This window comes from Candidatus Thiodiazotropha sp. CDECU1, assembly GCF_963455295.1.
GTDB lineage: Bacteria > Pseudomonadota > Gammaproteobacteria > Chromatiales > Chromatiaceae > Thiodiazotropha.
The window spans coordinates 1,729,780-1,845,122 of record NZ_OY734020.1 but is presented as its reverse complement, the minus strand read 5'-3'; the positions used below and the strand labels follow the sequence as shown (position 1 = coordinate 1,845,122).

Sequence of the window (115,343 nt, the reverse complement as noted above, 5' to 3'; positions counted from 1 at the left end):
GGCTTTCGTCTCCAGGATGACCCGCTGCTGCCAACCCTGCCACCCTATCTGACGCATGTGGATATGGAGATGGATGCAGAGAGTTTTCTCTTCCCCCTGCGCAACAAGCCAAGCAACGACTACCACCGTGAAGGCAACCGGTTGATCTATCCCGTGAATGCCCTGTCACCACTGCAGGAGCTGTTTCAGTGAAGCTCGAATCGCTCAAGGTGGTCTATTGGTACAGCCTGGTCTCGGCGGTTGCCGCAGGTGCGGTGCTATTTGCCTACCTGGGGGTAATGGCAGCACTTCTCGGTTCGATCCTGATGCTGGCGGTAACCCATTTCATCCTGGTGCTTGTGGGACGCACTGACGAGGAGAACAGTCCCTATCTGAAGATATCGGAACAGATCGCAGCGACAGGAATAGTCGTCTTTGTCCCATTAATTGTCCTCGAAGGCCCTCTGATAGCACTCTTGGTCTTCATCGGCTTCGCCCATCTGGCGCTGCTGTTTCAAACCCATGACTATCGCAGACTCTATATAGGCCTGGCGGTGGGGTTTACCGCATTGATCGCCGGCGCTGTGGAATCAAAATCGGGTATCTATCTGATCTTTTTTCTCGCCTATGCCGTGACCATCAGCATCACCCTGGGTTATGCCTATATCGAGCCTTTGAGCCACAATCGTTCCCGATGGAATCCACTCGACCAGCTACGCGCCGCTGCCTTACTGATTGGTTTGGCACTGGCCATCTATCTGATTGTTCCCCGCTTTCCCGCAGGCAACCTGGGTGCTATTCCCGGCTCCGACCATTTTTATGAAAATCAGGGGTGGGAACAGGAAGCGGAACAAAACCAGGCAGGAGAGGATGAAAACAATCCGGCCGACTCGCTACTGCAGGATCTGGCAGATAAATTTGATGCCGAGGGTTCACGGGGAAGGTCTGACCGAACATCACCCAATCGAGCCTCAGATTCATCTTTCCGTTACCGGGGTTTCGACTATGAGATGAATATCGATAATCCCGACGATCAGGGCGACCGTTTCAGCAATGCGATCGTGGCGCATGTTCGCGCCGACCGCCCGCTCTATCTACGGGCACGTATCTTTGACCATTTCGACGGTCTGCGTTGGCATAGCTCTGCTCAACAGCTAAGCAAATTGCAGCTCTCCCGCGGGGAGATTGAACTCCAGCCCGAAACCCTACCTTCGTCAGACCGTCTGACAGAACACTACGAGGTATTTGTCGAGCATGACCTTGGGGACTATATCCCTGCGGCGGCGGTACCGATTAAAGTCAATTTTCCTGCAACCGTCATTGCTGTCGATGCATTCGGCCAACTTCACTCACCAGGTGCGTTGCGAAGCGGCACCGCATATGCCGTTGAATCTTTACGCACCCTGCACAAGGGACGCACTTTTGCCGAAACCGAATACGTGGAGTTACCAAACTTCAGGCAACTACCGGAGGATATGGATCCGCGCATTGATCAATTGGCTACCCAGGTTGCTCAATCCCACGACAGCCAGTTCGCAAAGGCCATCGCGTTGGAGCAACACCTGCGTAACCACTATGACTACGACTTCGATTCCATTTTCAAATCACAAAAACAGACACCGCTAAGCCAATTTCTGTTCGAGACAAAAAAGGGGCATTGCGAATACTTCGCCAGCGCGCTTGCCATTATGTTGCGTACCCAGGGTATCCCATCCCGCCTAGTCACGGGTTTCTCCGCAACCAATCAAAATCCCATGACCGGTTATTACGATGTGTATGCCCTGGACGGACATGCCTGGGTCGAAGCCTATGTGGATGATATCGGTTGGTTGGAACTGGAACCCACCGCCTACTACGACGGCCCGGCCGTGGATAATGAAACCCTGTCCGCGGAACAGATCAACGACTACGTGGAAAGGCAGCTGCGGCTTCAGCACGCCATGGGAGAGACTGACATCTCTTTCGAGATGCTGATGAGCGCTGTCTGGCAGGCCTCCTATCTGTTAGTCACCTGGGCAGGCGCTTACCTGAAACTCTTTTTCATCAATATGTGGCCGTTCTTCATTACTCTCGCCGGGATACTTTTGGGCGCGTGGATCGCCTGGCCACACGTCCAGCCCAGATGGCGCGCATTGCAAATAAAACGCAGACTCGACTCAGCCCAGGCCGCCACCCCGGACGAAGCCATAGCCATTCATCTGCAGGCGATTGATGATCTGCTGCGCAATGCCGGTTATCAGCGACCCGCGGGGCTGACCATCGAGAAACTACTCGATAGATTGGCGGCACTGGAGGTTCCTTTGCATGCCGGCAGGATTTCCCGTGAGTTCAACCGCCTCAACTACTCAGACAAAGCGGTCAAGGTCAACCTGTCTCGCTACAGCAGGCTGTTTGAGATGCTCTACTCAATCGGGCATGCGGATCTAAAACAGCGTATCCATGGCATACAATAACCACAATTTTTATACCTAACGCCTCTAATTGGAGTCGAGCAATAGTTGATGAAATGCTTTCTCCGGTACAGGTCTGGAAAAAAAGTAACCCTGATAATAATCACATCCCAGGTTGCGTAATTTGGCAAGTTGCACTGCGGTCTCAACACCCTCAGCTGTGACATGCATTTTCAAGTTGCGTGCCATCAAGTGAATGGTCGAAACAATCTCCTCATTCTCCTCCTCGGCTTGCATCCTGTGAATGAAGCTGCGATCGATCTTCAGTATATCTATTGGGAAACGGGTTAAATAGGCCAATGATGAATAGCCGGTACCAAAGTCATCGATCGCCATGGCCACACCCATCTCATTGAGTTGTCTGATTTTCATGATCGTCTGTTCCGTATCATGCATCAATACAGTCTCGGTTATTTCGAGTTGGAGTCTCTTCACTGGAATCTGGAACTCGTTCAGATTACTCCTGATTTCATCAACCAGGCCAAGGCTGGTGAATTGTTGCGGTGAAATATTCACTGCCACCTTGAACTCCATAGTATCCGGCAACTGCCAGGAAGCCAGGTCTTCACAGATCTGGCGCAGCATCACTGAAGCAATTAGATTGATCTGGCCAGACTCCTCCGCAATTGGAATGAATACACCCGGCATGATGGGCTCTCGATCATTACGGATCCATCTGGCCAATGCCTCCGCAGCTACGATTTTTCCGTCACTGACTCGAACAATGGGTTGATAATAGGGAACGATCTCTTTGGATTGCAGTGCGACATGTAGGTCGGACTCCATGCGCAATCGTCGTTTGGCTTTCTGTGTCAACTTGTGGGTATAAAACTTGAAGCTGTTTCGCCCCGACTCTTTTGCCAGATACATCGCGGCGTCGGCGTGTTTGATCAGATCAGTGGCTGTCTCTCCATTCTGAGGATAGATACTGATCCCGATACTACCCCCCACGGAGAGATCGTGACCCTCAACATGGACAGGTGTTTTCATCTCATCCAAGACCGCCTGAGCAATCTCGGCAATTACCGATTCTGTAACCACATCTTCGATGAGAATCACGAACTCATCACCACCGATGCGCGAGATCGTATCCCCCGCACGCAGGCGCTTGCTGAATCGCTGTGCAAGCAATCTCAGCAGCTTATCTCCTGTCGGGTGTCCGAGACTGTCATTGACTACCTTGAAATTATCCAGATCAAGGAAAAGCACAGCGACTTCGTTGCCGTTGCGACGCGCTCGCTGCAGCGCATGATCTATTCTGGAAAAGAGCAAAATCCGGTTTGGTAGCCCGGTCAGGGGATCATAGTGTGCCAGGTGCTCGAGTTGCTGCTCCGACTGTTTCAATGCTGATATATCCGAAAACACTGCCACATAGTGGGTAATCAAGCCATCGTCATCAAGGATGGCGCTGATATTGAGCCACTCCGGATAGATCTCTCCGCTCTTGCGACGATTCCAAATCTCCCCTTGCCAATGCCCTGAGCTAGTCAGTTGCTCCCACATATGGTGATAAAAATTCTGGTCATGCCGGCCTGACTTGAGCACGCTCGGATTGAGCCCCAGCACCTCCTCCTCCCGATAACCGGTTATTTTACTGAAGGCGCGATTGACTGAAATAATTCTGGGTGTTGTATCGGTTATCGTCACCGCCTCAAGTGTGCTTTCGAGTACAGCGGCGGCTTGTTTAAGCTTTTCATCGTTGCGTTTCTTCTCCATCAGTCTCCACAGATCGCTGACCAGCATACTGATTTGCTGCACATCGAAGTCGTTGTAATGTTCTATCTTGTTTCCAACTCCTATTACCAGTCTTACCTTGTCACCATCCATGACAGGTACTGAAAGGTGCCGCAGAAGATGAATATGCCCTTCCGGATAGCCTTTACGGCCCTGCAAGGATTGATAGTCATTGTGAATCTGTGGTTTCCGTTTGCGCACACAATCCACCCAGACGCCGGCTTTGCTTAGAGGATAGTGAGAATCAAACGCGGCACTACACTGCAGCAAGGTCTGCTTCGACCAGGCCACCAACTCGATCGTTTCCTGGTCTTCATTGACGAAATGGAGATAACCTATGCTGCTATTGGTGAGGTGACACGCCTGCTCCAGGGCCGTCTGGACAATCTCTTTTTCACTGACACTCGGCGCCTGTTTGGTAAGTTCTAGGGAGGCCTCGAGTCGCTGTTGTATCAAGGTTCTGGATGCTTCTGCCTGCTTGCGACGATTGATATCGATATGCACGCCGAGAATACGTGCAATTTTATCCTCGGCATTCATCAAGGCAGAGCCTCTAGCCAACAGCCATTTATAGCTGCCGTTCTTGTGTTTGAGCCGGAACTCCTCTTCCCAGATGGGCTCTGGTGAGGCCAGGTAACGCTCGAGATGTTCCAACACACGTGGCTCATCATCGGGATGCAGACGATTCTTCCAGGTATCTATGTGGTTCTCCAATTCATTATCCTGGTAGCCCAACTGCATCTTCCAGCGAGGGGAGAAATAGATGGTGTTCCGCTCAAGATCCCAATCCCATACCCCATCCAGACTGGACTCTGTCAGCAATCGATAGTGCTCTTCACTCTTCTGGAGCGCTTGCTCATATTCAATCTCATTGGTTACATCTTGAAATACCGCAGTGACATAACCGCAGGGCAGTCTATAGACATGGTTCATACGCCAACCGCGAATACGTTCGTCGTGATACTCGGTTGGTCCCAGGGTTTCACTGGCACCGCTCTTCATCACCCGGCGTAAAACATCCAGCAAGCCGAACTCCTCCACCCCCGGATACACCTCAGTCAAACGGCGCCCGATGAGTTCCTGGCGCTTCACCCGGTCTGTTCTTTCAACCGTAGGATTAATATCAATAAATATGAAATCTCTACCATCATCCACGGGTTGGTAGACAGCCACACCGAAATTGAGCTGCTTAAACAACTCTTGAGGATACTCGGCACACTGATGGTGCACATGATTGTGAGACTGATCGGCGTTTTTTCGTTGTGTCAAGTCGTTAGTCCTGGCAAGGATTCTAATTCTTCTTTAACACGGACCACTGACTCCCATGCCTGAGCAGTGACCGCTGGGAGGCCAGTTTGTTTCCTGCTGGCCACAGGCTTTACGACACCTGATCTATCAAGTGTAAACCATATCTACGACAATACCCGGGTTGGCATTGAGCTAAGCCCTGCCGATTATAAATTTGCACCCGAATGAAGTGACAATAAGGAGTAATAACACACTGCATTTTAGGATTGTTCTCCCCTTTCACTATGTTGTAATTAAACTCGTGAAGGCAGTTATACTTATCCACCTACCAGCCTAAATAATTACTATCCGTTCGGCAGAAGCATGGGGGGGTTTCGACATGCATGGTTGTGGATTTCGTTGTGCAGGTATCATCCTGATTGCTGCCACATTATTTGGTTGCGACAAACCATCGCCACCCGACAGTAAGGAGGCGGTGCGCCCTGTAAAGAGCTTTATCGTTGAGCAAGCTGACGCCTCCGCTATCCGTTCATTCCCCGCACGAATCGATGCCGGCAGAAAGGCGGACCTTGCATTCAGGGTTGCTGGCAAGGTTGAACAGCTGTCCGTGAAAGAGGGCGATCATGTGGAGAAGGGTCAACTGATCGCCACCTTGGATATCACCGACTATAAGATCGCCTATAACAATCGCAAGGCGAATTTCGACAAGACAAAAAAGGACTATGCCCGGGCCCAGGAGCTGGTGAAAAAGGGGCACATCTCAAAGATGGATTACGATCGCCTTGAAGCTGAATTCAAGGGTGCCAGATCCGCCTTGGAATCCGCCCAGCAAGAGCTCAATTACACCAAGCTGACCGCCCCGTTCAAGGGTGTCATTGCCAAGCGCCATATTGAAAACTTCGAAGAGGTACAAGCCAAGCAGGTGATCCTGGATCTGCAGGATATCACCACGCTGGAGGTTAAATTCGATGTACCGGAGAGTCAGCTTCGCGAGCTCCAGCCTGACAGGGAGTCACCGGAATCGAGACGCAGGCAGATACCTGTAAAGGTACGCTTCTCCGATCTACCGGGTAAGAGCTACCCCCTCACCTTTCGCGAAGTCAGCACCAAAGCCGATGCCAAAACCCAGACCTTCCAGGTGACCTATACCATGCAGCAGGTGGACGACGTCACCATATTGCCGGGGATGACTGCCACAGCGGTTGTCGACCTGAGCGGCTTTCTCAACAATGGTCAGCGTCACCTGGTCCCGGCAACGGCGGTCGTGGGCGACAGCAATCTCGAGTCCAGGGCCTGGGTTATCGATGAACAGAGCATGACCGTCAAATCCCGCAAGGTGAAAATCGGCCGGCTCCTGGGAAGCCGGGTTGAGATCCTGGAAGGTCTCGATCCGGGTGAGCGGATCGTCACTGCCGGCACCCCCTTTCTGCTTGAGGATATGCAAGTCAGATTGCTGCCTGATCGGGAACAGGCGGAACCCCGCACACAGGAGCTGAATAATCAGTGATAACTGAGCAGAACACAGCAGCGATGAGGGGCGCGGGATGAACATCGGTGAATATTCGGTACGTACACCAGTGATCTCCTGGTTGTTGGTGATCATCATGCTTGGTGGCGGCTTCTGGGCATTCGATCGAATCGGCAAACTGGAAGACCCCGCCTTCACCATCAAGATGGCCAAGATCATCACCTACTATCCCGGGGCATCCGCCAAGCAGGTTCAGGATGAAGTCACCTACCATGTGGAGGATGCCATCCAACGCATGCAGCAGGTGAAACGGATCAAGATGTCGATCTCCAGACCTGGTGTATCGGATATTCAGATCGAATTCAAAGACAAATACCGTGCCGACGACTTCCCCAACATCTTCGATGAGTTGCGGCGCAAGATCGCCGACATGCAAGGCAAACTGCCCCCTGGCGCGCAGAGCCCGATCGTGATCGATGATTTCGGCGATGTCTTCGGTGTCTATCTGGCGCTTACGGGTGAGGGTTACAGCTGGCGTGATCTGTGGGATTTCGCCGATGCATTCAAGCGCCAACTGGTACTGGTACCCGGCATCCGCAAGATCTCCATCGGCGGGACGCAGAAAGAGGTGGTCTATGTGGACATCTCCCGTGCACAGCTGGGTGAACTGGGGATATCACCGAGCCAGATCTCACAGATCCTGGAATCACAGAATGTGGTGGTCACCGCGGGTAACGCCAGTGTCGGCAATGAGTATCTGCGCATCGAACCCACCGGGGAGTTCAATTCGGTCAAGGCGATCGGCGATGTGCTGATCGGTTCCGATGAAAAGAAACTGGTCTACCTCAAGGATATCGCCGAGATAACCCGCGCCTATGAGGAGGTCCCCAGCCAGATGTACTATGTCAACGGCAAACCGGCGTTGACCCTGGGTATCTCCATGCAGGCCGGTGAGAATGTGGTCGCGGTGGGGGAGAGTCTGCGGCAACGGGTGATGGAACTGATCCCCACGATTCCCCTCGGCATGGATTTGATCGAGATCTACAACCAGCCCGCCGAGGTGGATAAATCGGTCAGTGGCTTCATCGTCAGTGTCGGCCAGGCGGTGGTTATCGTTATTATTGTGCTGTTGCTGTTCATGGGTCTGCGGGTGGGCTTTATCATCGGCGCGGTGCTGTTGATCACCGTGGCGGGCACCCTCTTCATCATGCATCTGGAAGGCATTGAGCTGCAACGTATCTCATTGGGTGCGTTGGTGATTGCCCTCGGTATGCTGGTGGACAACGCGATTGTAGTGGCCGAGGGTATGCTGGTGCGTCTCCAGGCCGGTATGCAGGCGGTGGATGCGGCGCGGGAGACGGTTGGCAAGACCATCTGGGCGCTACTGGGCGGCACCGTGATCGGCATCCTGGCCTTCTCCGCCATCGGCCTTTCACCGGACAGTACCGGCGAGTTCACCAATTCACTCTTTTGGGTGATTCTCTACTCCCTGCTGCTATCCTGGATTACCGCCATCACAACCACCCCCCTGCTTTGCGCCCTACTGATAAAGCCGGGGCAACCCGGTGGTGACAGTCCCAAGGACCCCTACGGAGGTGCAATCTTCACCCTTTTCCGCAGCATTGTGGATCGGGCCATCCGGCTGCGCTGGATTACTGTCGCTATAGTGATCTCATTATTCATCCTGGCCGTGATCGGTTTCGGCAGTGTCAAACAGGCCTTTTTTCCAGAGTCCAACACGCCCCTCTTTTTTGTCGATATCTGGGAGATCGAGGGAACAGATATCAGGAAGACCCGGGAAGACACCCTCAATGTGGAGGCCTTTATCCGGGAACAGGAAGGGGTGGTGCAGACGAGCACCGCCATCGGCGGACCCCATCAGCGATTCACCCTGGTTTACGATCCACGGGAGACATCGCCCGCCTATGCCCAGATCATCGTCAAGACCGATACCCTGGAACGCATCCCGGAGATCTGGCACAAGGTCGAGGGCTATATGCGGGAGCAACTCCCCTGGACCGACCCGATTATCAAGTCGATGCGTATCGGCCCCGGCAGGGACAGTAAGATCGAGGCACGTTTCCATGGACCCGATCCCGCAGTCCTGCGGAAGCTGTCGCAGCATGCCCAGGCCCTCATGCATGCCGATCCCAGATCGAAGGACGTGCGGGACGACTGGCGACAACCGGTAAAGTTGATTCGACCCATCTTCAATGAACAGGTGGGCAGGCAATTGGGCATCACCCGGGAACACCTGGCAACCGCGCTGCAGTATGCCTATGACGGCACCCCGGTGGGCCGTTATCGCGACGGCATACGTATCCTGCCGATATTGATGCGCGCCCCCGAAGTGGAGCGCAAGGATCCCGGTAATCTGCAGGACATCAGCATCTGGAGTCCGGCCCTGAACCAGTCTGTCCCTGCCGCCCAGGTGGTCAGCGGTTATACAACCCTGTTCGAGAACACCCTCATACGTTCCCGTGACCGCATTCAGACCATCATTGCCTCCTGCAACTCTGTGGAGGAGTTGGCCACTCCCCTGTTCAACCAATTGAAGCCGGAAATCGAGGCGATACCGCTACCGCCGGGATACAGCTTCTCATGGGGGGGTGAATATGAGGATTCTGCCAATGCCCAAGGGGGATTGATGAGTTCACTACCGGTAGGCTTTCTGCTCATGATCCTGGTCACGATCCTGCTGTTCGGCAAGGTACGTCAACCCCTGTTGATCTGGCTGACGGTGCCCCTGGCGGCCGTGGGCATAACAGCCGGTCTGCTGACGTTCAATGGCGCATTCGATTTCATGTCCCTGCTGGGCGCCCTGTCGCTGATCGGCCTGCTGATCAAGAACGCCATCGTCCTGATCGACGAGATCGATCAACAGAGCTCGCTGGGAAAACAGGCCTATACCGCGATACTTGATTCCACCGTGAGTCGCCTGCGCCCGGTGGTGCTTGCCGCCGCCACTACCATACTCGGACTGATTCCTTTATTGCAGGATGTGTTCTTCGTCAATATGTCGCTGACCATCATGGCGGGTCTGGGATTCGCCACCCTGCTGACACTGCTGTTTGTACCGACCCTGTATGCAATCCTGTTCGGTATCAAGCCACCAGCGGTATGAGGCACCACTGATCCTCTGCTCACAAGGGATGCAAAACCACTCATCACACGGTGAAAAGCCCTCGAATTACCTACAGATAGCGGGTGAATCGGTTGTGGAATATTTACTCTAAAAAAACTCTCATTCTCATATAAACTGTAGATGAGAAAGCAGTCATCACGGATAAGCACAGGATGGGACACCAAGGAGAACTCTCATCGCTAACATCTTCATCTCTTACCGACGCGAAGACAGTGCGGACGTTACTGGCAGGATTCATGACCGCCTTGTCGAGCACTTTGGAGATTCGGCCCTGTTCATGGACGTGGACGATATCCCCCTGGGTGTCGATTTTTCCAAGTACATCGATGAGAAGGTGGGCAAGTGCGAGGTTCTACTGGCTGTAATCGGCCGCGATTGGCTATCGTCCACAGACGCGAGCGGCAATCGACGCCTGGATCTGCCAGGGGACTTTGTCCGCATTGAATTGGAATCGGCACTGAAGCGAAACATACCGGTAATCCCCCTATTGGTTCGGCGCGCATCGATGCCCAAAGCGAAGGATCTGCCAGAGAGTATCCGCGATTTTTCCAAGCGAAACGGTATGCTGGTGAGGCCCGACCCGGACTTTCGAACCGATTGCGATCGACTAATCGAGGGCCTGGAAAGGGACAGAACGGGAACAAGGCCAATAGTATCGACGCGTAAAAAGTCAGTAGAGAATAAACCGAAATCTAACCACAAGGCGCTCTTGATAGGCGTGCTGGGGATTGCCCTGGTCAGTGCCCTCGTTGGTCTCTTCGTATGGTACTCAGGAAGCCAGAGCCCGGCACCAAGCATTGTTGAGTTCCAAGCCAATCCAAACAGGATCGATCAGGGGGCTACCACCAAATTGAGGTGGGTCACGAATAACGCCAGGAAAGTGACTATTCATCCAAATATCGGCACGGTTCCGAGCTCCGGATCCAAGGATATATCACCCACGGAAAACACAACCTACACCCTGGCCGCCAGAGGCTCTGAGAATAGATCTGTGAAGCAAAGGCTCTCCGTTCAAGTCAACTCAAGCCCAGTGGCCAGCATTCCAAAATCGAGCCTCTCTGTCGAAAAAAGCACTATTGAGTTGGGTAAATCCACAACCCTTAGATGGCGAACCAGAGACGCCACTGATGTTGAAATCAATCCCGGTATCGGCCGTGTTGGAACAACCGGGTCCCTCAAAATCTCGCCCAGGCGTAATACGACCTACACGCTGACAGCAAAAAGTTCCTCAGGAACAGCAACATCAACTACCATGGTCAAGGTCAGAAGACCATTGACTCCGACAACTCCAACTATTGTCACTCCGCCAACGCTGATATTGACTCAGTAACCTGGTGACAGGTAGGTGTAGGAGTCAGCCACATATCAGTGTGAATGATTGTTAGTCCGCAAATGAACGCTAATGAACGCAAATAGGGCATTTTTAACTAGCCAATATGGTGACCCGGGGTTGCCCTCCTGCCCTATAGTGAAAGTCAATCATTAGGTAAGCACTGAATTAAGCGGTAATAACTTATATTTGCGTTCATTTGCGGACTCATTATTTTCCCCCAAGAACTATATTTGTAAGTAGGAAAGGAGGAGACAGACATGACCATCAGTCGATTTCTCTACCTGCTGCTATTCGTCCTGATTCTCTTCTGTATCGATGCAGTCGCAAAAGTGGGCTATGACGACTACAGCGCCGCCCGCCAGAGGATGGTGAGACTGATCGAACAGGATGTCCGTGAGACCAGTAGCTATCTGGATAAAAGACAGCTCGATTCTCGGGTCATGAAGGCGCTGGCAGAGGTGCCGCGTCATCAGTTCGTACCCCTGGATATCCGCGACAGGGCCTATGAAAACCGCCCCCAGCCGATAGGGTTTGGCCAGACCATCTCTCAACCCTATATCGTGGCGATCATGACCGATCTGATGAATCCCAAGACCGATGACATAGCGCTCGAGATAGGCACAGGTTCCGGTTACCAGGCCGCGGTGCTCTCGCGCCTGGTGGAAAAGGTCTACACCATGGAGATCGTGGAACCCCTGGGAAAACAGGCAACCGAGCGATTAAAGCGCCTCGGTTATGACAACATAGAGGTCTCCATCGGCGACGGCTATTACGGCTGGAAGGAGCATGCCCCCTTCGACATCATCATCGTCACCGCTGCCGCCAGCCACATCCCCCCTCCCCTGATCGAGCAGCTGAAACCGGGAGGGAAGATGATCATCCCGGTGGGGAGCCGCTTCATGACCCAACAGCTGCTGCTGGTCGACAAAGGTGATGACAAGGAGGTCAGGGTGCGTCAGATTCTACCTGTCAGGTTTGTGCCGCTTACTGGAGAGCATTGAATAATTTTGAATCGTCCACCCTACATCTCGATCTCGATTCTTTCGGCATCGGCACTCGGTTATGAAATATTGCTGATGCGGCTCTTCTCGATTATTCAATGGCACCACTTCGCCTACATGATCATCGCCCTGGCGCTGCTGGGTTACGGGATCAGCGGCAGTCTGCTCTCGACCATTCAGCCCAGGATCGCCCGCCACTACCGATGGCTCTATCCCCTCTCCCTGATGCTCTTCGCCCTTAGCGCCCTGGGGGCATACCTGATTGCACAGTCGCTCAGTTTCAACAGTGAGGAGCTGCTGTGGGATTTTCGCCAGGCCCTCAATCTGGCGATCATCTGCCTGCTGCTGGCACTGCCGTTCGTCTTCACCGCCAGTGCCATCTGTATGACCTTCATGGTCTACAGCGAGAAACAGGTCTCCACCATCTATGCCGTCGATCTGCTGGGCGCCGGTATAGGGGCGCTGGGCATAGTACTGATCATGTTTCTGCTGATGCCGCAACAGATCCTGGTTGCCATCACCCTTGCCGGCTTGGCGGCAGTGGCCATTGCCATATGGGAGCTCGATCTCTCTTATAAATCCCGGCTCTACATTCCCCTGATGCTGATTGGGATTCTGCTGATCAACACCACCCCATTGATCACCCTCAACTTCTCCCCCTATAAAGGATTGATGCAGACACTGCAGATCAAGGGCACAGGTGTTGTCGATCAATACTCAAGCCCCCTGGGCTACCTGACCCTTGTGGCCAGCGACCAGATGCCACTGCGCCACGCCCCTGGGCTGAGCCTGATCAACCCTCGGGAACCACCGCAACAGCTGGGACTCTTCACCGATGCGGACAACATGTCCGCCATCACCCGCTTCAGCGGCGACCTCGATGCCTTAAGCTATCTCGACCAGACAACCTCGGCCCTCCCCTACCATCTGAAAAGGCCTGCCGAACTGCTGGTGATCGGCAGCGGTACCGGCTCCGACCTGCTGCTGGCACGCTACCACCGGACAGAATCGATAGATGCCCTGGAACTCAATCCCCAGCTGGTTGAGTTGCTGAGAAACGACTACAAAGCGTTCGCCGGTGAAATCTATGACAACCCCACCACCAGGCTGCACATCGCCGAAGCGCGGGACTTCCTCGGCCAAAGTGATAAACAGTATGACCTGATCCAGATCGCCCTGGTCGACGCGGCCAGCGCATCGTCATCGGGCCTGTATGCCTTGAATGAAAGTTATCTCTATACCCGGGAGGCCCTCGCGCTCTACCTCTCACACCTGGCGCCGGACGGCTATCTCGCTATCACTCGCTGGATCAAGGTACCTCCCAGAGATACCCTCAAACTCCTCCTCACCGCCCATCAGGCGATGGAGACCCTGGGACTGAGTGATCTGGATAAACGTCTGCTGCTGATTCGAAACTGGCAGACCGCTACCCTGCTGGTGAAGAACGGGACCTTCACCTCTCAGGAGCTCGATCTGGCGGACACCTTTTGCCAGGCAAGGCTTTTTGACCTGGCCTACAGCCATCGCCTCAACGAAGCGCAGGCAAACCGTTACAACCAACTGCGTGAACCCTATTTCTACCGGGCAAGCAAACAGATCGTTTCGGGTGACAAGGACCAACTCCTGGAGAGCTATAAATTCGATCTCCAGCCCGCTTCGGACGACAGACCCTATTTCCACCACTTCTTCAAATGGGAGAGCTTCTTCGAGGCATTGAAGCTGCGCCACCAGGGGGGCATGCCGTTGATCGAGTGGGGCTACATCATCCTGATCATTACCCTGGTGATCACCACGCTGCTCAGCGCCCTGTTGATACTGCTGCCCTTACACATCATCTCGCGCAACACAGGGACAACAGGTGGGGGCTTGAGCCGCTGGCGTGTTTTCTACTACTTCTTCGCTATCGGTGTGGCTTTCCTGTTTATCGAAATCGCAACCATACAAAAATTCATTCTTTTTCTGCACCACCCCATTTATGCCATCTCGATCTCTCTCACTGGATTTCTGCTGTTTGCGGGGTTAGGTAGTTTTGTTAGCGAGCGTTGGTCCCATACAAGATCGCACTACAGAATCGCTCTCCTGGCGGTGCTTGCCATTGCCACATTAAGTCTAAGTTACCTGTTTCTATTGGAGCCGCTGTTCAGGCAATTGGGTCATCACCCCATGGGTATTAAGTTCATAATCTCCTCACTTCTTATCGCACCTTTGGCATTCTTTATGGGGATGCCATTTCCTCTTGCCATCTCCTTAATGAAAAAGCAGGACTCGAACCTGATCCCATGGGCTTGGGGCATCAACGGTTATGCCTCTGTGATCAGTGCCGGATTGGCGACGCTGATCGCTATCGATCTCGGCTTTACTGCGGTTATCCTTATCGCGACACTGCTCTATTTCTCCATATTAATGGCTTTTCCATCAGTCAACCGTTCTCTGCTTTACTAACTCAACACGTCGATTTTTTGCCCGACCGCTTTCCGTATCATTACTGCTGACCGGTGCTGCAGGTCCGACACCAAGCGCAGTCAGTCTGCTGTCTTCGATGCCGGCGGCAACCAATGACTTAACGACACTATTGGCGCGCTTCAGAGAAAGATCCTGGTTGTACGTCAGACTTCCGACATCATCAGTATGTCCTACCACGTAGAGTTGTAAGGCGGGATCTGATTTCAATGCCTTCACTATCTCGGTGATCGTTTCATTGGACTCAGGTCGTAACGTCGCTTTATCATGATCGAACTGGATATCGTACAGGGCCACGTGCCCAGACTCTCCAATTTGCTGCTGCATTTCGGATGCGTCGACAAACTCCAGGGTTGCCTCAAAATTGCTGACCTCCAGAATCTCAACCAGCATCACAGTCCGTTCCCTGAATTTCTTGTTGGAGTTGTTCGCGGCGATAACCGCGGCAGACACACCAACATGATATCTGGTACTATCCGTCGTTACGTCAATATAGCGATATGCCGGCGAAGTGAAGGTGTGAGAGAAGCCCAGCAAATAAAACGGGTGAGTTAGCCCCTCGGTTGGAACCATTGTGTTGCGCGTCCAGAATGTGGTCGCAAGCAGATGTCTGTTACATCCTGTGTTTTTGCAACTGTATATCTCATTGGCATTTCCCAGTTGCCTCAAGGCAGTATCATAGTTCTTCTGTACCATCAGCGGCTTATCGCCCGCCTTTGCCAGATAGAGAATACGCGTCCGTTTACCTTCCGGATTAACCAGGGTTATTTTTTTACTCGCGTCTGCTTTCAAAAAGTTGGCGGCATCGTACTCGTTGTATTCAAAACCGATGATTTCCGAACCAGCCACACGTGGAATTTCCGGGTGATCACGACTGCCTTGCATATCACCCGCATAAACATAAGTGGTAGGCAAGATCAATGACAGGAAGATGAGAATAAACATGTGCATGATTCGATCTCCTTTTTGCGAGCGAGTATAGATCAGGAATATAGCTTTATCTGCCCGGAAGTGAATATTCACGCCTGAAACCCCTACATATCTAGTACAATTCATAGTGGATAATACCGAGAGCATGACGACGGAAGGAGACTGTCGATATGAGCGATGAACTCTACAGAAAATGGTTGAGCGACTATCAAACCCGCAGGGAAGGTTTGCGACAAGAAGTGATGCTTGCTGGTCAACAGATGCTTGATATCGACGCGGCGGGAAGTATGCAAGGCAACTGGTGCACCGACGAGGCGCGTCGTTATGCCCAGAATCTGCGCATGGATATCAAGCACCCGTTTTGCCTTGTCCTCTGGTCTCGGCAGTTTGACGAGAAGTTCTTCCTGGAGATCACTGAGGATGAAGAGATCGATGTGGAAGAATCCCGCAAGCTTTTAACCTGGAAGGCAGAGAACTTCCTGCCCAGGATCGGTAGATTGACCTTGCGTCTAGATCAGGCCGGATACTACACAATGCTGCTCTGGCCCCAATCCCGGCCTAATCCACCACCGCAACCTGTGTGCGTCGAAGTGCCTAATCAGCTGATGCCGCCCGATGGAGTCTCGCCGGCTCGGGAGATGAACATGTGGTTTTACGTTTTCACCGCCGCGATCGACCTTGCCCAGGCCATCATTGTCGAGAGTAACTACAGTCAGGTGCTGTTTGAGGAATTGAGTTCTCTACGCAAACGCGGACTCGGAGAACGGGTCTTGTACTTCGACATCAATGATGAACTGTACCGCTACGAGGATGACCGCCGCTGGCCCCTGGAGTCCATCGGGGAAGCAGTTGAATTCGCGGCTGCGCAGTCGATACGCGAGCATCGACCGGAGTAAATATCCCGAGACACTATGAACATTCCAACAACTCTACTTTTCCTTTTCATCTTGGTAAGCAATGCAGCTGCAGATGAAAGAGAAAAAACCGTATGCGGATCTATACAGGAGCCTTTCCTTTTTTGGCTCTGGAGTTTGGCGGCGCCTAAGCCCGATAAGAACAGAGCATTGGTATCTCCCCTTATCGAGCAAACACATTTCACAACCTCTGATAACAAAATACTCCGAGGATATAGATACAACTCACACAATAAAGCTGAAAACAGAACCCCACCCAAAGGGTATGTCCTGATGGCACTGGGGAACGCCATGATCGCAGATCAAATCATTACATCACTGAAATATCTGTCATTGAGCGGATACGATGTATATATATATGACTATAGAGGCTATGCAAACTCAGAGGGAAAAAGAAGAATAAACGCAATCATAGAAGACTATAAAGAGATCATTACCTCTTTAAATGCCAAATATGACAAAACCCTCCTTTACGGCATTTCTCTCGGTGGCGCTGTGATGATGAATGCAATCGGATCAGGCGTGGATCATGACGCTGCATTAATTGATTCAAGCCCGAGCAGATTTTCCGATTTCGGCTGCCCTGAAAGGGTTGATCCAGTCAATAATCTTCCGGATGATGCCAGTAAAATCTTTGTGATAACCGGAAAAAAGGATCAAGTTCTCAATTCAAACATGACCGCTCCACTTAGGGTCGAAGCGCAAAAACGTGGAGCGAAAGTATTAGATGGAGAAGATTTATCTCATCCTTACATGGATCGAAGCCTAGATGCACATAATGCGAGAACGAAGTTGATACAGGACTATTTCAGCAAAATGCCAGACGGACCCGAATGAATGAATTATGCTTGAGATGGGTGCACTGCACTTATTAGGAGAGAGGATATGACAGAGCATGATTGTGAGCACTGTAATCTAAGAAACAAATATGACCAAAACCCAAAATCCATAGTGGGCAGGGTTTGGCGTTGGCATATTAATTTCTGCCCCGGGTGGAAAAAATACTACCTATCGGTATCAGATGAAGAGAGGGCCGAACTGGACAGTAAATATAACTTCACAAAATATAGAGAACTTCACTGATTGATACTACAGCGGGGTGCCGGCTCACCACCGACACCCCTTCCTACTGGTATTTTGGTAAAAACGCCATATCAGAGTCTATCTGTCCCACTTCCCCCGATTAATCTTTTTCAAAACATCAATCCAAACCAATCTATGATCCGAACTGGGGAACGGCCAGTCACCCACCAGACCAAACAGGGGGTCACTGGCGGATGGCCAGAACACACCAGCACTGATCATATCCAGTCCTACCGATGGCAATACATAATCGACCCGCAGATTGCCCGGCGTCCAATCGGCAAAGTCGGCGGTATCGAAATCCGCGCCGCCCAGGTGAGTCGTGTTGATCCCACCCTGCCTAATCGCCGCATCTGCACCACCTAGGCTGACCGGGGTGATCGAGGTGTTGACCAGGGGTGAGGCCAGCAGCTTGCCGGCCGGGTTGCCGGTGCTGTCGCCATCATGGGGGTCGGCGTTGAGATCGCCCACAATCACGAAATGTTCCCCCGATTTCAATCCGCCATAGCGGCCCTTGTCATCGTACATATAGTCGGCGCCCGCGATATAGTCGATCCAGAAACGGATCTCATCGTGGTTGCGACGACCATTGCGGTCTTCGTCGCCATCAAATACAGGCGGTGTGGGATGGCTTGCCAGCAGGTGCACGATCCTCCCCTTCACCTTGATTGGGATGTCCCAGTGACTCTTGGAGGAGAGGCGTAAGATCTCCCGCTCCTCGGCACTGTACCAATCCCATGGCAGCATGGCGTCGGGCATATCCTTCCACAGGAAGTGCTGGAAAGTGCGTACCTTCTTTTGTTTGATGGGATAGCGGGACAGCACCACCATGCCGTACTGGCCGGGGTAGAAGCCAAAGCCCTGCGCATCCCCCGGACCGTCCGTGACGCCATCGTTGTCCATGTCGAGACCGGTGGGGATGCCGGTGTTGGACTCGGCGAAGTAGACATACTTGTACTTGATCCGCTTGGCCCCGTTCTGGCTCTTCATCAGATACTTGCGATTGAAGAGCCTGATCGCCTCGCCGTCGGGGTCGTAGTCGAACTCATTCAACAACAGCACATCGGGACGAACCCGTTGGATGATCTCAGCCACTGCCTGAGCCTGGGCATTGTCACCACCGCTCAGATCCGCAATCAACTCGCCGGAGGCGCTGCGATTCAATGAAGCGTTGAAGGTTGCAAAACGCAGAGTCTTTCCGTGTTCCTCCATATTCAGGCGCAGTAGCACCGGATCGTGGTCGCTGGCGGCACTAGAGAACTCGCTGTTCAGATGCACTGCATCGTATTCGGCGCGGGCAGCCAAATTGTAGGTTACCAGGATGTGGTCCAGCGCCTGGGCATTGCCCTGGTAGTTATAACTATAGCGCTCAAGGGTTGGCAGGCTCTCGGTCATATTGACCAGTTCCGGGGTGTCGTCGCCTTTCAATACCTTGAGCGGCTCGAGGAACTCGAACTCGTTGAGGTCACCCAGTACCACTACATTCGCATGGGGAGCCTCATCCAGGATCGAGGTAACGAAGCTGTTCACCACACCTGCCTGGGCGATACGCTCATCCTCGCTGCCGTTGACCGGCGGCTGTACCTGGCCGAACAGCGGGGTGCTGCCCCCTTTCGAGGAGAAGTGGTTGTTGATCAGATGGAACTCATCGTCGGCGGCCTTGAAGCGTGCATAGAGTGGCTTGCGGCTATCGAGGAAGGCGTCGCCGTCGGAGAGATCACTGTCGGTGATTTTTGTCACCGACTCCCACACCGTCTCAACTGTTTCAGGATTGAACAGGTAGGCGACCCTGATGTTGCCACCGGGCTGGCCGCCATCCTGATTGTTCAGCGGCGGATTGTCGATATACTCGTAGCCGGGTCCACCTGCATTGACTATAGCCTCGACAAGCACCTGCAATGACAGATCGGCATCGACCACACCATCGTCCAGGCTGCCAGAGTTATCCTGCACCTCCTGCAGACCGATGATGTCGGGGGAGTTGAGGTTATTCACAATCTGCTCGGCCAACTGGTCGAAGCGACCGTCTGCGAGATCCGAATCGCCGTCCTCATCGTTGGGATCGAGATTGAGGAGGTTGAAACTGGCTATGGTCAACTGGTGTTTATGCTCTGACTCGAGGATTGAAGTTTCAGGCTCCAAGCCACCACGCTGAGGTGTGAAATCCTCCGTGGGATAGACCTCGAAGTTGCCGTAGCTATAGCCGACCACACCGGTGACATGACCCAGTCGGTCACCTGTCTCCACCAACTGATAGAGACTGTGGATGCCGCTGTCGAAATCAATTTGAACCCTCTCCGGATTGAAATCCCCGGGCCGTATGGTGATACCGCCGCGCTCATTCAGACCGGTGGCGTCATCTCCGTTATCAGCCAGGACAAATATCTCGCCATAGCGATTGGTGGCGGAGACTGCCACCACATTCATCACCTTGACCCGCATTGCTTCGAGGGATTCGTAGAAATCTATGCCATCCTGTTGTGGGTCGAACTGATTGAATTGATCATTATCGATCACCTGCTGGGGCGGCACCCTACCCCCCTCGCCGATCATCACCGGATCAGGCAGGATATTGCCCTGGGATAACACCACAATATCGGGACGATAGAACTGGGTAGTGGAGAGATTGCCGGTAGCGCTGCCGCCAGGGGTATATTCATTGACCACACCGGTGAGCTCCACCTCATCACCCACTGCCACCGCAGGTGTACTTTGGGTAAAGACATAGATGGCATCTGAGGTTGCCGGATCGTTATCCCCCAAGGGGTCCTGGGCGAAGAAGGCGTTTGAGTCCACCGCGGTCACCACCCCAGACGTGGTGACTTGCTGACCCTCGTAAGGCGAGTTGTGACCTGCACCCTGAATGTCGTAGATGGCGACTGAGTCCGGGGTGCCAGCACCTCCTCCATCCCCGCCGTCGCCGGGGTCAGAGCCGTTCAGACTCTGATCGATATTGAGGTTACCCGGTGTATCGTCAAGACCTGCAACCCAGACGAAGTCGGTATCCAGGGTGCCGCTGCCTTGAAGCTGCATCGATTCTCCAACTTGGGTTGAAGAGCTCTCCGCCACACCTATGTCGATACTGGTCATGCCCGCAGCAGGACCTGAATTGGCGGAAAAACTCCCCTCATAGCTGAGGAACTGCACCACCGTTCCACTGTTGTCGACCAGCGCTATGCCATCGGGGGCGCCGTTTTGGATGCCGCTGTGTGCAACCATCGTGAAACCGTAACCGCTGCCGGTATCGTCACTCAAGACTCCACTCAAGTCTAACGTTTCATAGGGACTGAGTACCGAGGACGAACCATTGTAGAGGACCAGTTGCCAACCACTCAGATCGGTTCCCGTGGGTCCTGTGATCTCAACGAATTCACCCGCGTCGGCACCGACATTGTCATAGTGGATTTCATTGATAAAAACGGGGGTGTCCGCCAAGACAGTGGTAGCGCTTAGACTTAGCAGTAGCGCCAGCAGGGATTTTTGATGATGCATGTGAGAGGTCTCTTTCCTTGTCGTTGTTCAGAGTGGCCCCTCACGCTATAAGCAATAGGTTTCTGTCTGTTGTGGATTTGATGAAATTTTTTTTATCGAACAGTGCAGTTCAAATGACAGTTTTTTGATTCTATTCATGTCTCCTATGTGTCACATTGCTGCTATATTGGCTAAATCATACTGAAAGGCCTCCAACCTAGACTTTACGCCTTACTCTCATTTATTACTGTTATTAGGAGATTGAGGTGATAAACAAGAAAATATTAAAAGCCATGTCCGGTTGTCTGCTGTTGCTGGTCTCTTCCCAATCGATTAGTGGTGATGGTAGATTCGATGACCAGGAGCGTGAATCAAAGGAACGAGACAGTTTCTCTTTTGCCATGATTGGAGACGTACCCTATGGCGTTGCTCCCTATACTGACTATCCGCAATTCGATAATCTCGTTGCTGAGATAAACAAAAGAAAAAGATTGAAGTGGGTCATCCACACAGGTGACATCAAGAGTGGTGGATCCAACTGTTCCGATGAGCTGTTTTTCGACCGTCTCGATCGCTATAACGCAATCAATAAACCCTTTATCTATACCCCTGGCGATAATGAGTGGACCGATTGTCATCGGGTCAATGCCGGTGAGTACCAACCCCTGGAACGCCTCGCCAGGCTGCGCGAGATCTTCTTCGCCAATCCCGGGATGACCATTGGCGGAAAACCCATGTCAGTTGAGAGCCAGGCATTTATCCCCGGTTTCGAGGAGTTTCCGGAGAATGTTCGCTGGAGCAAGAGCGACGTCATATTTGCGGCCATTCATGTGGTTGGCAGTAATAACGGTCTGAAGGCATTCGATGCTGCATCATCAGCGAAAAGGAGTGATGCGGATGATCTGGAAGCGGCGCGGCGTATCGAAGCAGCCGTCCATTGGATCAACGACACCTTTGACAAGGCCATGGAAGAGGATGCACCCGGCATGCTGATCATGATGCAGGCCAATCCCAAGCTTGAGGTCGGTTATGCCCTGCCCAGCGGCACGGATCTAACCAATGCCAGACTCGGTTTCAACGAAATCCTGAGTGCCCTTGAGCAGCGTACCCTGGCGTTCGGAAAACCTGTCGTCCTGGCCCATGGCGACTCCCATTATTTCAGAGTCGATAAACCCGGCCTGGTGGAGAATGGCTTTATCTCCAACTTCACCCGTGTCGAGAACTTCGGCTCGAGCCGAGTGCACTGGGTGAAGATCACAGTGAATCCCAACTCGAAACACGTCTTCAAGGCGCAGCCGATGATCATTGAAGCTAACAGGTAAGAAACATCTGATTAATTCAGAGCTTGCTGCGGCACAGGGATGTGTCGCCATCCAACTCAAAGATTATCATTGTCTCCGGTTGGATCACTATCTAGAATGAACACTCCTCTATTATGGATATTTCGATTAACGAAAGGAATCGTCAGCTGTAATTTGTCTTGACTAAAGACCGCCTAAGATTCTGCCTACAGTAACCACAGCATTATTGGCGTGGATGTTGCAGAACTGGTCATTAACGGACATTGGACGATAACAGTCAGATATAAATTACAGGATCAATCCATGGCGTGTAAGCTCAGCAAAATCCTTACCGAATCTGTCGCTTCCCTCGACAGCGATACCGATATACAAACCACGGCGGCCTATATGGCGGAGCGGGAACTCGGCTCGCTGGTGGTCACTGAGAACAGTGAAGTGGTCGGGCTTTTCACGGAACGGGATCTATTGAAGCGTGTTGTTGGTGCAGGCAGAGACGCAAATGCACTAAAACTAGGCGAAGTCTGTACCCGCAACCTGATCTCCGCCTCCTATGATAGCTCCTGTACCTATGCCATTAAGCTGATGCGTCGTCACCGCTGCCGTCGCCTCCTCGTCTACCGCAATGACAATCTCCAGGGTGTGATCAACATGGCAGACGTGGCCCATGCCCTGGCCGATCACAGCTCAGCCAAAAATCTGCTGGTCAACTTCGTCGGCGGCATCACCCTGGTTGTCGTGTTGGCGGTGATCGGCATGCTGATTTCTCATATCCCGGATATGATGCAGCTTGCGGACCGCACCCTTAAATAGGATCTGCATCCAAGCACGCACATACATTGGACTTCCACGCACTTCCAGTGAGATCATTAGGCATGATCTACTGCCAGTTAATGGCGGGGACTCTTATGTCGATGGATACATTCTAGGGACGACAAGCGCTCAGCTTCCAACCTTAAACCTTGCATCAGATGCCTTGGTAATGGACGTATCTGTCAATCCGACAATCCTGGAAAGATTTATCATGCTTGATAACCATCCCCATTGGCGCAAACTGCTGATCCTGCCTCCCATCGCATTGGGCCTGCTGGTTTTGATGTTGATGGCGAGCAATCGACAACCGCCGCTTAAGGTCGAACCTGGTGAGCCCACCCAACTGGTGCGAATCGTGGAGGCCCGGCAACTGGATATGATCCCTGTTGCCGAAGGCTATGGTGCCGTGCAACCCGCCCGGGTCTGGAGTGCGGTGGCGCAAGTGGCAGGACGTATCGTGGATATCCATCCCCGTCTCAGGGATGGGGAGATCATCAGTGAAGGCAGCCTGCTGCTGCAGATCGATCCTGCCGACTATCAGCTCAATCTGGCCCAGGCTGAGGCGGAGCTGGCCGAGCTGGAGGTGGAGGCATCCAATGCCAAGGCATCCCTATCGATTGAAGAGCGCAGCCTGGGAATCGCCCAACGGGAGTTTCAACGGATCAGCAAACTGGCCAAGAAAGGCACCGCCTCCCAGAGTGCGGTGGATGATGCGGAACGCAATCTGCTCAGCAGCCGCAATGCGGTGCAGAATGTAAACAACAGCCTGGCGTTGATACCGACCAAACGCAAGGTATTGGAGGCCAAGCGGACCCAGGCACAGCGCGATCTGGATAACACCAGTCTGCTCGCCCCATTCAATCTGCGAGTGAGCAATATGAGCGTTGAGAACGATCAGTATGTGAGCAAGGGAGAGACCCTGCTTGCGGGCGATGCGGTGGACAGGATCGAGGTGATTGCACGCTTTCCCATGTCCTCCCTGCGCCGACTCTTTATCGGTCACGAGCGACGCGACATCTCGGCCGACATCCTGAACGGAAACCTGGCGGATTTCGTCGCCCTGCAACCCCAGGTCAGGCTCGATCTGGGTACCACCATCGCCGAGTGGGAGGCGGAGTTCGTTCGCTTCAGTGACAATGTGGACCCGGAGACGCGCACCATGGGTGTGGTCGTTGCCGTCGATAGACCCTTTGAAAAAATCGAGCCAGGTATACGGCCACCGCTCTCGAAGGGTATGTTCGTACAGGTTTTGCTACAGGGCAAACCCCAACCTGAGCGGATCGTCATACCCCGTTCCGCGGTCAGGGATGGCATCGTCTATCTGGCCGATGGGGAGAATCGCCTCAGACGCCAGCCGGTGGAGCTGCTGTTCAGTCAGGGGGAGATCAGTGTCGTTGCATCCGGTATCACAGCGGGACAGAAAGTGGTCGTCTCCGATCTGGTGCCGGCGGTAAGCGGTATGCAGCTTGAAACGAAGGTAGACCAAGAGATCGCCGCTGCGATCCTGGCTACCGCCAAGGGTGAACAATGATCAACTGGTTTGCCCGGCATCCAAACGCCGCCAATCTGTTGATGGCGTCGATCATGATCCTCGGTCTGACCGCCCTGCCCGGCCTGCAGCGGGAAACCCTGCCCGAGATCAAGAACGATAAAGTGGAGATCCAGGTCATCTACAAGGGGGCCACGGCGGACGAGGTCGAAGATGCCATCTGCCGCCGTCTGGAAGATGCCCTGGAGGGGATCAGCACCCTGGACGAGATGTCCTGCGAGTCCCGAGAGGGTGTGGGCGTGGCCACGGCCGTGATGATGGAAGGGGCGGAGATGACCCGCTTCCTGGATGATGTGAATGCCGAGATCGATGCCATCGCCGACTTCCCGACCGAGACCGAACTGCCGGTGATAGAGGAGCTGGGCCGTACCGATGCGGTAATCTCCATTGCTGTGACGGGACCCGATGATCCGGTCACGCTGAAGGCCTACGCGGAGCATCTCAAGTCCAAACTGTTGACCCAGGAGAAGATCGCCGAGGTCACCATCAACGGCTTCTCGGATCATCACATCCGCATTGAGATTCCCGCCTGGCGCCTGCGCCAATATGGACTCTCGGCACAGGAAATCGCCAATGCCATCGGCTCACACAGCATCAGCACCCCGGCCGGTCGCCTCGAGGGGGACCGGGAGGAGATCCTGTTACGTTTCGACGATCAGCGTAAACAGGTGGATGATTTCTATGACCTGGTGGTGATATCCGGCAGCAGCGGCGCCACTATCCGTCTCGGCGATATCGCCGAGATCAGCGATCGCTTCGATCGTGACGAGGAGAAGATCAGCTTCAATGGTCAGCGCGCGGCCATCCTCAATATCACCAAGACCCGCTCCCAGGACATTCTCAATGTCCTCGCCAGGGTGGAGTCATTCGTGGAGAGGGAGAATCAACTTTCACCCGAAGGCCTGCGATTAACCCTGACCCAGGACCGGGCCTCGGTGGTCAAGGACCGGCTCGATATGCTGGTGCGCAATGGCGCCCAGGGACTGCTGGCGGTATTTTTCGTGCTCTGGCTGTTTTTCAGTTTCCGTTACAGTTTCTGGGTCACCATGGGACTGCCGGTCTCCTTTCTCGGCGCCCTGTTCATCCTGCCGATCATCGGTGTCACCATCAACATGATCTCCATGGTCGGCCTGTTGATCGGCATCGGTCTGTTGATGGATGACGCCATCGTGATCGCCGAGAATATCGCCTCGCGCATGAGCAAGGGGGACAAACCCCTGCAGGCGGCGATCACAGGTGTCCAGCAGGTCCTGCCCGGGATTGCCTCCTCTTTCACAACCACCCTGTTGGTATTCGGCTCCCTCGCCTTCATCACCGGTGATATAGGCCAGATCCTGCGCATCATGCCGATGGTGTTGATCATGGTCATCAGTGTCAGCCTGCTCGAGGCCTTTCTGATTCTGCCCCACCATTTGAGTCACTCCCTGGCGCATATGAAACGTAAGCAGGTGTCGCGCTTCAGAGAGGGCTTCGAGCGCGGTTTTGACCGCTTCCGCGAAGCCCGCTTCGGCCCCTTGCTCGACCGAGCCGTTGAGTACCGCTATATGACACTCGGTATTGTGCTGATGTTGCTGATCCTGGCCATTGCCATGCCGGTGGGCGGTAAATTGAAGTTCGTCGGATTCCCCGACCTGGATGGGGATGTGATCGAGGCACGGCTCCTGTTGCCCCAGGGGACACCCCTGGCGCACACCGAGACCATCGTAAACGAGATCACAAGTGCACTGCAGCGCACTAACCAGGCCTTCATCCCGGACCAGCCAGAGCAGCAGCCATTGGTGGAGAACATCACTGTCATCTATGGCCAGAATCCCGACGCCTATGAAACCGGCCCCCATGTGGCCCGGGTGGTGGCCGACCTGCTCAGCGCTGAAGTGAGAAATGCAAAACTGGATGATGTGATCAACCGCTGGCGCCTTGAGACAGGCAAGCTCACCGATGTGATATCGGTCAAATTCACCGAACCCACCTTCGGTCCCGGAGGACGCCCCATCGATCTGCGCCTGATGGGGTATGACCTGGAGCGCCTGAAACAGGCATCCAATGAACTGCAGCAGTGGCTCAATACCCATCAAGGGGTGAATGATCTGAGCGACGACCTGCGTCCCGGAAAACGGGAGTATCGCCTCCATCTGAAACCGGGGGCGGGGGTGTTGGGGCTGAATGCCAGGCAGGTGGCGGAACAGGTACGCGCCTCCTATCAGGGCATCAAGATCGATGAATTTCCAGTGGGACCCGAGACCTACGAAGTCAATCTCAAACTTGTCGCGGATGACCGTACCGATGCTGAAGATCTCTTCAATCTCAGCATCACCGGTCCCGGGGGATCGCTGATCCCCCTCTCCGTGGTGGCGGATATTGAAGAGGTCAGAGGCTGGGCCCGCATCAACCGGGTCAACCGGCAACGGACGGTGACCCTGCAGGGGGATGTGGATCGAAGCCAGGCCAATGCCCAGGAGCTGCTAGGAATCGCCAAAGCCAGCTTTATTCCTGAACTGCTCGAGCGCTATCCCGACATCAGATTCGATATCCAGGGAGAGAGCAAAGAGTCGGCCAAGACCGGCCAGTCGATCATGGGCAATGTCCTGCTTGGCCTGATCGGTGTCTATATGCTGCTGGCGCTGCAGTTCAAGGGCTATCTCGCACCCTTGACGGTGATGATCGTCATTCCGGCGGCCCTGATCGGGGTGATTTTCGGCCATATGGCATTGGGACTCGACCTGACCATGCCGAGTATCGTCGGCATGGCCTCCCTGTTTGGCGTGGTGGTCAACGATTCGATTCTGTTGGTGTTTTTCATCCGCGACAGTCGTGCCTCAGGTACAGCTGTCATAACCGCAGCCAAGCAGGCGGGGCGCGCCCGTTTCAGACCGATCCTGTTGACCTCCATCAGTACCATTGCCGGATTGATGCCCTTGCTGTTGGAGAAGAGCCTGCAGGCGCAGATCCTGATCCCGCTGGCAGCCAGCATCGCCTTCGGGCTCACCGCCGCCACCCTGGTGGCGTTGTTTCTGGTGCCCGCTGTCTACTGTATTCTTGATGACTTCAATCTGCTTGGAAAACTGCATGACGAGAGTGATGAGGAGATCGAGGAGCAAGTGGCGGAATCATCGGGTATTGGATAGGCAGTAACCACCTTAACTATCGGCAATGGTGGGGCAGGTCCCCACCCTACACTTCGAACCCTGGGTAGGGTGGGGCCCCGCCCCACCAGAATAGGTTGAAAGGCCTTTTTATCCCTTATAGATTCTTGTTGCGTTCCACGCGAGAAGATCAGACCGAGATGCAATTTTTCTCTCCACTCAAGAGTATTATTATTTGTTCCAGTTTATACTGTTTGTTCCGAATGACCGAAACTATCGACAAAAGAACACGCAACGGCACCTGAATTGTAAATATTACGACAGGCCGAAAAACGATCAAATAGTCACCACAACAATAGAAGCAACCAGGACTCTCCAGGGAGAGCTTGACGATAAACAACTGGGGGGAGGTATAAAAAAGATGCGTATCAGTGAATACAAGATTCACTGTGAGATGTGTCACTTGCTGTCCGATGAGAGTGGCAACAGGGGTTTCACGATCCAGGTCCCCATCGATACTGCATCGCAAAAAGAGCACCTTTTAGCGACCATATTCTGCCGTGTAGACGCCCAATCTCACCAGCTCACTCTGCAACAGCTCACTAATCCTAAGGGAGAGGAGGTAATCCTCCCGGAGAGTGAAAACATCAAGCTAGCATCGGTACTGAAAAGCGTTGAAGAGAGACGTTTATGCGGCAATGCAAAAATCTGTCCGCAATGCATTGTGCAACTGGTGACTCAGCTGCACAACACCATGAAAGAGTGATTTCGCTTTCATTTCACTGGGATATCCATTAGTATTAGCATGTTTTAATATAGGCCTGCAAACGGTCTTGGGTGGAGCCTGAATCGATGATCCAGGTAAAAAAACATAGCTTACTAAGAAGTTCGATCATACGTCCGAAGACCAGCCAAGAACTGGTCTCGGCGGCGTCCAAGCAGCTGTATTGCCGCGTTTAAATTCGTCGCATAAAAAGTCGTAAAGAGCAACCAGTAAGCACCTAACTCCTTTAGGTGAAAACGATCATGTGGGACCATATACAGAGTCTGATGGCGGGCTGGAAAGGGGCGTTCATCCCATTTCTGGATTGGATCGGTGAGATTAAGGACAAGGAGACGATAAGAGCCGATATCATCGCCGGTATCACCGTCGCTCTGGTGCTCGTGCCTCAATCCATGGCCTACGCCCAACTTGCCGGTCTACCCGTCTACTATGGCCTCTACGCCTCATTTCTGCCACCCATGGTGGCCGCCTTTTTCGGCTCATCGAGACAATTGGCCACCGGCCCGGTAGCGGTGGTGTCGCTGATGACAGCGGCGGCCCTGGAGCCCCTTGCCACCTCCCCCGACACCTATCTGGCCTACGCCCTGCTGCTGGCCTTCATGGTGGGTGTATTCCAGCTGTTTCTCGGTCTGTTCAAACTCGGCGTACTGGTGGACTTTCTCTCCCATCCCGTGGTGGTGGGTTTCACCAACGCCGGCGCCCTGATCATCGCCACCTCTCAATTGGGCAAGGTATTCGGGGTTTCGGTGGAGCGCGAGGCCCATCACTACGAAACCGTGTGGAACACCATCCTGGCTGCCATCGACAGTACCCACGGATCGACCTTTGGCATGGCGGTTATCGCCTTTGCCATCATGTGGGGGCTCAAGCGTTATGCGCCGAGTCTCCCCGGGGTACTGATCGCCGTTGTCGTCACCACCGTGATCGCATGGTTGACGGGATTCGGCGAGGCGGGGGGCAAAGTGGTCGGCGACATCCCGAAGGGCCTGCCTGCGCTGTCACTGCCGATGTTCGACTTCACCACCATCTGGCAACTGATACCCGCCGCCATCACCATCTCCCTGATCGGCTTCATGGAAGCCATCTCTATCGCCAAGGCGATGGCCGCACGTACCCGTCAGCGTCTCAATGCCAACCAGGAACTGATCGGACAGGGGCTCTCCAACGTGGTGGCGAGTATGTTCTCCGGCTACCCGGTATCGGGCTCATTCTCCCGTTCGGCGGTGAATATCAATGCCGGCGCCATGACCGGATTCTCATCCATCGTGACGGGCATGGTGGTCATGATCACATTGATCTTTCTGACCCCACTGCTCTACCACCTGCCCCAGGCCACCCTGGCGGCCGTGATCATCATGGCGGTCATCAACCTGATCAAGATCGATCCGATCATCCATGCCTGGAAGGCTCAACCCCATGACGCCATCGTCGCCGTGATCACCTTTGTCCTGACCCTGGTATTCGCCCCCCATCTCGACAAGGGCATCATCATCGGCGTGCTCCTCTCACTCGGACTGTTTCTGTGGCGCACCATGCGGCCCCGCTTTGCTCAGCTCTCCCGCTACAAGGACGGCACAATGCGCGACATCCGGGTACGCCACTTACCCACCAGCCCGGTTATCTCCGTGGTACGTTTCGACGGTTCGCTCTATTTTGCCAGCGCTGGCTATTTCGAAACCAAAATGCTCGGTGTGGTGGCTGCCAATCCGGAACTGAAATACATCATCCTGGATGGTGAAGGCATCAATCAGATTGACGCAACCGGTGAAGAGGTATTGCACCATTTGTGGGAACGTCTGCAGGCGCAAGGCATAACCCTGGTCATCGCACGTATGAAGAAACAGTTCATGGATACGATTCGGCGTACAGGACTGAAGGATAAAATGGGCGAAACCACCTTCCACTCCCGAATCGGTCTGGCACTGACCTATGTCTGGAACCAACTGGGTGATACCTACGACAGAGAGAATTGTCCACTGCGTTCCCCGATTGGCGTCAACAGGGACTGAATATGATGATGTGGCAGTCAGATACCCGGCCGACGTGGCGTCCCGGGTGTGGGTAGTGATATGCCTGATCTGAGTTATCTTCTCCTAACCCCTTTCGTCGGCGCACTCGCGATCACTTTCCTGCCCAGGCAGGCGAACTGGGCCATCCGCGCCACCGCCCTGTTTGCATCGGCGGCGACTTTCGCCCTTTCATGGGTCTATATCAGCGGATTCGACTACAGCCAGCCCGGCTTGCAGTTCATTCACCAAACCGAGTGGAATACCCGCCTCGGCACCTCCTTTGCCCTGGGACTGGACGGTTTCTCCTATCCCATGGTGCTGTTGGCCACCCTGTTGAGTCTGGTTGCACTCCTCGCCTCGAATGCGATAAACCAGAGCGTCAAGGGCTACTACATCCTGGTACTCCTGCTGGAGTCTGCGATGCTCGGTGTCTTCATGGCGCAGGACTGGTCTCTGTTCTATGTATTCTGGGAACTGACCCTGATTCCGCTGTTCTTCCTCATCGACCGCTGGGGAGGGAAAAACCGTCATGGCGCGGCGCTGAATTTCGTCCTCTACACCATGGGTGGTTCTGTTTTCATGCTGATCAGCCTGTTGGTACTTTTCGATTCCGTACCTGGCCACAGCTTTTCCATGTCCGCCATGGCGGAGAGCGGACGCACCCTGCCCCAACATACCCAGGTTTTGATCTTTCTCGGTTTTCTGATCGGCTTCGGGGTAAAGATGCCAATCTTCCCCCTCCACGGCTGGCTCCCCCTGGCCCACGTGGAGGCGCCGAGCCCAATCTCTATACTACTCTCGGGTGTATTATTGAAAATGGGTTCATACGGACTGATCCGTGCCGCGGGTATGCTGCCGGATGCGGTGCTTGCCTTGCAGGACATCCTCGCCGCGCTCGCCTTTGTCAGCCTGATCTACGGTGGCCTGCTCGCCTGGCGCCACAGCGATCTGAAGGCCATGATCGCCTACTCATCCGTGAGCCACATGGGGGTTGTGCTGCTGGGCATCGCCGCCCTCAACCTGGCCGGACTGCACGGCGCCCTGATGCAGATGGTCGCCCATGGCCTGGTGGCGGGTTCCCTGTTCCTGTTGATCGGCCTGCTCTACGAACGCACCCGCACCCGTGATGTGACCGACTACAGCTCTCTGGTCAGGGTGATGCCGCGGTTTGCATTCTTTACCACCCTCGCCTTTATTGCCGCCGTATCACTCCCTGGCACGGCCGGATTCGTGGCCGAGCTCAACGCTTTGATAGGCGGCTTCGCCCGCTGGGGTTGGGTCGCCGCCCTGTTGACCATCGGTGTTCTGCTGAGTGCCGCCTATGCCGTGCGCACCATCAGCCAGCTGTTTACCGGACCGGTTCGCCCGGGTATGCAGAACGTGGAGGACCTACGCCCAACCGAGTTGCTGGCGGCAGGCACCCTGGCAGCAGCCACACTCCTGCTCGGATTCATGCCTACCCCTGTACTCGATCTGGTGAATGCCTCCGCTGTACAACTCTCGAGTCTGTTCTCATCATAGGATCAGTGGCATGAATGAGAACCACAGCAAGAGCGGCGATATCCGGGAGCAGATCAGAGAGACTATTGATCATCTGCAACATCTGCTCCCCAGCCAGGCACCCATCCGGGACTTCGTGCACCACAATACCCTGCATGGTTTTCAGCATCTCCCCTTCCAGGAGGCCCTGGCCAGCGCCCGCCGCATTACCGGCGCCCGCGGCTTTTTGCCGTTGCAGCGGTATCGGGACTTTTATCACCAGGGCCGCATATCTCACCTGGACCTGGTGAGTTGCGTGGCACAGGAGACGCAGCTCGAACCCCAAACCCAATTGGCAGATACGGCCCATGCTTCGATCCGTCGCAGCGATATCATCGTGGCGATCATGACCATGCCCTATCAACCTGTATCCGGCTGCCAACTCAATTGGCAGATCGAGGAGAATCGAGTGCTTGAACGACTCCGTCCCGATCTGCCCAAGGCAAGCCGGGATCGACTCTTGAAGCATGCCCAAAAGAGTGGTCAGACGACGGAGTCGAGTGCTGTCATGGACCTATGGAACGCCTGTCTCCAGGTGCTGCACCTGGAACACGATTCCACTCATCCGGAGGAGTTGCTCGATTTGGCACCGCAACAGGCCGAGACCCTGTTGCATGAAATGCTCGATATCGCGAACAGTGTGGAGGGCAATCCCAGCACAACCACCCAACTGATGCAGCAGGCCGCCAATGACCGCTTCGACAAGTTGCTCGAACGTCTGGGTGATGACATGACCATGCGGGATCTCCTATTGGCCCTCACCGGCCACGACCTGCTGGACGATATACGTCCCCAGTTGATCAGGGATCTGGCAAATTTTCTCGATCAGGGGGTGGCCAGCTGGCGTCCGGTCTCCCGCTCCGCTGGTTTTTATCACTATTGGAGTAACAGGGCTGAGCAGGATCTCGACTGGCAACTACGCAATATCGAGGGATGGCAGCAACACCTGGAACTGCTCCTGAACGATCCTATGGAAACCATCATCAGCGAGCTGCATAGAATGGGCTTGCAACGGGATAACTGGAGCGGTTACCTGGAACGGTTGGCATTGGAACTGCCCGGTTGGTCCGGCATGGTTCTGTGGCGGCACAACCACCCTGACTATGAATCTCTCTCTGCCCGTGTCGACATGCTCGACTATCTCGCAGTGCGGCTGGTACTGGAGAGGATCTACGCCCACAATCTCTGTGCGCGCCTGTTCAATATCGAATCCAGTGTCGACATGCTGCGTTGGTATTTCCACCATCAGGCAGATGAATTCACTGTCCGCGAGGCACTCTTCAACAGCCGTCTACCGGAATACCTGGCAAGCCGTGCTCAACGGGCAGTGCACGCACCCGCCAACAGGGATGGGGACGATAACTCGGCGCGGTGGCGGCATCTCGCCCAGTTGATCTGGACATGGCGTCAAAGCAGCGGCAGCTACGAAACCAACACACAACCGACCCTGTGCCAGGGTGCCTGGCCCCTGTTTCAGCTGATGCAGCAGCTTGGCTGGTGCGGTACAGAGGTGCGCGACCTCGGCTATGAGCAGATCCAGGCCATATTCGAGACAGTCGACGCACTCGATGAAGACCGCTTGGGTTATATCTGGCTGCGCGCCTACGAAAAACACTATCGTGATCAGATCCTGACCGCGCTGTCCGAAAACCGTGGACGTGGTGCCTGGCCGGATCGACAACAGCGGCCAGCCGCGCAGGTGGTATTCTGCATGGATGACCGTGAGGAAGGGACCCGCCGTCATCTGGAGGAGATCTATCCAGAGGTAGAGACCCTGGGTACTGCCGCACACTTCAATGTCCCCCATAACTGGCGGGGACTGGATGACAGCTGTGCCGGACCTCAGGCACCGGTCATCCCGACCCCGGTCATCCCGGTGCATGAGGTTCGGGAGACACCAGCTGAAGCAGACCTTGAAAACGGCAGACACCATCAGCAGCGCCATCAACTGTTGAAGAAAGGCCACCAGCTGCTGTTACAAAACACCCGCCGAGGGACCCTCCTCCCCGGTTTGTTGGTGACTATTGCCGCACCCGCCACCTTGGGTGTATTGATCGGCAAGATCCTGGCACCCAGGCCCTTTGGGCGACTGCTGGCCCATCTGCGACAGCAGGTTGAAAGGCCGGTAACAACCCGGATTGAATACAAGGCGCCGAATGATAGTCCGGAGGCGAGCATTGAATCGCCCCGTCTGGGGTTCACCGATATGGAGCAGGCGGACCGGGTACAGGCAATGCTGAGAAGCATCGGTCTACTCAGTGGCTTCGCCCCAATCGTCACCATCGTGGGTCATGGCTCACGCAATCAAAACAACCCCCATGCTTCGGCATACAACTGTGGTGCATGTTCAGGACGTTTCAGTGGACCGAATGCGCGTCTCGTGGCCGCGATGGCCAACCAGGATGGGGTTAGAGCGATCCTGGCAGAACGAGGCATCAGCATACCCGAAGATACCTGGTTTATCGGTGCCGAGCACGATACCTGCGGCGAGAGCATAGACTGGTACGATCTTGATCGGCTACCCGCTGAGTTTCGTCCGGCGCAGGAGCAACTGGTAAAGGCCTGCGAACAGGCCTGTCAACTGCACGCCCAGGAGCGCTGCAGACGTCTGGCCTCCGCGCCTCAGCAAGCCGATCCTGATCAGGCCTTTGACCATGTCTTCGGCCGTTCCCTCGATTTTTCCCAGGTGCGGCCAGAGCTCGGCCATGCCACCAATGCCTGTGCATTCTTCGGCAGGCGCTCTATCAGTCGCGGTGCATTTTTCGACCGGCGGGCCTTCCTCATCTCCTATGACGCCTCCCAGGACCCGAGTGGGGAAATACTTGAGCGACATCTGTTGATCAATGGCGCGGTGGGTGCCGGAATCAATCTCGAATACTACTTCTCCACGGTGGACAACGAACACTATGGCTGTGGTTCCAAGGTCACCCACAATGTGACCGGCTTTCTCGGGGTGATGGAAGGCGCCAGCTCGGATCTGCGTACCGGGCTGCCACGGCAGATGATCGAAATCCATGAAGCGATGCGTCTTTTGGCCGTGGTGGAGGCCAGCACCGACAGATTGACCGAGATCTATCAGCGCCAACCTCCGCTGCAGGAGCTGGTGGGGAATGGCTGGGTGGTGTTGGTGTCCATGGATCCGGATAGCGGAACATTCCATCTGTTCGAACCTGGGACAGGGTGGGTTCCCTGGCAACCTGACAATCGTGGGATAGCAAAGGTGGATCGTTCCGCCGAGTGGTATATGGGCTCGACGGAGCCGCTGCGGCCGGCATTGATCACAACCCCGCAGGAGGCGAACGCAGATGCTTGAACGATTCGCATGGCTGGTTCCTCTCCTGCCCTGCCTGGCCGCCGGGTGGATCGGCCTCGGTTATATCCTCAAACTCAATCGCGGTGAAGCCGGTGAGCGCCAGACATCCCTGGTTGCCCTGGGCGCTGCGAGCGGGTCCCTGCTGTTGGCCCTGGCCCTGGCGGTTGAGGCAGTTCGACTAGGTGCGCCCGGACAGCTGGTGCTTGGTACCTGGTTCGATAGCGGGGATGTTCATCTGCCCATCAGCTTCAGCCTGGATGCGACCGGTCTTTCCCTGCTGGTGGTCGTGACCCTGATCGTGTTCCTGAGTATAAAATTTTCCATTAACTACATGCACCGCGAGACAGGCTACCAGCGCATATTCATGCTCTTCTGTCTGTTTGCCAGTGGCATGGAGCTGATAGTGCTGGCGGGTAATGCCCTGCTCGCTTTTGTGGGTTGGGAGATCGTCGGCGTCACCTCATACCTGTTGATCGGTTATGCCATCGATCGGCAGACAGCCACAAAAAATGCGGTTCGGGTGTTCATCACCAACCGGGTCGGCGACACCGGATTCATCATCGGCATCGCCCTCTCATTGTTCTGGCTCGGGGGGGTCGAATGGCCTCAAATCAATGCCGAGGCCGCTAACATCGGGACCCTCGCGGCCGGGGTGATCGCGGGCGGTTTCGTCATCGCCGCACTGGTCAAGTCGGCACAGCTGCCGTTTGCGCCTTGGATCTCCCATGCATTGGAGGGACCCACACCCTCTTCGGCCATCTTCTACAGTTCATTGATGGTACATGCCGGGGTCATCCTGTTGATACGTCTGGCACCGCTGTTGGAGCAAGCGCCTGCCATCATGATCACCATCGCCATCCTCGGGCTGCTGACCGTGATTTATGGCTGGCTGGTCGGGTTGACCCAGTCCGATATCAAAAGCTCGCTCATGTTCGCCACCACGACCCAGGTCGGCCTGATGTTCCTCTGGTGCGGCATGGGGTGGTTTACCCTGGCTGCCTGGCATCTGAGCCTGCATGCCGTGTGGCGGCTGTTTCAGTTCCTGGCATCGCCGGCATTGGTCAATCAGATAGATACCACCACTCCAGCGCCTCCCCCTTGGCTGACGCGTTGGCGCTGGCTGCATAATGCCGCCCTGCAGCGTTTCTGGCTCGACACCCTGTCCGACGCCCTCCTCACACGCCCGACGGTATCCCTGGCGAAGGATGTACAGTACTTTGACGAACAGGTGGTCACCCGGGTCATCGGATTGCCTGTCTATACCCGCAGCGTCTCCTCCCTCACCCAGTGGGAGGCGTTGCAGAAACGCAGTTCGGAGGATCCGGCTGGCAGGGTAGGTCAGGGCACCGGATTGGCCGGTAAATTCATGACATGGCTGGCCAATATTCTCTACTGGTTTGAATCCCGTCTCGTACTGCGCGGTGGTGGTGAAGGGTTACTGAAAAACCTGCATCGTGTGGGGGGTGTGCTGCAACGGGTTGAGCAGTTATTGTCCACGCCGCGCTATCTGATCGTGTTGGTGGTGGCAACCTTCGTGGTGATCCTGTGAGGGCCAAGACGTGACAATAGAAACCTTCCACTGGTCGACCCAGATCTCGTACCCGATTCTGACCCTATTGCAACTACTGCCACTGGCCACCATCGTGTTGCTGTGGTTATTGCGCCGCCACCCCTGGCTCGTGCCGACAGGTCTAGTCGCTGCGCTGCTGCAGCTGTTGCTGAGTATCGATCTGTGGCGCCACTACGACACCAATCTGGCAGGCTTTCAGTTTGTCGAAAAGGCTCAAATCATACCTCAATTGACCTACCATGCCGGCGTTGACGGTATCTCGGTGATCTTTATTCTGCTGACGGGACTGCTCACCCTGCTGGTTGCCCTGTATGGCGTGGTACGGGAATTGAAACCCTTCAACCGCCTCTATATGGCGATCTTCGCCGTGCAGGCCTGCCTGATGGGGCTGTTCGTCACCCTCAATCTACTCTGGTTCGTGCTGTTGTCGGCGGCCCAAATCGGCTTCATCGGCTATCTCCTGTGGCGTTGGGGCAACTCACCGGATAAGGAGCTGGCACTCAAGCGTTTTTATCAATTCATGTCGGTGAGTATCCTGCTGTTGATTGCCGGTACCCTGTTGATGGGCTGGAACTACTCCGACAGTCACGACGGCGTCTGGAGTTTCAATCTGCTGCAACTGGCACAAACACCCGTCTCCGATACCTTCCGCTCAGTCGCCTTCTTTCTGCTCTTTTATGGGCTGGCGATTCGCACCCCGCTCTTCCCCCTGCACGGTTGGCTGCCGATGGTTGCTGAACATGGCAATGTGGCGGTCGCACCCACCCTGCTGCTCGGCCTCAAGATCGGTATCTACGGTCTGCTGCGCTTTGTACTACCCCTGTTACCCACCGCGGTCACTGAATGGCACAGCTATGTGGTCACGTTCGCCCTAACCGGAATCTTCTACGCTGCGTTTCTCGCCATGATGCAGGATAATCTGCGCCGGCTGCTCGCCTATGCGGTGATCTCCCATACCGGGATCCTGATATTGGGTATCTTCAGTCTGGAACATGCCGCCTTTATGGGCAGTGTGATTCTTTCGGCCACTTTTGGCCTGGCCCTGGCAGCCCTGGTATTTACCACGGGATTGCTGTTTCGGCGCACCCACACGACCTTGCTGCACAATCTGGGCGGCCTGTTCGATAGCCTGCCTTTCCTTGGCATCACCTTTCTCATCGGCGGGCTTGCCATCATCGGCATGCCAGGGACACCGGGATTCGATGCCGCGCATCTGATTCTTGAGTCAGCCATTCATAAATTCGGTGCATTGGTGACCATCGCATCCGCCCTGGGTAATGTGGTGGCGGCAGGCTTTCTCTTATGGGCCTTCCAGCGGGCCTTTCTGGCACCCCGTCCCAGTGGTAGACAGCCGTTTCAGGTGATCCCCATTTCAAAACCTGAAGTGTTCGTAGTCAGCGCCCTGATAGTGGTGCTGCTGAGTGCCGGTTTCTTCATAGAGCCCTGGCTAACCCTGATTGATAAGCCGCTCGCTGCATTGAGCGCTATTTACACCGCCCATTGAGACTGCTGCAAATGGGACCATTCGACACCATGACTGATCTGCCACTGCTAACTATACTGCTGCTACTGCCACTTGTGGGTGCGGGAATGATCTGGCTTTTTCCGGTCCCCAAGGCACGTCTGGTCACCCTCGCCACGCTGTTGGGCGCCCTGCTCCCCGCGGTGGCTGTTGTTGCCCTGCTGGAGCTTGATAATCCTGGGTTTCAGTTCGTTGAACAATATCCCTGGATACCCGCGCTGGATGCCAACTTCAGATTTGGGGTCGACGGATTGTCCGCCCCATTCCTGCCCTTGACGATAGTGCTTTTTATCGCCGTGACCCTCGCATCCTGGACCCATATTCAGAGCCTGCAAAGAGTCTACTACAGTCTTCTGCTGCTGTTCGCCACCGCCACCCTTGGCGTGTTTATGAGCATCGATGTGCTGGCCTTTTTTCTGTTTTGGGAACTGACCCTGGCCCCCCTCTATTTCCTGATCAGCCTGTGGGGGATCGGCCCCCATCGACGTTACGCGGCGACGAAATATACCCTGTTCATGCTGGCGGGCGGTATTCCACTGCTGCTTGCGATTGCGGTTCTGGCATTCAATCATGCTGAGATCAGTGGCGCCATTCCTCCGGACGGGCTCTCGTTCGACTACCAGACCCTCCTCGACACCCCCCTTCCCGCCGGGCTCGAAATCGTGGTGTTTCTGTTTCTGTTGGTGGGCTTTGCGGTTAAGACCCCGCTGTTCCCCCTGCATACCTGGCTGCCCATCGTTGCCCTCGAGGGCCCGGCCCCCGTTGCTGCACTCTTGGTGGGTCTCAAACTGGGCGCCTATGGCATCATCCGATTCGCCATACCGCTGGCACCTACAGCAGCCCAGGAGCTGCATTGGCTGCTGGCTGGACTGGGTGTCATCGGCTTACTCTATGGGGCCCTGGCAGCCCTCAACCAGACCAATCTACGACGTATGCTGGCCTACTCCTCCATGAGCCACGTGGGACTGGTGGTTTTGGGCATCGCCTCTTTCAATCAACAAGGGTTGCAGGGGGCGATTTTTCAACTGCTCAATTTCGTCATCATCGCCGGGGGACTGTTTCTCCTTACCGGTTATCTGCATCATCGTCTGGGCTCCACCGATCTGATCCACCTTGGGGGCATAGCACAGACGATGCCGTTACTCGCCGCTTTCTTCATGTTTCTGGGATTGGCCTCGCTGGGTATTCCCGGGACGAGTGGATTCCCGGCTGAGCTGCTGATCCTCATCAGTGCCCTTGAAACCCATACCGGCGCCGGACTCGCCGCCCTGTTCGGTCTCATCATCGGTACCGGTTATCTGTTGAACAGCTATCGCCAAAGCTTTTTCGGACCGATCACTGACGGCCAGGTCAGGGCCAGTCAGGACCTGCGCCCCAGGGAGCTGGCTACCATGCTGCTGTTCTCGCTCCTGGTACTCGTTTTTGGCCTGTTTCCCGGGTTAGTGCTGGACTTTATGCACGCAACCACAGAGTTGTGGCTGATGCGCCTGCCGTAACCATGCGATGATAAGACCTGCTTTCATTTGCGGATCGAGCATCAACTCTTCGACAATATCTCCAAACGCCGGGAATGCCAGTTCAAGACAGCAGTCTTTACAGTCATCTTCCGCGACAGCTCGGGGTGGGAGGTACGGATCCGATCGGCGGCAAAGTTGCATAGAAAATTCGACTTCACCTCTGCCCTCGCCCGATCCACGCCCACGTCATGGTAGGGTACTGAAGCCAGGAGCAGGAAGCCATCGTCCGGAATGCGCCCAGCCTGCATGTTACTTTCGATTATCCCGGCAGCCTTGTCGATGGGATCGGAAAGGTTCGGACTATACGGCCCGATGATAAGCGCCAGATTGGGGGTATGCAGAAAATCGAAGCCACGACCAACGCAGATCATCCATTCCCGATGCACAAGATCCAGCTCCCGTTGCATCTGGCGCGCCTCGAACACATGGTCGAGATTACCCGCCACCAAAGGCAATAGATCCTGCCTCATCTGCGCAGACATATCCGGAAATAGCGCCTCCAGCCGCGGCAGCAGGGTATCTTTATCACTCAAACTCAGATCCGCCGTGTTGAGTTGTTCTCCTGTCGAACCATGCAGGATCAATGCGTCATCATCAGTCTCAAACCCACACACGATCGGGTAGACCGTTTCATGATCAGGGCCGAACACCTCTTCCACCTGTCGCTTTATTTGATAGGTATGCGCTTTTGCCGCCTCGGTATCATAATTGAAACCGGCGCAGCCCCGTTGGGGATCCCCCTTGGAGTAGTGGTAAGTGATCAAGTTCAGTACCCGCCTGCCATCGGACACGACATTCTGCACATAACTCGCCAACACCTCCCCAAGATGTGGCCAACCTAGATTGAAGATACCGCCCAGGTTGCGGAAGGGCTGAATAATGCCCTGTGGTGTATTGGTGGCGATGGGTATGTTGATACGGCCGTCCATGCACTTCATCACGGCGATCGCGGTGGGGTGTTCTGAAAGATAGCGGGTACGCGCCAGCCAACTGCCCGGGGTACTGTAACTTTCAGAGTGGGTAGTGGCATGATTAATTAACCAATCGATACGTTCCTGAATGGGTTTGCTATGAATATCCATGAACCTTCCTGAAAAAACCGGATAGTATTTATGACATATTTATTGCCGGGTTGATGACAACATGCCCCAACTGCTTAGTACTGTCAATCTTCCCCATATGATCGATACCAACCATAATCGAGCCTGTAACCACTCATCCAAACCACCCCTAACTGGTCATGCATAGAAAACAGACTTAGAATGGAATCTCAATACAGTGGCGGTGGTCCTCTCCAAACAGGGGCAATTCCACACAAACATAGAATTAAATTTATGCTTGGGTAGTGGAATGATGGGTTGACCCTTCTTAAGATTCTCTTATTGGTATTTTTGTATATGAACGATCAAGATCTAATCAATCGAATCAAACAGCTCTATCCGGATGCGGAGATCACTGTTGCCGGTGAAAGCTGCAGTTTTGAGGTCAATGTCACGACACCCGCGTTTGACAATATGAAGAGTCTGCAGAGACAACGCTCTATCCTGACCCTGTTCAACGATGAGATCGCCAGTGGAGAACTGCACGCTTTGACAGTAAGAGCTAAAACACCGCAGGAGAATCAGTAGCGAGCAGGATTAAGGATCTTTTAACTAATTACAATATGATTTGACTATATCCAATTGTTTTGACTGGATATTAATTCATTTACAGATTACACAAGGATGAGAGAGCCAAGATTGACTGAGACTGACAACATCCAGTATCGGCATGCGCAAACTGATTGGCTGATCCCTGCAGAATTCTCCACAGGGATATAATACTTTCTATTGAATTAAATAGACTATTCAAGAAATCATATATAACTATACTTATCGATCCATCCAACGAACTTATAAGAGAGAGGATTATCCGCATGAAATCCGCAGTAAAAGTCACAATCACCGGTGCCGCTGGGAATATCGGCTACGCACTGGTATTTCGCATTGCATCCGGCGCCATGTTCGGTCCGGATCAACCTGTGATTCTCAAACTGCTTGAGATCCCCCAATCCATGTCTTCAGTGAAGGGCGTGGGTATGGAGCTGGAAGATTGCGCCTTCCCGCTGCTGCACGACGTCGTTATGACGGATAATCCGGCGATCGGTTTTCGCGATACCGATTACGCCATCCTGATCGGGGCAAAACCCCGCGGCAAAGGTATGGAGCGCAAGGACCTGATTACCGAAAACGCCAAGATCTTCTCTATTCAAGGCAAGGCGATCAATGACCACGCCTCGCGGGATGTGAAGGTCCTGGTAGTGGGTAATCCAGCCAACACCAACGCGCTGATTGCCGCTTCAAATTCCCCCGATCTGGATAAGCGCCAATTCACCGCGATGACGCGCCTGGACCACAATCGTGCCATCGGCCAGCTGGCGAACAAGACCAACTCCCTGGTTGCGGATATCAAGCGAGTGACGGTCTGGGGCAACCATTCAAGCACCCAATTCCCCCACATCGATAACTGTGAGATCGCCGGTAAGCCCGTCTACGACCTGGTATCCCAGGATTGGGCCATAGACCACTTCATTCCCAGGGTACAACGCCGCGGTGCAGAGGTCATCGAAGCACGTGGGCTCTCCTCCGCCGCGTCCGCGGCCGATGCCATTGTCGATCATATGCACGACTGGGCCCTTGGCACCCCTGAAGGTGACTGGGTGAGCATGGCCATTCCCTCCGACGGAAGTTATGGTATAGAGGAAGGTGTGGTCTACTCCTATCCGGTCACATGTAAGGATGGGAATTACGAAATCGTACAGGGACTGGAACTTGATGAGTTCAGCGTATCCCGCATGAAGGCATCGGAAAAGGAGCTACTGGAAGAGCGTGCAGTGATCGCGGATCTGCTGCGCAGTTAGACTAAACAACTCTGCCCCATTCAAGTGATGGGGCAGTTTCTATCCCCTAGTACCAATCAGCTACCTGATCGCTTCAGACTACAATGCGTAGGTATATGTCTGTGATTATCTCACATCTCTGAAGTGTAATTCTCATCACTCCTCGTTAATCAGTTTCATTACCATTACACCACAGTATGGATCACTGTCTGTCATCTGATGGTCAGCATCGAGTTCAAAGTTGTCAGTTTATCTTTGGCAAACATATTGTTGCGTTGATAACTATCTATATCGAGGGAAACGATCATGAAACGACTACTTATATCTATTCTTACCAGCCTGGTTGCTGTTGGAATCAGCATCCAGGCCTCGGCCCATGTGAGGGATACCACTTTGGAGGCCACAGCGACAACCAATCTCAAACCCTATTCTATTGGTGCTAAAGAGATGCCCAGTGCCCCGCTTCGGCTGGCTGGCGACACAAAGACCACGATAAAGGTCAAAGGAAAGACGAAGACGCGCACTGTGGATGAAGATGGAAACGTCACCAAAACCAAGGTAAAGATAAAAAGCAAAACCACCACAACCTCATCCTCAGACAACAGCAGTGACAGTTCCAGTGAAAGCAGCAGCTCCGGTGGTTATTATACCGGGGACAGTAAAGAAGGAGAGTAGTAATCGATGTAAGGTGCGGCGCTGCCGCACCTGTAGCACTGCCGTGATATGGTTGTGTGTAAACTGTTAAGTTGCGAGTTCAAGTTGTGATGGATTTATATTATATTTAACGTCAATGAGAATATTTCCACAAAACCACGTAACACCAATCTTTTGAACTCTACAATACCCCGACTCAGCGCCTCAGTCCGTCCGGAAGGCAGCCTCGAAGTCCTGTCACAGCTGGAGGTCAATGCCCTGCTCGATACCAGCGCGCGTGGGCTATATGGCCTGTTTCGTCGTTGCGCCCTGGCCGTTCTCAACTGCGGCAGTGAAACCGACAATGCCCGTGAAATATTTGAGACCTACCGGGATTTCGGCATTCATCTGATGCAGACGAACAGGGGCATACAGCTACGCCTGGAGAATGCCCCTGCCAGCGCCTTCGTCGATGGTCGGATGATTCGTGGTATTCAAGAGCATCTGTTTGCGGTACTGCGGGACATCATCTACGTCCACAATGAGATCCAACACGACTCGGTGTACGATTTGACCGATTCGAGCCATATCACCTCCGCCGTTTTTCACATCCTGCGCAATGCCCGGGTTCTGCACACCGGCATGGATCCGAATCTGGTGGTTTGCTGGGGAGGGCATTCCATTGGCAGAAGTGAATATGACTATACCAAGGAGGTTGGCTATCAACTGGGCTTGAGAGGCCTGAATGTCTGCACCGGCTGTGGACCGGGCGCCATGAAAGGCCCCATGAAAGGCGCCACAATCGGACATGCAAAACAACGTATCGGCAAAGGCCGCTACCTGGGCATTACTGAACCTGGCATCATCGCATCCGAACCGCCCAACCCGATTGTCAACGACCTGGTGATCATGCCCGACATTGAAAAGCGTCTGGAAGCTTTTGTACGGGTTGGTCACGGCATTGTGATCTTTCCCGGTGGTGCCGGCACCATGGAGGAGTTGCTCTATCTGCTTGGCATTCTCATGCATCCAGAGAACAGGGATCATATATTCCCCCTGATATTGACCGGTCCTGCAGAAAGTGCGGACTATTTTATAGAGATCGATGGTTTTATCCGTGCAACCCTTGGTTCAGAGGCTGAGAATTTCTACACAGTCGTGATTGACGACCCTGCAACCGTTGCAAGTCAATTAGGCAGCGCCATGGAAGATGTCAGGAGCTACCGTTACGACGGTAATGACGCCTTTTACTTCAACTGGCGTCTATATATTGAGAAAGCCCTGCAACAACCCTTCCTACCTACGCACAAGGCAATGTCTGAACTGAATTTGACCAGGGATCAGGATGGTCATGAGATGGCTGCCAATCTGCGTCGCGCCTTTTCCGGCATCGTCGCCGGGAATGTGAAGGAGGACGGCATACGTGCTGTAGAGAAAAATGGACCCTTCATCATTCGTGGCGACTCAGAGATCGTCACCGCCATGGATCGCTTATTGATCGCTTTTGCCGAGCAGAACAGAATGAAGCTCCAGGGTGACTACTCACCCTGTTATCAACTTGTTCAATGACGAATTGTTTACAAATGAAATTTTCATGAGCGATCGTGCAGCATAAAATCACTCATCCTGATCGTCTACTTCAAGCCCCATCCTGTCTGCCCGCTTTCTCCAAAGCCGCCTGGCCAGTTTACGCATATCGTCAATACGATCACCCTCATCGACGATTTCGATACCCAGAATAGTCTCGAGTATATCCTCCAGGGTGATTATCCCGGACATGCTGCCATACTCATCCACAACCAGCATGATATGGTTGCGTTTTTCGATGAACAGTTCAAACGCTGTCTGTAGAGAGCTGTTGTCCGGCAGTGCCGTCATATCACGACGATATACATCCAGACGGGTTTCAGAATTCCCCCGGGCGTGGGAGAGCAGCAGATCGCTGCGCAATACAAAGCCGGTCACATGATCACGATTTTCTTTGTATACAGGTATACGGGAAAATCGGCTGCCGTGGTGTTTATCGAAATAGTCCTGGACCAGGAGCGTCTCATCCAGTGAAAACACAACTGTGCGCGGCGTCATTACATCCGTTACCCGGGTTTCACTAAGGAGAAACAGATTCTTCAATATCAATGATTCATGCAGATCGAGTTTTCCCTCCTCCTCGCCGGCCTTCGCCATGGCGGTAAACTCCTCTCTGCGAAAATGGCCATGGGAGCCTTCCCGGGATAGCAGTCGCGTCAGTAGCGCCGACATCACCACGAATGGATAGAGTATCCAGATCAGAAACCTGAGCGTATAGGCAGTGACAGGTGCAAGTTGACGCCAATAATTGGCACCCAGTGTCTTGGGAATGATCTCTGAAAAAATCAGTATCATTAAAGTAAGAATGGCTGATGCAACACCCACATAGGCGTTGCCAAATACCGCCGCCGCCTGGGCCCCGGCTCCCGCGGCACCTATGGTATGCGCCGTGGTATTCAAGGTGAGAATCGCTGCCAGGGGGTCGTTAATATCCAGCTTCATCTTTCGCAGTATGGGTGCGGCACGGCTACCCTGCTGATCCATCACAGAGATATAGGGATGGGTGATGCTGAGAATCACCGCCTCAGCAATAGAACAGAGAAATGAAAAGCCTAAGGCTATGAGTACATAGACAATGAGTAACAGCATCGTAAAACCACGGGTTCAGATTGTGTCAATCATTGTTTATACAGACATTTCGGCCGCTTTTCATCAATAGGGTAAGAATCCAGTGGTAAGCGGAGCCAAGCCCGCATTCAAGTCGCAGCCCGGGCAAGCACCACGATGCCATCCTCATCGGCGTAGAGCCACTCTCCAGGCCTGAAAGTGACGCCACTGAAGTTGACTTCCACACCTTTATCCCCTTTACCTTGCTTCACACTTTTGCGGGGATTGGTGGCCAACGCCATGACCCCGAGCGACATCTCACCGATCTCCGCGGCATCGCGGATACATCCATTCACCAGGACACCGGCCCAACCATTGTCAACCGCCTTCTGCGCCAGGATGTCACCCATCATGGCACAACGCAACGACCCTCCACCATCTATAACCAGCACCCTGCCCTGTCCCGCTTGATCCAATTCTTCACGCACCAGCGAGTTGTCCTCAAAACACTTCAGGGTTGCGATGGGGCCATGGAACCCCCTATCCCCTCCATAGTGACGAAAACCGGGATTACAGATCTGCAATTTCTCTTCATGGAGATCGTAGAGATCGGCAGTCTTCATTCCAGCTTTTTCTTGATACATGGTGTTCACCTCTTTAGATATTCAAGCCGCAAATGAATGCACATCACCGCAAATCTACACGAATATATTGATGTTACTTGTAGCCATTCAACCTCATGGATCAAATATCCAATTTGCGAATATTAGCGCTGTTTAGCGTCCACTCGCGGTTAAAAAAAGCCGCGCCAAAGGGCGCGGCCAAAGGGCAGATAATGATAATACACACGCAGCAGCACAGCCTCGGAGGGGTATGAGTGCTGATGCGAACTCAGCTGCGTGTGAAAAGTGAGCCTACATTCCAGCCGCGCTGTCGAACTGCTCCTCTTCCGTGGAACCGGTCAAGGCGGTAACCGACGAAGCACCACCCTGGATAACCGTTGTTACATCGTCGAAATAACCGGCACCCACCTCTTGTTGATGTGAGACAAAGGTATAGCCCTTGTCGCGTGCCGCAAATTCCGGCTCCTGAACCTTTTCAACATAGTGCTTCATACCCTCACCGCGGGCATACTCATAAGCGAGATCGAACATGTTGAACCACATGTTGTGGATACCGGCCAAGGTGATGAACTGGTATTTGTAACCCATGTCGGAGAGTTCATCCTGGAACTTGGCGATGGTCTTGTCATCCAGGTTCTTTTTCCAGTTGAATGAGGGTGAGCAGTTGTAGGCCAGCAGTTTGTTGGGATTTTCAGCCAATACAGCCTGGGCGAACTCGCGGGCAAAGCCCAGGTCCGGGGTGCCTGTCTCGCACCACACCAGATCCGCGTAGGGGGCATATGCCAATCCACGGGATATGGCCTGTTCCAAGCCATTCTTTACACAGTAGAAACCCTCGTTGGTACGCTCACCGGTAAGGAACGGCTGATCATTGGCATCCACATCGGAGGTCAGCAGGTTGGCCGCCTCGGAATCGGTGCGTGCCAACACCAGGGTAGGCACACCCATCACATCCGCCGCCAGGCGCGCGGCAATCAGCTTTTGTACCGCCTCCTGGGTCGGTACCAATACCTTGCCCCCCATGTGCCCACACTTCTTGACCGCTGCCAGTTGATCCTCGAAGTGCACACCCGCCGCACCTGCAGAGATCATATTCTTCATCAGTTCGAAGGCATTCAGTACACCACCGAAACCAGCCTCGGCATCCGCAACGATGGGCAGGAAGTAGTCGATATAGCCTTCATCTTCCGTACCCACATCCCGTGACCACTGGATCTCATCGGCACGTTTAAAGGCGCTGTTGATTCGGCGCACCATGGTGGGTACCGAGTCGTAGGCATACAGGGATTGATCCGGATACATGGTCTCGGAGGTATTGCCATCCGCCGCCACCTGCCAGCCGGAGAGATAGATTGCCTCGATGCCGGCCTTGGCCTGCTGCATCGCCTGACCACCGGTGATCGCACCCATGCAGTTCACATATCCCTTTTTGGCGTCGCCACGCACCAGGTTCCAGAGCTTATCAGCACCGCGCTTGGCATAGGTGTACTCGGGTTGTACCGAGCCCCGAAGACGTACCACGTCTTCTGCACTGTAACCGCGCTTGACATCGGTCCAGCGGGGGTTTTCCGACCAATCCTTCTCCAGGGCTTCGATCTGTTCTCTACGTGTCATCTGTTTCTCCAGTGGTATCTTTGGTTTGGTTTTATGCGTGCCCCGGCACTCAGTCGAGTTGCTCATAGGCGGGAAGAGTCAGGAACTCCTGAAATTCATCAGCAGCGACAATCTGTCTCAAAAGGGATGCCGCCTGATCGTAATGCCCTGACTCATACGCCAGTTCACCGGTCTCATTTCGGATCAGCTCCAGTTCATCACTGACTGCACGATCGAATAGTTGATAGGTGACCTTACGACCATCATTGAGCACCCCCTTGGGGTAGCGTATCCATTGCCAGATCTGTGAGCGGGCAATCTCCGCGGTTGCCGCATCCTCCATCAGATGGTGAATTGGCACAGCCCCACGTCCACCCAGCCAGGCAGCCATATAGCGCAGTGCCGCGCTGATATTGTTGCGCAGACCCGCTTCGGTAATCTCTCCTTCAGGCACCATCAGCAGGTCGCTGCTGGTGACATTCAATCCATCCACCATATGCTCGAGTTGGTTGGGACCCGGCATATGTTTATCGAAAACGGCCATGGCAATGGGTACCAGTCCGGGATGGGCTACCCATGTGCCATCATGACCATCCCCAGCCTCCCGCTCCTTATCCAGTCGCACCTTCTCCTTGGCTTCGGCATCGGCCTTTGCATCGTCACGGATCGGGATTTGCGCCGCCATGCCGCCCATGGCATGGGCGCCACGTCGGTGACAGGTGTTGATTAACAGCTGTGAATAGGCACGTAAAAAGGGAACTGTCATGTTGACCTGGCTGCGATCGGGAAGCACGCATTCCGGATGGGCGTGAAAACGTTTGATAAAACTGAAGATATAGTCCCAGCGCCCACAGTTGAGACCACAGATGGAGTCACGCAACTCGTACAGGATCTCATCCATCTCAAATACCGCGGGAATGGTTTCGATCAACACTGTGCAGCGGATAGTGCCATGTTCCAGGTCCAGCTGTCTCTCGCTCCAGGAAAAGACATCCCGCCACAATTGGGCCTCCAGATGACTCTCCATCTTTGGCAGATAGAGATAGGGTCCTGTGCCTAGATCGATGAGCGCCTTAGCGTTATGAAACAGATAGAGACCGAAATCAAACAAGGCTGCTGACAGCCGGCGTCCATCCACCAGTACATGTTTTTCTTCCAGATGCCAGCCCCTGGGTCGAACGATCAGCGTCGCCAACTCATCGTTCAGGGTATAGGCCTTGCCTTCCGGGCTGGTGTAGGTCAAGGTCCGGTTGACGGCTTGCTTAAGGTTTATCTGGCCCTCGACACTGGCTTCCCAGGTTGGCGCATGGGCATCCTCCAAGTCAGCCATGAAACATTTGGCGCCTGAGTTCAATGCATTGATCAACATCTTGCGATCAACCGGACCAGTGATCTCCACACGCCGATCCTGAAGATCTGCCGGCGCCGGCCTGACCTTCCACTCGGACTGCCTGATTCCGCTGGTTCGCTCCAGAAAATCGGGTAGCTCACCACGATTCAAACGCGCCTGCCTCTCTTCCCTGAGCTTCAGTAACTCCCGTCGCCTGCTGCCGAAATGGCGCTCAAGCTCGGCAACGAAATGGAGTGCCTCAGCCGAGAGGATGGTCTCGAAACCAGGGCCCATGGTCCCGGTTATTCGTACCTCATGCGGCTGTTGCCTGAGACTTGAAGGTGTACTGGACATAATCTTTGCTCTCCTCATCTTCACTCTTGCCACGCACCTTTCGTGTGCGTGGATGTCGTTTTCTGTCGGTCATGCCCCAAAGTTGAGATACATGCCGTTTTTGTGCACTGCGTTAAAGCATAGTGAAAAGGTCAAGATTATTGTCAAAAAAATATCAATAGTTAGGTTTGATAAAAAAAATAGTGCAGTGCAAAAAAATCAGCTAAACCTTAGTAAATAGCTCAAGCTTTATGACACAGACCAAAGAAACGCACCAAAATGATGCAAATTCATCCACGACAGATCGCCCAATCGATCCTTACCGGGTTCGAACGACACTTCTCCTTTTTTCAGGAGATCAGCAGTGCCGCGCGCCAACGCTTCGAGCATGCGGATTGGGAGGCAGTACGGGAAGCTTCTGCAAAACGCATCAGTTTCTATGATCTACGGGTGCAGGAAGCCATCAACAGGCTGAATGCGAACTTCGACATCGACCAACTGGACGAGGGCTTGTGGCAACAGGTCAAACAGACCTACGCCAACATGCTCAAGACCCATAGCCGACCAGAGCTGGCAGAAACCTTTTACAATTCCGTATTCTGCCGCTTGTTCGAACGCAAGTATTATGACAACGACAAGATCTTTATCGAATCCCAGGTAAATCGTGGGGAGTTATCTGAGCGTTACCGCGTGTATATGTCTTTCCATGTGGCTGAAGGGGGATTGACCGGGACGCTGTGGGATATTCTCTCCGCCTTCTACTTCTCACTCCCCTATCAAGATATCAAGCGGGACTGTGACCGTGTCGCTCAATCCCTGCTTGATCAGTCCGGCTTCGATCAGCTTCCGGCAGATTTACGCTTTGATCTATTGGAATCACCCTTTTATCGGAATAAAGCCGCCTACATCATAGGACGTATGGTATATGGTGATACTGTCCGTCCCTTCATCCTGCCGCTCATCAACAACGAACAGGGTGGTCTGTATGTGGACACCCTGCTGATCCGGGGGCGCCATGTGGAAGCTGTTTTCAGTTTCGCCCGGGCCTATTTCATGGCAAAGACGCCGGTTCCGACAGCGACGGTGGAATTTCTCCAGAGCATCATGCCCTACAACACCCTGGCCGAACTCTACAACAGCATCGGTTTTCATAAACAGGCCAAGAATGAGTTCTATAGAGATCTGCTGAATCACCTTGATGAAAGCAAGGATTTGTTCGTGACCGCCGCCGGCACCCCCGGCTTGGTCATGCAGGTATTTACACTCCCCTCTTTTCCCTATGTCTTCAAGGTGATCAGAGACGTCTTTCCGCCACAGAAAGAGGTCACTCACAAGTTGGTCAAAGAGCGTTACCTTCAGGTTAAAAAACATGATCGGATTGGGCGCATGGCGGATACCCTTGACTTTATGGATGTCGCCCTGCCAATCAATCGCATAGAACCCGGACTACTGAAAGAGCTGCAGGAGACCGTGGCTTCCCAGCTCGAATACGACGGTGACATGCTGGTAATCAAACATCTCTATATCGAGCGTCGAATGGTGCCACTCAATCTCTATCTACAGGATGCGGATCAGGCAAAGACCAGAGAGATACTGGATGATTGGGGACTGGCTTTAAAGCAATTGATGGGCGTGAATATCTTTCCCGGTGACCTGTTGTTCAAGAACTTTGGTGTCAATTGCCAGGGTAAAGTCGTGTTCTATGACTATGACGAGGTCTGTTATCTGAGTGAAGTTAACTTCCGCAGGATACCTCTACCCAGAAGTTCCCTGGACCTCTACCGTGACGAACCCTGGTATAGCATCAATCCCAACGATGTTTTTCCGGAAGAGTTCATCACCTTCGTAACCACCGACGCACAAACTCGAAAAATGCTGATGGAACTGCATCCGGAACTTTTTGACTATCGCTATTGGCAAAACGCACAGCAGAATCTTGCGGCGGGGATCCAGGCAGATGTTTTTCCCTATTCCCAAAAACTACGCTTCGAGCGCCCCCAAGCGGAGCAGGAAGAAACCATGAAAATCGCAAGTACGGCATAGGCAGGCCCTGGTTTTGACGTACTATTGCGCACCCTTGCCTAGCAATACCACTTCGATGGTCTGCAACAGAATGATGAAATCGAGCATGGTGCTGGCGTTCTTCACATAGTAGAGATCATACTCCAGCTTGCGCTTGGCATCCTCTTCCGAAGCACCATAGGGATAGAGCAACTGTGCCCAACCTGTCAATCCAGGCTTTACCCAGTGGCGCTGCAAATAGTAGGGAATATCGTTGGAAAGCTGCAGCACGAACTCAGGACGTTCCGGGCGCGGGCCTACCAGGCTCATATCCCCATTCAAAATATTGTAGATCTGTGGCAATTCGTCGAGTCGGGTTTTTCGCAGAAAACCACCCAGTTTGGTAATGCGTGCGTCATTCTTGCTTGCCCACCTTGCCACACCATCGGCTTCTGCATCGGTACGCATACTTCTGAATTTAAATACCTTGAACAATTTTCCATTTTTCCCCACACGAACCTGGCTATACAGGATAGGATCCCTGCCACCGGACTCGATCAGGCTGGCCAACGCAACCAGTATCATTAACGGAGCGGCAACAATGAATATCACAATGCCCACCGTCATATCGAAAGTCTTCTTGATAGTACGGTTTAGTGCCTTCTGACGATAACCATCGGTGTATAGCATCCAACTCGGATAGAGCAGATCGATGTTGATAATCGAGAGCTCCTTCTCAAAGAAGGTCAATAGATCGAGTATTTGAATCCCCCTGATCTTGCACTCCAGAAGTTCATGGTTCGGCAATTTCTTGCGCCTGTCATCCACCGCCACAACGATCTCGTCAACCGCAAAACGGTTTGATATTTCAAGCAGTGTCTGATCCTTTACTACTTGCCGGGACTCATCGATCAACTCAATTCTGTCACCCAAATTGACATAACCGACAACAACTATACCCACGGTATCCTTGCTTTTGACCGATTCTTCAATACGGTCAGCGTTGATTCCTACACCCAGCACCAATACGCGGCGCTTCAGTGTCTTGTCTGAGGTAACCCTGACGAACAGGGTTCTGGCAATGAGAATACCCAGAATCGACAGGGTAAAACCGTGGGTGAGTAGAGAGCGATCAGTGTTGGGAAACAGTTGCAGACTGAAGTATAAAAAGGCCATGATCAATCCACCGACCAGAAACCCCAGTAACAGCCGGAGGAGAAATCCCGATGAGGAGGCCATCGACCCCTTTTGATAAAGACCCAATGCCGTCATGGACGAAAACATGATTACAGCGTAGATGGTCGGCAGGTTTTGCAGGGTATCGCTATCGATTGGGAGTGAGTTGGTGCCGAATTTGTGGCGTAAAAAGATCGCGCCAAACATCGATGAAAAAAAGATGAGGATCTCTATCACAGCAAGCAGTACAACCGCCTTGGAAATATAGATGCCAAAAAGCTTGATCATGACTGTGCTGTTTCTATCCTTCAACCGGGTAATTCGTAGAAATCCGACTATCCAGATCCCCATAATCCAAATAGTCGATCCAGCTTACCCGTAACTAGCGTCCGGATTCTAACAAATTTTAAAAAAAATAACCGTGTACATTCCATTTCTTGGATTGACCGCAAGATTTCAGTCATGGAAAAACTAATTCTGGAGAGAGATGAGTTGTATAATTGAGTGGATATCCATCCACCTGTACCAATCAAGGGGGAATCCACGTGCCCTATGTTAATATCAAGATCACTAGGGAAGAGGTCAGTAAGGAGCAGAAACAGCAACTGATTGCCGGCGCGACCCAGTTGCTGACGGATATATTGGGAAAAAATCCGGCTACCACCTTCGTTATTATTGAGGAGGTCGATACGGACAACTGGGGAATAGCCGGCGAACAGGTCACCGAGCGGCGTAAAAAAGGCCTCTAACCCAGACTCGATATGCGCACAAACAAAACCCGCTCAATGGAGCGGGTTTCTTCCTTCACTCTGGAATCAGGTGATGTTTAAACATCAGCCGCCAAGTCTCTCCTGGATTGCATTGACCACCACGTCACTGGCAGTGGCGCTAACGGTCAGCAGCATATTTTCGTTTTTGTAGAAATCGACAAGTGGCGCTGTCTTGTCATTATAGACATCAAGTCGGTTGGAGATCGCCGCTTCAGTCTCATCATCTCGCTGGACAACACTACCACCACATTTGTCACATACACCCTCAACCTTGGTGGGCATACTCTTAACGTTATAGATGGCTCCGCAATCGACACAGGTACGACGAGTGGTAAGCCGGTCCAGGATCACCTCACGGGGTACATCAATCTCTACTGCAAAATCGAGATCGACACCGATATTTTTCAGCAACTCCTTGAGTGCCTCAGCCTGCGGAATCGTACGCGGAAATCCATCCAGAAGAAAACCCTTTGCACAATCAGGCTCTTGCAGGCGTTGTTCCATTATCCCCATGATGAGCTCATCAGGCACTAGATCACCGGCCTTCATGAAGGCCTCTGCCTGCTTGCCCAGCTCACTGCCGGCCTGAACGGCGCCGCGCAAGATATCACCAGTGGAGATTTGCACCGAACCGTCAAGCTGAGTCAGCAGTTTCGCCACAGTCCCTTTACCCGCGCCGGGTGCACCCAACAGAATCAGTTTCATTGATCGCTCCTATTCTTTCTGCTTTTAATTTATTGTGGTGCCGAGTGCTTAGGTTGAATCAATCGCCCCGGCATAATGTCAAAACCGGCGTTATTATACTGATTTCGGGCTTCTGGTCGCTGCCTGATGATTTATTAACCCATAGATTTAATTATTGGACATGCAGAAACTGATCGGATCCCATCTGAAAACGGATACCCATGCATCCAAATCCATCGGGCTCGCCCTGGTACGTGCCGCTGCCCTGCTCTGCCTGACAGTGATTTATGGCTGCTCCAGCTCGCCTCCCCGAAATATGGCGGATGCCTGTGAGATATTCGATGAGAAGGATGATTGGTATGAGGCATCCCAGGAGGCCTTCGATAAGTGGGGTGTACCGGTGCATGTGCAGCTGGCCATCATTCATCAGGAATCCCGTTTCGAGCACGATGCCAAACCCCCAAGAGAGAAGCTTTTTTGGTTCATTCCCTGGTTTCGCAAATCATCCGCCTACGGCTATGCCCAGGCTCAGGACAGCACCTGGGAGTGGTATCGGCGTGAAACAGGAAATGGCTGGGCTGACCGGGACGACTACGAGGATGCGGTGGATTTTATCGGCTGGTATGGGAGTGTCTCACACCACAAGCTGGGTATCTCAAAGTGGGATACCTACCGGCAGTACCTTGCCTACCATGAAGGCCATGGCGGCTACCAGCGCGCCAGTTACAAAAAAAAGCCCTGGCTGATGAAGGTAGCCCGCAAGGTGGAAGGCAATGCCAAGCGCTACCGTTCCCAGATCGCCAGCTGCAAAGAGCGACTTGAACGGGGTTGGAGCCTGTGGCCTTTCTGAACGACTCCCATACCACAAGGCCAGTCCCTGCATCTGTTTATTAAGCCTATTTCCAGGATAAATGCCAAAATTTATATCGGGAGTCAGCTAAATCAGCGATCATGGAGGATCTATACTCACAGGTAGACCGCACTCGGTACTCGATAGGGTTGCATAAAAACTAAGATGGGAATGCTTTCCTAACTTTTCTGCAGGGTAAATAACCCTGCATGACCTGCCGCTAAAGCTGATACCCGGATAGGCCAACATGGTTGAAATTCAAGTTGTTGGATATAGAGTTGACTAAGGAGCAACGAATAAAATACGACTCAATTTTCAATAGTGAATATTGACAGAATCAATTCAGAATGATGTTTAAAAAACACAATACTATCTATTGAAACCATTCCATGGACCAATACTAAAGCCAACACTACACTATGTAAGGTTTCTCTTGGCTTACCTATTTATGACATTCGAGTAAAGGCTATGGATACAGACATTGCACTCAACGTGACAACCGCAATCCTCTTCATGGGGGTACTGGGTCTGTTGCTCTCCGCCATGCTGGCCTTTGCGAATAAAAAACTCTGGGTCTTTGAGGATCCGCGCATCGATGAGATCGAGAGTATGCTGCCCGCCACCAATTGCGGCGCATGCGGCAATGCAGGGTGCCGTCCATTTGCCGAGGCCCTTATCTCAGGTGAGGTCGCCCCCGCTCAGTGTACGGTCAGCAGTGCCGAAGCCATCGATGAGATAGCGGACTATCTAGGTGTTGAGAGCGGCGATGTCGTCAAACGGGTGGCTCGCCTCGCCTGCGCCGGCGGCTCCCATGTGGCGCGCATGCGCGCCCACTACGACGGGCTGGAGAGTTGCCGTGCCGCATCGGTGGTCGCCGGCGGTCCCAAGAGCTGTACCTGGGGCTGCATCGGTCTGGCCGATTGTGCCGATGTCTGTGACCTTGACGCCATCACCATGGATAGCCATGGCCTGCCGGTGGTGGATGGGGAAAAGTGCACTGCCTGCGAGGATTGTGTGGAGATCTGCCCCAAGGGCCTGTTTTCCATTCAACCGGTGGATCGCAGACTCTGGGTGGCCTGTAAGAACCTGGAACATGATGGCGATACCGCTGAGAATGAGTGCGAGGTCGCCTGCACCGCCTGTGAGCGTTGTGTGAAGGATTCCCCGGAAGGACTGATAACGATTCAAAATAATCTGGCCGTGGTCGATTACAGTAACAACAGTCTTGCCTCACCAGTGGCCACGGAGAGGTGCCCAACGGGAGCCATCGTATGGCTCGACGATGACAAAGGAGCAGTCAAAGGTATCTACGCCAAGCGTATCGTTCGAAGTGAAGCCCTCCCCCTCTGAGAGAAGGCTGTTGACCCTGAAACTCATACCCCTTAACTAGACTAGAGATGTGTTCAATGTTTGGTAAAAAAGACGAGAAGACCTTCAAGTATCCCGGTATCCGCATGGCGATGGATGGCAATGGTGCGGTGATCATGTGTGAACGGGAGGCCTCGGATGCGGCGGGAGCATACCCGATTACACCATCCACCCAGATGGGTGAGTATTGGGCGGAAGAGACTGCCAAAGGTCATGTCAATATATCTGACCGCGCATTAGTCTTCATTGAACCCGAATCTGAACACGCCGCGGCGGCGGTTACCGCCGGTATGTCGATGACCGGCCTGCGTGCCACCAACTTCTCCTCGGCCCAGGGCATCGCTTTCATGCATGAATCCCTGTATGCGGCGGTGGGAAAACGTCTACCCTATGTGCTGAATATCGGTTGTCGCGCCATCACCAAGGCCTCGTTGAATGTGCATTGCGGTCATGACGACTTTCACTGTATCGACGACACCGGTTTTTTCCAGGTGTTTGCCAATAATGCCCAGGGCGCTGCCGATCTCAACCTGATCGGACGTAAGATTGCCGAACTCTCCCTGACCCCTGCCGCAGTGGCCCAGGATGGCTTTCTCACCACCCACCTGATCGAACCGCTGATGGTGCCGGAACGGGAGCTGATCAATGAGTTTCTGGGACTACCTGAGGATGAAATAGAGTGTCCTACACCAGCGCAAAAACTCCTTTACGGTGAAACCCGACGCCGGGTCCCCATGGTCTGGGATGTGGACAATCCCATGCTCGCCGGCTCGGTACAGAACCAGGATGCCTATATGCAGACCACCGCTGCACAGCGTCCCTACTTCTTCCAGCATATCCCTGAGATCACCGACCAGGTGATGGAGGAGTACTACCAGCTCACCGGCCGTCGCTACGAGCGCATCGGCTGTTACAACATCGAGAAGGCCGATTATGTGATCGTCGGCATGGGATCGATGATCGTGCAGGCCCATGGGGTTGCCGACTATCTGCAGAAAACCCGCAAACTGAAGGTTGGTGTTGTCGACATCACCATGTTCCGCCCCTTCCCCGGTGATCTGTTGGGGAGTGTGCTGAAGGGCAAAAAGGGAGTCTGTGTCCTGGAGCGTACCGACCAGCCGCTGGCGGAAGACCTGCCCCTGATGCGTGAAGTACGTTCAGCGATCTCCAAGTGTATCGAGAACGGTCAGGCCGCTGCCGCCAAACAAACGCTGCCCTATCCCGGCTATGACAGCTACTCCAGCTTCAGTGACGCGCCACACCTCTACTCCGGCGCCTACGGTCTTGGATCGAGGGACCTGCAGCCCGAGGCATTGATTGCGGCGGTTGAAAATATGCTGCCGCAAGGCGGTCTGCGCAAATTCTTCTATCTGGGCATAGATTTCATTCGCGAGGCGGACAATCCCAAACAGGAGATCCATATTCAGCGCCTGCTGGAGGCCTATCCCGATATCGGCAAGATGGCCCTGCGCGGTTCTGAGAATCCCAATCTGATGCCAGAGGGATCGATAACGGTGCGTATGCACTCCGTGGGTGGCTGGGGCGCCATCACCACCGGCAAGAACCTGGTCATGACCCTCTACGACCTGCTTGGTTACGAGATCAAGGCCAACCCGAAATATGGCTCCGAGAAGAAGGGACAACCCACTACCTACTACCTCTCCGCGGCACCGACACCGATCCCGCTGAATTGTGAGTACCACTATGTGGACGTGGTGTTGAGCCCCGATCCGAATGTGTTTGCCCACTCCAACCCCCTCGCCGGATTGAAACAGGGCGGCACCCTGATCATTCAGTCCAACCTGGCAAGTGCCGACGAGGTGTGGCAGACCTTCCCTCGCTGGATGCAGCAGCAGATCGTCGACAATGAGATCCAAGTCTTCTACGTGGATGGTTTCAAGATCGCCCGTGAAGAGGCCTCCGATGCCGAGCTGCAACTGCGCATGCAGGGTAATGCCTTCCAGGGTGCCTTCTTCGCCGGTTCGCCGTTGATGGAGATGGCGGGTCTGGACGAAAAGAAGCTGTTCACTGCCATCGAGGACCAACTGGAACATAAATTTGGCAGCAAGGGACGCCGGGTGGTGGAAGACAACCTACGCGTGGTGCGCCGCGGCTTCGATGAAATCCACGAAATCACCAATAAGGTGGTCGGCGCCACAGCCCAGATGCCGGTCAAGCAGGAACTCGGCCTACCGGTGATGCTGAAACAGCTTCCCCAGGCGGACGGCGGCATCTCCGATGTACACCGTTTCTGGGAACAGACCGGCAGCTTCTATGCCACCGGCAAGGGCAGCGACAACCTGGCAGACCCCTATCAGGCACTCTCGCTGATCCCGGCTTCAACCGGTGTGTTTCGTGATATGACCCAGATCCGTTTCGACTATCCCAAGTGGGTGGCTGAGAACTGTACCGCTTGTGGTGACTGTTACGTGGTCTGTCCCGATAGCGCGATTCCGGGCCTGGTCAACACCCTTGGGGATATCTTCAATACCGCCATCAACCGTATCGAAACCAGTGGCAACCCAACTCAATACCTCAGGCGGGAGAGCCGCAATGTTGAGAAAAGACTGCGTGAACTCCTGAATGAGGCCGGCGAAGCCGCCAATGTCAGAGAGTGCCTGGATCAGGCGGTACTCGAGTCCATTGGGGCCGCCGAGATTGAAGAGGAGTCCAGGCCCAAACTGGAAGAGGAGTTTGGACTCTTCCTGCAGGCACTGGGTGAGTTCGACTTCTCCATAACCAAGCCCTATTGGAACAATATGGAGAAGAAGAACAAAAACAGCGGCGGACTCTTCTCCATCACCGTCAATCCCTACACCTGTAAAGGGTGTATGGAGTGTGTCGAGATCTGTGAAGACGACGCCCTGGTCGCCACCCACCAGGATGAAGCGGCCATTCAACGCATGCGCGACGACTGGGATATCTGGCTCGATCTTCCCACCAGCCATACATCGTTCAACCGCATCGACGACCTGGAAGAGAAGATCGGCGCCCTGCACACCCTGTTGTTGGACAAGGAGAACTACAACTCCATGTCCTGTGGTGACGGGGCCTGCTTCGGTTGTGGTGAAAAGACCATTATTCACCTGTTCACCAGTACCGTCACCGCCTTGATGCAGCCCCGGGTCAAGCAACATCTGGAGAAGATCGACAGCCTGATCGGGGACTTGGAACAGCATGTGCGCCTGAAACTGGCAGCTGGGGTTGATCTCAGCGATTCGAGTGCCATCGCTGATGCTGTCTCCAGTAATGGTGAGGGAGACCTTACCCTTTCCAACCTGAGCGACAATCTCGACACCGGCCATGAGAAGACGGTGATCGACCGTGAATGGCTGCAGTGGGCGACCCAGTTACTGGATCAGCTGCGGGAATTGAAATGGCGCTATGTTGAAGGGACCACCAAGCGCGGCCGTGCCGAGATGGGCATAGTCAATGCGACTGGATGTACCTCTGTGTGGGGCTCCACCTACCCCTTCAATCCCTACCCCTTCCCCTGGGCCAGCCACCTGTTCCAGGACAGCCCGTCGGTTGCGATGGGCCTGTTTGAAGGGCATATGCGCAAGATGGCGGATGGCTTCGCTGCCATCCGCAAGGCCGAGTTGGAGTTGGCCGGAAAATACAACCCGACCGAACATGGCGACTACTTCCAACAGTTCAGCTGGAGTGACTTCAGTGACGAGGAGTGGAAGCTCTGTCCACCGGTAGTCTCCGTGGGCGGCGATGGTGCGATGTACGATATCGGCTTCCAGAATCTCTCCCGGGCACTCGCCTCCGGCATGCCGATCAAGGTTCTGGTGCTCGACACCCAGGTCTACTCCAATACCGGTGGCCAGGCCTGTACCTCCGGCTACATCGGTCAGGTTGCCGATATGAGTCCTTACGGCAAGGCCTGGAAGGGCAAGGAGGAGATCCGCAAAGAGGTATCTTTGATCGGTATCGCCCACCGCACCACCTATGTATTGCAGGGCACCATCAGCAATACCACTCACTTGATCGAAGGCTATATCGACGGCCTCAACAGCCGCCGTCCTGCACTGTTCAATATCTATGCCGTCTGTCCGCCGGAACATGGAATCGGTGACGATATTGCATTTCGGCAATCGAAAATGGCCGTTGAATCACGCGCCTATCCCTTAGTGAAATATGATCCGGATGCGGGTATCACCATAGAAGAGTGCATCGACCTGGAAGGCAATCCCGGCATGGATGACGATTGGCCCATGTACAGCATCGACTATGAGGATGAAAAGGGCGAAGCGTGCAAGCTCGAGGTACCGATGACCTTTGCCGACTTTGCCGTTACCGAGGGTCGCTTCCGTAAGCAGTTCCGCATGGCGCCGCCGGAAACCTGGAATGACAATATGCTCCCGATGCATGAGTTTATCGAGCTGGACGAAGATGATCGTGAGGGTCAGTTTCCCTATATCTGGGGCGTGGACAGCAAGAATCGCCTGATGAGGATCATCTGTGCGGAAGAGATCGCCCGCTCCTGTGATGAACGTCGCCAGTTCTGGCGCCAACTCAAGGGTATCGCCGGTGAACTCGACAAGGTGGATGTGAACGCCCTGGTGAATCAGGCCAAAGTGGATATGGCCAACCGTCTCAGTTCCACCCTGCTTTCGATGGCCGCCACCGGCAATGCCGAGGCATTGGCGGGATCGATTTCTGCCAACACCCCCGGGAATGGCGCGGGGGCAGCTTCCGGTGCAGGCGAAGCCATGGGTGATTATGAACCGGTGTGGATCGAGACCCCGGAATGCACGGCCTGTGACGAGTGCATTGAGATCAATCCGGGCATCTTCGCCTACAACGATGAGAAGAAGGCCGTGATCGTTGATCCCCAGGGGGGGAAGTTCAAGGATATCGTCAAGGCGGCGGAAAAGTGCACCGCTGAATGCATCCATCCCGGCACACCCTGGAACCAAGCGGAAAAGGACTTGGAAAAACTGCTCAAGCGCGCTGCGAAATATCAATAGACCCGCAGACGATAGCAATAATGGCAAACAGAAAATGCTTCTTTACAAATAGGCGGATCGCCAGATCCGCCTACTGACCGAGTCTGACACGATATGGGACTTCTCAACCTGCTGTTTGGGCTGAAAAGCTTCACCCACGGTATCCATCCGCCCTATCACAAAGATACGGCGGGCAAGCCTATACGGCGGCTTGCCTTCCCCTCGCAACTGGTGCTGCCCCTGGATCAACATATCGGGAAACCCGCTATCCCGCTGGTGAAAAAAGGCCAGGAAGTGGTGCGTGGCGAGCCGATTGCCAAGGCCGACGGCAACTTCTCGGTACCCCTGCATGCCCCGGCCACCGGGCGGATTCGGGATATCGAGCTGATGCCGACCCCGAAAGGACCTAAATCCAATGGGATCGTGCTGGATGTCTACGAAGGCTCAACCCAGGAGGTATTGTGGGGACACGCCCGGGAGATGAGCGAGCTCAATCAGGGGGAGATCATCCAGGCAATCCAGGACAGCGGCATGGTGGGACTCGGCGGCGCAGCCTTCCCATCGCATATGAAGCTGACGATTCCAAAGGACAAGCAGGTCGATACCCTGATCATCAATGGCTGTGAATGCGAGCCCTATTTAACCTGTGACCATCGCATCATGCTGGAATACCCGAAAGCACTGATTCGTGGTATACGCTATGCGATGCAGGCATCGGGAACCAGTCAGGCCATCATCGGCATCGAAGACAACAAAATGGATGCCGCCGAGGTGTTGCGTGCCAATCTCTCCAAGGGCAGCCCTATCCGGGTCGAGGTGGTTGAGACCAAGTACCCGCAAGGATCGGAGAAGATGCTGATCAAGTCCCTGCTTGACCGGGAGGTACCCACTGGCGGATTACCGGCCGATGTGGGAGTCGTGGTCAACAACGTAGGCACCCTGGCATTTCTCGGCGTGTTGCTGCCATTGGGGCAAGGATTGATAGAACGGGTGATCACCGTCGCCGGGCCCGGCATTGTCAAACCGGGTAACTATATGGTGCCCCTGGGGACACCGATACGCCATATCCTGGAACAGACGGGTTACGAGGGATCACGCACCGAATTCATTCTTGGCGGGCCGATGATGGGCCCGGCCGTCTCCGCCATGGATACTCCCATCACCAAGGGCACCTCCGGTCTGTTGGTGTTGAACGAGCCTTCGATTGAGGATGAGAGTCAAAGAATCTGGCCCTGTATCCGCTGTGCGCGCTGCGTCAGTGCCTGTCCCATGCATCTCAATCCCTCTATGCTTGGTCAGATGGCGGCAAAACGTAAATATGAAGAGATGGCCCTGGACTATCATCTCAGTGACTGTTTCGAATGCGGTTGCTGTTCCTATGTCTGTCCCTCTAACATTCCGCTTGTACAATATTTCCGCATCGCAAAGGCGATCAACAGAGAACAGGCCGCATGAGTAAGAAACCCACCATTGAGCTGCGCACCTCACCCCACGCCCATGCGGGGGGTGACGTGGTTCGGATCATGCGTAACGTGGTCTATGCCCTGCTCCCGATCTGTGTTTTCACCGTCTGGCAATTTGGACTCAGTGCCTTGGCCCTGATCGTCGTGGTGACCATCACCTGTCTGTTGAGCGAGCGCCTGTTCAACCGTCTGAATGACCAGCCCAACAGCCTGGGTGACTGGTCCGCAACCATCACCGGCCTGCTGCTGGCATTGACCCTGCCCCCGGGTTTCCCCCTCTGGATGGGTGTTGTGGCGGGCATCATCGCCATTGCCCTGGGAAAGGCCCTGTTCGGCGGCCTTGGTATGAATGCCATGAACCCGGCACTGATCGGTCGCGCCTTTGTCCAGGCGGCGTTTCCAGTGGCGATCACCACCTGGACCCCCGCCTTCTTCGAAGGACGCTTCAGCCAATTCATTCCAACCACACTGACACCTCCTTTCCTGCAGCCCCCGGCACTCGGCGATTGGGTGGCCGAGGTCAAGGTGGATGCCTTCAGCGGCGCCACGCCGCTGGCACTGCAGAAATTCGAAGCGGTGCAGACTGACATCATGGATATGCTGCTGGGTACCACGGCCGGATCGGCAGGAGAGACTTCGGCACTCTTGATTCTGCTCTGCGGGCTCTACCTGGCAGCACGAAAGATGCTCGACTGGCGTATCCCGGTACTGGTGATGCTGGGCGCCGCGGTTACCGCCGGGATCTTCTATCTCATCGATCCGGCACGCTATCCGGACCCCTTGTTCGTGCTCTGTTCAGGCGGATTGATGCTGGGTGCATGGTTCATGGCGAGTGATATGGTCGGCTCTCCGGTCACCCCGCTCGGGGTCATTATCTATGCCTTGATGATCGGCGTGATTACAGTGATCATCCGTCTATTCGGCGGCCTCACCGAGGGTGTGATGTATGCCATTCTCCTTGGCAACGCGGCCACTCCACTGATCGATCAAATCACCCAGCCTCGCGTGTTCGGCGAGCAGAAGGCGAGCAAATGAGTACCCCTGAAGCAGAAGTCATGCAGCCATCAACCCCCGCCGGACCCATGATCCGGACGTTGATGGGCATCGCAATGCTGTCCGGGTTTCTGGTGGTGCTCACCTATCAGCTGACCAAACCGATTATCGCGGAAAATCAACGCCGAGCCATAGAAGCGGCGGTTTTCAAGGTCATTCCCGGGGCTGTTTCGCGCAAGGATTTTGTAGTCAATGGTGGTGAAGTAGAGCCTGTCACAGTCGACAAACCCGCCGAGGGGGTTCTGGTCTACGCGGGATATGACGCGGAAGGCACGTTGAAGGGCGTAGCGGCGAAGGCAGCTGCCCAGGGCTATGCGGACCTGATCCATCTCCTGTATGGCTACGACCCTGCCTGTGAATGTATCCGCGGCATCAAAGTGCTGAAACTGGCTGAAACACCCGGTTTGGGGGATAAGATCATCACCGACGCCAATTTTGTCGCCAACTTCGATGCACTGGATGTCAGGCTCAGCAGCGACGGCCGGAGTTTGGCCAATGAGATCGTCACGGTGAAGCCGGGCAGTAAACAGAATCCCTGGGAGATCGACGCCATCTCCGGCGCCACCATCTCATCCAAGGCGGTAGGCAAGGCGATCAATCAGTCGGCAAAGCAGCTGCTGCCTGGTCTTGTGCCACACCTGGACAAGCTGACAGCGGCCGGCGAGCCTCTGCAGCAGCCTGAGGTCACCGATGAATAAACCGGAAGCGAATTGAGCAATGGCTAAAGACAACCCCACTATCACCTGGGAGACATTCACTGAAGGACTGTGGCGGGACAACCCGGTGTTTGTCATGTTGCTTGGCATGTGTCCCGTACTGGCTGTCACCAACTCGGCGATTAATGCCTTGGCAATGGGCCTCGCCACCACCTTCGTGCTGCTGGCCTCCGGTACCCTGATATCGCTGCTGCGCAAGAGCATCCCGAAACAGGTCAGAATCGCCACCTATATCGTCATCATCGCCACCTTCGTCACCATCGTCGACTACACCATCCAGGCCATCTCCCTCGACCTCTATAATGCCCTGGGCGCCTTTATTCAGCTGATTGTGGTGAATTGCATGATCCTCGGCCGTGCCGAGGCCTACGCCTCGAGAAACCGGCCGCTAAAGGCCATCGTCAATGGTCTGGGAATGGGTATCGGCTTCACCTTCGCCCTGCTCTGCCTCGGCGTGGTACGGGAGATCCTGGGTGCCGGCAGCCTGTTCGGTGTCGATCTGTTCGGGCCCCGTTTCGAACCCTGGGTGGTGATGGTGCTGCCGGCCGGTGGTTTTCTCGTACTCGGGGCATGGCTGCTGCTGTTCGAGTGGCTGAAGCAGCGCAAAGAGCGTGCGGAGCTGGAAACGGCAACGGAAACACGATGATTAATTTTGAATTGTTAATTCATAATTCCCCAGCCCGGAGGGCGCCAAGCAATGGGCACTGAATCACTCAGCTTTATCTTTCTCAACGCGGTACTGGCAAACAACTTCGTATTGGCGCTGTTTCTCGGGCTATGCCCGTTTCTTGGTGTTTCCGGGAAACTCAACACCGCCCTGCCCATGGGACTGGCTACCATGTTCGTGATGCTGGTCAGTTCTGTCTGCGCCTATATGATCAATATTGTCCTGGTGACATTTGAGATCGAATTTCTACGTCTGATTGCATATATCGCTGTGATCGCCAGCGCGGTACAGCTGGTGGAGATGACCTTGAAGAAATTCTCACCCGGTCTGTTCCGCTCCCTGGGTATATTTCTGCCACTGATCACGACCAATTGCGCGATCCTGGGTCTGGCACTATTTCAAACCTTCAAGGAGTATGACTTCCTGCAATCCCTGGTCTACGCCCTGGGTGCCGGCACCGGTTTTGTCCTGGCAATTCTGCTGATGGCGGGTCTGCGGGAAAAACTGGAGCTTTCCACCATGCCCAGCATCACCCAGGGAGCCGCAGTCAGCCTGGTGCTCGGTGGGTTGCTATCACTTTCGTTCATGGGTTTTGCAGGTCTCGGGGGCTAATCTTGATAGACTATCTCATTGCCATGACAATAATTCCTATTCTGCTGCTCGGTTGGTTGATAGTGCAATCGATCGCGCGGCGCTTCGCCAAGCTGCATCCAGAATTCGGCCCTCCCAGGGAAGAGGGTACGGGTTGCGGAAAGAGCTGTTTATGTAGCGGCAGCAGCTGCCAACGTCAAGGAGACAACCCCAGAGGTTACAACAATGAATGAGCAGTCCAATCAATCCAACAGCAGAGGCCAAGCGGTGAATGAGCAAATCATCTGGTTCCAACATCTGAAGATGCAGAATGTGGATCAGGTGGGCGGAAAGAACGCTTCCTTGGGAGAGATGATCAGCGGCCTTGCCGATGCGGGCGTCAGTGTCCCCGGTGGCTTCGCCACTACGGCTCATGCATATCGTGAATTCCTGCGCCACAATGGCCTCGCGGAGCGGATTGATCCGTTGCTGAAAGCCCTGGACGTGGAGGATGTCACCGCCCTGGCCGAGGCCGGCAAGACGATACGCCAATGGGTGGTGGATGCGCCTTTCCCTGAATCCCTGCAAGTTGCGGTAACCGAGGCCTACAAACAGCTTACCGGTGATACGGATACTCCCCCTTCAGTCGCGGTCCGCTCCTCGGCAACCGCCGAAGACCTGCCAGATGCCTCATTCGCCGGCCAACAGGAGACCTTCCTCAATGTGCAGGGCCTGGATGAGGTAATGGTCGCCATCAAGGAGGTATTCGCCTCCCTCTACAACGACCGTGCGATCTCCTATCGGGTACATCAGGGATTCGCCCATGAAGATGTGGCCCTCTCCGCCGGCATCCAGCGTATGGTGCGTTCCGACATCGGCTCCTCCGGGGTGATGTTCACCCTGGATACGGAGTCCGGCTTCAAGGATGCCGTCTTTATCACCAGCTCCTATGGCTTGGGCGAGACGGTGGTACAGGGTTCGGTGAACCCGGATGAATTCTACGTCCATAAGGGCAACGTGGAAGCAGGACGCCCGGCTATCCTGCGTCGCAATCTGGGCGGCAAGGCAATCAAGATGGTCTATGGTCAGGCGGATGAAGAGCGTGTCGTGACCGTGGCTGTACCCGAGCAGCAGCGGCGACAGTTTTCTCTCACAAATGAACAGGTGGAGAGCCTGGCGCAGATGGCGATTACCATCGAAAAGCACTATCAGCGCCCGATGGATATCGAATGGGGCCTGGATGGCAGTGATGGTCAGCTGTATATCCTCCAGGCCCGGCCGGAGACGGTGGAGAGCCGGGTCGATGCCTCCACGGTGGAGCGATTCAAGCTGGAGGAGAAAGGTCAGGTATTGGCCCAGGGCCGCGCCATCGGTCAGCGCATCGGCTCAGGTGTGGCGAAGGTCATCCACAATGCCAGCGAAATGGCGAAGGTCGAACCCGGTGATGTGCTGATCACCGATATGACCGATCCGGATTGGGAGCCGGTGATGAAACGGGCCTCCGCCATCGTCACCAACCGGGGTGGGCGAACCTGTCATGCGGCGATCATTGCCCGCGAACTGGGTATCCCCGCCGTGGTGGGCTGTAACGACGCCACCGAAACCCTGCAAGAGGGACAGGAGGTTACCGTATCCTGCGCCGAGGGCGATGACGGTTTTATCTACCAGGGTCTGTTGAAATTCTCCATCAGTCGTGGCGACGTTACCTCGCTACCGGAACCCCCCGCCAAGATCATGATGAATGTGGCCAATCCGAGTCGTGCCTTCGCCTTCAGCCGTATCCCCAATTCGGGCATAGGCCTGGCCCGCCTGGAATTCATCATCAACACCACTATTGGAGTACATCCCCGGGCCCTGATGGAGTTTGACAATCTACCCAGCGATATCAAATCCAGTGTGCAGAAACAGATCGACGGCTATTCCGCTCCGGTGGAGTTCTACGTGGATAAACTGGTTGAGGGTATCTCCACCCTCGCTGCCGCCTTCAATGGAAAACCGGTGATCGTGCGCATGTCCGATTTTAAATCGAACGAATATGCAAACCTGATCGGCGGCAAGCTCTATGAACCCGAAGAAGAGAACCCGATGATCGGCTTTCGCGGGGCATCCCGCTACATTTCACAGAGTTTCCGACCCTGCTTCGAGCTGGAGTGCCGGGCCCTGAAACGGGTACGGGAAGAGATGGGGTTTGACAATGTGGAGATCATGATCCCCTTTGTGCGTACCCTGGACGAGGCAGCAGCTGTTATCCAACTACTGGAAGAGAACGGCCTAAAACGGGGCGAAAACGGGCTGAAGGTCATTATGATGTGCGAGTTGCCCTCGAATGCCGTCCTGGCCAAGGATTTCCTTGAATATTTCGACGGTTTCTCCATCGGTTCCAACGACATGACCCAGTTGACCCTCGGATTGGACCGTGATTCAGGCCTGGTGGCCAACAGCTTTGATGAAAGGGATCCGGCGGTTAAACGGATGCTCGGCATGGCGATCCAGGCCTGTAACGAGGCAGGGAAATATGTGGGCATATGCGGTCAGGGCCCATCTGACTACCCTGACCTGGCGGAATGGCTGGTGGAACAGGGTATCCAAAGCATGTCCCTGAATCCGGATACGGTTATCGACACCTGGCGTCTCCTGGCCGGTCTGGAAAGCTGATCAAGCAACCTGGGTGCAGGGAGGCACCAAGGGCTGCCTGGCACCCTTGGGTGCGGCCCTGCCGCGCCTGCTTGAATCGAATCGACTTTAGCCTAACAACCCTGCAGCCAATCCTATGAAACGTACCATCTTCTTTCTCGCCGATCATACCGGTATCACGGTAGAGGCCATGGGACGTTCGTTACTGAGTCAATTTGAGGGCTTCACTTACGAGACAGTTCACTGGCCTTTTATTGACACCCTGGACAAGGCCAGGCGGGTTGCAGAGCGGATCAATCAGACAACCATCGAGTCCAATCAGAAGCCGATTGTCTTCACCACCCTGGTGGACCCTCAAATCCGTGACTATTTCAAACAGCTGGATGTCCCGGTAATGGATTTTTTTGAAACATTCACCGCGCGTCTTGAACAAGAGCTGCAACTCCCCTCATCCCATGCCCTGGGCCGCTTTCATACAACAGACAATAACCGGGCCTACGATCAGCGTATCCACGCAGTCAATTTCGCCTTGAACAACGATGATGGGGCCATCACCAAGAACTACACCACTGCCGATCTGATCCTGATTGGGGTATCGCGTGTCGGCAAGACCCCCACCTGCCTCTTTCTCGGTCTGCAACATAGTGTCCTGGCGGCTAACTACCCCATCACAGAAGATGATCTTGAGAATGATCTGCTGCCAAAGGTCTTGAGCACCTACAAGAACAAGCTCTATGGACTGACCATCGACCCACACCAACTGCAACGGATTCGGCAGGAACGGCGACCCGATCGCCGCTACTCATCCATCGAACAGTGTAGAATGGAGATCAAGCTGTCTGAAGATCTCTACAAGCACTACAGGATCCCCTATCTGGATACCACATCTATGTCCATCGAGGAGATATCTGCCAGGCTATTACAACATATCAACCGGGCCGCCAAGATTACCAATGATTGAGTCTCGGTATTTTCATTACCGTTTCAATTGATAGTCAACAGACCCATTGGATGGTGTTTTATGTTGTTATTTTTCATGAAAGCATTCAACTATCTAAATATACTATGCACCTATCTGCCCCAACCCCATTGAACATGGGCCAAGGGTTGTAGTAGAGATACGATAAAGACTGCTAAGGCCCTAGAATGATAGGAACGGGTCCGTGTAAGCTGAGGCTGCGGGAGCAGTCACTCAATCTGTTCCGAACGGTACTAAAACACTATTTAAAGCAAGTTACTAAATTACTTTAATATCTAACTGATTTATAAGATTATATCCGTGATAAACTGGCTTGTACGACTGTTTCGCAAGGCACCCGTTCCCATCGCCATCAAGTGGACGATCTACATCGGCACATTGATAACGCTGGTTATGGGTGTTCTCGGTTGGTTTCTCATCACCCAGCAAACCAGCTTCCACATGCGTGAGGTGAAAGGGTTTGGTGAAGTCCTGGTGGAACAACTGGCTCACTCCGCCAGTGAACCCATGCTCGCAGATGACCAGTTCAATCTACAGGGACTGGTAAGCCGTCAAACCCAAAATGAGAAGGTGGTCGGCGCTGCGATCGTGCCTAGCGAAAAGCCCTGGATCACATCCGGCAGCGTACCCCATCAGTTGCCCGGTTCTGAAGAGCTGTTACCGATGATCTGGTCTTGGCGCGACGAAGATAATATCAGGCACCCGGCAATCACATTCTTCAGCACCATAAAATTCCGCGATGTCATCGCCGGCCACGCCATGATCACCCTGGACCGGCAATTTCTCGACCGCAATCAGCAGCGCACCATCGGTATCATCGGTTACGCCACATTTGGCCTGATTCTGATCGCCGGCATACTCTCCTATGTCTTGAGCAAGCGCCTGAGCAGACCGATCACCCTCCTAGCCCAGGCAGGGCAAAAGCCTGAAGCGGGCCTGCTGGTCAGTCCTACGGAGACAGACCGCCATGACGAGATCGGCCAGGTGTATGCCCATTTTGACCGCATGACCGCAGGACTACTGGAAAAACGCCAGGTTGAAGATGCCCTCTCCCGCTATGTCTCTCCTGTGGTGGCGGAGAAAATCCTCTCAAACCTGTCCCAACCACGCCTCGCCAATCAGGAGATGGAGGGGAGTATCCTATTTTGCGATATTGTTGGTTTCACCCGGCTCTCAGAGGATCTTCCCGCCGATGAAGTGGCTTCCCTGCTGAATCTCTATCTGGGTGCAATTGCCAACTCGGCACACCGCTGTCGAGGCGTTGTGGATAAATTCATCGGCGACAGTGCCATGATCCTGTTTGGGGTTCCCGAGGCGGATAAGGAACATGGACAGCAGGCGATTCGCTGCGCCTGGCTGATTCAGGCCATGGTGCGTCATATCAACAAAAAACGCCGCCAATCAAGGAAAGAACCGATCATGCTACGGATCGGCATAAATAGCGGTACAATGCTGGCGGGTAATATCGGAATTCCCGACCGGCTGGAATATACTGTTGTAGGCGATACTGTTAATCTCGCCTCCCGCCTATGTGGCGCTTCTCCGGCTGACGGCATCATGATGAGCCAGACAACGGCTGAGTTTCCCGGGGTGGCTGAAATGGTTGAGCTGCACAAACAACCCACGCTGAAGATTCGGGGTAAGAAAAATCTCGTTACACCCTATATTGCGGGAACACCGTCACGGGAATTTGGTCAATGGTTGTTGCGTACCATGGCCTATATATTGAACAAACAGGTTAGATGAAACTGCTTTTAAAACTATTTATAGCCTATCTATCACTCACGATGATCTCAGGCTGTCAGTTGATAGAAAGCAAGAAAACCACGCCTGCCCCAGTTGAAGACAACGCCCTCGACAAGAGCCGGCAATTAGCGGCCAAGGGACGCTATGGCGAGGCAATCACACTCCTTGACCGTGCCAGTGCCAACAGAAATCTCAGCACCGCCTATTCAAAGGAGCTCGAGAGCTTCAGAAACCAACAAAAGACCCTGGAAGAGGAGCTGAACGATCAACTGCTGATCAGCAATACCTCAGCATTGAAGAATCAGTTGCCGATTCTTACCAAGCTGACCCAAGCCAGTCCCGATAAACCCCACTACTACGAGCTCCTGCAGGAGACCCAGGAAACCCTGCTGAGTATGCAAAAGGCGCTATCTGAGTGCGCATGGCGCCATTTTAAGCGAAACAATGCCTTGTCCAAGGACTGCCTGACCCTCGCCCTTTCATTGAAACAGGATAAGGCCGACCAAAACCTGATGGAACACCTTCTGAAAGAGCAGATCCAGTATAAAAAAGCAGTCGCAAAGGAGGAGTTGGCCACGCGAGAGCAGAAGTGGAAAAAACGCATCGACAAAAACCTTGCGGAGGCCAAACGACTGGTTGAGAGCGGCCAGCTCAAGGAAGCCAGACTCGCACTCAATCTCGTATTGAAAGAGTCACCCAAGAACGAAACGGCAAAAAAACTACTCGCCGACGTCAAGCGAACACTGAAAAAATATATTGAGAACCTACTGCTGGCCGGTGACCGGCTCTATCGGGATGGTGAAATCGAGAGTGCCAAGGCTACCTGGCGGGCAGCCCTGACCCTCGACCCCCTCGATCTACGGGCTCGGGAGAAGATCCAGCGTGCCCAGCGGGTACTGGACAATCTGGAAAACCTGCGAAAAACCAACGAGGATGGCACGAAGAATCCATAACTCTCTGTTTTTCATTCATTTAAACCTCCCTCACCAACAACTTCATTGACCTGCAACAGGCCCCATGTCTACGGCCATTGGGCTGAGGTCTCCCTGTGGGAGTTCAAGAATCTCACGAAAAGTGGTGGTTCCAGATTTACGATCCGCTATAATCGCGGCCGGCGATCTCCGTCTACCAAGAATCCAGGGTTGAAGAATCAGACTCGTCTGTCGCCACAGTCCAAGCCAGGCAACAGATAGCTGCGCATGATCAGAGATACGAAACATAGCAACACTCAGACAGGGAGCCATCTGGGACGGCTCCTCTGCTGTCTCATCCTGTTGACCTTGACGGGCCAAGCCCAGTCCACCGACTGGCTACCGGTAAGCCCGGTCTCTTTCTATGAATCCAGCTCTACGCAAACGCTTTTCCCATACCAACTCCCTGATCGCTATCTCGGCATTTCCGACTCCCTGGAGACCGTTGTCCCTATCAACCATGCTGAGAGGCCATACGGCTTCGGCAGGGAGCTGAATGACACCAGCCCGGTCGACTACCCTGGGTTGAGGCGTGATGCAGCCTATTTTTTCGGATATCAGTTCTTTATCGTGGGACTGCTTTATGTCATGCCGGAAGATATCTCCTCCTGGTCTGAGGAGGACAAAGAGGAGTACACCTTCGAGAAGTGGTGGGACAATGTCTCCCACCCTCGATGGGACCCTGACGAGTGGTATATCAACTATATACTGCACCCCTATTGGGGTATGACCTACTACACCCGGGGCAGGGAGCGGGGACTTTCCGAGACAGGCGCCTTCTGGTTCTCCTTCACCCTATCTTCGATCTATGAGTTCGGGCTGGAGGCCCTTTTTGAACCCGTTTCCGTGCAGGATGTCATTTTTACACCGACCCTTGGTGCCTGGCTGGGCTGGTACTTCGAAGATACCCGTCGCAGCATCAAACAGCAGTCGAGTTTCAGCACCTGGGACAAGACCATTCTCATCGCCACCGACCCCCTGGGCACATTGAATACTATGGTTGACAATCTGTTTGGCGTCGGGGTTGAGAGCGAGCTGGCATTGCGCACCTTTTACCAGAGCCCGAACCTGAGTCACATTGAATCGGCACAACCCCGCTGGAGCGATCCTCACCGGGCCCACACCGATCCGATGGTAACTGACTATATCGGCATCCAACTTACCTTGCATTGGCACTAAGGGTAGTGAGACCGGCACGCGGTGAATGCCCGCCGCCGCACAAATCAGTAGACACGTCGCAACAGCCATATCGCCAGTGCGAGGAACAGCAACAGAGGAAAGAAGGCGGCAAACAATCCATTCAGGGAGTAGACCACCGCCATATATGAGAAGGTTCGATTCAAAAGGTAGAACACTATGCCCAGCATGGCTCCGACAAAGATTCTCTGCCCCACCCCGACACTGCGCAGTGAGCCAAACACAAAGGGAATACTCAGAAACAGCATCACCATGGTCACCAGCGGAGCGGCCAGTTTACCCCAGAAGGCCACTTCATAATTGATTGAGGCTTGACCATTCTTCTGCAGATAGTCGATATATCGCCACAAATCCCAGGCAGCCAGCATGTGGGGTTTTACTGTCAGCACATCCAGTGCCGATGGATCCAATTCCGCCTGCCAAGCTTGTTCTGGGCTGCTTGAGACCGATACAGCGGATTCGGTGAAATCACTCTGCTCTACCCCCTGTATGACCCAGCCGCCTGACTGAAAACCGGCACGTTGCGCATGTATCGCCCGACGCAGTCGGGCATCCTCGCCATATTCATAGATTGAAATATCCGCCAATTGGGCATCGGGAAGAATCTGTCGGATATTAATGAACGTATTACCGTCGCGGGACCAAAAACCATATCGGGTCTTCAGGCTGATCTGTCCGGACAGGGCCTCATTTTTCATGCGCTGCGCCTGCTGCTCAGCAGCGGGCGCCAAATACTCACCCATGATCACCACCACCAGTAGCACCAAAAGCCCCGTCTTGAGCACAGAAAGTACTATCCTGGCAATCGAGATCCCCGCGGCACGCATGGCAAGCAGTTCCGAGTTTCCCGCCAGCACACCCAAGCCGATCAGGCTTCCCAGCAGGGTCGCCAATGGAAAGAGTTCATAACTGTAGCGAGGCATACCCAAAAGCACATAGGTGTATGCCATGGATGTTGTATAGCCGCGTTTCACCTCTTCCAGTTCAGCCACCAGTTCAAAGAATCCTATCAACACCAGCAGCAAGGCCATTACAGAGACGATTCCGATCAACACTGTACCGCCGATGTAGCGGTCAAACAGGGTAATCATGTCTCACCCCCCAACAGTCTCCGGTGTATTCTGCGATAGGAGTGGGTTTCGGGTATCAAGAGTAAAAGACCTATTAGCGCCAGCATCAAATGCACCCACCAGATACCCAGCCACTCTGCTGTCGTGCCGTCGATCATCCAGTTCTCCGCCACCCCCTGCAGGCTCAGATAGAGGGTGTAGAGGATAAATGCCAATACCAAGCGGCCAAAGGGTCCTTGGCGAGGCATGGATCGGCTGAGTGGCAGGCTGAGTAAGGCAAACACCAGCAGTCCGAATATTTGTGCGATTCGGACCTGAAACTCTGCTCTATCCCTGATCGACTTGGAATTCAGCAACGCTTGATTCGAGAGGGATCTCCGGTTGATCTTGGCAACCACACCTTCGGCACCCTTAATCCTGAATCCATAGCGTTCGAACTCACTGATCCGATAGTTCGCCTCCCCCGGGGAACCCTCATATCTGGCCCCGTCTTCCAATACCAGGTATCGCTCACCCGACTCATCATCAATATATTGGTAACCCTGCCTTGCCGTCACCAGGCTAAGGACACCCGCTTTTCGCTGTTGCACGAAGACATTGCGCATGCGTCTCTCTTCACTGGCTATCGATTCCACATACAGCACCAGGTCACCCTGACTGTACTCGTTGAAGCGCCCTGCGCTGATCCCTGCCAATTCTGTCGCCTGCCCTCGCTGTGTGCTGATCAGCTCGGCACTGAGCCGACTCGCCCAGGGTTGTGCATAGAGGGATAACCAGCCAGTCAACAGTGCAATTGGAGTGACAACAAATATCAAGGATCGGTAGAGTCTAAGATCACCGACTCCGCAGGAGGCCAAGGCTACCATTTCACTGTCACGATACATCCTGCCGATCACATACAGCACGGCAAAGAAAAAGGCGGGTGGTATCAGGCGTGGGATATAGACCACCATCTGTAAACCGAGCAGCTGGAAAAGCAGATTGCTGCTAAGTTCACCGGAAGCCACCTCTTTAAGCAGCTTGATGAAGCTATTCGCAAGCATGATCAAGGCGAGCACCAACAGAATCGCTAACAGCGCCTTGAGCACATCTCTCAATAGGTAGCGGTCTATCAGTGTGATCAATTATCTGGTCCTGTTTGTGCTAAGCCGGTCGATCAGGTTGGAAGCTTAAGGTTAACGGCATTCACATGTCCACATGGGGTTTAAGGTTGAGTTCATTAAGATTACACCACACAAGGTGTCAAATGACCGATGATTGGTTAGACTTTATGCAATTGTCACATCGCCCTGATCCTGACATTTGCGCATCCGTAGTGTATAAAAAACACTGCATCGGCTGTCTATTCTAATCATTAACCTGTAACAAGAAACAGTGAGGCCATCCATTCCATGGAATACAGTATTAAAACCGGAGACCCCGCCAAGCTAAGCACCGCCTGCCTGGTAGTGGGAATCTTCTCCAAGCGCCAACTCACCCCACTGGCGCAACTGCTGGATAAATCCAGCAAAGGTGCTCTGCAAAGCATACTGAAACGCGGCGACATGAATGGGGAGAGTGGACAGCAGTTATTACTCTATGATCTGCCTGGTATCCAGGCAGAGCGTGTACTCTTAATCGGACTGGGTAAACAGCGTGATTTCAACAGAAAGCAGTATGCAAAATGCGTCACCTCCGCTATCAAGAGTCTGAATCGGAAGCATGCAATGGAGGCAATTTGGGGGCTCAGCGAGCTCAATAACGACGATTTCACCCTGCCACAGGCAGTTACAGAGACAGTTGTAAGCGCTGAGGCCGGCCTATACCAATTCAATGACACCAAGAGCGAAGTAAAAAAAATCCAACGCCCGCTGAAGCGACTCGCGCTCCTGCTTCACGACCGCCGCCACTTGAAAGTCGCGCAAAAAGCCCTTTCCCAGGCACGCGCCATAGCGAGTGGCATCGAGCTGTCCAAGAATCTGGCCAATCTGCCAGGCAATATCTGCACACCCAGTTACCTTGCCGATCAGGCACGCAAACTGGGACGGGATGAGGACCGTCTAAAAGTGAGAATATTGGATGAGAAGCAGATGACCAAATTGGGTATGGGTGCCCTGCTCTCTGTCTCACGTGGCAGCCGCCAACCGGCAAAACTCATCATTATGGAGTATTCAGGGGGTAAGCCCGATGCCAAACCCGTGGTCCTGGTAGGTAAGGGTCTGACCTTTGATGCAGGCGGCATATCCCTCAAACCCGCCGCGGCAATGGATGAAATGAAATATGACATGTGTGGCGGCGCCTCTGTCATCGGCAGCGTGAAGGCCGCCATTGGTATGGATTTGCCAATCAATCTGATCGGCGTAGTACCTGCATCAGAAAATTTACCTGATGGCGATGCCAATAAACCGGGGGATATTGTCACCAGTATGTCTGGTCAAACCGTTGAGATACTCAACACCGATGCCGAAGGCCGGCTTATACTCTGCGATGCCCTCACCTACTGTGAGCGTTTTAATCCAGCGGTAGTGATTGACATCGCAACCCTGACCGGTGCCTGTATCGTGGCCCTGGGCAATCAAGCCTCTGGTTTAATGGCAAATAACGACTCCCTGGCAAATGAACTGCTAGCCGCTGGCACTGATTCGGGAGACCGGGCCTGGCAACTCCCCCTGTGGGATGACTACCAGGAACAACTCGATAGCAATTTTGCCGATATGGCCAATATCGGCGGCAAGGGCGCAGGTACAATCACAGCGGCTTGTTTTCTCTCCCGCTATACAAAGAAGTTCAAATGGGCACACCTGGATATCGCAGGAACTGCCTGGCGCAGTGGCGCGAGTAAAGGTGCCACTGGCCGGCCGGTAGGACTGCTCACACAGTTTCTGATAAAGCGTAGTGGCGTATGAGTATATCCCTACAGGCCTGGTTGCTGGTTGATTCACCTTCGACGATCACCATCAGCAACTGTCTCTCGGAGTTGTTATGACACAAGTCGATTTTTATGTACTGGATGACCGGGCAATGGGAAATCGCTTTTCCCTGGCCTGCCGTCTGTGTGAGAAGATCTACCATCAGCAACGTAGGATTTTTATTCATACTGGCTCCGAAGAAGAGTCACGACATATGAATAGATTACTCTGGACCTTTCGCCAGGGCAGTTTCGTACCCCATGGAATGGCTAATGAGTGTGATCCTTTGACCACACCGGTTATTATCAGCCATGATAGGGAGAGCGGTGAAGAAAAGGATGTTCTGATCAATCTTGCAAGTGAGGTTCCCAGCTTTTTCAGCCGTTTTGAGCGTGTTGCGGAGATCGTCGATAAGGAGCCGCAGGTCGTAACTGCAGGGCGAGAGCGCTTCCGATTCTACCGTGACAGGGGCTATCCGCTAAACAAACATGATATTAAGTAGATGAATAGAGACGACAAATCACACCACTCGGATTCAGCCATTCCGCTACTGGAAGATGTGGTTTCAATGGAAGAAATCGAATCAGAATACATCGAATTTGCCAACGACGAAGTCGATATTGAGGATAGTGGCCTCCCTGAGTATGATGAAGAACTGCTGAGCATGCGGGATGATATCGCCAAGCAACTCGAGGATGACCTTCAAACTATCGTTACTAAGGCGGTGAATATTGTTGTCGATGAAACTACAGCCCGTATTGGCCAGATTCTTCACGATGAACTTGACAATACATTGACCCACCGAATTCGTAATCTAATCGAACAGCGACTGGAAAACGAATTTGGGCCGCGCCAGCAGCATGCAAAAGATGATGTCTCACAGGATCCTATCGACCTCTATCGCGACGATAACCTCTAAATATGAGTTTGTCTCACGTTCGCAATGAATATCATGCGGATCTCTGTTTTCCAACAGATACTCCCATCGATTAAATAGCAACGCACTTAAGCCACCAGAACATAATAATTATCCAAGGCTCTATTCAGAGGAACGGTGCTACAGGTCCATTCTTGTCTATATATCCACGCGACCCGAATGAGAATTTACTAGAAATAGCAAATCAGCTGTAAGCTCGAAAAAAACTTGACCACATACTGTTCTAACTTTGTAGCAGACGTTTCTTCTTACTGACATAAAGCCATGCACCCAAATAGACACAGCATAACGTCAATAGACTTAAAAATATGTTTTCACTCACTGAGTAATATGACAATCCCATAGCCAATCCGAAAATGATCAGAATGGTTGCAAATATTGCAACAACCTTGTATTCGGAATGATTAACTAGTTTTGCGCATAAATACCCGGCATATGTAGTTATAAGGGAAGCAGGTATTAGAGTTAACAGTGAAACCTTTGATGTTAGTTCCATGTTGGAAAGCTTTGATGTTATCACCTCTAGCGAGTCACCATTCGAAGCAAGCAGAACACCATAAACAACTGATATTACGATCCCAACAAAAACAGTGGTTGTTATATTTACGATAGTTGCAACAAGGATGGCTTTAACTGCAGATCCTTTTTTCTCTAGTTGATCGTTTAATTCCGATTTTGGTGTCCTATAGACATCTTCGTCCATCGATACTATTCCTGTCTCTTACGCGGATCATACAGTATTACCACATGACCATCCATGTAAGAGTGATTCTTGTCTGGTTACTACGAGTAAATCTCTAACCAAGATTCACTCATCCCATATTATCTTTGTAAAATGCTGTGGCTGGAGGATATTCCGTGTAAATTAAATTACCCCGCAATTATCCACGTCAATAGCATACGCGAATTGACTAGCTTCGACTCTTCGTATGATTAACAAGATATTCTTGTAAACAGATATATAGTATTAGACTTTGCTAGATAGCCAAATCACATTACTCTCATCAGTTTCAGATAAAAAGTCCTTGAATGGTTTTGGTTCAGCTATCCCAAACCCTTGACCAAGATTGATACCCAACTCATTTAATTCCTCAATAATCACATCATTTTCAACGAATTCTGCTATGGTCGTCAACCTCATTGAGTCCGCAACGGTTTTTATCGCTTCTACCATCCCTTTATTCAGGTTATTGGTATTAATACCCTTTATGAACATGCCATCGATTTTGAGGTAGTCAATGGGCAGGTTTTTTAAATAACCAAATGAGGATAACCCTGATCCAAAATCGTCCAACGCAAATCGGCATCCCAGCTCACGTATCTTTCGAAACACTCTGAATGCACTCGAGAGATTTTGAATGGCTGCTGTTTCCGTAACCTCGAAGGTGATCTTTTCAGGGTCAATTGCATATTTTTGCAATAACTCATTTACCAAATATGGAATTTGAGTATGACTCAGTGTTGCTCCTGATATATTGATAAAACAATCTGGGTAATTAGTATTGCATTTCGTAAGCAAGCGCATGACTTCTTCAATAACCCAAAGATCAATGCGGTGTATCAAATCATATCTCTCGGCTGCAGGCAGGAAGGCACCGGGAGGTATCAGATCACCATTATCTGCATGCATCCTGAGCAGGATTTCTATTGCAACGATTAACTTATTATCACTGTTTAGGTCTACAATTGGCTGAGCATAGAGAGCCAGACGACCTTCGTCCAAGGCACCGTTAATGCGAGACACCCACTGCATTTCTCCCAGTCTATGCTTTGTTTTCGCACTGTCTTTTTCATAAACAATGACACGGTTGCGGCCTGAGTCCTTTGCTGAATAGCAGGCAGCATCTGCAGTGCTCATCAACTGCGCAAGATTCTCACTATACAGATTTATCGGTGACACCCCTATACTGACGCTGATCCTGAAACTATGAGTATTCCAAGTAAAGTGATGCTGTTCTATATCCTTGCGCAACGAGTCAATTCTCTCTATGGCCTGAGGCAGCGGACAATCAATCATTATTGCACTGAATTCATCACCCCCAACCCGAGCAAGAACGTCACTCCCTCTAATGTGTTTGCGCATAAGGCGCGCCAGTTGACGCAAAAGTTCATCCCCTGCAACATGGCCACAGGTATCATTCACCACCTTGAATTGATCCAAATCCATAAAACAAAGAATATGCTCATGGCCCCGTTGTCTTGCTGATTCCAAGGCGTTCTCTAAATGGGTTTCAAATGCACTGCGGTTCATCAAACCGGTGAGGCTGTCATGATTTGCTTGACGGTGGAGCTCTGCTTGTAACCGGTACTCACGAGTATTGTCTCGTAATACGATAACCACCCCATCAGCCTCTATATTTTCGCTGTATATTTGCGTCGCTGTAACCTGGACTTGCAGCATTTCACTATCAGGTAACAACAGCGATGCCTGTTTGTTGACCACCTGATTGGGCTCACTCATACGACACTGTGATATCAGATTTTCTATGCTCCACTCCTCACCATCATCAAGGAGACTTAGCAGCTTTGAAAAATGCTGACCTATTGGCATCTCTGCATCAGTCTTTAACATTTTCATTGCCTGGTTATTCAGATAAGTAATCTGCCCATTCATATCGACGGTAAGTACACTATCGCCAATCGATGCTAACGTTGTATGCGCCTGATTGCGCTCCTTTCGTAATTCCTTCTCTGCAGTGCGTTGAGCGGTAATATCCTGGATATAGACATAAACCTCTCTTGCCATATCAATCATTTGATAGTGTGCGAGCATATTCATATTGCCAACTTCTTTTTCTGCAAATATCTGGCGTTCTCCACTAGCAATACGCTGAATGAATGCTTCATGATCATCCGGCAGAATGTAGACTGGATCGGTAACATTGAACCTACTCATCAATCTGGATAGAGCAGGGTTTTTAAATGTTGTTATTCCATCCATGTTAAATGCGATAATCGGATTAGGGTTATGGCGCGGATATGCAGCTAATTGAAGATTACGGGATTCAGTATCTTTTAGCTCTTCAACCATCAGTGAAAGAAGATTTGCCTCATAACGACGTGCAAGAAAAAGATGCATCAACAGTGCAAACAGGCCAGTAAGTAAAAGCACAGCCACTGCTGCCTTAAGCCCCTGATCCAGGGTATGCTCAAACGCACCTTCAAGGCTCATAGCCAACATTAATTTTGCGTCTCCCCGATAGGAGTATGGAATGTTCTTTTCGACAATATATCTGCGTGCAGAGGGTTGAAATGGGCCGTAACCTGCTAGAATAAAGCCGTTCCTTGACACCAACTTTATCTCATCGATCTCACTATGTTTAGTGGCCCATTGGTTGATCAGATTTGATAGTGATGCATAGTTACCTTTCTCAAGTTCAGTCTCTGCAACCAAGGAAACAATCTCCATCTGACCCGCAGTCAATTCCTTGATGAACTGCACATGCTGGTCATATTCACTCCTTAACACAGTAACGGCTACAAGCGATAAAATCAGTAGAAAAATAGAGCTTGCCAGAACAACCCATGTAAAGGTTGGTCGACCTACTTTGGTGCTCATTTGACCACACCCCTGGCTCGCAAGTCTTTAATGATGTTCTGTAGTTGTTGATAATCCCTAGAATCCACTCCAACCAGGGCTGTCGCTGATTCTTTGATCGGAGAGAGTACTTGATTAATTTCTGACTTGTCTGCGGACAGGCTCAGTAGGTTTTGCCGTAGCAAACTTACCCTATCTGGGTGCGTGTTAGCTGGTGCGATAAAAAGATGTTCAGATATTTCTGGGGTGGTAGCAATCGAGACAATCCCTTTACTACGATATTTCTCATATACCGCTTCTTTAACAGCACCTGCATCGGCGTCGCCAGCGAGCACGGCAAGCGCCACATTGTCATGACTATCAAAGTGGTGGTAACTTGCAAAATCTTCGACATCGATACCTGCTTCATACATCGTCTGCCGCGGTACAAGGTGGCTCATTGTGGATGAGTAACTGCCAAAAGCGAAATGGCGTCCCTTGAGATCTTTAAGGGTACGTATGTCGCTACCTTCCCTGGTGAAGATTTTTCCGGTGAAGGTTGGTCTCCCATTGATCTCGAGTCTAGCCAACAGATAGGGAACAACACCCTTGTCGATTAATTGTACGAATAGCGCGGGGCCGATAAACGCAAGATCCACCTGCCCATGAATAATCGCATTGAAGTGAGAATCGTAGGAATTACCAATCCGCACCTCTACTGGTATACCAGTGCGCTGACTCAGAAACTCCGCTAACGGCGTAAACATACTGCGGATTTCCTGATGGGAACGATAAGGATGGATGCCGAGGATCAGTGAATCAGCAGTGTGAGCTGATGTGGGGATAGAGACAAACAATATTGCGACTATTCCTACTAGCCGCTTAAGCCTAAGACTGCTCCATAGTACCTTTTGCATAGGTTCCCAATACCGGGTTCAGGGTTTCTCCTTGCGTTACTCCATAACCCCTATCCAGTTTCTACTGAAGAGTATATAAGCATAGCTTAGTCTCATCTTGTTAATCCACAATTTTTAACCAGTTACTGAAGCTCAGCAAGATTCGATGTGAAGCATGTTTTGCTCTTTTCTGCTCCGTTTTATAATTTTTCGGCAGATTTTCTTATCCAAAATCGCCATGATCTCCATATCGACCTCGTCGGCTCTGCTAATCTCACCGCCCCGCCGAAGGTCCGCCGCAATGAGTTCAAGCTCACGGATGCTGCCTTTCGCCCGTCCACCCTTTCGATTTGTGACTACCCTGCCCATTCTAATCTGATGCTTGTGATCATCGACCGTAGTCTTAAAAGGAGTTTCATTCTCATTCAGCATATCGTTCACCAATTATGGTTATTGTAAAAAACACTTTTCATCGATACTACTGCATCTGCCTAAAGCGACTCTTTAATTTAACTATAACCCTATAATTTTAAACGAAAAGTGACAAACGACGCTGCTAGATTGTGGAATATTGCACAATCTGTTCATCTATCTCGTATCTGACCATTTAGAAATTGGGAGGGGTGCGGGGGTGCGGGGCTGAGGGACTCCATTACTTGGGTGCCGTCTGAGGGGAGGGATTACTCGGCCTGCGGCCTCGCCCTTCGGGCCATCATCGCTATGCGATGATGTTCTGCGGCGTTGCGCGCCTGGTCGAACGAAGGGTTCGAATCAAATCCTCGCTCACCGCCATATAAAAAGGGGCTGAGGGACTCCATTACTTGGGTGCCGTCTGAGGGGAGGGATTGACTCGTCTGCTGCGCAGACTCGCCCCTTCGGGGTGCCTTCGCTGCGCTCGGCCTCCTGCGGCGCTGCGCGCCTGGTCGAACGAAGGGTTCGAATCAAATCCTCGCTCACCGCCATATAAAAAGGGGCTGAGGGACTCCATTACTTGGGTGCCGTCTGAGGGGAGGGATTGACTCGTCTGCTGCGCAGACTCGCCCCTTCGGGGTGCCTTCGCTGCGCTCGGCCTCCTGCGGCGCTGCGCGCCTGGTCGAACGAAGGGTTCGAATCAAATCCTCGCTCACCGCCATATAAAAAGGGGCCCAGTTGGGCCCCTTTTTATATGGCGGAGAGAGAGGGATTCGAACCCTCGATGGAGCTATTAACCCCATACTCCCTTAGCAGGGGAGCGCCTTCAGCCGCTCGGCCATCTCTCCGGGTGTGTTTGTTTTTGGATTCAGTCAAACCCTGTGCGGGTGACCTTTAATCTCATCTCGGGATTGGGGCGATCTCAAGGTTTTAGGACCCTGGTTCCCCACACCCTTCTAAGGTGTCGAGATTGTACAGATTTCTGCTTCTACAAACAAAAAAACTTTACCTTCCGTGGTAAAGTTGTTTTTTTGAGGCTAAATCTTGTCGTTTTACGTTGACTTGACTCCTCTAGGAGGACTCTTCCGACTGCTCTCTTTTTATACGCTCGTAGATCTCTTCCCGGTGCACGGTCACATCCCGTGGTGCATTCACGCCAATGCGTACTTGATTACCTTTAACGCCTAGTACAGTAACCGTAACCTCATCTCCAATCATCAGGGTTTCGCCAACACGGCGAGTCAGTATTAACATGTCCAGTCTCCATGTAGTTCCTTGAGTTTGTGGTGGGCTTCGATTTGGTAACTACTAAATCTCAGCGCCACCTTTGCCAACCAAGCCTCCGTATAATACGGGACTGGTATTACCATTTTAGCAACTGGACTTTGGGTAAAAAAGGGAAAAAACGATTCAAAAGACCTGTTTATAGGGCCTAAATGCCCTGATTTGCCTATTTTAGGATTGTACTTCTTTTTCGAGCTCAAAAGCCTCGTGCAGCGCCCGTACGCCCAGCTCGAGATATTTTTCATCGACCACAACGGATATTTTTATTTCAGATGTGGAGATCATACGGATGTTGATACCCTCGTCAGCAAGCGCCTCAAACATCTTGCTGGCGATGCCCGCATGGGAACGCATACCGACACCAACCAGGGAGATTTTGACGATCTTGTCGTCTGCCAGCACTTCCCGTGCGCCCATCTCATCGGCTGTCTGCTGCAGAATATCCCTGGCACGATTAAAATCGACCCGATTCACGGTGAAAGTAAAATCGGTTCGCCCGGTATCGTGGGAGATGTTCTGAATAATCATGTCGACCTCGATATTCTGACTTGAGATCGGCCCGATAATCTTATATGCCACACCCGGCTGATCAGGAACACCCAGAATGGTCAGTTTCGCTTCATCACGGTTGAATGCAATACCGGAAATCTTTGCCTGTTCCATGCTCTCTTCCTCAAAGGTAATCAGTGTGCCTTCGCCCTCTTCGAAGCTGGACAGGACACGCAGGGGAACATTGTATTTGCCTGCAAATTCGACAGCGCGTATCTGCAGCACCTTGGAACCCAAACTGGCCATCTCCAACATCTCTTCGAAGGTGATTCGATCCAGTCGTCTTGCCTTGGGCTCCACCCGGGGATCGGTGGTATAGACACCATCCACATCGGTGTAGATCTGGCACTCGTCGGCCTTTAGCGCGGCAGCCATGGCCACCGCTGTGGTATCCGATCCACCACGCCCGAGGGTGGTGATGCTGCCATGCTCATCAACACCCTGAAAGCCTGCCACCACGACCACCCGGCCGGCATCAAGATCCGCCCTGACGCGGGCCGCGTCGATGTCACGGATGCGGGCCTTGCTGTAGGCACTGTCTGTGAGGATATGCACCTGGCCCCCGGTATAGGAGCGGGCAGGACATCCGCTCTTTTGCAGGGCCATGGAGAGCAGAGCAATAGTGACCTGTTCACCGGTGGAGACCAATACATCCATCTCCCTTGGCTCAGGTGCCTCATCGATATCTCCTGCCAGTGCGATCAGGCGATTGGTTTCACCCGACATGGCTGAGACCACAACCACTACCTGGTCACCTCTATCCCTATAGCCCTTCACCTTTTCCGCAACGGCCATGATTCGCTCAGTCGAGCCGACTGAGGTGCCGCCATATTTTTGCACGATCAGTGCCATGTCAGTTCAAACCCCAAATAAGCTGTTGGTTGTCTAAAAAAGCTGCACATTAAACACCAAAGCGTCCCGCAACGGAACCGCATTGTTGCCCTATTACATATCGCTGGACTCAACCCATATCCATTTGATCCCTGACCCAGGGTTCCACGATCGCCAGGGCGTGTGGCAAATCATCGGGATTACTACCTCCAGCCTGGGCCATATCCGGCCGTCCGCCACCCTTGCCGCCAACCTTCTCTGCCGCCAGTTTAACCAGGTCACCCGCCTTCATCTGTGCGGTCAGATCCTTGGTTACTCCAGCCACCAGGGATACCTTGCCGCCTGTCACCGCTGCCAGCAGGATCACAGCTGAACCTAGCTTGTTCTTCAGTTGATCCATGGTCTCCCGCAACGATTTGGCGTCAGCACCGTCGAGTGCAGCCGCGAGCACCTTCACCTCGCCCACACTGATGGCACCTGTCGCCAGGTCACTGCCGGCGGCACTGGCGAGTTTCCCTTTCAACTGCTCCAGCTCCTTCTCCAGCTTTCGGTTGCGTTCCAGGATCTGCTCCAGCTTGTCCTCGATTTCATCCCGCCCTGCTTTGATTATTTCGGCAACTCGCTGTACCCGCTCTTCGTCTGCTTCCATCCACTCCACGGCGCATTGGCCGGTAACTGCCTCGATTCGACGCACACCGGCAGCAATACCGCTCTCAGCAGTAATTTTGAACAGGCCGATATCTCCCACCGCATTGACATGGGTGCCACCGCAGAGTTCAGTGGAAAAATCACCCATGCTCAACACCCGCACCTTCTCCGCATACTTCTCACCGAAAAGTGCCATCGCACCGGATGCCTTGGCCTCGTCCAGGGACATTAGCTTGGTATCGACCAGATGATTATGACGAATCTGCTGATTGACCAGCTGTTCAATGGTCTGCAACTGTTCCCTGGCGATAGGCTCGAAATGGGAAAAATCGAAGCGCAGACGCTCTGCGTCCACCAGTGAACCCTTCTGGGTCACATGTTCACCCAGTTCCTGACGCAAGGCCGCATGTAGCAGATGGGTTGCAGAGTGATTGAGCGCAGTAGCCAGACGGGTATAGGCATTGACCTGCCCGGTCACCTTGTCACCTACTGCGAGAACGCCCTCCTCGAGCTTGCCGATGTGGGCAAACTGCTCACCTCCCTGTTTTTGCGTATCCTCCACTTCGAACAGCAGGCCATCCCCCTCCAGCACACCTTGATCCCCAACCTGACCACCGGATTCCGCATAGAAGGGGGTATGATCCAGAAAAACCATGCCGGATTCTCCCTGCTGCAGGGCATTCACGGTCTCGCCATCGTGGAGAATGGCGACTACAGTACCTCGATCCTCAAGGTGGTCATAACCGGAAAAATGCGTCTTCTCCTCCAAATCCAGATCGACACTCGCCACTGCGCCAAATTGACTCGCTGCCTGGGCGCGCTCACGCTGTGCCGCCATTGCCGTCTCAAAGCCTGGCTGATCGATGGTCAGATCGCGTTCACGGGCGATATCCGCAGTCAGGTCTCTGGGAAAGCCATAGGTATCATATAGCTTGAACACAACTTCACCAGGAATGACCTCTCCATCGAGCGCCGAGATCGTCTCTTCGAGGATCTTCATCCCCTGCTCCAGGGTCTGGGCGAATCGCTCCTCTTCCAGACGCAGTACTTTTTCAACCTGGGAACGTTGTGACAGCAATTCCGGATAGGCTTCACCCATCTCGTCACATAAACTTCCCACCAACTTGAAGAAGAATGGCTCCTTCACTCCAAGCATATAACCATGCCGAATGGCACGGCGTATGATCCGCCGTAACACATAACCGCGACCCTCGTTGGATGGCAATATTCCATCGGTGATGAGGAAGGCACAGGAACGTATGTGGTCAGCTATGACCCGCAGAGATTTCTCTTCAAGATTGTCGCAGCCAGTCAGCTTGGCGGCATCCTGTATGAGATGAACAAACAGGTCAATTTCATAGTTGCTGTGCACGCTCTGCAGAACAGCAGCCAGACGCTCCAGCCCCATACCCGTATCCACTGAGGGTTTGGGCAGTGGTGTCACTACACCATCGGCATCACGATTGTATTGCATGAATACCAGGTTCCAGATCTCGATGTAGCGATCACCCTCCTCTTCAGGCGTGCCGGGTGGCCCACCCCAGATACCCTCCCCGTGATCGAAAAAGATCTCCGAACAGGGGCCACAGGGCCCGGTGTCCCCCATTGACCAGAAGTTGTCGCTCTCATAGCGCCTGCCCCCTGGCTTGTCTCCGATCCGGGTGAAACGGGTGCTGTCTATGCCGATCTCGTCGAGCCAGATGTTTGCCGCCTCGTCATCCTCTTCATAGACGGTCACCCATAGTTTTTCAGCCGGCAGACCGATGGTTTCAGTGAGAAACTCCCAGGCATACCTGATGGCATCCCGTTTGAAGTAGTCGCCGAAACTGAAATTACCAAGCATTTCGAAGAAGGTATGGTGACGCGCGGTATAACCGACATTCTCAAGATCATTGTGCTTTCCCCCTGCCCGCACACAACGTTGAGAACTGGCTGCCCGTTGGTAGTCACGCTTTTCCCGGCCGAGAAACAGATCCTTGAACTGCACCATGCCCGCATTGGTAAACAGCAGGGTTGGATCGTTCTGTGGTACCAGTGGGCTGCTGGCGACCACCTCATGTCCGCGTTCGGCGAAATAGTCCAGAAAAGCTTGTCGTATGTCGGCGCTGGTTTTCATCATGTAAGGAAAAAATTAACCGCAAAATAAACCATAAAAGATAACAGGAACGGAGAAAAAAAGCCCGTATAGGTTACATCAAAAGCGTATCTTCCGGGTATTACCCCTCGACCAGGTTGAACGCCAGATGGAAAAATCACTAATGCAGAGGCAGAGCATCAACAGCTGTTGGAAATGAGGGGTAGTTAATAGACGTCCGGGATGCCCCAAGACAGGGATCAATCGAATAGAAATCGACGGATCAGCTCACCCGGGAAACCCCGATTTTCAAGAAAACGCGCCTTTTTTGCCAACAGCCTTCGATCCGTGCCGGGCTCGCTGCCAAATTTTGCATCATGTACCCGTTGCAGCAGGGAGGGCCACAACTCTGCGTATCCCTCAAGATGGGTCTCAATCAGTGCCTCATCGATGCCACGCTCGTGCAACTCGGCGCGAATGCGTATCGGCCCGTTGCCTCTCTCCATCCTGCTGCTGATATAGTTTTCGGTATAGCGATCGTCACTCTGCAGATCGGACTCCCGCAACCGCAGTAAGACGGTTTCGATGTCATGCTCTTCGAAGCCGCGGGAGTGCAGTTTACGCTGCAACTCCCGCCTCGAGTGTTCTCGTTGCGTCAGCAAGCGGATTGCCGCCGCCTCGATCTCTGTGGTGTCGGCCCCGTTCAGGCTTCAGCCTCGGCGATCTCTTCTTCACTATCCTGTGATGGCAGCAACTCCTCGCGGATGCGCGATTCGATGGTCTCGGAGATGTCGGGATTCTCCTTGAGAAAGTTACGCACATTTTCCTTGCCCTGGCCGATGCGGTCACCATTGTAGCTGTACCAGGCACCCGATTTATCGATGATGCCACGCTGCACACCCAGTTCGATGATCTCGCCTTCGTGGGAGATACCCTCACCATAGAGAATCTCAAACTGCACCTGCTTGAAGGGCGGTGCAACCTTGTTCTTCACCACCTTGACCCGGGTATCGTTACCCACCACCTCATCTCCCTTCTTGATCGCACCGATGCGGCGGATATCGAGACGCACCGAGGAGTAGAATTTCAATGCGTTACCGCCGGTGGTGGTTTCGGGATTGCCGAACATCACACCGATCTTCATGCGGATCTGATTGATGAAGATCACCAGGCAGTTGGTGCGTTTGATATTGGCAGTCAGTTTTCTTAACGCCTGGGACATCAGTCGCGCCTGCAGGCCCACATGGGAATCCCCCATATCGCCTTCGATCTCCGCCTTGGGGGTCAGGGCCGCCACGGAATCGATGACCACCACATCCACGGCACCGGAACGTACCAACATATCGGTGATCTCCAGGGCCTGCTCACCGGTATCGGGTTGTGAAACGAGCAACTCATCCACATTCACGCCCAGCTTCTCTGCGTACTGGGGATCGAGTGCGTGCTCGGCATCGATGAAGGCGGCAGTGCCCCCCATCTTCTGTGCCTCGGCCACCACCTGCAGGGTAAGCGTGGTCTTACCCGATGATTCAGGTCCGTAGATCTCCACCACTCGACCCTTGGGCAGCCCGCCGATACCCAGCGCAATATCCAGGCACAGGGAGCCGGTAGAGATCGCTTCGATGTTGCGAACCGCACTGGTGTCGCCCATCCGCATCACAGATCCCTTGCCGAACTGTTTCTCTATCTGCCCCAGAGCAGCACTCAGCGCCTTTGCACGGTTTTCATCCATTCGGTCAATCCTCATCTTTAAATGTAAGCTACGCACCCGACATCCTAGTCTGGTGCACTGTCATGATGGATTGAAATTATCACACAGCCAAAGGCTCACGTCATGAGTCGATGCACAGGGTTTTTCACCCACCGGAGGTTCAAGAGAAATATTAAGAAAATGGATATTTTCAATATTATCTGTCTGTTACATCAATCACTTAATGACAGGTTTAGATTGGGCTGAACTTTTATGCTCATCGATCAGCCCTCCATGCTCTCGACAGTTGCAGGATGGCTGTCGTACAACGGCTTTCGACTACCCAGCCAGAGGGTGAGACCGAAGGTGATACTCAGCACAATCAAGGAGCCGATCACGATTCCTTCCCACCCAGCCCAGCGCCAAAACGGCTCCAGATAGAATCCCCCCACAGTGGCTCCAGCATAATAGAACATCAAATAGAGCGAGGTCGCACTGGCCCGTGCAGATTGTGCATGACCAGTGACCCAGCCGGCGGCCAGGGAGTGGCAAAAGAAAAAGCCGAAGGCATTGATACAAAACCCGGCGATGATCAAAACCAGATTGGGTGTCAGGGTTAGAAGTGTACCGAGCATAAATATCACTATACCTGTACCCATCGCGCCGGTTTTAGATCGGTTGACTACCAGACGACCGGAAAACGAAGCACCCAATGTACCGGTGAGATAGGTGAGGAAAAACAGCCCCAGCCAGTCAGAGGAGAGGCCATAGGGCTCATCCGCCAGAACAAAGGTGATATAGCTGTACTGGTTGACGAAGATAAAGAAGTTCAGCCCCCCGATGAAACAGGCAGCAAGAATCATCGGATTGCGCAGATGCAGGATCAGGTCGCTCAGCATCCGGTGAAAGCGTAACGGCCTCGGCTCGAATCGTCGCGATAGCGGCAACATGCGATATACCAGAAACAGGCAGACCAGATCGAAGGCAGCCAGGATGAGAAAGCTGCTCCGCCATCCCCACTCGGCAGCAACCAGGCCACTGATCAATCGTCCGGTAACGCCACCCAGGGAATTCGCGCCGATATAGAGTCCAACCGCCAGCAACAGGGCCTGTGAATCGAACTCCTCACCCATATAGGCAAGCGCTGCCGCCGGTAATCCGGCGATCAGGATCCCCTGTATGCAGCGCAGTATCAACAGATCGGTGTAATCGGTGGCGAAAGCGGTGACAAAGGTAATCAGGCAAAGCAGCAGCAGCGTGGTGAGGATCACAACCCGGCGACCGATGGCATCGGAGAGGGGTCCGAAGAAGAGCAGGCACACCCCCAGGGAAAGCGTCGCGACAGAGAGGCTCAGGGCCGCTTCCAGGGAGTCTATATCAAATGCATCGCGCAGTGCCGGCAGCAGCGGCTGAGTGATATAGAGATTGCTGAACACCATCACCGAACCGATACAGAGTGCCAGGGTGGCATGCCAGAATTTCGGTGTATTCGATTGAATCATGCGAACTTAAGCCGGAAGAGAAGAGTATATTGAGCCTAACCCCGATCGAGCTATAATGAAAATATATTATTTATATTGTTTTCATTCGATTTTCATATGGACATCAAACAACTCAGATATTTCCAGGCCATATGCCAGCATGGCGGATTTACTGCCGCAGCCCGCAGACTGCATATCGCTCAGCCAGCCGTCAGCATCGCCATGCGCAAACTTGAGGCAGAACTGAATCTCACCCTGCTCCAGCGTGGCGAACGCCAGATCACACCAACGGTTGAGGGTGAGGTGCTGTTGGGCCACGCCAGACGCATCATTGAAATGTCGGAGGCCGCGGAGCTGGAGATGCGTGAACTTCGTGGACTGACCAAGGGAGAGATGCGCATCGGCATACCCAGCATGTTGGGCTCGTATTACTTCCCCCCCATTCTTATGGGGTTCAAACACCGCTATCCAGCCCTAAGCCTGTCAGTCTATGAACAGGGCACCCGCCGTCTCCAGGATATGATAAGGGTTGGCGAGCTCGACCTTGGGGTGGTGGTGGCCGATCCACCCCCGGAGGATCTGGAGACCCGACTCTTGACCCGTGAAGAGATGGTGGCCTGCGTACCCAAAGAGCACCCGCTTGCGGCAAGCGACAGTATCAGTATGGAGGAGTTCTTCAGCCACGAACTGGTGGTGTTTAAAACCGGCTATTTCCTGCGCGAGTTTATCGATCGCTACAGCCAAAACCACAGGCTGTCACCGAAGATCGCTTTTGAGACCAACCTGATCCCTCTCACCAAGGCGATCGTGCGTCAGGGCTTTGGCATTACCACCTTTCTGCGCATGGTGATTGAGCAGGATGCGCAGCATGATCTGGTAGCCGTACCGTTTGACGAGCCGGTATTTCTCGATCTCTCATTGGCATGGAAAAAAGGCGGATATCTGTCGCGGGCAAACCAGGCCTTTGTCGAATATGTTTTGAACGAAACGAACTCGTCCGCTCAAAACAAAAAAAACGCATAACTTAAAACTCAAACAAGTCGCGTAAGGGATTACTGAGTATAATAGTCAGTCCGATACACTCTAAATAAACCACCAGATCCATGTTTACAGGTATTGTTCAAGGCACAGCGGAGGTTGTGGAGATCCAGCAGAGGGAGGCCTTCCGCACCCATCGAATCCGCCTGCCTGAGACAGCGTTGGATGGCCTGGTATCAGGTGCATCGGTGGCACACAACGGCTGTTGTCTGACAGTGACCCGCATCGATGGTGATCTGATCGATTTCGATTTGATGCAGGAGACGTTGCGAGTCACCAATCTGGGAGAACTCGAGGTTGGGGACCACGTGAACTTCGAACGCGCCGCTCGCTTTGGTGACGAAATCGGCGGCCATGCCATGTCCGGACATATCCTCTGCACCGCGCAGGTGGCGGACATCCAGAGCAGTGAAAACAATTACCAGATCAGGTTCAAGTTACCTGCTGAATGGCGCCGCTACATCTTTACCAAAGGTTACATCGGTATCGATGGCATCAGCCTGACAATCGGCCAGGTGGAGGACGATCAGTTTGACGTCAACCTTATACCCGAAACCCTGCAGCGCACCAACATCGGCACACGCAAGATCGGAGACCGCGTAAATATTGAAATCGACCCGCAGACCCAGGCTATTGTCGATACAGTGACAAATCTACTCCCGGGCCTGGTGCAACGACTGGCCTGAAATCCTACGCAGGTCGCTGATAGTCGCAGCAGCCTCTTTAACAGGTAGGTGACCTATGCAGATTGAACATTGGAATGAAGCTATCGACGGTGAAATGAGCGAATCGGCCATGCGCAGAAAGCTTGAGGCCAGGGGTTATGATGTCTCACGCTACATCTATCCACCCGGTACCTTTTTCCCACCCCATGAACATGCCGTCGATAAGATAGATGGTGTGCTGTCGGGCCGATTCAGAATGAGCATGAGCGGTCAATCCTGCATCCTCGAAGCCGGTGACTGTCTGCAGGTTCCCAAGGGTGTCACCCACTCCGCCGAAGTCATTGGCGATCAGTCAGTGATCAGTCTTGACGCGGTAAAAATGGGGAACTGAGTGCTGTCCACTCGACAACTCTGATGACACAACTTCTGCAATCCGGGAAATTGTGGGAGCAGGTTCGCTCACGCACAGAGTCAGCCATCGCCGCAGGCGCACTCCACACCATTGCAACCGATCACCACACCCTGAAACAGGGCGGACTCGAGTTCATGGTGCGCGTAGCGCTGAATCTGAAACGTAAAGCCCTGGATAAACAGGAGCAATCCACAAAACCCTCCAGTGTCCCTTTCAATCCCTTCCTGCCACCGGATCCGGATTTGACCGTTACGCATATCTCTTCCACCCATCTCTCGGTACTGAACAAATTCAATGTGGTGGAGAACCACCTACTCATTGTGACCCGGGAGTTTCAGCATCAGGAGCGTCTATTGACCCTGGATGATTTCGAAGCTCTGTGGCTCTGTCTGGGGGAGTACCCCTCACTGGGTTTCTATAACGGGGGCGCTGAAGCAGGCGCCAGTCAACAACATAAACATCTGCAACTGGTCCCTTTACCCCTCTATCCAGGAGAGTCCGCAACTCCCTTTGATTCTCTATATGCAACCGCACCACGGGAGGATGGGATACAGAGCCTGGCGCAACTCCCATTCCTGCACTGCTGGTGTCGATTGCCAAGCGGACTCGCCGGCAATTCATCAACAGCGGCCGAACAGATCCTGTCACGTTATCTGGAGATGTTGAATATGGTGGGGATACAAGCCGTGAATGGCACGGATGGTGATTATCAATCGGCCCCTTACAACCTGTTGCTTACCAGAGATTGGATGTTCCTGGTGCCTCGCTCGCAAGAGTACTGCGAAAACATTTCGATCAATGCGCTGGGATTTGTGGGATCACTGTTCGTGAAGGATATGTCCGAGCTGGAAACGGTAAACCGGTTGGGGCCATTGAACTTGCTGAAGGCGGTTGCATAACCATCGGACCTGCCCGACAGCTGCATGGCTGCATGCGCCGCCTCCGTATCGTAACTGAGACGACGCCATTCACAACGCACACCCTTCGCTTGAGGCAGTAACAAAAGATACCAACCATCCCGGGTACCATCATTGGCGGGCATACCGATTACACCGCTGTTGAGCCAGTAGCGACCGTGCAACACCTCCCCGAATGGAATCCCCGCATGTCCACCTATGACAACATCCGCATCGCACAGGGCCAGCTCCTGCTGTTTCTCAACAGCCGGCGTAGAGGCATAGACAAAGCGGTTGATCGCGCTCAAACCACCATGCACTAGGTAAAACGATCTTCCAGCCATGGTGAAATATATATAGGTAGACAAGGCTCCCATTGAAATCATCGGAAACCAGGATGTCTGGTTCGAATGTGAAATTAGCTACTAATGAACAAAATAGATACTGACTTCAATTTCTACGCCCATGCAATCAGTATGGATTCATGACAAGCTAGTTTCCTTTTCAGTCCTTGATACTTCGATGATTTTTCGCTTACCGGCCAGGCTCATTCGCTTTATCTCATACTCTCGGCGCAATGCATCGCCGTGACTCTCCATCCCCTCGGCGAAGACAAGTTCAACCGGTACTCGACCCCGGGTGTATTTAGCGCCACTGCCACTGTTGTGTTGTGTCACCCGTTTATCAATATCCTTGGTTATGCCTGTGTATAAGGTCCGGTCTGCACATTGCACAATGTAGACATACCAGGATTGATGATCAGCCCGCTTTGTCATTGATTGAAATTTGACCATTTACCAGTTGTTAGGGCACCTAGCATATTAAAAAAGCCTACATTTCCTTAGGTGATACCGGGGTAAACCATAACCTTTTTTACCATTTTCTGGACTTTACACAGCATAGTTATAAGAATAACAATGCTCTAAGCCAAAAAAACGTCCTAAAGAGACTCAGGCCCTTAAGCGACTTGTTGTAGCATTATAACACCAGATATATGGCATTACTGCCTAAATAACAACAGGTTAGAACCACATTCACCCCCAGTTGGAGGATACAATGATTGGTAATACCAAAAAGTGGATAGGAATGGCCGGCGCACTCAGCGTCCTAGCTGGTCAGTTTCTGGTCTCCCCCGCAATCTTCGCTGCAGAAGGCAATGCTGTAGCGGAAGGAAAGAAGATTGCCTTCGATAGAAAAAAAGGGAATTGTCTTGCCTGCCACAACATACTCAACGCGCCATCCCCGGGAAACATAGCCCCGGCCCTGGTGGCGATGAAATCCCGTTTCCCCACAAAGGAGGATCTGCGTATGCAGATCTGGGATGCAACCATCAAAAATCCCGAATCGGCAATGCCACCATTCGGTAAACACGGCATCCTCTCCGAAGCTGATTTTGAAAAAGTCGTCGAATATGTCTGGACACTCTGAGCGTTAAGACTACAGCGAGTCCAACAGCAACTCCTTTGAGGATTGAAAGAACATGAAACAACTATTTCGTCAATTAACCTTGATGGTAATTACCTGCGGCTTTATCACCGCTGCACAGGCAACAACCCCTGAAGAAGATCTTAAGGCCTTCCAAAACTTCTTTAAAAAACGTTTTCCCAATGTGGAGACCTCTGACTATATCAATGGCGCCTACTCCATTGATCCAATAGGCCGTGAAAACTGGGAGGCCATCGAAGAGTTCCCACCCTACGAGCCGTTCATCGATGAAGGCCAGGCGATGTGGGAAAAACCTTTCGCCAATGGCAAAACCTTCAAGGACTGCTTTCCGGACGGTCCCGCGCTTGCCGGCAAGTATCCGCATTGGGATAAGGATAAAGGTATGGTCATGACCCTGCCACTGGCCCTCAACAACTGCCTAAAGGCCAATGGCGAGAAGCCTTTGAAATATAAGAAGGGGCCGATTAACAACATCCTCTCCTATCTCTCCTATGAATCACGCGGCCAGGTCACTAATGTGGTGGTTCCCACTGATGATCCACGCGCGCTCGAGGCCTATGAGGAGGGTAAGAAGTTCTACTATACACGTCGTGGCCAGCTCAATTTCTCCTGTGCCCATTGCCACCTGCAGAACGCAGGCATGATTCTGCGCACGGAGATCCTCAGTCCGGCAATCGGTCACACCACTCACTTCCCTGTATATCGCTCCAAATGGGGTACCGTGGGAACACTGCATCGCCGATTCACTGGCTGTAACAAGCAGGTTCGCGCAAAACCATTCAAGGCTCATGGCGACGAGTATCGTAATCTCGAATACTTCCTCACCTACATGAGTAACGGCTTGCCATTGAACGGTCCTGGCGCGAGAAAATAATAGCCTCTGCCAGTTCATGACTAAAAGATATACGCGATCGGAGTGAAAACGATGCATAGAAAATTAATACTCATTACAAGCTTGCTGGTCTGGATCATTGGTTCTGGCCTTGCAACTACTACCATGGCTGATGAAGTCTCTGCCGAGAAGGTGGAAAAGTTGATCGCCGCGGCGGACGAAGCCAGAAAACATGCCGCCAGTGTTGGTGGCGAATGGCGTGATACCGGTAAAATGATCAAGAAAGCAAAGGGACTGTTGAAGAAGGGTGACTTTGTTGCGGCTGCCAAGCTTGCCAACAAGGCTGCAAAACAGGGTCACTTGGGATATGAACAGGCGATGTCTCAGAAAGATCTGAAAATGCCATCGTATCTACACTATTAATAATGGCTAACGCCTGGAGGAAGACATAATGAAGTTTGTCAAAGCACTCATGCTTACCGCACTTGTCAGTGGCGTAGCACTCTCATCCCAGCTGCTTGCGGCCGATGGTAATCAGATCACCCCTGGACTGCAGTCGGTGGAAGTGACCCATAGTGGAGAAAAGATCATCATCTCACGCTCAGCCGACAAGCAGGCGAAGATCCCGGGCACATTCACCAAGGTTGCCCGTCACTGCCCACCCTTCTGCATACAGCCGGCAACAGTTGCCCCAGGTGTGGAGACAGTGGGTGAGTTGGAGGTCCTCGGCTACCTGAAGCGGGTCGGTGACGGCGATCGCAAGGTTCTGGTCATCGATTCACGTACTCCCGACTGGATCATCCGCGGCACCATCCCTGGTTCAGTGAATATCCCTTGGAACAAGATCAATGTTGATCTCCAGGGTACCTTCGAAGTCGCTGCTGAAGCAGAAGGTGTACATGACATATTGGTCGATCAGCTTGGGGTTCAGGAGATAGACGGCAATCTTGATTTTCGCAATGCCAAGACCCTGGTGATGTTCTGTAACGGTAGCTGGTGCCCGCAGTCATCCAACAACATCAAGACCCTGATTAACCTGGGATACCCGGCCTACAAACTGAAATGGTATCGTGGCGGCATGCAGGATTGGGTCAGCCTGGGACTCACCACAGTCAATCGCTGAAACTGATCTGACACAACTGCTGAGAATAAAAGGGCTGCTGTAAGGCAGCCTTTTTTATTCAAGCCGCGAATGGACGCGCATCACCGCCAATTAACGCAAATGGTTTAAGGGTTTTGTAAATAACGATTTGCGTACATTTGAGGTGATTCGCGTCCATTCGCGGTTAAAAAACAGTAGTAGTCATACATCCCAACAAAAACTTAAGGGCAGAAAAAAAGGGTTACCTGAAACAGGTAACCCTATTTTTTTGGTCCGGGCGGGGTGATTCGAACACCCGACCCCTACAACCCCATTGTAGTGCGCTACCAGACTGCGCTACGCCCGGAAAGAGCGGCAATACTAGGCACTTAAGCGGCTGATGTCAATCTGGAAAAACGCTTTTCACGAAAAGCTGTGAGTGTATCTGACCTGGTTTATGTAGGGTCCGCAAATGAACACTGATAAACGTAAATATTCGGGTTTATGCTTGCTCTGAATGAAATCAGTAACTGGAGATGCGCCACATCAAATCATCCGCTTTTGCGTTCATTTGCGTTTATTTGTGGACTAATATCCTATCTTTTCAGGATCTGCAGGACCTCTTCAAGTTCACTGCGCAACTGTTTGACGATCTGCTGACTCTGCTGCAGATCTTCCTTGGCGGTATCGCCTGAAAGCTGTTGGCGTGCGCCACCGATAGTAAATCCCTGCTCATACAGAAGACTACGGATCTGCCTGATCATGAGCACATCGTGGCGTTGATAGTAGCGTCTGTTGCCCCGTCGCTTGACCGGCTTCAGCTGCGGGAACTCCTGCTCCCAATAGCGCAGCACATGAGGTTTGACCTGACACAGGTCACTCACCTCGCCAATGGTAAAATACCTTTTACCCGGGATTGCGGGCAGATCTAGATTACTGCTGCTCGGATCCAGCATAGGCTTCCACTCGTGCCTTTAATTTTTGACCGGGTCTGAAGGTAACCACACGACGTGCAGAGATAGGAATCTCCTTTCCTGTTTTGGGATTACGTCCAGGCCGTTGTTTTTTCTCACGCAGATCGAAATTTCCGAAACCGGAAAGTTTCACCTGTCCCCCTCGTTCAAGCGATTGGCGGATCTCCTCAAAGAACATCTCCACCATCTCTTTGGCCTCGCGTTTATTCAGCCCAAGCTCATCGAAGAGCCTGGCGGCCATATCTGCTTTTGTTAACGCCATCTCCGTCTACCCTACTCTCTAAGATTTGCACCTAAATCATCACCCAAACGGCTTATCACCGTAGCGACCACTTCATCCACTTCTTTATCGGTAAGGGTGTGTGATTTTTCCTGTAAAATCAATCCCAATGCGAGACTTTTTCGTCCCGAATCTATGTTTTCCCCAGTATAGACATCAAATAACAGGATGTCTGTAATTATTTTGCCGGATACGTCACGAATGAGATTCCTAATTGACTCAAAAGTAACCGTTTTATCGACAACAATGGCGATATCTCGCCGGATTGAAGGATATTTAGAGAGACTCTCAAAGCGAGGCAGTCTCCCCTGAGTTACCTTATCAAGCTTGATTTCGAACAGAAAGGTGGAGCCATTGAGATCAAGCTGTTGCTCGATTTCAGGATGTAACATCCCAATCCGGCCGACCTTTTCGCCTGCAATGGCGATTTCAGCTGATTGGCCGGGATGCAGCGCCGCATGTTCAGCGGGCGAGAAACCGACCCCTTGCCGCTGTCCGGTAAGGGAGAGAATCGCCTCCACATCGGCCTTTACGTCGTAGAAATCGGCACGCTGGCTGCCACTGCCCCACTGTTCCGGGATAGCGTCTCCAGAGACCAGTCCACCTATCACAGGCTCCTGCCTGATCTCCCCGTCCCGGGTGTAGAAACAGAGACCGGATTCGAAGATTCTCACCCGCTGCTGCTGGCGTGACTGGTTATAGCAGGCAGCTTGCAGCAAACCGGGCCAGGTTGAGGTGCGCATCACCGACATATCAGCTGAGATCGGGTTGGCGAGACGGATGCCGTTCTTTTGCGGATCGACCAGGGCTTCAATCTCGGGACTGACGAAGCTGTAGGTGATCACCTCCTGGTAGTCGCGGCCGACCAGCAGCAGTTTGGCCCGATTAAGATCGAAATCGACTTCACGCCGGTCATGCATCACCATCGCGGAGAGTCCACGATTGGTTGGGATGCGTGCATAGCCATAGATACGCCCAATCTCTTCGATCAGGTCCTCTTCGATTGCGATATCGAAACGGCAACTTGGGGCCTTGACCTGCCAGCCCTGATCACTCTTGCTGATCTCCATCTCAAGACGGGTGAGGATATCACTCACCTCGTCCGCTTCAATCTCGACACCCAGTACCTTGTTGACCCGGTCGGCTCTCAACTCGATAACCGGCCGCTGCTCGATTTGCGCCTCGTTTACCACTTCCACCACAGGCCCTGGCCGACCACCGGCGATCTGGATCAGCAGTTCCGTGGCGCGTTGCATCGCCTGTGCCTGGAGCTGCGGGTCGACACCACGTTCAAAGCGGTGGGAGGAATCCGTATGCAGACCATAACTTCGGGCCTTGCCGCTGATGGCAATCGGGGTGAAAAATGCGCTCTCCAACAGGATATGGCGGGTGGTATCACTCACGGCAGAGGTCTCGCCGCCCATGATCCCTGCCAACGCCACGGGCCGATCCGCATCTGCGATCACCAGGGTCTGTTCATCCAACTCCACCTCCTGTCCGCCGATCAGGACCAGTTTTTCCCCCTGCCGCGCCATACGCACGCGAATCTTCTGGTTGATGCGCTCCAGGTCAAAGCCATGCATCGGCTGACCCAGTTCCAGCAGCACATAATTGGTGACATCCACCACCGGCCCCAGGCTGCGGATATCGCTGCGACGCAATCTTTCCTGCATCCACAAGGGTGTCGGGGCATTGATATCCACATCCCGAACCACCCGGCAGAGGTAACGCGGACAGGCCTCATCCGCCTCCAGATCCACAGCCACCTTATCCTCGACAGTTGCCGTAACCGTCTGCATTGCAGGCGCTGTCACCGGACAACGGTTGATCACACCCACCTCCCTGGCGATGCCCGCCAATCCGAGACAATCGCCCCGGTCCGGGGTCAGATCCACATCGATGGCCTTATCCTCAAGCTGCAGATAGCTTCGGAAATCCTCACCGATCGGGGCATCGACGGGTAGCGGCATGATCCCGTCCGAACTCTCGGCCAGTCCCAGCTCACTGGCGGAGCAGATCATACCGAATGACGCCACACCGCGTAATTTGGCTTTCTTGATCTTGAAATCACCCGGTAGCAATGCCCCAACGGTGGCCACAGGGACCCGCATGCCCGCAGCCACATTCCGGGCGCCACAGACGATCTGCAGTGGCTCGCCTTCACCCAGGTTCACGGCGCAAACACTGAGCTTGTCCGCATCGGGATGCTGTTCACGGCTGAGCACCTCACCCACGACCACACCACTGAAATCAGCGGCCACGACGTCGACCGAATCGACCTCAAGGCCCGCCATACTCAACTGATCGGCTAATTCCTGAGTGGTTACCGAGGGATCGACCCATTCACGCAACCAGGCTTCACTGAATTTCATTTATCACCGTTCTTGTTTGGTTAATATCGTTTATAACCCAAAGTTCACAATTAAACGCAAAGTACGCAAGGAAATGCTAACCAGGCCAAGATAGTAATAGTTGGTCCTTTGCGGTCTTTGCGTTATATATCTACTAGGCAAACTGCCTGAGAAAACGTAGATCGTTCTCGAAGAAGAGCCGCAGATCGTTAACGCCATAGCGCAGCATGGTCATCCGCTCGACGCCCATGCCGAAGGCGTAACCGGTATATTTTTCACTGTCGATACCCACATGCCTGAACACCTCCGGGTGGATCATGCCGCAACCCAGCACCTCTAACCATCCGGTTTGGCTGCATACCCGACACCCTTCGCCACCACACATCACACACTCGATATCGACCTCCGCGGAGGGCTCGGTGAAGGGAAAGTAGGAGGGACGAAAACGCAGCTTAAGCTCGCGCTCGAAAAAACTGCTGAAAAAATCGTAGAGCACCCCCTTCAGGTCAGCGAAGGAGACATCCCGGTCGACCAGAAAGCCCTCCACCTGATGGAACATGGGTGTGTGCGTCAGGTCCGAATCACAACGATAGACCCGTCCCGGGGCGATGATCCTGAATGGTGGCTCACCCTGCTCCATGGTACGTATCTGTACCGGAGAGGTATGGGTGCGCAACAACAGGTGGGCATCGAAATAGAAGGTATCATGCATCGCCCGCGCAGGATGATGTTCGGGAATATTCAACGCCTCGAAGTTGTGGTAATCGTCTTCGATCTCCGGTCCCTCCACAGTCTCGAAGCCGGCATGCTCGAATAACCGCTGCATGCGCTCCAGTGTGCGAGTCACCGGATGCAGACCGCCACGTTGCACGCCTCGTCCAGGTAAGGTGACATCGATCCTCTCTGCGGCAAGCCGTTTGCTGAGTGCCTCGCCTTCCAACGCGGTCTTGCGCGCCTCGATGGCCTGCTGCAGGGCCTGTTTGGCCTTGTTGATCGCCTGCCCCGCCTGGGGTCGCTGCTCGGGTGGCAGTGCCCCCAGTTTTTTCAGCTGCGAGGTCAACTGACCGTTTTTACCCAGATAACCAACCCGTACTTCGTCGAGCAGGGGAAGGCTGTCCGCAGCGGCGATTGCGCTTTCAGCCGCTTCGATCAGGCCATCAATATTCAAACTGGAATCATCCATCAACTAACCCCGACAATTAATTTTGAATTTTGAATTATGAATTTCGGTGTTCGCTTCGCTGCACGCTTATTTGGTTTTTGTCTTTCCATGAAAACAAACAGCCTGCGCGGAGCGCAAACATCAATTCATAACTCAAAATTCAAAACTCAAAACTCATAATTCTTTATTTGCAAAGCAAAAAAGGGAAAAGCCCCCAAGGCCTTTCCCTTTTCTGTGGTCACATTTCAGCCGGATTAGATCCGGCCTCACGACATGCAGTTAGCTGGAAAGAGCGGCCTTGGCCTGTTCCGCCAGCACGCTAAATGCCGATTTGTCATTGACAGCCAGATCGGCGAGCATCTTACGATCGACCTCGATATTGGCCAGATGCAGACCATTGATCATGCGGCTGTAGGAGAGTCCGTTTTCACGCGCTCCGGCATTGATACGGGCAATCCAGAGGGCACGAAACTGACGCTTTTTCTGACGCCGATCCCGATACGCATATTGACCTGCCTTGATTACTGCCTGTTTGGCGACACGGTAGACCTTGCTGCGAGCGCCGTAATAGCCTTTCGCTTCTTCAAGCACCTTTTTATGGCGGGCGTGTGCTTGTACACCACGTTTTACTCTTGACATTGTTCAGATCCGATTCGTTAACTCAGGCGTAGGGCAACATACGACGGGCGATGGCCACATCGGATTTTGCGATGGCATTGGGTGCGCGCAACTGGCGTTTCCGCTTGGTGCTCTTCTTGGTCAGGATATGACGTCGATGGGAGCAGTTGCGTTTAAACGAACCGGATGAGGTGCGTTTGAACCGTTTGGCCGCACCCCTGTTTGTCTTAATCTTAGGCATAGTATTTAAACTCCGCTATTTGTGACGTCATCGGACGCCAGAAAAGTTACTTTTTCTTTGGACCCAGCACCATCACCATCTGGCGGCCCTCCATGATGGGTTTCTGTTCAATCTGACCGTAATCGGCCAGATCCTTTTCAACCCGTTCAAGAAGTTCCAAACCCAACTCACGGTGAGCGTGCTCACGACCGCGGAAACGCATGGTCACCTTGGTCTTGTCCCCATCTTCAAGGAAACGTATCAGGTTGCGCAGTTTTACCTGATAATCCCCTTCGCCTGTCCCTGGCCTGAATTTGATCTCTTTGATGTGTACCTGCTTCTGCTTCTTTTTGGCGGCCTGCTTCTGTTTCTTCAGTTCAAAAAGAAACTTGCCATAATCCATGACGCGACAGACAGGGGGTTCCCCGTTTGGCACGATCTCCACCAAATCCAGTGCTGCCTCTCGAGCGGCTGCATGAGCCTGTTCAATAGAGACGACACCTACCTGTTCACCATCAGCTCCAATGAGTCTTACCTCACCAGCTGTTATGTCATCATTCAGACGGTGCTTTTTTACAGCAGCGATAACCTATCCCTCCAAAAAGTCCAAACCCGAAAAGTAGAAAAGCACCGGATCTACCGGTGCTTCACACTCAGCTCACACGTTGTGTAACTTCAGAATTCATACGTTCGATAAAAGCCTCGATTGGCATAGCGCCAAGATCTTCACCTCCTCGTGTACGAACAGCTACCGTGCCCTCTTCCATCTCCCGATCACCTACGACCAGCAGATAGGGCACGCGCATCAACGTGTGCTCGCGGATTTTAAAACCAATCTTCTCATTTCTCAAGTCCGATTCGACTCGAAAACCGTTATTTCGCAGGGATTTGAGGCATTTTTGCAAATATTCGCTCTGTCGATCGGTGATATTCAACAAAACTGCCTGTACCGGGGCGAGCCAGAGAGGCAGCGCACCGGCATAGTGTTCAATGAGGATTCCAATGAAACGTTCCAGTGATCCGAGGATCGCCCGATGCAGCATTACAGGGACCTTTTTGCTGTTATCTTCAGCGATATAGCTGGCACCTAGCCGCTCAGGCATGGAGAAATCGAGCTGGATGGTACCCAGTTGCCAGATCCGACCGAGGCAGTCGCGCAGGGAGAACTCGATCTTCGGTCCATAGAATGCACCCTCCCCCGGCTGCAACTCCCAATCCAATCCCTGGTGGTTTAGCGCTTCTTCAAGTGCTTTCTCAGATTTATCCCATACCTCATTTGATCCAACACGCTTTTCTGGTCGAGTGGATAGCTTGATCAAGACCTCATCAAAGCCGAAATCCCGGTAGACTTCCAACAGCAGATCATTGAAGGCCTGCACTTCACTCAGGATCTGCTCCTCGCTGCAGAAGATGTGGGCATCGTCCTGTACGAAGTTGCGCACCCGCATCAGGCCATGCAGGGTGCCTGACGGCTCGTTGCGGTGGCAGGAGCCAAACTCCGCCAGGCGCAGGGGCAGGTCCCGGTAGCTCTTGAGCCCGTGGTTGTAGATCTGGATATGGGCCGGACAGTTCATCGGCTTGATGGCGTAGACCCTGTCGTCGGTCTCGGTGATAAAAATATCGTCCCGGAACTTCTCCCAATGGCCCGATTTCTCCCACAGGGTGCGATCGATCACCTGGGGGGTATGCACCTCCTGATAGCCGTGAGCCTTCAGCTTATCGCGAATATAGTCCTGAATCGTGAGATAGATGCGCCATCCCTTATCGTGCCAGAAGGCCATCCCGGGGGCCTCTTCCTGGGTATGGAAGAGATCCTGGGCCTTGCCGATCTTGCGATGATCCCTTTTCTCCGCCTCTTCCAGGCGGTGCAGATAGGCCTTCAGCTCCTTCTTGTCACGCCAGGCCGTGCCATAGATGCGCTGCAGCATCTCATTGTTGGAGTCACCCCGCCAATAGGCGCCCGCCACCTTCATCAGCTTGAATCCCTTACCGAGTATCCCAGTGCCGGGCAGATGGGGTCCACGGCAGACATCGAACCAATCCCCCTGGCGGTAGATCGAAACCTCCTCGCCTTCGGGGATGAACTCCTTGATGATCTCGACCTTATATTTCTCACCGATCGAATCGAAGGTTTGGATCGCCTCTTCCCTGTCCCACACCTCCCGTTGCAGTGGCAGGTTGCGCTTGACGATCTCGTGCATACGCTGCTCGATCTTCTTCAGATCATCCGGGGTAAAGGCGTCGTCCCGGGCAAAGTCATAGTAGAAACCATCTTCGATGGCAGGCCCGATGGTGACCTGGGTACCGGGATAGAGCTCCTGGACCGCCTGTGCCATGACATGGGCTGCGTCGTGACGGATCAGTTCCAACGCCTCATCGTCGCGGCTGGTGACGATGGCGAGTTCACAATCCTGTTGGACCAGATAGGAGGTATCGACCAGGCGACCATCGACCCGGCCGGCCAGAGCGGCCTTGGCTAGTCCGGGACCGATATCCGCGGCGATCTCGTGCACAGTGACCGCTTTATCGAATTCACGTTGGGAACCATCGGGGAGAGAGATAACGGGCATATTACTTCCTCATCAGTGGTGGCCCATACGAGAGGCCACATGAAATTAAAAAAGCCGGCGCCAATGAGGCCGGCCCTATGTATTTGATAGCTAAATATAGACGGCTTGTGCCGTTGAACCTGCCCCTCTATGAGCCACTCGATCACATGACTGGTTTGTTGTCATGAAATCAATGGCTTATTGGGACAAATCCGCTGCTGGCGAAGTCTATACACAGCGGATCGACAAGTCAAAGCCGGGATACTAATAGAGTCCAACCAGATCAATACTCCAACTCAGCTATTGGCGGTGCGGCAAGCCGCACCCTACATATAAATTGCCCGTAGGGTGCGGCTTGCCGCACCGTTTTTCTCTGAAAAGTGGCAGCTTTACGATACTCCGGTCTCCGGTATGACGGGTTTCCCTCGCAGCAACCAACCACCCAGGAGCGATGCTATCGCCAGGGTATATACGATCATTGCCCCTGCCGGCAGATCGAACAGCGCAGCCAGCACCAATCCCAAACCATATCCTGTTGCCGCAATCAAATAGCCGAAGTAATCGGCTTTCCTCTCCCGCTGGCGTACAGCCAAGGCAGGGAGAATGAGGGTGGCGAAGACCAGAAAAACACCCACCAGTTGCACAGAGGCGGTGATGGCCACTGCAAACAGCAGGTAGAAGACCAGCGTGGAGCCTTTGCGCAAGGGTGAAAACCATACTCCGAGCACGAGCGCATAGAGCAGCGCCACGGGAATGATCTGTTGGTAGCCGACCCAGAGGATCTGCCCCACCAACAGCTCCTTCAGCTGCTCCCCGCCATGGGGATTGGCGGCCAACAGCAGGATGCTGCCACTGGAGGCGAGGATAAACAGACTGCCAATCAATGCCTCTTGAATCTCCGGCCATTTACGCTCGGTCAGATGAATGAGAAAGGCTGCAGCCACAGCAGCGCCGACAGCAATCAGCTGGACCTGCCAACCCCCCGGTTCCCAATGCAGGCTGTGGGCGGCCACAATACCCATGCCTGCCGTCTGCGCTACCGCCAGATCGAGAAAGATGATCCCCCGCTTCAACACCTGTCGACCCAGGGGCACGTGGGTGGAAGCCACTACCAGGCCTGCCAGGAAGGCTGGTCCGAGGATAGTGATGTCGAGCCCCTCCCAGTTCACGGCAGCATCTCAAGCAGACGATCCAGGGTCACCTCGAACAGGCTGAACAGATCGTCTACACCCTCTGCGCCGCCCACGGTGTAGGGAAGTTCCACAGCGGGTATCCCGGTGAGTTGCGATAACCTCTTTGCTGCCTTGGGATTCTGGTAGTGGGTATGGATGATGGCAATGGCCGGTTCTTGCAGCAGGCTATTTTTCAGTTTCGCCAGATGTCCCGAAGATGTGGGTAAACCAGGTTTTGGTTCCAACGATCCACTCTTGACCATACCCAACCAATCAAAGAGATACTCCCAATCCTGATGATGAACCACCATCCGCACACCCTTGAGTGGCTCGGCACGGGTTTGCCACCGCAGCAGTGCGTCCTGCCACCGCTGGGAAAAATCCTCCAGCCGCTGGTGAAAGTAGTCCCTGTTGGATGGGTCGAGGCTTACCAGGCGTTCGCTCAGGGCGATGGCGATGGTCTGCAGCCTGCGCGGATCGAGATGGACGTGGGGATTGCCCGAAGCGTGCACATCCCCCATTGAGCGATCCAGACTGTCGGGAATCCCCAGGCGTTGAATCTGTTGGGCCGCTTCAAAATAGCCGATCTGCCCGGGCAGTACCTTTCGATTGCCAGCCTGGCGCTGCAGCATCGGCAACCAGCCGATCTCCAGCTCGGCGCCGCTGCAGACCAGCAGATCGGCACGCCGCACCTTGGCGATCAGGCTGGGCCGTGCTTCGATGCGATGGGGATCCTGGTGGGCAGTGGTGGCGGAGACCACCTTCACCCGATCCCCACCCAGGGCCTGGGTAAGGGATGCCCACTCCGGCTCACATGCGAAGACACTGAGTGCCGCCATAGCGCTGTTGCTCAATCCCCATGCCAATGACAACAAAAGGATACGGTATTTTAATGTCATCGCTGGACTCCTAAAATTGGTGTGCCCCATGGGGTCCAAGGCTCATAATGAACTGCAGGGTCAGGATGTCGTCCGAGTCCTCATATGAGTCATCCTTGGCATACTGCAGCCGCAGCCTGCTGTACTCGCTGTGGGAGTAGTCGGCCATCAAGGTGACCCGCTCCGGCGTATGGCCCTCGTCATCGAGTCCCGCCTCCGCCAATACCTCCTCATCCGATCCCCGGTTGTCCGATTCGAGCCAGTCATAGCGCAGACCCACACGCCAGCGAGGCATGAACTGATAGACGGCCTGCAGATACCACCCCTTCTGCTCACCGTCATAGGTGCTCGATTCAGGGGATTCCGAACCGTCATCCATGATCACGTCACCCTCCTCGTCGCGGATAAAGTACTCCCCTTGCAGCTTGAAATTCCGCTCGCTGGCATTACCCAAGGGGGCCCATTTCCAGACGAAATCGATACCGCTGACACGGCTGTCACCACTATAGGTGGGCGTCTCCTCTGCTCCATCATCATGGTGATGACCACCGGATGTACGCTCCTCCACATCGGCCTGCCAGTGGGAGAATCCCACCTGCCAGGCATGACTCGCTCCGATGTCGCCCCCTAATTTAGCGAACAGGGAACTGGCGCCCTTGCCGTCATTGCTGGCGCCGGCTGCAGGGAAGCGCTCACCACGCAGCAGCTCACCACCCAGCAGCAGATAGAGATCGGTGGGGGCAACCCAACTGACCTGCACACCGTCATCGATCAGTTGATCACCGAAGAGGCCGCGATAGACCAATGGCGCATCGACAAAATCCCAGGCGTGGCCATGTTGCTGATTGAGATAACCGATCCCTGAAAAGAAGCGCCCGGCTTTGATGTTCAAGCCGTTACCCAGGGCCACTGTCTCGATGAAGGCCTCTTCCAACTCCACCTCCGTATCGCCTTCGTGGTCGGCAATCGCAGTGGTCAACTTGCCGTAGAAGAGATCATCCACATTCGCACTGATGGCCAGCTCGTTATGGCCAAGGTGGAACCCCTCCTCCCCGCGGCCCGCTTCTCCACCCAGCATAAAGCCGGGCAGTTCATAATCGGATTCATTATCAAACGCAGTGAAACGCCCATCCAGGATCAGACTGATATCGGGATTGAAACTACTCCCCTCCGCAAATGCGGTGGAGAGGGTTGCCAGCGACATCGCTGACACCATTGAAAGCCGTAAGAGCATGTCGGTTCTCCAACAAACATAGACATGTGCTGTGTGCACACATCCGTAATCAAAAATAAATTGTGTTTGTGTCTCTGAGTCAGAGAGAGTGTGGCGGAGCCCGGCTAAGATAGGGGCCGGTCCATGCCACTCTGAGATCCGATTGGAAGAGGTCTGGTGTGAGAAAATAAGCAGGTTTTAGAAAACTGAGGCTGTCTGAAACGGTGGGCGCATGGTCTTTGGCAAAACCCATCAAACATTGCTCACACACCTCATCATGATTCAGGTCATGCTGATGGTACAGATGGTCCAGCCATCCGGCCTGAGACAGCAGGAGACAGAGGGCGAGCAATCCCTGTAGATATCTCCTCATATCATCTCCACTGATTAACACAGACCTGGATGGAGTATTGACACATATGCGGTTATGTCAACGTCTATCCCGGTAACCCTAGATAATGTTATAATATAACATAACATTACAGACAACCTTTATTTTTTATGCAAATAGCATGGGGGAAAGCGTGCCGACAGTGCGATTGCTCATCATTATGGCAGCGTTTCTTTTCGCCCTGTCAGGTAACGCCCACGGAGCACTGAAAGTGGTGGCCACCCTGAAGCCGGTGCATTCGTTGCTGGCAGGCTTGATGCGGGGCGTGGCGGAACCACAGCTACTCCTGGGCGATAGTCAGTCACCCCACAGCACGAGCCTCAAGCCCTCCCAGATCAGGCTGTTGAACGAGGCGGATTTGATCGTCTGGGTTGGGACCGAACTGGAGCCTGCCCTCTCCCATCTGTTAAAACCCCAAGCCTATCGGGCCGAGGTGGTGAGTTTGATGGAAACCCCTGATCTTCTCCTGCTGCCCATGCGCGATCGGCATGAGTGGCACTCGCATGGGCAGCATCACAACCAGCAGAGCGATCATCCGGATCAATCCCCAAAACCGAATGTATATGACAACCATATCTGGCTGTCGCCGGAAAATGCGGCAGCGATGGTTCGCCACTTGACCGGAAAGCTGATCGAATTGGATAACGCCAATAGCGCCAGCTACAGCAATAACAGCCAGCGTCTCTTAAACCGGCTGAAAACTCTTGATCGTCAGATCCAGGCTGATCTAGCGACGATTGCGAGCGCCCCTTATATTGTATTTCACGATGCCTACCAATATTTCGAAGCACACTATGGCATGCATACCCTGGGCACGGTGAACATTAGCCCGGAACAGTTGTCCGGTGCACGGCATATCCATCGCTTACGGCAGACAATCAAACAGAGAGACGCCCGTTGCCTCTTCACCGAGCCCCAATTCGAACCAAAGCTTGTGAACACCCTGGCGGAGGGTCTGGGGGTGAAGATCGGCCAGTTGGATCCGCTGGGTATGCAGCTGCCGACAGGGCCCGATTGTTATTTCTCGTTGCTCAGGGGGCTTGCCGACGATCTGCTCAACTGTCTCTCCATGGAGCAACAGCAATGAGTCAATCCAAGCAGTGGCACAAATTTCCCCCAGCCGATCATGATCATCGACACTGCGTGCAGAAGGCCTTGCAGAATGCGGAAGACTACTGTCGGACAAAGGGGCTGCGTCTGACCAAACTGCGCCACCGGGTACTGGAACTGATCTGGGCCAATCATCGACCGGTGGGGGCCTACGACCTGCTGCAACAGTTGACATTGGATGGACACAAGGCGGCGCCTCCCACGGTCTATCGCTCCCTCGATTTTCTCCTCGAGCACCAACTCATTCATCGCATCAACTCTTTGAATGCCTTTGTCGGGTGCGACCATCCGGGACTCGACCATGCGGCACAATTTTTTATCTGTCAAAGTTGTGGTCAGGCCGCCGAGCTTGATGACAGCAAGGTGGAATCCGCCATAGCCAGGCATGCCAAGCAGATCGGCTTCAGTGTCGAGGGAAGAAGCATTGAAATCACGGGCATCTGTACCCAATGCAAGAGAATGCATCGGGATGGCTAACAACCATACACCACTGGTGACGGTCAGGGATATCAGCGTCAGGCTCCAGGGCCGGCAGCTCCTGGAAGGCGTCAGCCTCAAAGTGGACCCGGGAGAGATCGTTACCCTGATCGGCCCCAACGGCGCGGGCAAGACCACCCTGGTGCGCATCATCCTCGGTCTGCTCAAGGCCGATACCGGTGAAGTGAACCTAAGGCCAGATCTGCGTATCGGTTATATGCCGCAACAACTGGCCCTCTCGGATAACATGCCTTTGACCGTTGCCCGCTTTTTATCCCTGGGGGCTCAGAGAAGCAACCGCGAAATCAAGGGGATTGTGGATGAGTTGGCGATTGACAAATTCATGCAACAGCCGATGCAACGGCTCTCTGGAGGCGAACGCCAACGGGTACTGCTCGCCAGGGCTTTGATGCGGCAACCGGATCTGCTGGTCCTGGATGAACCCGTGCAGGGGGTCGACGTCACCGGCCAGGCATCCCTGTTTGCCCTGATCACTGCGATCCGCGATCGCTTCGGCTGCGGCGTGTTGATGATCTCCCACGACCTCCATCTGGTGATGGCCACCACCGACCAGGTACTCTGCCTGAACCAGCATGTCTGCTGCTCGGGACATCCGGAGAGCGTCAGTCAACACCCCGCCTATCTGGAGTTGTTCGGCGCGCCGGCCAGCGCCAGGCTGGCAGTCTACACCCATCACCACGACCACACCCATGACATTCATGGCGACATAAAGCCCAGCCATGAGGATCACACCCATGGATGACTTTTTACTGTATGCACTGATCGCCGGGCTGGGGGTTGCCCTGGTGACAGGCCCGCTGGGTGTATTCGTGGTATGGCGACGCATGGCCTACTTCGGCGATACCCTGGCCCACTCCGCCCTGCTTGGGGTCGCCCTCGGATTTCTGCTGGGGATCAATCTCAATCTCGCCGTGATATTGCTCGGCATCCTGTTGGCGCTGCTGCTGGTGGCCATGAGTGGCAACCGCCAACTCTCCCAGGATACCCAGCTCGGTATCCTGGCCCATAGCGCACTCTCCCTGGGCCTGGTGGTGATGGCCTTTCAAAGTTCGGTGAGGATCGATCTGATGGGCTATCTGTTCGGCGATATCCTGGCGGTGACCACCACCGACCTGCTTTGGGTCTGGGGTGGCGGGGTGGTGGTGCTAATGGTACTTATCCTGATCTGGCGCCCTCTCCTATCCCTCACCGTTCACCAGGAGCTTGCCCAGGTGGAGGGGGTGCCGGTGGGTCGAATACGGCTGGTCTTCATGCTCCTCATCGCCCTGGTGATTGCGGTCTCCATGAAGATCGTGGGGGTGTTGCTGATCACCTCCATGATGATCATTCCGGCAGCGGCGGCCAGGCGTTTCAGCCGCACCCCGGAGCAGATGGCTTTATTCGCAGCGGCAGTCGGGGCACTCTCTGTGGTCCTGGGACTTGCCGGCTCCTGGCAATGGGATACACCGGCCGGACCTTCGGTTGTGGTGGCGGCGGCCATGTTGTTCGGTGTGACTCAGCTTGTTCGGCAGTCGGCATGATCGAATCCAGAAAAGAGCGCTCGACAATCCTGCAGATCTGATGCATCCTGCCAATAACCATATAAATCTGTAGGTGATTTACAAGATCCAGCCAGGATGGCTAATTGGACTGCCTGGAGAACCTTATGTTCATGGCTGTGTTTTTTAGATCAGCAAGAAACAGTCTCCGCCATCTTTGGATGCATACAGCACACTTCGCCATCGGTTTTAGCGTCTGGCTGCTGCCTCTATTCTGCCAGGCTGACCCGCCTCCAGTACGCTCGGCGAGTGAACTCGACTACCCTCCCTTCTCCGTTGTGCATGAAGACAACAGTGCCGGCGGCTTCTCTGTCGAACTGATGCAGGCCGCCGTCCAGGCCATGGGCCGCGAAGTCACTTTTGCGGTCGGCCCCTGGGCGGACATCAAACAGGATCTTGAGGCGGGTCACCTTGAGGCACTCCCGCTCGTGGGCCGCACCCCGGAACGGGAAGCATTCTTCGATTTCACCGTACCCTACATCAGTCTTTATGGCGCGGTTTTCGTGCGTGATGACGAAAATCGCATTAAGGTGCCGGAAGATTTAGCCGGTCGAAGCGTCGGTGTCTTGCAGGGTGACAATGCGGAAGAGTATGTACGACGGGAGGGAATTACCGACCGGATTGTGGCGACAAGATCCTATGAAGACGCATTCATGCAATTGTCCGAAGGAGATATCGATGCGGTCGTGGCACAGCGGCTGGTCGGTCTCACGCTGATCGACAAGCTTGGACTGAATAACATAACAACGGCCATTGCCCCCCTGCCGGGCCTTAAGCAGGATTTCTGTTTCGCGGTCACGGAGGGAAACAAGGAGTTGCTTGCACTACTCAACGAGGGACTTTCGGTCGTCATCGCCAATGGAACCTATGAGCAGATTCGGGAAAAATGGCTAGGCATATTGGATAGGGAAAAAAACCAAAAGCTGCTCTACTTCCAGGTGGCCACCGGATTAATGGGCTCGATCTCACTTATTCTGCTGGCCCTCTTTGCTTATCAACACTGGAAAGAGCATCGCAATCTAAAAATCAATGAAGTGAAATTTCGCACCCTGTTCGAGAACATGGCTCAGGGTGCCTTCTACCAGAGAGCTGACGGGGTTCTGCTCGATATCAATCGCGCCGGATTGGAGCTGTTCGGCATCACCCGTGATCAATTTCTGGGAAGGACCTCTATGGATCCACAATGGAAGGTGATCCGGGAAGACGGCTCGGAGATACCGGGCGAGCAGCATCCCTCGATGCAGGCCTTACGCACGGGCAAACCTGTGAAAGGTACTATTCTTGGCGTCTTCAATCCTCAAAGAGAGGTCTACGTCTGGTTGAATATCACCGCCATTCCCCAGTTCATGCCGGGCGAGAACAGCCCCTACCAGGCCTTCGTGACCATGCACGACATCTCAGCAAGAAAGGAGACCGAAGAGAGACTCAAACAGCAGGCGACACACGACCCTCTAACCGGCCTCTATAACCGTAAAGAGCTGGAAACCCGGCTAACCCGGGAAATAGCGCGATGCATTCGGTATAACCACAGGCTATCGGTCTTTATGCTGGACATTGACCATTTTAAACGTGTCAACGATCAATACGGCCACCAGATCGGAGATACGGTACTGACGAATTTAACATCGTTATTTGAACGCAGTATTCGCAAAACGGACTTTTCGGCTCGATATGGTGGCGAGGAGTTTGTCATTGTCCTTTCCGAG

Annotated in this window: 91 protein-coding genes and 2 tRNA genes (2 of these 93 only partly in view); 57 read left to right on the top strand and 36 right to left on the bottom strand. The window is 53.4% G+C overall.

All coding sequences use genetic code 11. The features are described from left to right. Together R2K28_RS08335 and R2K28_RS08330 are read left to right on the top strand one after the other, a co-directional pair. Nucleotides 1–192: the final stretch of a DUF58 domain-containing protein gene (locus tag R2K28_RS08335; protein WP_316369085.1), read on the top strand. Its footprint begins 1,035 nt before the window's first position; the window shows 192 of its 1,227 coding nt (coding positions 1,036–1,227); its start codon lies beyond the left edge, outside the window; its stop codon occupies nucleotides 190–192. After that, nucleotides 189–2,432: a transglutaminase family protein gene (locus R2K28_RS08330; RefSeq protein ID WP_316369083.1), complete on the top strand. Its 2,244-nt coding sequence runs from the start codon at nucleotides 189–191 to the stop codon at nucleotides 2,430–2,432. Before R2K28_RS08335 ends, R2K28_RS08330 begins: the two co-directional genes overlap by 4 nt. Before the next feature lie 24 nt (nucleotides 2,433–2,456). Here R2K28_RS08330 and R2K28_RS08325 read toward each other — a convergent pair whose 3' ends face one another. After that, the gene (locus R2K28_RS08325; RefSeq protein ID WP_316369082.1) at nucleotides 2,457–5,432 is read right to left on the bottom strand and encodes a bifunctional diguanylate cyclase/phosphodiesterase; all 2,976 of its coding nucleotides are present in this window, start codon (nucleotides 5,430–5,432) and stop codon (nucleotides 2,457–2,459) included. A gap of 358 nt (nucleotides 5,433–5,790) precedes the next feature. Between R2K28_RS08325 and R2K28_RS08320 the strand changes: the two genes are divergently transcribed. The 5 genes from R2K28_RS08320 to R2K28_RS08300 all read left to right on the top strand — a co-directional run bounded on the left by R2K28_RS08320 (nucleotide 5,791) and on the right by R2K28_RS08300 (nucleotide 14,800). Beyond that, nucleotides 5,791–6,918, top strand: a complete 1,128-nt coding sequence (locus R2K28_RS08320) for an efflux RND transporter periplasmic adaptor subunit (RefSeq protein WP_316369081.1) — start codon at nucleotides 5,791–5,793, stop codon at nucleotides 6,916–6,918. A gap of 37 nt (nucleotides 6,919–6,955) precedes the next feature. Next, on the top strand, nucleotides 6,956–10,003 hold the full coding sequence (locus tag R2K28_RS08315) for an efflux RND transporter permease subunit (protein WP_316369079.1): 3,048 nt from the start codon (nucleotides 6,956–6,958) through the stop codon (nucleotides 10,001–10,003). Nucleotides 10,004–10,199: 196 nt separating this feature from the next. Continuing rightward, a complete protein-coding gene (locus R2K28_RS08310) occupies nucleotides 10,200–11,354 on the top strand; it encodes a toll/interleukin-1 receptor domain-containing protein (protein ID WP_316369706.1) in 1,155 nt (384 codons plus the stop codon). A 368-nt stretch (nucleotides 11,355–11,722) separates the two neighbouring features. After that, entirely contained in the window at nucleotides 11,723–12,358 is a 636-nt protein-coding gene (locus R2K28_RS08305; RefSeq protein WP_116448255.1) for a protein-L-isoaspartate(D-aspartate) O-methyltransferase, read from the top strand. A gap of 6 nt (nucleotides 12,359–12,364) precedes the next feature. Next, nucleotides 12,365–14,800: a hypothetical protein gene (locus R2K28_RS08300; protein ID WP_316369078.1), complete on the top strand. Its 2,436-nt coding sequence runs from the start codon at nucleotides 12,365–12,367 to the stop codon at nucleotides 14,798–14,800. Here the strand turns inward: R2K28_RS08300 and R2K28_RS08295 are convergent. Then, nucleotides 14,774–15,841 carry an OmpA family protein gene (locus R2K28_RS08295; RefSeq protein ID WP_316369077.1) on the bottom strand — a complete coding sequence of 356 codons (1,068 nt, stop codon included), beginning with the start codon at nucleotides 15,839–15,841 and terminating at the stop codon, nucleotides 14,774–14,776. The two genes, R2K28_RS08300 and R2K28_RS08295, sit on opposite strands and share 27 nt — an antisense overlap. A 77-nt stretch (nucleotides 15,842–15,918) precedes the next feature. Here R2K28_RS08295 and R2K28_RS08290 point away from each other — a divergent pair, with 77 nt between their 5' ends. Together R2K28_RS08290 and R2K28_RS08285 are read left to right on the top strand one after the other, a co-directional pair. Then, nucleotides 15,919–16,644, top strand: a complete 726-nt coding sequence (locus R2K28_RS08290; protein ID WP_316369076.1) for a hypothetical protein — start codon at nucleotides 15,919–15,921, stop codon at nucleotides 16,642–16,644. Nucleotides 16,645–16,659: 15 nt separating this feature from the next. After that, nucleotides 16,660–17,499 (top strand): alpha/beta hydrolase, encoded by an 840-nt coding sequence (locus tag R2K28_RS08285; protein WP_316369074.1) that lies wholly within the window; start codon nucleotides 16,660–16,662, stop codon nucleotides 17,497–17,499. A gap of 324 nt (nucleotides 17,500–17,823) precedes the next feature. On the opposite strand, the gene R2K28_RS08280 is transcribed toward R2K28_RS08285, so the two are convergent. Next, nucleotides 17,824–21,237, bottom strand: a complete 3,414-nt coding sequence (locus R2K28_RS08280) for an endonuclease/exonuclease/phosphatase family protein (protein ID WP_316369072.1) — start codon at nucleotides 21,235–21,237, stop codon at nucleotides 17,824–17,826. 245 nt (nucleotides 21,238–21,482) lie between these two features. Here R2K28_RS08280 and R2K28_RS08275 point away from each other — a divergent pair, with 245 nt between their 5' ends. The 11 genes from R2K28_RS08275 (at nucleotide 21,483) to R2K28_RS08225 (ending at nucleotide 40,192) form a co-directional block, all read left to right on the top strand. Continuing rightward, nucleotides 21,483–22,538: a metallophosphoesterase gene (locus R2K28_RS08275; protein ID WP_316369070.1), complete on the top strand. Its 1,056-nt coding sequence runs from the start codon at nucleotides 21,483–21,485 to the stop codon at nucleotides 22,536–22,538. A 282-nt stretch (nucleotides 22,539–22,820) separates the two neighbouring features. Continuing rightward, nucleotides 22,821–23,327 (top strand): CBS domain-containing protein, encoded by a 507-nt coding sequence (locus R2K28_RS08270; RefSeq protein WP_316369069.1) that lies wholly within the window; start codon nucleotides 22,821–22,823, stop codon nucleotides 23,325–23,327. 211 nt (nucleotides 23,328–23,538) lie between these two features. Then, nucleotides 23,539–24,858 (top strand): efflux RND transporter periplasmic adaptor subunit, encoded by a 1,320-nt coding sequence (locus tag R2K28_RS08265; protein WP_316369067.1) that lies wholly within the window; start codon nucleotides 23,539–23,541, stop codon nucleotides 24,856–24,858. Beyond that, the gene (locus R2K28_RS08260; protein WP_316369066.1) at nucleotides 24,855–28,001 is read left to right on the top strand and encodes an efflux RND transporter permease subunit; all 3,147 of its coding nucleotides are present in this window, start codon (nucleotides 24,855–24,857) and stop codon (nucleotides 27,999–28,001) included. Before R2K28_RS08265 ends, R2K28_RS08260 begins: the two co-directional genes overlap by 4 nt. 193 nt (nucleotides 28,002–28,194) lie before the next feature. Then, complete coding sequence (locus R2K28_RS08255; protein ID WP_316369065.1) at nucleotides 28,195–28,725, top strand: hypothetical protein; 531 nt, start codon at nucleotides 28,195–28,197, stop codon at nucleotides 28,723–28,725. A gap of 260 nt (nucleotides 28,726–28,985) precedes the next feature. Next, a complete protein-coding gene (locus R2K28_RS08250) occupies nucleotides 28,986–30,752 on the top strand; it encodes a SulP family inorganic anion transporter (RefSeq protein WP_316369064.1) in 1,767 nt (588 codons plus the stop codon). 60 nt (nucleotides 30,753–30,812) lie between these two features. Then, a complete protein-coding gene (locus tag R2K28_RS08245) occupies nucleotides 30,813–32,273 on the top strand; it encodes a complex I subunit 4 family protein (RefSeq protein WP_316369063.1) in 1,461 nt (486 codons plus the stop codon). A 10-nt stretch (nucleotides 32,274–32,283) separates the two neighbouring features. After that, nucleotides 32,284–35,604, top strand: coding sequence for a DUF2309 domain-containing protein (locus tag R2K28_RS08240; protein ID WP_316369061.1), 3,321 nt, complete (start codon nucleotides 32,284–32,286; stop codon nucleotides 35,602–35,604). After that, entirely contained in the window at nucleotides 35,597–37,153 is a 1,557-nt protein-coding gene (locus tag R2K28_RS08235; protein WP_316369059.1) for a proton-conducting transporter transmembrane domain-containing protein, read from the top strand. The genes R2K28_RS08240 and R2K28_RS08235 overlap by 8 nt, the downstream gene beginning before the upstream one ends. 10 nt (nucleotides 37,154–37,163) lie before the next feature. Beyond that, entirely contained in the window at nucleotides 37,164–38,678 is a 1,515-nt protein-coding gene (locus R2K28_RS08230) for a complex I subunit 4 family protein (protein ID WP_316369057.1), read from the top strand. Between the two features lie 11 nt (nucleotides 38,679–38,689). Beyond that, complete coding sequence (locus tag R2K28_RS08225; protein ID WP_316369056.1) at nucleotides 38,690–40,192, top strand: complex I subunit 4 family protein; 1,503 nt, start codon at nucleotides 38,690–38,692, stop codon at nucleotides 40,190–40,192. Nucleotides 40,193–40,233: 41 nt separating this feature from the next. Here R2K28_RS08225 and R2K28_RS08220 read toward each other — a convergent pair whose 3' ends face one another. Next, nucleotides 40,234–41,295: a carboxysome shell carbonic anhydrase domain-containg protein gene (locus R2K28_RS08220; protein ID WP_316369054.1), complete on the bottom strand. Its 1,062-nt coding sequence runs from the start codon at nucleotides 41,293–41,295 to the stop codon at nucleotides 40,234–40,236. A 315-nt stretch (nucleotides 41,296–41,610) separates the two neighbouring features. Here R2K28_RS08220 and R2K28_RS08215 point away from each other — a divergent pair, with 315 nt between their 5' ends. From R2K28_RS08215 to ppnN, 4 genes are all read left to right on the top strand, one after another. Beyond that, on the top strand, nucleotides 41,611–41,841 hold the full coding sequence (locus R2K28_RS08215; protein ID WP_116446705.1) for a BolA/IbaG family iron-sulfur metabolism protein: 231 nt from the start codon (nucleotides 41,611–41,613) through the stop codon (nucleotides 41,839–41,841). A 287-nt stretch (nucleotides 41,842–42,128) separates the two neighbouring features. Beyond that, the gene (locus R2K28_RS08210) at nucleotides 42,129–43,112 is read left to right on the top strand and encodes a malate dehydrogenase (RefSeq protein ID WP_316369052.1); all 984 of its coding nucleotides are present in this window, start codon (nucleotides 42,129–42,131) and stop codon (nucleotides 43,110–43,112) included. Nucleotides 43,113–43,397: 285 nt separating this feature from the next. After that, nucleotides 43,398–43,766 carry a hypothetical protein gene (locus tag R2K28_RS08205; RefSeq protein ID WP_316369050.1) on the top strand — a complete coding sequence of 123 codons (369 nt, stop codon included), beginning with the start codon at nucleotides 43,398–43,400 and terminating at the stop codon, nucleotides 43,764–43,766. Nucleotides 43,767–43,919: 153 nt separating this feature from the next. Beyond that, on the top strand, nucleotides 43,920–45,293 hold the full coding sequence (ppnN, locus tag R2K28_RS08200; RefSeq protein ID WP_316369049.1) for a nucleotide 5'-monophosphate nucleosidase PpnN: 1,374 nt from the start codon (nucleotides 43,920–43,922) through the stop codon (nucleotides 45,291–45,293). Nucleotides 45,294–45,341: 48 nt separating this feature from the next. Here the strand turns inward: ppnN and R2K28_RS08195 are convergent, their stop codons facing one another. The 4 genes from R2K28_RS08195 to aceB form a co-directional block, all read right to left on the bottom strand. Continuing rightward, nucleotides 45,342–46,400, bottom strand: coding sequence for a hemolysin family protein (locus tag R2K28_RS08195; protein WP_316369047.1), 1,059 nt, complete (start codon nucleotides 46,398–46,400; stop codon nucleotides 45,342–45,344). Nucleotides 46,401–46,507: 107 nt separating this feature from the next. Next, a complete protein-coding gene (gene rraA, locus R2K28_RS08190; protein ID WP_316369046.1) occupies nucleotides 46,508–47,002 on the bottom strand; it encodes a ribonuclease E activity regulator RraA in 495 nt (164 codons plus the stop codon). A gap of 270 nt (nucleotides 47,003–47,272) precedes the next feature. Further along, a complete protein-coding gene (gene aceA, locus R2K28_RS08185; protein ID WP_316369044.1) occupies nucleotides 47,273–48,595 on the bottom strand; it encodes an isocitrate lyase in 1,323 nt (440 codons plus the stop codon). A 49-nt stretch (nucleotides 48,596–48,644) separates the two neighbouring features. After that, complete coding sequence (aceB, locus tag R2K28_RS08180; RefSeq protein ID WP_316369043.1) at nucleotides 48,645–50,258, bottom strand: malate synthase A; 1,614 nt, start codon at nucleotides 50,256–50,258, stop codon at nucleotides 48,645–48,647. Between the two features lie 261 nt (nucleotides 50,259–50,519). On the opposite strand from aceB, the gene aceK reads away from it, so the two are divergent. Further along, on the top strand, nucleotides 50,520–52,280 hold the full coding sequence (gene aceK / locus R2K28_RS08175) for a bifunctional isocitrate dehydrogenase kinase/phosphatase (protein ID WP_442871437.1): 1,761 nt from the start codon (nucleotides 50,520–50,522) through the stop codon (nucleotides 52,278–52,280). A 21-nt stretch (nucleotides 52,281–52,301) separates the two neighbouring features. Here aceK and R2K28_RS08170 read toward each other — a convergent pair whose 3' ends face one another. After that, nucleotides 52,302–53,702: a TIGR03013 family XrtA/PEP-CTERM system glycosyltransferase gene (locus R2K28_RS08170; protein ID WP_316369041.1), complete on the bottom strand. Its 1,401-nt coding sequence runs from the start codon at nucleotides 53,700–53,702 to the stop codon at nucleotides 52,302–52,304. Between the two features lie 257 nt (nucleotides 53,703–53,959). On the opposite strand from R2K28_RS08170, the gene R2K28_RS08165 reads away from it, so the two are divergent. Continuing rightward, complete coding sequence (locus R2K28_RS08165) at nucleotides 53,960–54,163, top strand: 4-oxalocrotonate tautomerase family protein (protein WP_316369039.1); 204 nt, start codon at nucleotides 53,960–53,962, stop codon at nucleotides 54,161–54,163. Between the two features lie 84 nt (nucleotides 54,164–54,247). Here R2K28_RS08165 and R2K28_RS08160 read toward each other — a convergent pair whose 3' ends face one another. Next, nucleotides 54,248–54,889, bottom strand: coding sequence for an adenylate kinase (locus R2K28_RS08160; protein WP_116446715.1), 642 nt, complete (start codon nucleotides 54,887–54,889; stop codon nucleotides 54,248–54,250). Between the two features lie 160 nt (nucleotides 54,890–55,049). Between R2K28_RS08160 and R2K28_RS08155 the strand changes: the two genes are divergently transcribed. From R2K28_RS08155 to R2K28_RS08090, 14 genes are all read left to right on the top strand, one after another. Continuing rightward, nucleotides 55,050–55,718 carry a transglycosylase SLT domain-containing protein gene (locus tag R2K28_RS08155; RefSeq protein WP_316369037.1) on the top strand — a complete coding sequence of 223 codons (669 nt, stop codon included), beginning with the start codon at nucleotides 55,050–55,052 and terminating at the stop codon, nucleotides 55,716–55,718. 468 nt (nucleotides 55,719–56,186) lie between these two features. Then, a complete protein-coding gene (locus R2K28_RS08150) occupies nucleotides 56,187–57,068 on the top strand; it encodes an RnfABCDGE type electron transport complex subunit B (RefSeq protein WP_316369035.1) in 882 nt (293 codons plus the stop codon). 56 nt (nucleotides 57,069–57,124) lie between these two features. Continuing rightward, nucleotides 57,125–62,062, top strand: coding sequence for a 2-oxoacid:acceptor oxidoreductase family protein (locus R2K28_RS08145; RefSeq protein ID WP_316369033.1), 4,938 nt, complete (start codon nucleotides 57,125–57,127; stop codon nucleotides 62,060–62,062). Between the two features lie 93 nt (nucleotides 62,063–62,155). Beyond that, nucleotides 62,156–63,496 (top strand): electron transport complex subunit RsxC, encoded by a 1,341-nt coding sequence (gene rsxC, locus R2K28_RS08140; protein WP_316369031.1) that lies wholly within the window; start codon nucleotides 62,156–62,158, stop codon nucleotides 63,494–63,496. Continuing rightward, nucleotides 63,493–64,539 carry an RnfABCDGE type electron transport complex subunit D gene (locus tag R2K28_RS08135; RefSeq protein WP_316369030.1) on the top strand — a complete coding sequence of 349 codons (1,047 nt, stop codon included), beginning with the start codon at nucleotides 63,493–63,495 and terminating at the stop codon, nucleotides 64,537–64,539. The genes rsxC and R2K28_RS08135 overlap by 4 nt, the downstream gene beginning before the upstream one ends. After that, nucleotides 64,536–65,255 (top strand): FMN-binding protein, encoded by a 720-nt coding sequence (locus tag R2K28_RS08130; protein WP_316369029.1) that lies wholly within the window; start codon nucleotides 64,536–64,538, stop codon nucleotides 65,253–65,255. The genes R2K28_RS08135 and R2K28_RS08130 overlap by 4 nt, the downstream gene beginning before the upstream one ends. Nucleotides 65,256–65,274: 19 nt before the next feature. Then, nucleotides 65,275–65,919, top strand: a complete 645-nt coding sequence (gene rsxE / locus R2K28_RS08125) for an electron transport complex subunit RsxE (RefSeq protein ID WP_116446357.1) — start codon at nucleotides 65,275–65,277, stop codon at nucleotides 65,917–65,919. A 51-nt stretch (nucleotides 65,920–65,970) separates the two neighbouring features. Beyond that, complete coding sequence (locus R2K28_RS08120; protein ID WP_316369028.1) at nucleotides 65,971–66,552, top strand: electron transport complex protein RnfA; 582 nt, start codon at nucleotides 65,971–65,973, stop codon at nucleotides 66,550–66,552. 2 nt (nucleotides 66,553–66,554) lie between these two features. After that, nucleotides 66,555–66,764: a chemotaxis protein gene (locus tag R2K28_RS08115; RefSeq protein ID WP_116446359.1), complete on the top strand. Its 210-nt coding sequence runs from the start codon at nucleotides 66,555–66,557 to the stop codon at nucleotides 66,762–66,764. Between the two features lie 34 nt (nucleotides 66,765–66,798). Continuing rightward, the gene (gene ppsA, locus R2K28_RS08110) at nucleotides 66,799–69,165 is read left to right on the top strand and encodes a phosphoenolpyruvate synthase (RefSeq protein ID WP_442871436.1); all 2,367 of its coding nucleotides are present in this window, start codon (nucleotides 66,799–66,801) and stop codon (nucleotides 69,163–69,165) included. Nucleotides 69,166–69,280: 115 nt separating this feature from the next. Then, on the top strand, nucleotides 69,281–70,105 hold the full coding sequence (gene ppsR, locus R2K28_RS08105; protein WP_316369027.1) for a posphoenolpyruvate synthetase regulatory kinase/phosphorylase PpsR: 825 nt from the start codon (nucleotides 69,281–69,283) through the stop codon (nucleotides 70,103–70,105). Nucleotides 70,106–70,423: 318 nt separating this feature from the next. Further along, complete coding sequence (locus R2K28_RS08100; RefSeq protein ID WP_316369026.1) at nucleotides 70,424–71,869, top strand: adenylate/guanylate cyclase domain-containing protein; 1,446 nt, start codon at nucleotides 70,424–70,426, stop codon at nucleotides 71,867–71,869. Next, entirely contained in the window at nucleotides 71,866–72,822 is a 957-nt protein-coding gene (locus R2K28_RS08095; protein WP_316369025.1) for a tetratricopeptide repeat protein, read from the top strand. Before R2K28_RS08100 ends, R2K28_RS08095 begins: the two co-directional genes overlap by 4 nt. A 246-nt stretch (nucleotides 72,823–73,068) precedes the next feature. After that, on the top strand, nucleotides 73,069–74,019 hold the full coding sequence (locus R2K28_RS08090) for a DUF3943 domain-containing protein (RefSeq protein ID WP_316369024.1): 951 nt from the start codon (nucleotides 73,069–73,071) through the stop codon (nucleotides 74,017–74,019). A gap of 44 nt (nucleotides 74,020–74,063) precedes the next feature. Here R2K28_RS08090 and lptG read toward each other — a convergent pair whose 3' ends face one another. Both lptG and lptF read right to left on the bottom strand, forming a co-directional pair. After that, nucleotides 74,064–75,128 carry an LPS export ABC transporter permease LptG gene (gene lptG / locus R2K28_RS08085; RefSeq protein ID WP_316369023.1) on the bottom strand — a complete coding sequence of 355 codons (1,065 nt, stop codon included), beginning with the start codon at nucleotides 75,126–75,128 and terminating at the stop codon, nucleotides 74,064–74,066. Next, the gene (gene lptF, locus R2K28_RS08080) at nucleotides 75,125–76,231 is read right to left on the bottom strand and encodes an LPS export ABC transporter permease LptF (protein ID WP_316369022.1); all 1,107 of its coding nucleotides are present in this window, start codon (nucleotides 76,229–76,231) and stop codon (nucleotides 75,125–75,127) included. The genes lptG and lptF overlap by 4 nt, the downstream gene beginning before the upstream one ends. A 267-nt stretch (nucleotides 76,232–76,498) precedes the next feature. On the opposite strand from lptF, the gene R2K28_RS08075 reads away from it, so the two are divergent. From R2K28_RS08075 to R2K28_RS08065, 3 genes are all read left to right on the top strand, one after another. Continuing rightward, the gene (locus tag R2K28_RS08075; protein WP_316369020.1) at nucleotides 76,499–77,992 is read left to right on the top strand and encodes a leucyl aminopeptidase; all 1,494 of its coding nucleotides are present in this window, start codon (nucleotides 76,499–76,501) and stop codon (nucleotides 77,990–77,992) included. Between the two features lie 76 nt (nucleotides 77,993–78,068). Then, the gene (locus R2K28_RS08070; RefSeq protein ID WP_116447043.1) at nucleotides 78,069–78,497 is read left to right on the top strand and encodes a DNA polymerase III subunit chi; all 429 of its coding nucleotides are present in this window, start codon (nucleotides 78,069–78,071) and stop codon (nucleotides 78,495–78,497) included. Continuing rightward, entirely contained in the window at nucleotides 78,498–78,914 is a 417-nt protein-coding gene (locus R2K28_RS08065) for a hypothetical protein (protein ID WP_316369019.1), read from the top strand. A gap of 241 nt (nucleotides 78,915–79,155) precedes the next feature. On the opposite strand, the gene R2K28_RS08060 is transcribed toward R2K28_RS08065, so the two are convergent. From R2K28_RS08060 to R2K28_RS08010, 11 genes are all read right to left on the bottom strand, one after another. Then, nucleotides 79,156–79,635, bottom strand: a complete 480-nt coding sequence (locus tag R2K28_RS08060; RefSeq protein WP_316369018.1) for a hypothetical protein — start codon at nucleotides 79,633–79,635, stop codon at nucleotides 79,156–79,158. Between the two features lie 264 nt (nucleotides 79,636–79,899). Then, on the bottom strand, nucleotides 79,900–82,491 hold the full coding sequence (locus R2K28_RS08055; protein ID WP_316369017.1) for an EAL domain-containing protein: 2,592 nt from the start codon (nucleotides 82,489–82,491) through the stop codon (nucleotides 79,900–79,902). Next, nucleotides 82,488–83,306: a phosphate/phosphite/phosphonate ABC transporter substrate-binding protein gene (gene phnD / locus R2K28_RS08050; protein ID WP_316369016.1), complete on the bottom strand. Its 819-nt coding sequence runs from the start codon at nucleotides 83,304–83,306 to the stop codon at nucleotides 82,488–82,490. The genes R2K28_RS08055 and phnD overlap by 4 nt, the downstream gene beginning before the upstream one ends. Nucleotides 83,307–83,498: 192 nt before the next feature. Continuing rightward, nucleotides 83,499–83,777 (bottom strand): hypothetical protein, encoded by a 279-nt coding sequence (locus tag R2K28_RS08045; protein WP_316369014.1) that lies wholly within the window; start codon nucleotides 83,775–83,777, stop codon nucleotides 83,499–83,501. Nucleotides 83,778–84,511: 734 nt separating this feature from the next. Continuing rightward, nucleotides 84,512–84,604, bottom strand: a tRNA-Ser gene (locus tag R2K28_RS08040). Between the two features lie 223 nt (nucleotides 84,605–84,827). Further along, a complete protein-coding gene (csrA, locus tag R2K28_RS08035; RefSeq protein ID WP_069126133.1) occupies nucleotides 84,828–85,010 on the bottom strand; it encodes a carbon storage regulator CsrA in 183 nt (60 codons plus the stop codon). A 201-nt stretch (nucleotides 85,011–85,211) separates the two neighbouring features. Then, nucleotides 85,212–86,441, bottom strand: a complete 1,230-nt coding sequence (locus tag R2K28_RS08030) for an aspartate kinase (RefSeq protein WP_116447036.1) — start codon at nucleotides 86,439–86,441, stop codon at nucleotides 85,212–85,214. Between the two features lie 109 nt (nucleotides 86,442–86,550). Then, nucleotides 86,551–89,184: an alanine--tRNA ligase gene (gene alaS / locus R2K28_RS08025; RefSeq protein ID WP_316369704.1), complete on the bottom strand. Its 2,634-nt coding sequence runs from the start codon at nucleotides 89,182–89,184 to the stop codon at nucleotides 86,551–86,553. A gap of 218 nt (nucleotides 89,185–89,402) precedes the next feature. Beyond that, the gene (locus R2K28_RS08020; RefSeq protein ID WP_316369012.1) at nucleotides 89,403–89,771 is read right to left on the bottom strand and encodes a regulatory protein RecX; all 369 of its coding nucleotides are present in this window, start codon (nucleotides 89,769–89,771) and stop codon (nucleotides 89,403–89,405) included. A 74-nt stretch (nucleotides 89,772–89,845) separates the two neighbouring features. Next, nucleotides 89,846–90,874: a recombinase RecA gene (gene recA, locus R2K28_RS08015; RefSeq protein ID WP_116447034.1), complete on the bottom strand. Its 1,029-nt coding sequence runs from the start codon at nucleotides 90,872–90,874 to the stop codon at nucleotides 89,846–89,848. A gap of 242 nt (nucleotides 90,875–91,116) precedes the next feature. Then, complete coding sequence (locus R2K28_RS08010) at nucleotides 91,117–92,334, bottom strand: MFS transporter (protein ID WP_316369011.1); 1,218 nt, start codon at nucleotides 92,332–92,334, stop codon at nucleotides 91,117–91,119. A 96-nt stretch (nucleotides 92,335–92,430) separates the two neighbouring features. On the opposite strand from R2K28_RS08010, the gene R2K28_RS08005 reads away from it, so the two are divergent. The 4 genes from R2K28_RS08005 (at nucleotide 92,431) to R2K28_RS07990 (ending at nucleotide 95,327) form a co-directional block, all read left to right on the top strand. Next, nucleotides 92,431–93,336, top strand: coding sequence for a LysR family transcriptional regulator (locus tag R2K28_RS08005; RefSeq protein ID WP_316369010.1), 906 nt, complete (start codon nucleotides 92,431–92,433; stop codon nucleotides 93,334–93,336). 80 nt (nucleotides 93,337–93,416) lie between these two features. Beyond that, nucleotides 93,417–94,037, top strand: a complete 621-nt coding sequence (locus R2K28_RS08000; protein WP_316369008.1) for a riboflavin synthase subunit alpha — start codon at nucleotides 93,417–93,419, stop codon at nucleotides 94,035–94,037. Nucleotides 94,038–94,092: 55 nt separating this feature from the next. Then, entirely contained in the window at nucleotides 94,093–94,407 is a 315-nt protein-coding gene (locus tag R2K28_RS07995; RefSeq protein WP_316369007.1) for a cupin domain-containing protein, read from the top strand. 23 nt (nucleotides 94,408–94,430) lie between these two features. Continuing rightward, the gene (locus R2K28_RS07990; protein WP_316369005.1) at nucleotides 94,431–95,327 is read left to right on the top strand and encodes an ATP adenylyltransferase family protein; all 897 of its coding nucleotides are present in this window, start codon (nucleotides 94,431–94,433) and stop codon (nucleotides 95,325–95,327) included. Between the two features lie 479 nt (nucleotides 95,328–95,806). On the opposite strand, the gene R2K28_RS07985 is transcribed toward R2K28_RS07990, so the two are convergent. Beyond that, the gene (locus R2K28_RS07985; protein WP_316369003.1) at nucleotides 95,807–96,100 is read right to left on the bottom strand and encodes a GIY-YIG nuclease family protein; all 294 of its coding nucleotides are present in this window, start codon (nucleotides 96,098–96,100) and stop codon (nucleotides 95,807–95,809) included. 280 nt (nucleotides 96,101–96,380) lie between these two features. Here R2K28_RS07985 and soxX point away from each other — a divergent pair, with 280 nt between their 5' ends. The 4 genes from soxX to R2K28_RS07965 all read left to right on the top strand — a co-directional run bounded on the left by soxX (nucleotide 96,381) and on the right by R2K28_RS07965 (nucleotide 98,725). After that, nucleotides 96,381–96,752 carry a sulfur oxidation c-type cytochrome SoxX gene (gene soxX, locus R2K28_RS07980; protein WP_116447004.1) on the top strand — a complete coding sequence of 124 codons (372 nt, stop codon included), beginning with the start codon at nucleotides 96,381–96,383 and terminating at the stop codon, nucleotides 96,750–96,752. A gap of 82 nt (nucleotides 96,753–96,834) precedes the next feature. Next, the gene (gene soxA / locus R2K28_RS07975) at nucleotides 96,835–97,644 is read left to right on the top strand and encodes a sulfur oxidation c-type cytochrome SoxA (RefSeq protein ID WP_442871435.1); all 810 of its coding nucleotides are present in this window, start codon (nucleotides 96,835–96,837) and stop codon (nucleotides 97,642–97,644) included. Between the two features lie 51 nt (nucleotides 97,645–97,695). Next, on the top strand, nucleotides 97,696–98,025 hold the full coding sequence (locus tag R2K28_RS07970; protein ID WP_316368999.1) for a hypothetical protein: 330 nt from the start codon (nucleotides 97,696–97,698) through the stop codon (nucleotides 98,023–98,025). A 28-nt stretch (nucleotides 98,026–98,053) separates the two neighbouring features. Next, nucleotides 98,054–98,725 carry a rhodanese-like domain-containing protein gene (locus R2K28_RS07965; RefSeq protein WP_116447002.1) on the top strand — a complete coding sequence of 224 codons (672 nt, stop codon included), beginning with the start codon at nucleotides 98,054–98,056 and terminating at the stop codon, nucleotides 98,723–98,725. 248 nt (nucleotides 98,726–98,973) lie between these two features. On the opposite strand, the gene R2K28_RS07960 is transcribed toward R2K28_RS07965, so the two are convergent. The 12 genes from R2K28_RS07960 to R2K28_RS07905 all read right to left on the bottom strand — a co-directional run bounded on the left by R2K28_RS07960 (nucleotide 98,974) and on the right by R2K28_RS07905 (nucleotide 110,091). After that, nucleotides 98,974–99,050: transfer RNA gene (locus tag R2K28_RS07960), tRNA-Pro, on the bottom strand. Nucleotides 99,051–99,279: 229 nt separating this feature from the next. Next, on the bottom strand, nucleotides 99,280–99,639 hold the full coding sequence (locus R2K28_RS07955) for a MerR family transcriptional regulator (protein ID WP_069126187.1): 360 nt from the start codon (nucleotides 99,637–99,639) through the stop codon (nucleotides 99,280–99,282). Next, entirely contained in the window at nucleotides 99,617–99,919 is a 303-nt protein-coding gene (ihfA, locus tag R2K28_RS07950; protein ID WP_069126189.1) for an integration host factor subunit alpha, read from the bottom strand. Before ihfA ends, R2K28_RS07955 begins: the two co-directional genes overlap by 23 nt. An 11-nt stretch (nucleotides 99,920–99,930) precedes the next feature. Beyond that, nucleotides 99,931–102,309 (bottom strand): phenylalanine--tRNA ligase subunit beta, encoded by a 2,379-nt coding sequence (gene pheT, locus R2K28_RS07945; RefSeq protein WP_316368995.1) that lies wholly within the window; start codon nucleotides 102,307–102,309, stop codon nucleotides 99,931–99,933. 133 nt (nucleotides 102,310–102,442) lie between these two features. After that, complete coding sequence (gene pheS / locus R2K28_RS07940; protein WP_316368993.1) at nucleotides 102,443–103,471, bottom strand: phenylalanine--tRNA ligase subunit alpha; 1,029 nt, start codon at nucleotides 103,469–103,471, stop codon at nucleotides 102,443–102,445. Nucleotides 103,472–103,729: 258 nt separating this feature from the next. Then, nucleotides 103,730–104,089 carry a 50S ribosomal protein L20 gene (gene rplT, locus R2K28_RS07935; protein WP_116446999.1) on the bottom strand — a complete coding sequence of 120 codons (360 nt, stop codon included), beginning with the start codon at nucleotides 104,087–104,089 and terminating at the stop codon, nucleotides 103,730–103,732. Between the two features lie 22 nt (nucleotides 104,090–104,111). After that, entirely contained in the window at nucleotides 104,112–104,309 is a 198-nt protein-coding gene (rpmI, locus tag R2K28_RS07930) for a 50S ribosomal protein L35 (RefSeq protein WP_069126201.1), read from the bottom strand. Between the two features lie 46 nt (nucleotides 104,310–104,355). Next, the gene (gene infC / locus R2K28_RS07925) at nucleotides 104,356–104,814 is read right to left on the bottom strand and encodes a translation initiation factor IF-3 (protein ID WP_442871434.1); all 459 of its coding nucleotides are present in this window, start codon (nucleotides 104,812–104,814) and stop codon (nucleotides 104,356–104,358) included. A 127-nt stretch (nucleotides 104,815–104,941) separates the two neighbouring features. After that, a complete protein-coding gene (thrS, locus tag R2K28_RS07920; RefSeq protein WP_316368990.1) occupies nucleotides 104,942–106,858 on the bottom strand; it encodes a threonine--tRNA ligase in 1,917 nt (638 codons plus the stop codon). 368 nt (nucleotides 106,859–107,226) lie between these two features. Beyond that, entirely contained in the window at nucleotides 107,227–108,006 is a 780-nt protein-coding gene (locus R2K28_RS07915) for a metal ABC transporter permease (RefSeq protein ID WP_316368987.1), read from the bottom strand. After that, nucleotides 108,003–108,908, bottom strand: a complete 906-nt coding sequence (locus tag R2K28_RS07910; protein ID WP_316368985.1) for a metal ABC transporter substrate-binding protein — start codon at nucleotides 108,906–108,908, stop codon at nucleotides 108,003–108,005. The genes R2K28_RS07915 and R2K28_RS07910 overlap by 4 nt, the downstream gene beginning before the upstream one ends. Nucleotides 108,909–108,918: 10 nt before the next feature. Beyond that, nucleotides 108,919–110,091 carry a TonB-dependent receptor gene (locus R2K28_RS07905; protein ID WP_316368983.1) on the bottom strand — a complete coding sequence of 391 codons (1,173 nt, stop codon included), beginning with the start codon at nucleotides 110,089–110,091 and terminating at the stop codon, nucleotides 108,919–108,921. A gap of 241 nt (nucleotides 110,092–110,332) precedes the next feature. Here R2K28_RS07905 and R2K28_RS07900 point away from each other — a divergent pair, with 241 nt between their 5' ends. From R2K28_RS07900 to R2K28_RS07875, 6 genes are all read left to right on the top strand, one after another. After that, nucleotides 110,333–110,461 carry a hypothetical protein gene (locus R2K28_RS07900; RefSeq protein ID WP_316368982.1) on the top strand — a complete coding sequence of 43 codons (129 nt, stop codon included), beginning with the start codon at nucleotides 110,333–110,335 and terminating at the stop codon, nucleotides 110,459–110,461. Between the two features lie 163 nt (nucleotides 110,462–110,624). Then, entirely contained in the window at nucleotides 110,625–111,578 is a 954-nt protein-coding gene (locus R2K28_RS07895; protein WP_316368980.1) for a zinc ABC transporter substrate-binding protein, read from the top strand. Next, entirely contained in the window at nucleotides 111,575–112,078 is a 504-nt protein-coding gene (locus R2K28_RS07890) for a Fur family transcriptional regulator (RefSeq protein WP_316368978.1), read from the top strand. The genes R2K28_RS07895 and R2K28_RS07890 overlap by 4 nt, the downstream gene beginning before the upstream one ends. Beyond that, nucleotides 112,071–112,841 (top strand): zinc ABC transporter ATP-binding protein ZnuC, encoded by a 771-nt coding sequence (znuC, locus tag R2K28_RS07885; RefSeq protein WP_316368976.1) that lies wholly within the window; start codon nucleotides 112,071–112,073, stop codon nucleotides 112,839–112,841. Before R2K28_RS07890 ends, znuC begins: the two co-directional genes overlap by 8 nt. Beyond that, on the top strand, nucleotides 112,834–113,619 hold the full coding sequence (gene znuB, locus R2K28_RS07880; RefSeq protein ID WP_316368974.1) for a zinc ABC transporter permease subunit ZnuB: 786 nt from the start codon (nucleotides 112,834–112,836) through the stop codon (nucleotides 113,617–113,619). Before znuC ends, znuB begins: the two co-directional genes overlap by 8 nt. 131 nt (nucleotides 113,620–113,750) lie before the next feature. After that, on the top strand, nucleotides 113,751–115,343 hold the 5' portion of the coding sequence (locus R2K28_RS07875; RefSeq protein WP_316368972.1) for a diguanylate cyclase. Its footprint extends 246 nt past the window's final position; the window shows 1,593 of its 1,839 coding nt (coding positions 1–1,593); its start codon is at nucleotides 113,751–113,753; its stop codon lies beyond the right edge, outside the window.

Coding starts and splice junctions, on each gene's coding strand:
- R2K28_RS08145 (WP_316369033.1), top strand. CDS start 57,125: ATGTTTGGTAAAAAAGACGAGAAGACCTTCAAGTATCCCGGTATCCGC.
- R2K28_RS08005 (WP_316369010.1), top strand. CDS start 92,431: ATGGACATCAAACAACTCAGATATTTCCAGGCCATATGCCAGCATGGC.
- soxA (WP_442871435.1), top strand. CDS start 96,835: ATGGTAATTACCTGCGGCTTTATCACCGCTGCACAGGCAACAACCCCT.
- rsxE (WP_116446357.1), top strand. CDS start 65,275: ATGGCTAAAGACAACCCCACTATCACCTGGGAGACATTCACTGAAGGA.
- csrA (WP_069126133.1), bottom strand. CDS start 85,010: ATGTTAATACTGACTCGCCGTGTTGGCGAAACCCTGATGATTGGAGAT.
- pheT (WP_316368995.1), bottom strand. CDS start 102,309: ATGAAATTCAGTGAAGCCTGGTTGCGTGAATGGGTCGATCCCTCGGTA.
- rplT (WP_116446999.1), bottom strand. CDS start 104,089: ATGTCAAGAGTAAAACGTGGTGTACAAGCACACGCCCGCCATAAAAAG.
- R2K28_RS07965 (WP_116447002.1), top strand. CDS start 98,054: ATGAAGTTTGTCAAAGCACTCATGCTTACCGCACTTGTCAGTGGCGTA.
- R2K28_RS08135 (WP_316369030.1), top strand. CDS start 63,493: ATGAGTAAGAAACCCACCATTGAGCTGCGCACCTCACCCCACGCCCAT.
- rsxC (WP_316369031.1), top strand. CDS start 62,156: ATGGGACTTCTCAACCTGCTGTTTGGGCTGAAAAGCTTCACCCACGGT.
- R2K28_RS08215 (WP_116446705.1), top strand. CDS start 41,611: ATGAACGATCAAGATCTAATCAATCGAATCAAACAGCTCTATCCGGAT.
- R2K28_RS07955 (WP_069126187.1), bottom strand. CDS start 99,639: ATGCTGGATCCGAGCAGCAGTAATCTAGATCTGCCCGCAATCCCGGGT.
- R2K28_RS08150 (WP_316369035.1), top strand. CDS start 56,187: ATGGATACAGACATTGCACTCAACGTGACAACCGCAATCCTCTTCATG.
- R2K28_RS08120 (WP_316369028.1), top strand. CDS start 65,971: ATGGGCACTGAATCACTCAGCTTTATCTTTCTCAACGCGGTACTGGCA.
- rpmI (WP_069126201.1), bottom strand. CDS start 104,309: ATGCCTAAGATTAAGACAAACAGGGGTGCGGCCAAACGGTTCAAACGC.
- R2K28_RS08305 (WP_116448255.1), top strand. CDS start 11,723: ATGGTGAGACTGATCGAACAGGATGTCCGTGAGACCAGTAGCTATCTG.
- R2K28_RS08155 (WP_316369037.1), top strand. CDS start 55,050: ATGCAGAAACTGATCGGATCCCATCTGAAAACGGATACCCATGCATCC.
- aceB (WP_316369043.1), bottom strand. CDS start 50,258: ATGTCCAGTACACCTTCAAGTCTCAGGCAACAGCCGCATGAGGTACGA.
- ppsR (WP_316369027.1), top strand. CDS start 69,281: ATGAAACGTACCATCTTCTTTCTCGCCGATCATACCGGTATCACGGTA.
- lptG (WP_316369023.1), bottom strand. CDS start 75,128: ATGATTACCCTGTTTGACCGCTACATCGGCGGTACAGTGTTGATCGGA.
- R2K28_RS08195 (WP_316369047.1), bottom strand. CDS start 46,400: ATGCTGTTACTCATTGTCTATGTACTCATAGCCTTAGGCTTTTCATTT.
- R2K28_RS08170 (WP_316369041.1), bottom strand. CDS start 53,702: ATGATCAAGCTTTTTGGCATCTATATTTCCAAGGCGGTTGTACTGCTT.
- aceA (WP_316369044.1), bottom strand. CDS start 48,595: ATGACACGTAGAGAACAGATCGAAGCCCTGGAGAAGGATTGGTCGGAA.
- R2K28_RS07990 (WP_316369005.1), top strand. CDS start 94,431: ATGACACAACTTCTGCAATCCGGGAAATTGTGGGAGCAGGTTCGCTCA.
- R2K28_RS07995 (WP_316369007.1), top strand. CDS start 94,093: ATGCAGATTGAACATTGGAATGAAGCTATCGACGGTGAAATGAGCGAA.
- R2K28_RS08240 (WP_316369061.1), top strand. CDS start 32,284: ATGAATGAGAACCACAGCAAGAGCGGCGATATCCGGGAGCAGATCAGA.
- R2K28_RS08225 (WP_316369056.1), top strand. CDS start 38,690: ATGGGACCATTCGACACCATGACTGATCTGCCACTGCTAACTATACTG.
- R2K28_RS08000 (WP_316369008.1), top strand. CDS start 93,417: ATGTTTACAGGTATTGTTCAAGGCACAGCGGAGGTTGTGGAGATCCAG.
- R2K28_RS08070 (WP_116447043.1), top strand. CDS start 78,069: ATGACACAAGTCGATTTTTATGTACTGGATGACCGGGCAATGGGAAAT.
- R2K28_RS08205 (WP_316369050.1), top strand. CDS start 43,398: ATGAAACGACTACTTATATCTATTCTTACCAGCCTGGTTGCTGTTGGA.
- R2K28_RS08090 (WP_316369024.1), top strand. CDS start 73,069: ATGATCAGAGATACGAAACATAGCAACACTCAGACAGGGAGCCATCTG.
- R2K28_RS08045 (WP_316369014.1), bottom strand. CDS start 83,777: ATGCTGAATGAGAATGAAACTCCTTTTAAGACTACGGTCGATGATCAC.
- R2K28_RS08075 (WP_316369020.1), top strand. CDS start 76,499: ATGGAATACAGTATTAAAACCGGAGACCCCGCCAAGCTAAGCACCGCC.
- R2K28_RS08160 (WP_116446715.1), bottom strand. CDS start 54,889: ATGAAACTGATTCTGTTGGGTGCACCCGGCGCGGGTAAAGGGACTGTG.
- thrS (WP_316368990.1), bottom strand. CDS start 106,858: ATGCCCGTTATCTCTCTCCCCGATGGTTCCCAACGTGAATTCGATAAA.
- soxX (WP_116447004.1), top strand. CDS start 96,381: ATGATTGGTAATACCAAAAAGTGGATAGGAATGGCCGGCGCACTCAGC.
- R2K28_RS08055 (WP_316369017.1), bottom strand. CDS start 82,491: ATGAGCACCAAAGTAGGTCGACCAACCTTTACATGGGTTGTTCTGGCA.
- R2K28_RS07890 (WP_316368978.1), top strand. CDS start 111,575: ATGAGTCAATCCAAGCAGTGGCACAAATTTCCCCCAGCCGATCATGAT.
- R2K28_RS08270 (WP_316369069.1), top strand. CDS start 22,821: ATGGCGTGTAAGCTCAGCAAAATCCTTACCGAATCTGTCGCTTCCCTC.
- R2K28_RS08245 (WP_316369063.1), top strand. CDS start 30,813: ATGCCTGATCTGAGTTATCTTCTCCTAACCCCTTTCGTCGGCGCACTC.
- R2K28_RS08010 (WP_316369011.1), bottom strand. CDS start 92,334: ATGATTCAATCGAATACACCGAAATTCTGGCATGCCACCCTGGCACTC.
- R2K28_RS07970 (WP_316368999.1), top strand. CDS start 97,696: ATGCATAGAAAATTAATACTCATTACAAGCTTGCTGGTCTGGATCATT.
- R2K28_RS07905 (WP_316368983.1), bottom strand. CDS start 110,091: ATGTCGCTGGCAACCCTCTCCACCGCATTTGCGGAGGGGAGTAGTTTC.
- rraA (WP_316369046.1), bottom strand. CDS start 47,002: ATGTATCAAGAAAAAGCTGGAATGAAGACTGCCGATCTCTACGATCTC.
- R2K28_RS07910 (WP_316368985.1), bottom strand. CDS start 108,908: ATGACATTAAAATACCGTATCCTTTTGTTGTCATTGGCATGGGGATTG.
- R2K28_RS08210 (WP_316369052.1), top strand. CDS start 42,129: ATGAAATCCGCAGTAAAAGTCACAATCACCGGTGCCGCTGGGAATATC.
- R2K28_RS08290 (WP_316369076.1), top strand. CDS start 15,919: ATGAGCGATGAACTCTACAGAAAATGGTTGAGCGACTATCAAACCCGC.
- R2K28_RS08095 (WP_316369025.1), top strand. CDS start 71,866: ATGAAACTGCTTTTAAAACTATTTATAGCCTATCTATCACTCACGATG.
- R2K28_RS08260 (WP_316369066.1), top strand. CDS start 24,855: ATGATCAACTGGTTTGCCCGGCATCCAAACGCCGCCAATCTGTTGATG.
- R2K28_RS07900 (WP_316368982.1), top strand. CDS start 110,333: ATGGTCTTTGGCAAAACCCATCAAACATTGCTCACACACCTCATCATG.
- R2K28_RS08285 (WP_316369074.1), top strand. CDS start 16,660: ATGAACATTCCAACAACTCTACTTTTCCTTTTCATCTTGGTAAGCAAT.
- aceK (WP_442871437.1), top strand. CDS start 50,520: ATGCAAATTCATCCACGACAGATCGCCCAATCGATCCTTACCGGGTTC.
- znuC (WP_316368976.1), top strand. CDS start 112,071: ATGGCTAACAACCATACACCACTGGTGACGGTCAGGGATATCAGCGTC.
- alaS (WP_316369704.1), bottom strand. CDS start 89,184: ATGAAAACCAGCGCCGACATACGACAAGCTTTTCTGGACTATTTCGCC.
- R2K28_RS08060 (WP_316369018.1), bottom strand. CDS start 79,635: ATGGACGAAGATGTCTATAGGACACCAAAATCGGAATTAAACGATCAA.
- R2K28_RS08250 (WP_316369064.1), top strand. CDS start 28,986: ATGTGGGACCATATACAGAGTCTGATGGCGGGCTGGAAAGGGGCGTTC.
- recA (WP_116447034.1), bottom strand. CDS start 90,874: ATGGATGAAAACCGTGCAAAGGCGCTGAGTGCTGCTCTGGGGCAGATA.
- R2K28_RS07985 (WP_316369003.1), bottom strand. CDS start 96,100: ATGACAAAGCGGGCTGATCATCAATCCTGGTATGTCTACATTGTGCAA.
- R2K28_RS08030 (WP_116447036.1), bottom strand. CDS start 86,441: ATGGCACTGATCGTGCAAAAATATGGCGGCACCTCAGTCGGCTCGACT.
- ihfA (WP_069126189.1), bottom strand. CDS start 99,919: ATGGCGTTAACAAAAGCAGATATGGCCGCCAGGCTCTTCGATGAGCTT.
- R2K28_RS08315 (WP_316369079.1), top strand. CDS start 6,956: ATGAACATCGGTGAATATTCGGTACGTACACCAGTGATCTCCTGGTTG.
- R2K28_RS08265 (WP_316369067.1), top strand. CDS start 23,539: ATGCTTGATAACCATCCCCATTGGCGCAAACTGCTGATCCTGCCTCCC.
- R2K28_RS08320 (WP_316369081.1), top strand. CDS start 5,791: ATGCATGGTTGTGGATTTCGTTGTGCAGGTATCATCCTGATTGCTGCC.
- R2K28_RS08065 (WP_316369019.1), top strand. CDS start 78,498: ATGAATAGAGACGACAAATCACACCACTCGGATTCAGCCATTCCGCTA.
- R2K28_RS08235 (WP_316369059.1), top strand. CDS start 35,597: ATGCTTGAACGATTCGCATGGCTGGTTCCTCTCCTGCCCTGCCTGGCC.
- znuB (WP_316368974.1), top strand. CDS start 112,834: ATGGATGACTTTTTACTGTATGCACTGATCGCCGGGCTGGGGGTTGCC.
- R2K28_RS08220 (WP_316369054.1), bottom strand. CDS start 41,295: ATGGATATTCATAGCAAACCCATTCAGGAACGTATCGATTGGTTAATT.
- R2K28_RS08280 (WP_316369072.1), bottom strand. CDS start 21,237: ATGCATCATCAAAAATCCCTGCTGGCGCTACTGCTAAGTCTAAGCGCT.
- pheS (WP_316368993.1), bottom strand. CDS start 103,471: ATGGATGATTCCAGTTTGAATATTGATGGCCTGATCGAAGCGGCTGAA.
- R2K28_RS08130 (WP_316369029.1), top strand. CDS start 64,536: ATGAGTACCCCTGAAGCAGAAGTCATGCAGCCATCAACCCCCGCCGGA.